Origin of the sequence: Flavimobilis marinus, assembly GCF_900113055.1 — a bacterium.
Classification (GTDB): Bacteria; Actinomycetota; Actinomycetes; order Actinomycetales; family Cellulomonadaceae; genus Flavimobilis; species Flavimobilis marinus.
On sequence record NZ_FONZ01000002.1, the window covers coordinates 679834 to 795176 of the forward strand.

Below are 115343 nucleotides of genomic sequence, written 5' to 3' on the forward strand. Positions count from 1 at the left end.
ACCACCGTGGGCGTGTGCTCTTCACGGAGGCGGCCGAGGGTGGCGCGGGAGCGCTGCGACGGCTGGTCAGCGAGCGAGGCACACTCGCTGCGGTCGCGCGCAAGGCGCTGGAGATCGCCCACTTCGACCCGGACACGGGCGCCGACCTGGGCCACTCACCCAGTGCGCGGCCAGACGCGGAGCGGTGCGAGCATGCCTGCTACGAGTGCCTGCTGGCCTACGGCAACCAGCACGAGCACGCGTCGATCAACCGCCACCTGGTGCGCGACCTCCTCCTCGACCTCGCCAAGGCCGACGTTCGCACGGGCGCCGGTGGACGGTCCCGTGCGGAGCAGCGTGACGAGTTGTCGTCGCTGACCGACTCCGGCCTGGAGCGCGCGTTCGTGACGTGGCTCGACGAGCACGCCTACCGGCTGCCCGACCGGGCACAGGTGCTGGTCGAGGAGGCGCGTGCGCGACCCGACCTGGTCTTCGACCTGGCGACCGGGCCGGTCGCAGTCTTCGTCGACGGTCCCGTCCATGACCACGCCACGCAGCAGGTCCGCGACCAGGACGCCCAGGAGCGCCTGGAAGACCTCGGGTGGATGGTCGTCCGCGTGCGCCACGACGACCCGTGGGAGAACGTCGTGCAGCGTTACCCGTCCGTCTTCGGCACGTCCCGCAACTAATCTGGAGAACTGATGACGACAGCGACGTACGCTCCAGGCGCCTTGGTGCGCGCCAGGGGCCGCGAGTGGGTGGTCCTCCCGGACAGCTCACAGGACTTCCTTCTCCTGCGCCCCCTCGGCGGTGGCCAAGACGACGTTGCGGGTGTGCACACGGCGCTCGAGCGTGTCGAGGACGCCACGTACCCACTGCCGAGCCCGGACGACCTGGGCGACGCGACCAGCGCAGGCCTGCTGCGAACCGCTCTGCAGCTCGGCTTCCGGTCTTCGGCCGGTCCGTTCCGCTCGCTCGCGGGCATCGCGGTGGAGCCCCGCGCCTATCAGCTTGTGCCGCTGCTGATGGCGCTGCGGCAGGAGACGGTGCGCCTGCTGGTAGCGGACGACGTCGGGATCGGCAAGACCGTGGAGGCGGGGCTGATCGCCGCCGAGCTGCTCGCCCAGGGGTCGGCCAAGCGGCTCGCGGTGCTGTGCAGCCCGGCGCTCGCGGAGCAGTGGCAGGCGGAGCTGGCGTCGAAGTTTCACATCCAGGCCGAGCTCGTCCTCACCTCGACGGTCCGCCGCCTGGAGCGGGACCTCATGATGAACGAGTCGCTCTTCGACCGGTACCCGCACGTGGTCGTCTCGACGGACTTCATCAAGTCCGACCGGCACCGCGCGGAGTTCCTCAACCACTGTCCCGACCTGGTGATCGTCGACGAGGCGCACACGGCCGTCGCGGACGACAGCGCGGCGGGTGGGCGGCAGCGGCACCGCCGTCACGAGCTGCTGACGGACCTCGCGCGCGACCCGCGACGTCATCTCGTCCTGGTGACCGCGACGCCGCACTCGGGCAAGGAGGACGGCTTCCGCAACCTCCTCGGCCTGCTGGATCCGGAGCTGGCGACGCTCGACCTCGACCGCACGCAGGGGCGCGAGCGGCTCGCGCGGCACCTTGTGCAGCGCCGTCGCGGCGACATCCGCCGCTACCTCGACGAGGACACGCAGTTCCCGTCGGACCGCGAGCTGCGCGAGGTCGCCTACGCGCTGAAGCCTGAGTACCGGGCGCTGTTTACCAAGGTGCTCGACTACGCCCGCGAGCAGGTGCGCAGTGCCGACGACGGGTCGGTGCACCAGCGCGTGCGGTGGTGGTCGGTGCTCGCCCTGCTGCGCACGCTGGCATCGTCTCCGGCAGCGGCAGCCGCGACGTTGCGGATGCGCGCCGCAGCGGCTGAGGCGGCGGACCTGGCGGAAGCCGACGCCCTGGGGCGCGCGAGCGTCCTCGACACCGCTGACGACGAGGCCGTCGAAGCCGTCGACGTCACTCCGGGCGCGCTGACCCAGGACGCCGAGGGCACCACGCCGTCGGAGCGCTCGCGGCTGCGCGCGCTGGCGCAGAGCGCGGAGGCGCTGGAGGGCCCGGCGACGGACGCGAAGCTGGCGACGCTGGTCAAGGAGGTCAAGGCCCTCCTGGCCGACGGGTTCGACCCGATCGTCTTCTGCCGGTTCATAGACACGGCGGAGTACGTCGGCCGGCACCTGGCGGACGCGCTGAAGAAGACCGCGGAGATCGCCGTGGTCACGGGCACGCTGCCGCCGGCGGAACGGCAGGAGCGGATCCGTGCGCTGACGTCGACGGACGCCCGGCACGTCCTGGTCGCGACGGACTGCCTGTCCGAGGGCGTCAACCTCCAGGACGCGTTCCAGGCGGTCGTGCACTACGACCTGGCGTGGAACCCGACCCGGCACGAGCAGCGTGAGGGACGCGTCGACAGGTTCGGCCAGACGGCGCCGACCGTGCGTGCGGTGACGATCTACGGCAAGGACAACAGCATCGACGGCCTGGTGCTCGACGTGCTGATCCGCCGGCACCAGGCGATCAGCAAGGCCACGGGCGTCACCGTGCCGGTGCCGAGCCAGTCCGACTCGCTGCTGGAGGCTCTCCTCGAAGGTCTCGTGCTGCGCGGGGTGAACCACGAGCAGCTGGAGCTCGACCTGGGCCTGGCCGATGCCGATCGCCGGCTGGAGCAGGAGTGGCGCTCGGCTGCGGAGACCGAGAAGGCATCACGCACGAAATACGCGCAGGGCACCATCCACCCCGACGCGGTCGCGCAGGAGGTCGCCGAGGTGCGTGCCGCGCTCGGCGCGCACGGGCAGATCGAGCCGTTCGTCGAGGAGTCGCTGCGTGCGCTCGGCGCCTCGGTGACCCCGACGGATGTGGGGTTCGATGCGATCACGGACACGCTGGCCCCCGGCCTGCGGGACGCGTTGCCGCCGGGTGCGACGTCACCGCTGCGCTTCCACAGGCAGATGCCCGCACCCCGGCGCGACGCGCTACTGGTGCGGACGGATCCGAGTGTCGAGGCGGTGGCGCGCTACGTGCTCGACACCGCGCTCGACGCGCAAGCGACGGCCCGTCGCGCGCCTGCGCGCCGCGCGGGCGTCGTCCGGACGACGCACGTGGCGTCGCGCACGACCGCGCTGCTGCTGCGCTACCGCTTCCACCTCGACCTCCCGTCGGCTGACGGGCCGCGCACGCTGATCGCGGAGGACTGCGAGGTCGTCGCATTCCGCGGCCAACCGGAGGACCCCGAGGTGCTGGGTGAGCCGGAGATCGCCGCGCTGCTGGCGGCGCCCGCGGAGGCGAACGTCCCCGGCGACCAGGCGCGCGATCTCATCACGGCTGCTCTCGACCGCGTCGGGACCTGGGGGCCCGTCCTCGACGCCCGTTCCCAGGAGCGCGCGGAGCGTCTGCTCGAGAGCCACCGTCGCGTCCGCGCGGGCGCGGGAGCCGCCCGGCAAGGTCTGCGCGTCAGGGCCCAGACGCCGGTGGACGTGCTCGGTGTGTACCTGTACCTGCCTGTCGTCGGAGGCCGATGATGTCGAGGGACCTGACCGCGGTGCGCTCCGTCGGGGCGCTGCTCCCGTCCGACCTGCTCTCGCGGGTCGCGGCGGGCGACCCCGACCTGGGCGGGTTCTCCGGTCGTCACTACCACCTGGCGGCGGGAGAGTCGCCCCGTGAGGCGGCGAACCGCGCGTGGGCGTACCTCGCGGGGGTGTGGCCGTCGTTCCAGGACGCGCTGGCGCGACTGCCGGAGGGTGACGCGGCCGTCGGCCTCACGCGGGAGCGGTGGCTCCAGGTGCTCTTCCGCGAGTTGGGCTACGGGCGCCTGCAGACGACACCCGCCGGCGGCATCTCCGCCGCGGGCAAGGCATTCCCGGTGTCGCACGCGTGGGGCTCGGTCCCGATCCACCTGCTGGGCTGGGGAGTCGATCTCGACAAGCGCACCAAGGGCGTGCCCGGTGCGGCCGAGCGGGCGCCGCACGCGATGGTCCAGGAGCTGCTGAACCGCTCGGACGACCACCTGTGGTCGGTGGTCTCGAACGGTCGGGTGCTGCGGCTGCTGCGCGACTCGACGTCGCTGTCTACGCAGTCGTACGTGGAGTTCGACCTCGAGGCGATCTTCACCGGCGAGCTGTTCGCAGACTTCGTCGTGCTGTTCCTGCTGCTGCACCAGTCGCGCGTCGAGGTGCAGAGCGAGGGTGCTGCGCCGAGCGACTGCTGGCTGGAGAAGTGGCGGTCGACGGCGATCGCGTCGGGTGCACGTGCGCTGTCACTGCTGTCGGACGGGGTGCAGCGCGCGATCGCCGACCTGGGAACGGGGTTCCTGCGCGCACCGCAGAACACCGCGCTGCGGGCGCGGCTCGACGACGAGTCGCTGCACCACGCGGACTACCACCAGGCGCTGCTGCGGCTGGTGTACCGGCTGCTGTTCCTGTTCGTCGCGGAGGACCGGCAGGCGCTCCACCCCGCCGACGCCGACCCGGCGGCCCGCACGCGCTACATCGAGTACTTCTCGACCACGCGGCTGCGGCGGCTCGCGCTGCGCCGGCGCGGCACGCGGCACGGCGACCTGTGGCAGGCGCAGCGGCTCGTGCTGCAGCGCCTGGGCCAGGACGGCGGCTGCCCGGAGCTTGCGCTGCCCGGGCTAGGCGGCATCTTCGACGACGACGGCACCGAGCTCTTCACGGACGCCGAGCTGCCGAACGACGCGCTGCTCTCCGCCGTGCGGCACCTGTCGACGGTGCGGCCCAAGGGTCAACCGCTTCGGAAGGTCGACTACAAGAACCTCGGCGCGGAGGAGCTCGGCTCGATCTACGAGTCGCTGCTCGAGCTCGTCCCCCGGTACCAGTGCACCGAGCTGACATTCTCTCTGGAGAACCTCGCCGGCAACGACCGCAAGACCACCGGCTCGTACTACACGCCGTCCTCGCTCATCGACCTCGTGCTCGACGAGACCCTCACGCCCCTGCTGGACGAGGCGGAGAAGAAGCCCGACCCCGAGGCCGCGCTGCTCGCAATGAGCGTGTGCGACCCGGCGTGCGGGTCCGGGCACTTCCTGGTCGCGGCGGCACGCCGCATCGCCGAACGCCTCGCCATTGTCCGCTCCGGGGAGATCGACCCGACGCCGACGCACCTGCAGGACGCCCTCTACGACGTGGTCGGCTCGTGCATCTACGGCGTCGACCTCAACCCGCTGGCCGCCGAGCTCGCGAAGGTCTCGTTGTGGCTGGAGTCCATGCGCCCCGGGCGTCCCTTGTCGTTCCTCGACGCCCACATCAAGGTCGGCAACGCCCTGCTCGGCACGACGCCCGCGCTGCTCGCCGACGGGATCCCCGACGACGCGTACGTGGCCCTGGCCGGGGACGACAAGCCGTTCACCGCCGGGCTCAAGAAGCGCAACAAGGCAGAGCGGAATTCCACTGGCGACGGCTCACTCTTCGACCAGCGGGAAGTCGGGACGAGCACGATCGACCTACGCGGCCGACTCTCGCAGGCGATCGCCCCCGCGGTGGGCGCACCGCGTTTACGGGAGGTCCACGCCGCGCAGCGCGCCTACAGCCAGTTCCAGACGTCGCCCGAGCTGGCACGCGAGCGCCTGCACGCCGACACCTGGTGCGCGGCCTTCGTGCAGGCCAAGAGGCCGGGCGCGACGGCGATCACCAGCGCGACATTGGACGCCGTGCGCGACGGCACCACGCCCGACGATGTCGTGCGCACCGTCCAGCGGCTCACCGCGCAGTTCCGGTTCTTCCACTGGCACCTCGAGTTCCCGGACGTGTTCGACACGTCCACACCGGTTGGTGAGCACGGGTGGGCGGGCGGGTTCACCGCCATCGTAGGCAACCCGCCGTGGGAGCGCATCAAGCTCCAGGAGCAGGAGTTCTTCGCGCAGCGCGACGCAGCGATCGCCAGTGCGGCGAACTCGGCCGCGCGGAAGAAGCTCATCGCGGCGCTGACGACCGACAACCCCGGTCTTGCTGACGGGTGGGCCGCCGCGAGCCGGGCGGCGGAGGGCGCGAGCCACTACCTGCGCAAGTCAGGCCGGTACCCGTTGTGCGGCGTCGGCGACGTCAACACCTACAGCGTCTTCGCCGAGCTGTTCCGGTCGTCGATCGCCCACCACGGGCGCATGGGCATCATCACTCCGACCGGGCTCGCCACGGACGCGACGACCGCCGCCTTCTTCGCCGACACCGTGTCGTCCGGACGACTCGCGGCGTTCTACGACTTCGAGAACGAGGCGAAGATCTTCGAAGGTGTGCACAATCAGTTCCGGTTCGCGGCAACGACCATCACCGGCGGAGCCCCGTGCGATGCGGTCAACCTCGCGTTCTACACGCGCTACGTCTCGGACGCCCAGGCGAGGCGGTTCTCCGTCACCGCCGATGAGATCCTTGCGCTCAACCCCAACACAGGGACGCTGCCGATCTTCCGCACGCGGCGTGACGCCGAGATCACGTTGGGCATCTACCGCCGCCATCCCGTCCTGGTCAACGACGCCTCGGGCAGCAATCCATGGGGGCTGCGGTTCGCGACGTTGTTTCACATGTCGAACGACTCGGGCTCGTTCGAGACGGCCGACGACCTGCGCGCTCGCGGCGCCGAATTCGACGGCTGGGCCTGGACGCTCGGCACGCAACGGTGGATGCCGCTGTACGAGGCCAAGATGCTCTCGCACTACGACCACCGCTACTCGACTTACGCCAACGCCACCCAGGCGCAGCTCAACAAGGGCACCCTCCCCCGCCTGACCGACGCCCAGCACGACGACCCGCACGTCGAGCCCCTCGCCCGCTACTGGGTCGCCGAGAAGGACGTCGAGACCGCCATCGCCGACCGCTGGGACCGCGACTGGTTCCTCGGCTGGCGCGACATCACGAATGCCAGCAACGAGCGCACCTTCGTATCGAGTGTCTCCCCTCGCAGTGCGGCAGGCGATTCGTTGCTGATCATGCTTCCTGGCCGCGAGCACCCCGTAGCCTGCTTGCACACTGCAATATCGAGCTTTGTCTGTGATTACGTAGCACGACAGAAGCTGAGCGGAACCCATATGAAGTACTTCGTGACCAAGCAGGTGGCAGTGCCACCACCACGCGATTTTGATATTGATCTTGCGGGCGTCACTCAGGATCCCCTTTCAGGATGGATTACGCCGCGCGTACTCGAACTTGCGTACACCTCGCACCGACTGTCTTCGTACGCGATCGAGCTCACAGGACAGACCCAAGTCACCGCTCCCTTCCACTGGGATACGAATCGCCGTGCGCAATTGCGCGCGGAACTCGATGCCGCGATGTTCCTCCTCTATGGCCTGGCCCGGGAGGAGGTCGACCACGTGATGGACTCGTTCTTCGTCGTCCGCAAGTACGACGAGCGCGACCACGGCGAGTTCCGCACCAAGCGCCTGATCCTCGAGGCCTACGACGCGATGACCGCCGCTGCGCAGGCGGGCACCGTCTACGTCAGCCCGCTCGACCCACCGCCGGGTCACGGCCCGCGCCACGTCCAACGATAGGGGTCTGTTGTCATGCCCGACTCGAACGCCCGCCAGTCCATCCGCCGCCCCCTCCTACTCGGGACTGCCCTGCGCATCCTGCGCGACAGCACCGACCCGGTGCCTTCAGCCGAGGTGGTGCGGCGCATCGCGGACGACATGGCGCTCACCGAGCACGAGCTGAGCCGGAACAAGACGGGGATCCCCCGGTACGAGACCGGCGTCCGGTTCGAGGTCAGCCATGCGCGTCAGATCGGCTGGTTGACACCGGGAGGCAGTGGGTGGGCCCTCACCGATGCTGGCCGAGCGGCGCTGGCGGGAGCAGAGTCGGATGACGCCCTCCTGGCCACGCTGAATCGCGAGAGGCGCACGCTGCTGGCCTCGCAGGCGCAGCCGCGGGCGGGAAGTGCTGACACGCCCGCCTCACGGCTGGGGCCGCTGCGCCCCGCTCTCGACCAGCTCGGCCCCGGCCAGTGGACCTCCTTCCAGGACCTCGCCCAACTCACCGGCCTGCCCTACCAGGACGTCGCCGGTCGCCTGATGTCGAGCACCCACCCGGCCACCCACCGTGTGCTCACCCTCGAGGGCACTGTGTCGGAGGACTTCCGTTGGCCGGACCCCGCGCGGACGGACGATGCCGTCAACGTGCTCCATGAGGAAGGCGTCGAGTTCGACGCCCACGGCAGGGCGAACCAAGCTGCGCGCGTCACGTCCTACGACCTGCGCGAGCTGCTGGCGGAGACCACGTCGTCGAGCACCCGCCGTGCGTGGCTCGTCCGCGGGAACAACGTCAACGGCAAGAACCTCGTGCCGACGTGGCTCGGCCGCGGGTCGGTGTCGGTCGCGGCGAGTCAGATCCGCTCGCTCGACCTGCCACTGACCCGCGCCGAGATCGTCGGGGTCGTCGAGGAGGACTACGCCCAGAAGTCCTACAACACCCGCAACGAGAAGGTTACCGAGCTCGACCTGTTCATCAACCGCATCCAGGTGGGCGACCTGGTGCTCGTCAACGACGGCGGCAGCTTCTACCTGGGTGACATTACCGGCGAGGTCACGTCGGTGCGCTCGTCGGACGACCGTTCCAACCTGCGCCGCGACGTCACCTGGCGCAATGCCGAGCGGCCCGTCGACCTCACCGACCTGCCGGCCGCCCTCAAGCCCAAGCTGTCGAGCCAGCACACGGTCATCGACCTCACGAGCGAGCTGGCGGCGCTGGCGGGCCTCGTCGCCACCGGCGTCGAGGAGGAGACCAAGGCGGCGAAGACGGCGCCGGCCGAGCTCGTGCTGCGACCCGCGACCGACGACCTCGCCGAGCGGCTGCTCGTCGACCGCGCGTGGGTGCAGTCGTGCATCGACCTGCTCCGCGACCGCCGCCAGATCGTCTTCTATGGCCCGCCGGGCACCGGCAAGACCTACCTCGCGCAGGAGATCGCCCACCACCTCACCGACGACTCCGCCGTCAAGCTCGTGCAGTTCCACCCCGCGTACTCCTACGAGGACTTCTTCGAGGGCTACCGCCCGGTCGCACCGAAGGACGGCTCAGCCACCGTCGGCTTTACGCTCACTCCCGGACCGTTCCGGCGGCTCGTCGACGCCGCGCGGGAGAACCCGTCGACGCCGTACGTGCTGATCGTCGACGAGATCAACCGCGCTAACCTCGCCAAGGTCTTCGGTGAACTGTATTTCCTGCTCGAGTACCGCGACCGGGCCATCGACCTGCTGTACAGCACGGGAGACGAAGCCGGCTTCACCATGCCGTCGAACGTCTTCATCATCGGCACGATGAACACCGCGGACCGGTCGATCGCCCTCGTCGACGCCGCGATGCGCCGCCGGTTCGCGTTCAAGGCGCTGCACCCAAGCGTCGAGCCCACGCGCAGCATGCTGCGCCGCTGGCTCGACCGGATGGGCCTCCCGGCCACCACCGCCGACGTGCTCGACCACCTCAACGCGCTGATCACGGACGAGGACTTCCGCATCGGCCCGTCGTACTTCATGCGTGACGACGTGCACCGCGACGGCGGTCTGGAGACGGCGTGGGAGACGGCAATCCTGCCGCTGCTGGAGGAGCATCACTTTGGCGAAGGCCTCGACGTCGCCGGTCGGTACTCGCTGCCGAAGATCACCGCCCGAGTCGCCCGCGCGGCCGGGCCCGCCGAGGTTCCCGAGCCGGAGCAGGCGGCGGACGAGGCTGCCGACCCGGTCCCGTGACCAGGCTCGAGCTGCGCGAGGGCGGCGACCCCGTCGAGGTACCACTCGACGAGAAGTCGGGCCTCGCGCTGCGCGCCAGCGGCCTCGTCACCGCGTCGCCTACCGTCGCCGCAGGATGGTGGACTGTCGGCCCTACGACCAAGGTCGGCGTCGCCCGGGTGGGCGACGTCGAGATCGTCGTGCGCCCCAAGGTCGACATCCGTCGCCTCATGTTCCTCGTCGGGTACGCACGCGATGGGTCGCTGTGGCGTGAGGAGGACGTCCAGCTCGACGAGCACACCGACCTGCTGACCGCGATCGCCTGGGCCTTCGCCCGCCAGGCCGAGCGTGCCACCGCCCGGGGCCTGCTGCAGGGCTATCGCGTCGAGGAGCGCTCGTCGCCCGTCCTGCGGGGCCGCATCCGCACCACCGACCAGTTGACGCGCCACCACGGCCTGCCACTGCCGCTGGAAATCCGATACGACGAGTTCGACGTGGACATTCCCGAGAACCAGATTCTGCGCGCGGCAACGCACCGCCTGCTCCGGCTGGAGCATCTCCCGCACGACGTTCGGCCACGGCTGCGCCGTCTCTCACGTTCACTGGCCGACGTCAGCCCGCTTCCCAGCGGCGGAGCCATTCCGCGCTGGTCGCGCTCGCGACTCAACACCCGTTACCACGTCGCGCTCGGGCTCGGTGAGCTCGTCCTGCGCGGCAGCTCCGTCGAGCAGGCCGCCGGTGCGGTGCGCATCGACGGCTTCATGCTCGACATGGCCAAGCTGTTCGAGGACTTCCTCACTGAGGCGCTCGGCGCGGTGCTCCGCGACCACGGTGGATCGTGTCGCGCGCAAGATCTGTGGCACCTGGACGAGGATTCAGCGATCAGGATGAAGCCCGACCTGGCTTGGTATAGCGGCGCGTCGACCCGTCCTGCAGCGGTCATCGACGCCAAGTACAAGGCTGAGAAGCCTAGCGGGTATCCAAACGCGGATCTCTACCAGATGCTTGCGTACTGCACGGTCAGCGGTCTCGCTCGCGGGCACCTCGTCTACGCCAGAGGGAACGAGCCAGCTGCCCGTCACCGGGTCGTCGGGGCGGGGATCGAGATCCATCAACACGCCCTCGACCTTGAAGTCGAACCCGCGGAACTCTTGCGTCAGGTCCGCGACCTGGCGGCGCGCATCGCGGTGCTCGCGGTGACCGATAGGAACGGGTCCGGAACATGGGTCGGTGGCGCCTGACCTGTGGTGCACCGACCCCGCCACCTGTTCACTCCGTTTGGCGGTTCAGCGTGTCGATCGGCTGAGCATCAGCATTCTTGTTCGCGCGTCGCCGCCAGCACCTCCGCGGCGACAGCTTCTGCTTCCGCGTGCGCGCGCCACGCTGGCACTCGGACCACGCGCCACCCAATCTGCTCCAGAACCGCATCCCGCAGGAGGTCCTGTCGCCTTTGACGACCTCTGGGGTCAGCATGACGAGTCCCATCGATCTCGACGTTGATTGGTCCTGCGCTGCCGTCGAGCGCGAAGTCGAGTTCGTACCCTTCGACAACCGGTTTGATGTCCGGCACGACGCCACGTCGACTCAGCGCGTCGAAGATCCGCCGCTCGGCTTCGGAGTGCAGTCCTCGACCACCGGACCAGTTCTCGCGAAGCTCGTGCACGGCAATTTCCGCGGCAGATGCGGAGCGCGCGGCCGCCACGAGCGCGTGCAGTGTCGGCACTGGTACGTCCGCGAGCGCTACGACATCGGATACGACGACCAGAGCCCGCTTGGCTCGGGACACGGCGACGTTCACAAGATTTCGCTGGTCCTCGACCCACCGCGCGGTTCTCGCCAAGGCATCTGCCGCCAGGACTGTCGAGAAGAGCATGACGTCCCGCTCCTCCCCCTGGAACGTGTGGGCGGTCCCGACCTTCACACGCCGGCGCACCCACGCCTCCTCCCCCAGCGCTGCCCGGAGCGATGCCTCGAGCAGTTGGCGCTGCTCACGGAACGGGGTGACGACACCGAGTGTCCCCTGCTCACTGGCATGGGCGGCCACCCAGGCTACGACCGCCTGCACTTCATCTGGGTTGGCGTTGCCGGTCATGCGACCACGGACGTCGATCAGGTGAAGACCGTGGACGGCGCCGTCGGGCCGATCAACACTGGTGAGAATCCGCAGCGCTCCCCCGTAGAACTGCTCGTTGAAGAAGCCAGCGATGGCTGGGTGGCAGCGATAGTGCTCATCGAGCAGGTGCACCTGTGGTGCGCGCGCCTCGTAGGCCGTGAACGCTGAGTCCGCCAATGCGGATGCCCGAGCGGCCCGGAACGCGTCTTCGCTCGCTCCAGCAACCCGTGCCACTCCGTCAATCGCGGGGCGGTTGAGGGTCACGATGGGAGTCAGCTGATTCGGGTCGCCGACGACGACGATCCTTCGTGCCCGGTAGGCCAGAGGCAGCACCTGCGCGATCGAGCACTGACTCGCCTCGTCGATCACCAGGAGGTCGAAGAGCCCCGCCTCCAGCGGAAAGGTCCCCCGCGCTGACAGCGCCGTGGTCGCCCACCCGTGCAGATGCGGGAGCACACGACGGAATGCGGCCGTGCGCTCACGTATCGCTCCGGTGCGGCTGCGCGCGAGCTGCTGCATGCCCACTCGTCCGTCGCGAAGAGCCACCTGAACGCTGTCACGCAGCGCGAGAAGCCCCGCGTCTGACCACCCACTGGCACTGGCCTCGAGCTCCGCCCGATCCACTCCGGCATCACGCGGCCCCAGGTTCTCAAGCACCCCAAGCAGCTCGTCGATGCGGCTTCGTGTCTTGAGCCACGCGAGCACGTCATCGACGCCGACCTGCGTCGTCGTCGGTCCGGCGATCCGAAGCAAGGCTCGAGCTCGCCCTCGACGGCGCCATCTGCTGCGTTCCAGCCTCCTGGCGGCGCGCAACGCCTTGTCGTGACGTGTTGCGTCCGGAGCGTGGGCCGGATCAGCCCAAAGCGCGGCAGCGAGATGCTCCACATCCAGCAGAAGTTGCGCGAGCTCACCCTCGGCAGCCGACCGCCGTTCGAGGCGGTCGAGGACAGCCCGCCACTGGGCCTCGGCGAGTTCGAGCCGTCGGTCGATCACCGCTCGCGACGGGCCGCCATGCTGCTCCCGTGCGGAGAGCGACTCCAGTTGTGCCATGAGTCGGGAGCGATGCTCGGCGCTGCCCGTCCGCAGAAGTAGCGCCGGGTCGATCGCAGCCACCTTGCCTACCGCGACGTCCACAGCGGTGTTGTTGGTGGATGCGACAAGAACGCTCCGCCCCCGAACCCACTGGTTGGCGACGATCGCTGCGACGAGCTGCGACTTGCCCGTCCCGGGTGGACCGGTGACGACCGTCAGCGGGCGATCGAGCGCAGCGGTCAACGCCTGCTCCTGCGAGTCATTGAGCTCGAGGCCACTGACCTGAACCGGCGTCGATCTCTCGGCCTCGTCTACACCGGCAGCGCCGCCCGGTGCTTCGACGAGCCAAGCTGCTGCTGTGCGGCGCCAGTCCGTGCGAGCGCGAAGGGTCCCGAGCTCGTCAACGAGGCCAGCGGTCATCTGCTGCGAGCCTGAGGCGCGGATCAAGACGGCGACGTCGTATGCGCCCGGCCGCGAGGGCCGAGCCAACCCCCTGTTGGAATCTTCGCGCGAGGCCTGCAACGGGTGCCCGAGCGCTGTGCACACATGGCCCACCACCTCCTCCATCGCCTGCACATCACCGAAAGGCAGGTCCGAGAACATGGCCTCCAGGTCTGCGCTGATGGCGGGGTCCACGCTCGGATGCGACAGCAGAGCGGGGTTCACGTAGGGCCGGTCGTCACGGGGCAGGATCGTCGGCGGGGCAGCAGCTGTACCGCCGTCCGCACGGACCAGCGCGATTCCGGTGACCAAGAGCGGCACCATCCCGAGCTGCCCGTTCGCGGCCGGAAGGATCAGCGCGGGCCAGCCGAGCAGCGTGACGCCGTCGGGCGGGGTCGCATTCAGGTGGCTGCACGTCCGTTCGCTTGGCAGGACCCCCTCGCAGGTCCCGATCACGACGTCTCGGTCGTCACCCGGCAAGGCGAGCCAGTCATCGCTTCCGATCGGAGCTGGGTCGTGCGCGGACGCGTGCAGCTGTGCGAGCCGGTGGTAGGCGACAAGCCGCTGCCAGGACTGCTCCCCGGGATCCGGTGCGGGATCGCGAGTCCACTGCGGCGGCACATGCGCGCAGTTCAACGGCGAGCGCTGGGTGTCTCTGGGCCGGGCCCGGGCTTGCTCCCCCGGGCACCTGATGCAGGCAACGTACTTCGTCGCCGGGTTGTATGTGGCGAGCTCCCCTACGGCCAGAGGCCCACGGCACCGTCGGCAGCGGCTCGGGTACTTGAGACGGATCTGACGTTCAGCCACCGGTAGGCCCCCTGTCACCAAGCGCTGAGAGCACCAGCCTTGTCGCCATGTCCTGTCATCGGCTCCTTCGCGCAGCTCCTTGAGGGGCAACGCTGAGCGCCTCACCGAGGCGGACACCTGCGCCTCTCGGCGCGCGCCGCGAACTTGGACTTCATGCCTTAGATTCTTCGCCATGAACCCCGCTCACGGCCTGCGCGACGTGCGCCTCGGAGAGATCAGTTCGGCGGTGCAGGTGCGTCACATCGAGACGCCGCTGTCCCGAGCCACGAGTTTTAACCTCGAGACTCCGATGATCAAGGCGACCTCGGTGATGTCGAGCCAGGGATTCGATGCGGCGCCCGTTCAACAAGGCGGGCGGGTTGTCGGCATCATCGACAACGCCGAAAACAAGCGAGGAGCCGTCGGCGATCACATTCGATCACTGTGGCCTGGACTCCTGGTAACAGCGAATACCCCTGTTTCCGTCTTGCTGGAGTTCCTCCAACACGAGCCCCTTCTCCTGGTCATGGAGCACCAGGAGGTCACGGGCCTCGTCACCCCGGCAGATCTCAACAGCGCTGCCGCCAGGTCGCACTTCTACCTTCAGTTCGCTGCTCTCGAGATCGCCCTGTCGAACTTGCTTCGCCAACTCCACCCGGATCAGCGCGCCCAGGATTCAGCGGTGTCCTGCCTCTCCCAGACGCGCCGTGACACCTACGAGAGGCTCAAACGTCAGCTCATTGCGAAGGACCAGTACCTGGACACGTTCGCGTGTCTGAGCGTCGACGACCTCGTACGGATCGCCGGCAACGATTCCGAGTTCCGCGAGGTCGCTCAGAACGCATACGGTGGCAGTTTCAGCAAGCACCTCGCAGGCAAACTGCAGGACGCACGGAACGATCTGATGCACGCGTCACGCACTCTGTCCGATGTTCCGGCGCTGATCAAGACGCGTGACCGAGTCCGCGCTCTCACTGAAGCCGCCGAGCAGCGCCTCGAAGCGCTGTCGTCCGTCGGGTTGCGATACGACGAGTCCCCCGTCGTCTAGCCACGATGATCGGCCGACGTGGTCAATCATCACGCGAAGGCCGACCGATGCTTCCGTCCCAGCACTTCATCCGCTGCTAGCCTCACCCCATGCCCGCCGTCCGCCAGACCCGCCGCGCCCACGCCGCCCGCCGGCGCACCAAGCGCGTGGCGGCCTCGGGCAGCGACCTGACGAACGACCAGTGGTTCCGCATCCTCGAGGCCTGGGCCTGCTGCGCCTACTGCGGTGCTGATGGTGTCGCGCTGCAGAAGGACTGCGTCCTTCCGATCTCCCGCGGCGGCCGCTACACCCTCGACAACGTCGTACCCGCGTGCGCGTCCTGCAACGCGAGCAAGTGCAACACCGAACTCACCTCGTGGATGCGCCGGCGCCGCCTCGACGAGCCGCAGTTTCTGCGCCGATGGATCGAGATCACCCGCGCGCTCCAAACCACCGAAGACCTCCCGGCGCCGGCATCGGCGGCCACGCCCTGACCGCACGACCCGAGCAGCACTACTCGCCCCACCGGGCCAAAGGGAAACGAGAAGAACCCCCGGCCGAAGCCGAGGGTCCCTCTCAAAAACGTGGAGCTGAGGGGACTCGAACCCCTGACCCCCTGCATGCCATGCAGGTGCGCTACCAGCTGCGCCACAGCCCCGCGATCCTTGCGGATCACCACCCGGCCGTAACCGGGCTCCGCAAGTCTAGACGGAGGATGCCGCCGATTGCCAATCCGGTCCGGCAGCCCAGTGGTCGGGCGCGAAGTCGGGCCCGATGTTGTGCGCGGCGAGCCGCCACGCCGGCACCGCGCCGGCGCCGGACGCCTGCAGCACGGACCAGTGCGCGTTGTGCGCGCCCTGGACGCCCTTCCAGCCGTCGGGGTCGAGCCCGAGCAGCGCGGTGATCGCGATCGAGATCGCGGCGCCGTGCGACACGACCACGAGGGTCTCCCCCGCGTCCAACCCGGCCACGTGCTCCTCGATGGCCTCGACCATGCGCACGCCGACGGCCGCGCGCGTCTCCGCGCCCGTCGTCGTCGGCTCTTCGCCCTTGCGCCAGGCCGCGAACTCCTCGGGCCAGCCCGCGAGCATCTCCTCGCGCAGCATGCCCTCCCACGCCCCGAAACTGCGCTCGCGCAGTCGCTCGTCGGCGACCACGCGCACGCCGGCGGCCTCGCCCAGCACGCGCGCAGTGTCCGCGGCACGCCCCAGGTCGGACGTCACGATCAGCGTCGGGGTCTCCCGGGTGAGCAGCGCCCGGGCGGACTCGTCGGCCTGCCAGCGCCCGACGTCGTCGAGCGGGATGTCGACCTGACCCTGCAGCCGCCCGGCCGCGTTGTACGCGGTCCGGCCGTGCCGCAGCAGGACGAGGGTGCGGGCGCTCACGCGGTGGGCTCGGCCGCGCCGTCCTCGGCAGGGCCGTCCTCGGTCACGCGGTCGTGCAGGTCCGCCGGGAGTGCGACCTCGGGGCAGTCCTTCCACAGGCGCTCGAGCGCGTAGTACACGCGGTCCTCGGCCTGCTGGACGTGCACGACGATGTCGCCGTAGTCGAGCAGCACCCAGTGGGCTTCCTGCTGGCCCTCGCGGCGCAGCGTCTTGACGCCCACCTTGTGCAGGGCCTCGTCGATCGCGTCGACGATGGCGATCACCTGGCGGTCGGTCTTGCCCGACGCGATCAGGAACACGTCGGTCAGCGCGAGCTGCTCGCTGACGTCGAGGGCGATGATCTCCTCGGCCTTGACGTCGGCGGCGGCGCGGGCCGCGATGACGGCCAGTTCTTCGGCACGCTCGGTGGCGGGCATGGTTCTCCTTCAGATAGACGGCGAACCCGGCGGCACCGGGCACACATGGGGCTGGACGGACCAGCCCGCGAAGTCAGGCCCCGGGGGGTCGGACGAGGTCGATGATCGCGACGCTAGCGCTGAGCGCGTCCGCCGTCTCGCCGGAAGCGCTCATGAGCTGCCAGACGATCGCGCCGAGCACGAGCCCGACGACCACGAGGATCAGGTACTGCAGCGGCGTGTAGGTGAGCCAGCTCTCCTCGGCATCGTCCTCGTCGGTGCCGTCGTCCTCGGGGACGTCGCGCACCGGGCTGGTCGCCGCGGGCTGGGCGGCCAGGCCGAGCCTCGGCCACGCGGGCGCGAACGGAACGTCCGGCTCGTCCGCGTCGCCCTGGACGGCGGCGTGCAGCTCGGTGGGCTGCTCGCTCGGGGCGGACGGCGCCTGCGGGTTAATCGCGGGCCACTGCGCCTGGCCGCCGGCGTTCCAGCTCACCGGCTGGGCCGGCTGCGCGGGCTGCTGCGGCGCGACCGGCTGCGCGGGCGCGGTGTCCGGACGCCAGCCCGACGGGGCGGCGGGGGCTCCGAGCGCACCGGCAGCACCGGGCGCGCTCTGCGGCCACGGCGCGCTGGCCAGCGGGGTGCGCTGCCCCTCGGGGACGGCGGGGTTCGGCGGCGTCGCGCCGCCCGGGTAGACGCGCGGCTGGGCCTCGGACATCGCGCGGGCGGCCCCCTCGCGGACGCCGACGCGCTGCGGCGGGCCCTGCGGCTCAGCCTGCGGGCGCGACTGCGCGTCGTCGGGCGCGATCGCGGGGATCTGGTCCGTGGGCATCCGCACGGGACGCGCGGCAGTGATCTGGCCGGTGGCGTCGACGCTGCGGATCGCACCCGTCGAGGCGGGCGGCGCGACCACGGGCGCCTGCTGACGGCGGGCGGCCCACGCGTCGGCGGCGCTCGAGCGCACGACTCCGTGGCTGGGCGGCGGCACCGCGGCGGCGCGGGCGGCGGCAGCCTCGGCGGACCGGCTGCGCGGCGGCGCCGGGACGCCGGCGGGCTCGGGCGACGGCACGGCCGGGACGGCACCCGTGGGCGACGACGTCGAGGTCGCCGGGCCCGTCGGGGTCCACGCGACGCGCGCCGTCGGGGCCGGACGCGGCACGGCACGCTCGGGGAGGGCAGAACGCTCCGCCGTCGAGTGGTCCGGCGTCGCCCCTCCGGCGGAGGAGGGAGCGTTCCCATGCTGAGCGCGGGCGTGCAGGCGCTCCATCTCGCGCTCCTGGGCGAGGGCGAGCTCGCGGAGCTGGCGGCGGGTCAGGGGCGCGGCGTTGGACTCGGTCGCGGTCCGGGTGTCGCCGTTGACCGGCGAGCCGTCGGCGCGGTGGTCGGCGGGTTCGGGGCGGGCGTGCAGCGAGCGTCGCGTCGGGAGCGCCTGCGTGCGGGTGGCGCGGGCGTCGCGGGTGCCGGCGTCGCCGCCGTGCTCAGTGCTCATCGTCAGGATCCCGGTAGAGGCGGTGCTTGCTGATGTACTGGACGACCCCGTCCGGCACCAGGTACCAGACGGGCTCTCCCTTGCGGGCACGGGCCCGGCAGTCTGTCGAGGAGATCGCCAGCGCCGGGATCTCGACCGCGGTCACGGCCTCCGGCGCCAACCCCTCGAGCGACAGACGATGCCCTGGTCGTGTAACGGCAACAAAGTGCGCCAACTTGAACAGTTCTTGCGGATCCTTCCAGGTCAGGATCTGCGTGATGGCGTCGGCGCCGGTGATGAAGAACAGCTCCGCGTCGGGGCGCTCGGCCCGCAGGTCGCGCAGCGTGTCGATCGTGAAGGTGACGGCGTCGCGGTCCACGTCCACGCGGCTCACGGTGAAGCGCGGGTTGGACGCGGTGGCGATCACCGTCATCAGGTACCGGTGCTCGGCGGCGGTGACGTCCTGGTCGAGCTTGAACGTTGGGCGCCCCGTCGGCACGAACACGACCTCGTCGAGGTCGAACCACGCCTGGACCTCGCTGGCGGCGACCAGGTGGCCGTGGTGGATGGGATCGAAGGTCCCACCCATCACGCCGATACGAGGTCGAGGCACAGGCATCCGTCCCTGGGAGCAGTCGGTCGCGGGTTACGCAGAGGTCAGTGGCGGTTGCCCGCGCTGCGGAAGGCGTACGTCACGCCCAGCAGGGCCAGTAGCGCGACGAGCGTGAGGCCGCCGTACGCGAGGGGCTCGATCGGGAGCTCGGTGACCTGGACCTTCTCCGAGGCCAGCAGAGTGGCAGCAAGCACGACGTCCTCCTGGTTGTTGGCGATTGACGGCCAGGGCGGAGGGCTCAGCGCCTTCCCCCGGCAGCGCGTCCTAGTCTCTCACGAGCCGCGTGACCGGCCAGGCCCGAACGCGCCCGCCGACCCACCTTCACCCGATCCTCACGCACGAACCTGACCTTCTCCTGTGACGACCCACTTCGTCGTCGTGAGCTCGCCCAGGCCCATGGGCCCGCGGGCGTGCAGCTTCTGGGTGGAGATGCCGATCTCCGCGCCGAGCCCGAACTGCCCGCCGTCGGTGAACCGCGTCGAGGCGTTCACGTTCACCACGGCCGAGTCGACCTCCGCGACGAACCGCTCCGACGACGGCAGGTGCTGGGTGACGATCGCGTCGGTGTGCCCGGACGACCACGTGCGGATGTGCTCGAGCGCCTCGTCGAGGGAGTCGACCACGCGCACGGCGAGCTCGGCCGCGAGGTATTCGGTCTCCCAGTCGGCGTCCGTCGCGGGCAGCACGTCCACGCCCTGCGGGGCGAGGTCCGACGACGTCGCGTCGCCGTGCAGGACGGCGCCGCCTTCGTTCAGGGCGGCCAGGGCGACCGGCAGGAAGGTGGGCGCGATGTCGCGGTGCACGAGCAGCGTCTCGGCCGCGTTGCAGACGCCGACGCGGTGCAGCTTGGAGTTGAGCACGATCTCGAGGGCCATCGCGGGGTCCGCGGACGCGTCGACGAACACGTGGCAGTTGCCCACGCCGGTCTCGATCACGGGCACGACCGACTCGCGCACGACCGTCTGGATGAGCGCCGCCCCGCCGCGCGGCACGAGCACGTCGACCAGCCCGCGCGCCCGCATGAGCGCCACTCCCCCGGCGCGGCCGAACTCGTCGACCGACTGCACCAGGTCCGCGGGCAGCCCCTGCGCGACGAGCGCCTCGCCGAGCACCCGCACGATCGCCTGGTTGGACGACGCCGCTGCCGAGCCGCCGCGCAGGATCACCGCGTTGCCGGACTTCAGCGTGAGCCCGACGGCGTCCACGGTCACGTTGGGCCGCGCCTCGTAGATCATGCCGACGACGCCCATGGGGACGCGCAGCTGGCGCACCCGTAGGCCGTTGGGCAGCGTGGAGCCGCGCACGACCTCGCCCACCGGGTCCGGCAGGCTGGCGAGCTCGCGCAGGGCGTCGGCGATCGCGCCCACGCGGTCCGGGGTGAGCGTGAGCCGGTCCAGGAGCCCGGCGGTCATGCCGTTCTCGCGGCCGCGGGCGACGTCGTCGGCGTTCGCGGTGACGATCTCGTCCGCGTGGGTGACGAGCGCGTCGGCGAGCGCGTGCAGGGCGGCGTCCTTGGTGCCGCGCGTCGCGGTCGCGAGCGCGCGGGCGGCGACCTTCGCGCGGCGGGCGATCGCGAGGACCGCCTCGGTGACGTCGGCGCTCGGGCCGTCGGCCGGGGTGCCGCTGGCGGTGGGCGTGGCCGCGTCGTCGGGCTGTGCCTGCTGGTCGGTGCGCGTGGGTGCGAGGCTCATCCTCCGAGGCTAGCCGCGGGACCGGCCTGGGCACAGGGGCGGTCCAGAGGGTGGCCATGCGCGACGCCGAGGCGTCCAGCCTTGACTACCGATAGGAAAGCATCGATAGTCGATAGATGCATCCGATCGTCGTCCTCGTGCTCCGCGTCGAGCTGTTCCTCCTCCTGCTCGGGTCGCTCGTGCTGCAGGCCGCCATGCCGACGATCGCGGCGGAACAAGCCCGCGAGTTCCCCGAGGTCGCCCACCTCGCCGCCCCGTACACGGTCCTCGCGATCGCGGCGATCGCCGCCGTCCAGGTGGCGATGCTCGTCGTCTGGCGGCTCCTGACCCTGATCGCCGAGAGCGAGCTCAACACCCGCTGCGGGCTGCGATGCCTCGACGCGATCACCGCGAGCGTCGCGGTCGCGACCGCGCTGAGCACGGGCACGCTCTTCCACCTGCTCGTGATCGTCGGGGTCGGCGGGCCTGGCGTCGTCCTGGCCTTCGTGGGCTGCACCGCTGCGGGCTCCGGGGTCGTGGCGGTGTTGTGGGTGCTGCGCGGCGCGCAGGCCACAGCGATCGGCGAGCGGTAAGCCACCGCCGTCTGACGCCTTGACCGGGCTGCGATAGTGAGGCGGTGTACGCCGAGACGCCCCTGCCGGGAGGCACGCTCTGGTGCTCCCGCGGCGCGGCGAGCGCGCTCATCCCCGCCGACGGCTGCGCCGACGTCATCCTGCGCGGCGACGACGTCCTGGTCGCCGGCCCCTCGACGCGTTCCCTCACGACCTTGCCCGACGACGGCGCCGGCGCGCTGGGATTCCGCTTCACGCCGGGCACCGCGCGGGGACTGCTGAGGATCGATCTCTCGGAGATCACCGACCAGCTGCTGCCCCTCGATGACGTCCTCGGGCGCCGCGGGACGGCGAGTCTGCGCGCACGCCTGCAGCGCGCCCGGGCCGCCTGGCCCGCGGTATCCAGCCCGATCGCCCCGCCCGTTGCGCAGGAGTGGTCTGCGCACGTCCACCAGCACGCGCGCCTCGCGACGCCCGCGCACCTGGTGGCAAGCGACCGAGGCTGGCCGGAGCGCACCTTCCGGCGCCAGGTCTCGGCCGCGTTCGGCTACGGCTACGCGACGCTCGTCCGCCTCGAGCGCGCCCACCGCGCCCAGACCCTCCTGCGTGCGGGCGCCCCGCTCGCTGACGCCGCTGCACGGGCCGGGTATGCCGACCAGCCGCACCTGTCGCGCGAGTTCCGGCGCGTGGTCGGCGTGAGCCCGCGTCAGTTCGCGGGCAGCGCCGCGAAGAGGTCCACCGAGTTGCCGTCGGGGTCGAGCAGCGTCGCGTAGCGCTGCCCCCAGTGCGCGTCCCACGGCTCGACGTGCCCGCGGTAGCCCGCGCCGACCAGCTCGGCGAACGCCGCGTCGACCTGCTCGGGCGTCCCCTTGTCGAAGGCGAGCGCGATCTTGTGTCCGCCCGTCGGCGGCTCATAGCCGGGGTCGAAGCCCTGGATGGTGGCGACGGTGTCCCACGCGAGCGCGGTGCCGTCGTCGAGCAACGCGTCCACGTGGGGGGCGTCGTCCTGCCCCTCGGTAATCATGACGCCGAGCGCGCGGTAGAACGCGAGCGAGGCCGCCATGTCGCGGGTGACGATGCCGATGAATCCGAGTCTCAGTCCCATGGCCCGAGCGTAGGCCGGGCCGAGCGGCGCCGTCGTGAACAGAACGGCCACGCGTGCAGCACGGTTTACGCCCGCGAGCGGACCACCACGAGGTCGTCGCGGTGCACGACCATCCGGTCGTAGCCCTCGCCGAACGCCTCGCGTAGTTCCGCCGTCGTGCGGCCCAGCAGGCTCGGCAGCTCGGTGGCGTCGAACGCGACCAGTCCGCGGGCGAGCACCGCTCCCCCGTGGTCGACGATGTCCACGACGTCCCCGGAGCTGAAGTCGCCCTCGACGCCCGTGATGCCAGCCGCGAGCAGCGACGCGCGCCCGCCGCGCAACGCCGCCGCGGCGCCGTCGTCCACCACGATCCGGCCCTGGGCGTCCGCCGCGTGGGCGAGCCACAGGTGTCGGGCGGTGCGGCGTCGGCCGTAGGGCGCGAAGAAGGTGCCCGTCCGCTCCCCCGTGAGCGCCGCCCCTGCCGCGGCCGCGTTGGTCAGCACCACGGGGATGCCCGAGCTCGTGGCGATGCGCACGGACTCGAGCTTGGTGACCATGCCGCCGGTGCCGACGCTGCTGCCGCGGCTCGTGACCTCGATGCCCGCGAGGTCGTCGGCCTTGCGGACCTCGTCGATGCGGCGCGCGCCGGGCCGGCTGGGCGGTCCGTCGTACAGGCCGTCGACGTCGGTCAGCAGCACGAGTGCGTCGGCGCGCCCCAGGTGCGAGACCAGCGCCGCGAGCCGGTCGTTGTCGCCGAACCGGATCTCGTCGGTCGTGACGGCGTCGTTCTCGTTGATGATCGGCACGACGCCGAGCTCCAGCAGCCGCTCGAGCGCGCGCTGAGCGTTGCGGTACCTCCCGCGCCGCACGGTGTCCTCCGCGGTGAGCAGCACCTGCCCGACGCGCAGGCCGTGGTACCCGAACGCCTCGGTGTACCGGGCGATCAGCAGCCCCTGGCCCACCGAGGCGGCGGCCTGCGCGGTCGCGACGTCCGTCGGCCGCCCGCTCAGCCCGAGCGGGGTGATCGCCGCGGCGATCGCACCCGACGTCACGAGCACCACCTGCGTGCCCGCCGCCCAGCGCTCCGCGACGACCTTCACCAGGGCGTGCAGCGCGTCGAGGTCGAGCCGGCCGTCCGCGCCCGTGAGCGAGGACGAACCGATCTTCACGACGACGCGCGCCGCCCGGGCAACGTCGGCGCGCGTAGCTTCAGCAGTCACGCGCCCATGGTGTCACTCAGGACGTCGAGGGGTCGTCGTCCGTCCAGATCCCGGCCTCGCGCTCGGTCCACAGCTCGGCCCGCGCGTCGGCCTTGGCGTCCATGCGGTCCTTGTAGTGCTCGCGCTTCTGGTTGCGGGTCTTGCGGCTCGAGTCGTCCAGGCGCAGGTCCGTGCCACGCGGGCCGGTGAGCAGCTCCGAGCCGGTCATGAGCGTGGGCTCCCAGTCGAAGACGACCGCGCGCGGGCCGTCGCCGATGACGACCTCGGCCCCGGCGATCGCACCGGCCTTGAACAGGGCCTCCTCGATGCCGATCAGCGCGAGGCGGTCCGCGAGGTAGCCGACGGCCTCGTCGTTGGTGAAGTCTGTCTGGCGCACCCAGCGCTCCGGCTTGGCGCCGCGGATCTGGAAGTACTCGCGCTCGCCCTCCTGCTTGCGGGTGACGGTGAAGCCGCGGTCGTCGACGGCCTTGGGCCGGATGATCACGCGCTGCTTGCTAGGCTCGGCGGCCGCGGCCCGGGCCTTCTCGACGTGCTCGGCAAGCGCGAACGTCAGCGGGCGCAGGCCCTCGTGGCTCGCGGTCGAGATCTCGAGCACCTGCAGGCCGCGGGCCTCGAGGTCGGGGCGGACCATCTCGGCGAGCTCGCGGGCCTCGGGCACGTCGATCTTGTTCAGCACGACGATGCGGGGACGCTCGTTGAGCGGGATGCGCGTGCCGTCGACGTCGAGGTCACCGGCGTACGCGGCGAGCTCGGCCTCGATGACCTCGAGGTCGGAGATCGGGTCGCGGTCCGGCTCGAGGGTCGCGCAGTCCAGCACGTGCACCAGCACGGCGCAGCGCTCGATGTGCCGCAGGAACTCGAGCCCGAGGCCCTTGCCCTCGCTCGCGCCCGGGATCAGCCCGGGGACGTCGGCGACCGTGTAGCGGGTCGAGCCCGCCTGCACGACGCCGAGGTTCGGCACGAGCGTCGTGAACGGGTAGTCGGCGATCTTGGGGCGCGCGGCGGAGATCGCGGCGATCAGCGAGGACTTGCCGGCGCTCGGGTAGCCCACGAGCGCGACGTCGGCGATCGTCTTGAGCTCGAGGACGACGTCGGCCAGGTCGCCCGGCTCGCCCAGCAGGGCGAACCCGGGGGCCTTGCGCTTGGCGGACGCGATCGCCCAGTTGCCGAGGCCGCCGCGGCCACCCTGCGCGATGACGTACTGCGCGCCGTCGCCCACGAGGTCCGCGAGGACCTCGCCCTCGGGCGACTTCACCACGGTGCCGTCGGGCACGCGGAGGATCAGGTCCTCGCCCGTGGCGCCCTGGCGGTAGTCGCCCATGCCCATGCCGCCACGGTCCGCGCGACGGTGCGGGGAGTGGTGGAACTCGAGGAGCGTCGTGACCTGCGGGTCGACGACGAGGATGACGCTGCCGCCGTCACCGCCGGTGCCGCCGTCGGGACCGGCGAGAGGCTTGAACTTCTCGCGGCGGATCGAGGCGCAGCCGTTGCCGCCGTCCCCACCTGCGGCGTGCAGGACGACGCGGTCGACGAACGTGGCCATGGTGTTGCTCCTTCTGCGGTGCTACGGGTCGCGCGGGGTCCTACGGGGATCATGCAAGCAATGCGAAAGGGGCGCACCGTGACCGGCGCGCCCCTTCTCAGCGTGTGACGAGGTCAGACTGCCTCGACGATGTCGATGACCTTGCGGTTACGACGGGTACCGAACTGGACGGCACCGGCGACGAGAGCGAACAGCGTGTCGTCCTTGCCGCGGCCGACACCCTCACCCGGGTGGAAGTGCGTGCCGCGCTGGCGAACGATGATCTCGCCGGCCTTGACGACCTGGCCACCGAAGCGCTTGACGCCGAGGCGCTGGGCGTTGGAGTCGCGACCGTTGCGAGAGGAGCTCGCACCCTTCTTGTGTGCCATGACGGAACCTGTTTCTCTATCGCGTGCGAAAAGTGGGGGAATCTCGAACGACGCCGTCGCCGGCGCCGCGAGGCATCACTTGATGCCGGTGACCTTGAGGCGGGTCAGCTGCTGACGGTGACCCTTGCGGACCCGGTAGCCAGTCTTGTTCTTGTACTTGAGGATCTCGATCTTCGGGCCCTTCTCGTCCCGAACGATCTCCGCGGTGACGGTGACCTTCGCGAGCGCCGCAGCGTCGGTGGTCACCTTCTCCCCGTCCACAAGCAGGAGGGCAGGCAGCTGGACAGACTCGCCGGCGCCGCCGGAGAGACGGTCGACGACGACGACGTCACCCACGGAAACCTTCTCCTGGCGGCCACCAGCCTTGACGATCGCGTACACCACGTTGCTGCTCATCTCTCTAGGTCTTCACGGCGTGCTCATCACTGGACTTGATCGCTCCAGGAGCACACGGGAACCGGCACAACACTTTTCGCGCCGACGATCAAGGTTACGGGGCGCACGGCAGGCGGTCAAATGACCGGCCGAGCCACACCCACCCCGCGCAAGCGCCCGCACGAGGGGCACCGAGGCACGATGATGCCCCACTCTACCCGACGCCCCGCCCGCGACGCGCCGGCCGGCCGTGGGCGTGCGGCACCTCACACCGGGCGCGCGAGCCACTCGTCGCGGAGCACGCCCATGACGACCGAGTCGTACCGGACGCCGTCGACCACGCGTGCCTGGCGGAAGCGCGCCTCCTCGGCGAAGCCGAGCACCTGCCCGACCCGCACCATCGCGGCGTTCCCCGACCACGTGGAGTAGTCCAGCCGCACCCAGTCGGTGTGCGCGAACAGGTACGAGGTCCAGGCGGCCAGTGCCGCGCGCCCGACGCCGCGCCCGCGCTGGTCCGGGTCGAACACGGTGACGCCCATGCGCGCCCAGTCGGTCTCGCGGGACTCCCAGTGCCAGGACACGGTGCCCACCAGGGCGTCCGTGACGGCGTCGGCGATCACCAGGCGGCGCGGCGGCAGGCCGTCCTCCGACGGCGGCAGTCCCCCGTGCTCGGCGATCGCCCGCTCGAGCGTGGCCGCGGCCGCGTCGGCCTCGGCGTCCGTCGGGCGCGCGAAGTACGGGCCGTCCCAGCGGTGCCAGTCGTGGTGCGGCCGGAGCCACTCCCGGTAGGGAGAGACGTCGTCGGCCCGCCAAGGGCGCAAGGGCGCTCCGGGCGGGCCGACGACGGTGCTCATGACTCGTCAGTCCTGCGGGTTCGACGCACCAGCCTCGACCACAGGCTCGGACGCTCCGGCTCCGGCGGAGCCGGCGGAACCGGACTCGGCGCTGCCGCTGGTGTCGGCCGGAAATCGAGCCGCCTGAGCGGCCTCCGCACCGGCGCCAGCGTCGCCTGCCTCCTGGCCCGCAGCCGCGGGAGCGTCGGACGTGGGAGCGTCGGCTGCCGGGACGGGCACCTCGGCCGGCGCGGCCGTGGTGCCCGCAGCGCGGGTGGTGCGCCCGCGGGACCCCGCGGCGCGGGTGCTCCGTCGCGGCGCCTTCTTGGGCTCAGCCTCAGGAGCAGCCTCAGCAGGAGCAGCCTCGGCGGGAGCCCCCTGAGCCTCAGGCGCAGCGTCAGCCGACTCCGCCTTCTCCTCCTCGTGGCGCTTGAGCTCGGCGAGCACGTCGATCACGAGGGCCGAGTTCTTCGGGTCGGCTGCGCCGGCCTCGCTGGCCTCCGCGACGGACTCGGCCGACGGCGTCGCCGCGGCCGGGTGCTCGTCGTGCTCGTGGGCGTGCGCCGCAGCCGCGGCGATCGTGGCGAGCGTGGCCTTGACGGCCTCGCGGGCCTCGGGCAGCACGGGGACGACCGGCACGTTCGCCGGGACCTCGTCCTTGGCTCCCCCACGCTTGCGGCGCGAGCGCTTCTCGTCGCCGCCGGCCTTGGGCGCCGACTGCTGCTGGCCGCCACCGTTGCCCGCCGGGCGCTCGTTCGGCTCGGTGTGCACGATGAACCCGCGACCGTTGCAGTGCTCGCAGGTGGAGCTGAACGCCTCGACGAGGCCCTGGCCTACGCGCTTGCGGGTCATCTGCACGAGGCCGAGCGAGGTGACCTCGGCGACCTGGTGCTTGGTGCGGTCCCGGCCCAGGCACTCCACCAGACGGCGCAGCACGAGGTCACGGTTGGACTCGAGCACCATGTCGATGAAGTCGATGACGATGATGCCGCCGATGTCGCGCAGCCGGAGCTGACGCACGATCTCCTCGGCCGCCTCGATGTTGTTGCGGGTGACCGTCTCCTCGAGCGTGCCACCGGAGCCGGTGAACTTGCCCGTGTTGACGTCCACGACCGTCATGGCCTCGGTCCGGTCGATCACGAGCGAGCCGCCGGAGGGCAGCCAGACCTTGCGGTCCATGCCCTTGGCAAGCTGCTCGTCGACGCGGTGCTCGGCGAACACGTCGTTCGTGCCCGTCCACTTGGTCACGCGCTCGGCGAGGTCCGGGGCGAGCTGGCCGACGTAGCCGGAGATCTCGTCCCAGGCGCTGTCGCCGGAGATCACCAGGGAGGAGAAGTCGTCGTTGAAGATGTCGCGGACGACGCGGATCGCGAGGTCCGGCTCACCCTGCAGCAGGGCGGGCGCGGACGCCGTCTTGGCCTTCTTCTCGATCTTCTCCCACTGGCCCTGGAGGCGGGCGATGTCGGCGCGAAGCTCGTCCTCGCTGGCCCCCTCGGCGGCCGTGCGGACGATGACGCCGGCGGTGTCCGGCACGAGCTCGCGCAGGATCTTCTTCAGGCGCGAGCGCTCGGTGTCCGGGAGCTTGCGGGAGATTCCGGTCATGCCGCCGCCCGGCACGTACACCAGGTAGCGACCGGCGAGGGTGATCTGCGACGTGAGGCGCGCGCCCTTGTGCCCGATCGGATCCTTGGTGACCTGCACGAGCACGGAGTCGCCGGACTTGAGCGCCTGCTCGATGCGGCGCGGCTGGCCCTCGAGGCCGGCGGCGTCCCAGTTGACCTCACCGGCGTACAGCACGGCGTTGCGGCCCTTGCCGACGTCGATGAACGCGGCCTCCATGCTCGGCAGCACGTTCTGCACGCGACCGAGGTAGACGTTGCCGGCCATCGAGGCCTGCTCCTGCTGGGAGACGTAGTGCTCGACGAGCACGCCGTCCTCGAGCACGGCGATCTGCGTGCGACCGTCCGCCTCACGCACGACCATCGAGCGCTCGACGGACTCCCGACGGGCCAGGAACTCGGCCTCGGTGATGATCGAGCGGCGACGCCCGGCGTCGCGGCCCTCGCGCCGGCGCTGGCGCTTGGCCTCGAGACGCGTGGAGCCCTTGAGCGCGGTCACCTCGTCCGACGGCGCGCGGGTGCGGCCCGACGACGACGCGCGGGGGGCGTCGGACTCGCTGCGCGAGCCACGGCGGCGACGGCGCCGACGACGGCTCGAGCCCTCGTCGTCGTCCTCACCGTTGTCTGCGCCCTCGGCGTTGTCCGACGCGTCCGTGTCCTCGTCGGCGGAGTCGTCGTTGCGCTCGGCGCGGTCGTTGCGACCGTTGCGGCGGACGTTGCCGTCGTCCTCGGCGTCGTCCACGTCGTCCTGCGAGTCGCCCGACGAGTCGGACTGGCTGCGGCTGCGGCGGCCACGGCCACCACGGCGGCGGCGACGGCGCGGCGCGGAACCCTGCTCGTCGTCGTTGTCGTTGTCGCTGTCGTCCTCGTCCGCGGAGTCGTTGCCGTCCGCCGCGCTCGCGTCCGTGTGCTCGACGTCGGGGTCGAGGTTGTCGTCCTCGTTTTCCTCGAGCTCGGCGTCCTCGTCGGCGGCGGTCTCGACCAGGGCGGGGACGAGGGCCTCGGGCGGGCCGGCGGCGGCCGAGACGCGGCGGCGCGTGCGGCGCGGGGTGGTCTCGGGCGCCTGGAAGAGCACGGCACCGGAGGCGGGGCGGCTCTGTGCGGCCTCCGCAGCGTCCTCGGCGGGCGCCTCCGCCGCGGCGTCGGTCGTGGCGTCGGTCGTGTCCGTGTCGCTCGCGGGGCCGGCGGCCTTGCGCGAACGTCCGCCGCGGGAGCGCGAGGGCCGGCGCTCGGCGGGAGCCTCGTCGTCGGCGTTCGTGGTGGTGGTCGGGTCCGTGGCGGCCAGCTCGCTCGTCTGGGCCGGGGCCTCGTCGGTCGCGGCAGCCTCGGGGGCGCCGGCGCCGCGGGAGCCCCGCGAGCGGCGGGACCGCGCGGGACGCTCGGCGGCCTCGGGCTGCGCGGCGGCGTCCGCCTCGGGAGCGGCGTCGGGCGCGGCCTTCGCGGAGGCGCGTCCACGGCGGCGACCCTGCGGGGCGTCGTCGGCGGCCGGGGCCTCCGCGGGCGTCTCGGCGTCGGCAGCTGCGGCCTCGAGGGTCAGCTGGTCGGCGTTGGTCGCCTTGGCGCGGCTGCGACGCTGCCGCGGCGCGCGCTCGGGGGCGGGCTCGGCGTCGGCCGCCTGCTCCGGTGCGGAGGCCTGCTCGGGTGCGGCCTGCTCGGGTGCAGCGGCCTCGGCCGCGACACCCTCGCCCGCGGGCTTGGTGGCGCGGCGCGAACGGGAGGGACGCTTGGCGGCGGGCGCCGTCGTCGGCTCCTGCTGCTCGGTGACGGACGGCGCGCTCTGCTCGGTGCTGGCCTGCGCGTCGCTGGCCTGCGCACCGGTGGACTGGTCTGCCGACTGCTCGGGCGCGGCGCTCCCCTTGGCGGGGCGCGGGGCGCGCTTGCGCGGGGGACGCTCGGCGGCCGTGCGCTCGGGCAGCTCGATGTCGAGCGCCTCGGGCGCCTTCGCCGGTCGCGTCGCGGAACGCTGGCGCTGGGGCGGCGCGGTCGACGCGAGCTCGGCCATGACGTCGAGCGTCGGCCGGTCGGAGGACTGCGGCGCCGACGTCGTGAGCGGCTCGGCGGCGGGAGTGACGGCGGCGGTGTCGGCGGCGGCCGGGGTGCCAGCGGTGCGGACGACGCGGCGGCGGACCTTCTTGACGGGCTGCGCGGCGTTGTCGGATGCGGTGGTGCTGTCGGAATTCACGCGGGGTGCTCCTGTGCCCTGGTCCCGCCCCACACCGTGCGGGCCCCGTGGGCTGGTAGTCGTCGCTCGCTGCGAGTCTTCGCTGCGGCGACGGAAGTCGTCTGGTTCGGTTCGGGGGGCCAGGCGGGCCGCGCGGGCGCTCGCTCTACCGGCACTCTGCCGACGGCGGCGCTCCGGCCGCGTCACCGCTGGCTCTCGAGCACGATCGCGATGGTCCGGTGTGGGGACCGCTCGCTGAGCCGAGTATCGCACAGCAGCCCCGATCGGCGTGGGAAGCGACGTGCTTCAGGTCACTCGCGCCGCCCGCAGCGCAGGGACCAAGGTCCCGGGGGCCGTAGGTCCCGCCTTCATAGGTTCGGAGGTGACACGACAGCGCGTCAGCAAGCGCTGCCCGGCCCGCGACCCGTGGAGCAACTTGTGGACGTCCTGGACCTTGCTCGGTGGCAGTTCGCGATCGTGACCGTCTACCACTTCATCTTCGTCCCCCTGACGATCGGGCTCGCGCCCCTCGTCGCGATCATGCAGACCGCCTGGGTGCGCACCGGCAACGAACGCTGGCTGCGCCTGACCAAGTTCTTCGGCAAGCTCATGCTGATCAACTTCGCGATCGGCGTCGTGACCGGGATCGTGCAGGAGTTCCAGTTCGGCATGAACTGGAGCGAGTACTCGCGGTTCGTCGGCGACGTGTTCGGCGCGCCCCTGGCCATGGAGGCGCTCGCCGCGTTCTTCATCGAGTCGACGTTCCTGGGCGTGTGGATCTTCGGCTGGGACCGCATCAGCAAGAAGGTGCACCTCGCGTGCATCTGGGCCGTCGCGATCGCCGTGAACATCTCCGCCTACTTCATCCTGGCGGCGAACTCCTGGATGCAGCACCCGGTCGGCACGATCTACAACGAGGAGACCGGGCGCGCGGAGCTCGTCGACATCTGGGCCGTGCTCAGCAACTCGACGCTCCTCGCGGCGTTCCCCCACACCGTCACCGCGGCATTCGTCACGGCCGGGACGTTCGTGGCAGGCATCGCCGCCTGGTGGATGGTCCGCCTGGTGCGCTCCAAGAAGCCCGAGAACATCGAGCTCGCCCGCAACGTCTACCGGCCCGCCGTCGTCCTCGGCACCGTGACCATGCTCGTCGCGGGCGTGGGCGTCGCGTTCACCGGCCACTGGCAGGCCCAGCTCATGTTCGAGCAGCAGCCGCCCAAGATGGCCGCCGCCGAGGCACTGTGCGAGACGGAGACCGGGGCGTCGTTCTCGATCCTCACCGTGGGTGACCTCACCGGCGACTGCGCGAGCGTCAAGCACCTGATCTCCCTGCCCGGCCTGACGTCGTTCCTGGCCGACAACCGGTTCGACTCGACCGTCAAGGGCACCGAGCAGCTCCAGGAGGAGTACGCCGAGAAGTTCGGCGCCACGAACCCCGAGACCGGCGAGGAGCTCGACTACATCCCGAACCTCGCCATCACCTACTGGAGCTTCCGCCTGATGATCGGGTTCGGCGCCGGCTCGGCCGCGCTCGCCCTCGTCGCGCTCTGGCTCACGCGCCGGGGCAAGGTCAGCGACAACGTGTGGTTCTCCCGCCTCGCCCTCATCGCGATCCCCACCCCGTTTCTCGCGTCCGCGTTCGGGTGGATCTTCACCGAGGTCGGCCGCCAGCCGTGGGTCGTGGCGCCCAACCCGAACCCGTCCGGCGTCGACGGCGTCTGGATGATGACCTGGCGCGGCATCTCCACGAACGTCAGCCCCGCGATGGTCCTGACCTCGATGATCGCGTTCACGCTGCTCTACGGCGTGCTGGCCGTCGTGTGGGGCAAGCTCATGCACCGCTACGCCATCGAGGGCGTGCCCACCTCGGTGCGTGACGAGTCCCCGGAGGCCAACGCCGACGGCGGCGACGCCCCCCTGTCCTTCGCGTACTGACCCGCTGACCCGCACAGAAAAGAGACGTGCACATGGAACTCCAGATCCTCTGGTTCGTGCTCATCGCCGTGCTCTGGGCCGGCTACCTCGTCCTCGAGGGCTTCGACTTCGGCGTCGGCATGCTCCTGCCGGTCCTCGGGCGCACGGACACAGAGCGTCGCGTCCTGATCAACACGATCGGGCCCGTGTGGGACGGCAACGAGGTGTGGCTGATCACTGCGGGAGGCGCGACGTTCGCCGCGTTCCCCGAGTGGTACGCGAGCCTGTTCTCCGGCTTCTACCTGCCGCTGCTGCTGATCCTGCTCGCGCTGATCGTGCGCGGCGTGAGCTTCGAGTACCGCGGCAAGATCGACGACCCCCGCTGGGCCGCCTGGGCCGACCGCGGCATCATCGTCGGGTCCTGGGTGCCCGCGATCCTGTGGGGCGTGGCGTTCGCCAACCTCGTGCGCGGCGTCGAGCTCGACGCGGACCACATCTTCACCGGCGGGTTCTTCTCCCTGCTCAGCCCGTTCGCGCTGCTGGGTGGCCTGGTCACCCTCGGCCTGTTCCTCACGCACGGCGCCGTGTTCCTCGCGCTCAAGACCGACGGCGACGTCCGCGTGCGTGCCCGCGCGCTGGCGCTCAAGCTGTCGATCGGCAGCGCCGCCGTCGCCGCCGTGTGGGCGATCTGGGCGCAGCTCGCGTACTCCGTCGCATGGACCTGGGCGGCAGTCGTCGTCGCCGCCGTCGCGCTCGGCGTCGTCGTGCTGCGGACGTCGCAGGGCAAGGAGCTGCGCGCGTTCGTGGCGTCGGTCGCGGCGATCCTCGCGGCCGTCGTGCTGATCTTCGGCTCGATGTACCCCGACGTCATGCCCGCGGTGGACCCAGCCAACTCGCTGACGATCACCAACGCGTCGTCGACGGCCTACACGCTCACGGTGATGACCTGGGTCGCCGCGTTCCTGGTGCCCGTGGTGCTCGTCTACCAGACGTGGACGTTCTGGGTCTTCCGGCGGCGCCTCAGCGTCGAGGACATCCCGGCACCCCACGGCCTGAGCCTGCGCAAGGTCCGCACCGCGCTGCACGACGCGTTCGAGGTCGGATCCACCAAGTCGTGAAGCCGCTCGACCCGCGCCTGCTGCGCTACGCCCGTGCCGCCCGCCGCTACGTCGTCCTGACGGCAGCCACGGGCGTCGCGACGACGGCGCTGGTCGTTGGCCAGGCGGTGCTGCTCGCCGCCATCCTCGCCCCGACGATCACCGACGGCCGCCCGCTCGCCGACTCGGCCGGGCTCGTCGCTGCGCTGGCCGCCGTCGTCGTCGTGCGGGCGCTCGTGGTGTGGGTGCAGGAGCGCTACGCCCACCGCGCGGCGTCCCGCGTGATCGCGGACCTGCGCGGCCAGGTGGTCGACGCCGCGGTCGCGCGCGGGCCGCGGTGGCTCGCCGACGGGCGCGGCGCCTCGACCGTCACCCTGGTGACCCGGGGGCTCGACGACCTCGAGCCGTACTTCGTCCGCTACGTGCCCCAGCTGCTGCTCGCGGCGCTGCTCACGCCCGCGACGCTGCTCGTCGTCGGCGGCTTCGAGTGGGTGTCCGGGGTGATCATCGGTGTGACCATCCCGCTGGTGCCGATGTTCATGATCCTCGTCGGGCGGCTCACGCAGGGCGTGTCCGAGCGGCGTCTGGTGACCATGCAGCGGCTGTCCGCCCAGGTGCTGGACCTCGTCGCGGGCATCCCGACGCTGCGCGCGTTCGGCCGCGAGCGCGGTCCCGGCGCGCGCGTGCGAGAGCTCGGCGAGGCGCACCGGCGCGCCACCATGGGCACCCTGCGCGTGGCGTTCCTGTCCGGCATGGTGCTCGAGCTGCTGACGACGCTGTCGGTCGCGGTGGTCGCCGTGGGGATCGGGCTGCGGATGGTCTACGGCCACATGGACCTGTTCACCGGGCTCGCCGTGCTGATCATGGCGCCCGAGGTGTACCTGCCGCTGCGCCAGGTGGGCCTGCACTTCCACGCCTCGACGGACGGCATCGCCGCGGCGAACCAGGCCTTCGAGGTTCTCGACGGCGCCCCGGCGGTGCCGTCGCCGGCTGCCGGTTCGCGCGAGGGCTCCGGGCGCGAGGTCGGGACGCGGGTGTCCGTGCGGTTCGAGGGCGTGTCCGTGCGGGCGCCGGGACGCGACGTGTGGGCACCGGCCGGGCTCAGCGGCGTCGTGCGCGCGGGCGCCGTCACCGCGCTCGCCGGGCCGAACGGCGCCGGCAAGACCACCGCCGTCCTCGCGATGCTCGGCCTGCTCGCCCCGGACGCAGGGCGCGTCCTCGTGTCCTTCACCGACCGGGCCGACGACGGCGCTCCCCTGCCCGAGCAGGACCTCGCCCAGGTGCCCGCGGACCTCTGGCACCGCCACGTCGCCTGGGTGCCGCAGCGGGCGCACCTCTCCCCCGGGACGATCCTCGACGCCGTGCTCGACCGGGAGGCGTCGCCCGCCGGCGCGGAGGTGCCGTCCCCCGCGGTCCTGCGGGCCGCCGCGCTCACGGGGCTCGACGACGTCGTGGCGGAGCTGGCCGACGGGTGGTCGACCCGCATCGGGCAGGGCGGGCACGGCCTGAGCCTCGGGCAGCGCCAGCGCATCGCCCTGACGCGTGCCCTCGTCGTCGACCGCCCGCTGGTCGTCCTCGACGAGCCGACCGCGCACCTCGACTCCCTGTCCGCAGACCAGGTCCTGGCCGCCATCACGGCGCTGCGCGAGCGCGGCTGCGCCGTCGTCGTCGTCGCCCACCGCGAGGCGCTGCTCGCCGCGGCGGACCACGTTCTCGAGGTGCGCTCGGCGTCCATCGTCGACGACGCTGACCCCGCGCCGCAGAACACCACGCTGCGCACCGCGGAGGTCGGCGCATGAGCGCCCTGCGCGAGCGGCTCCGCACGGACCCGCTGTGGCGCGCCGTCGGCCGGCTCGACGTGCCGTGGGGCCGGACGGTGGCCGCCGTGCTGCTGGGCGCCGCGACCCTGGGCAGCGCGCTCGGCCTCGCCGCCGTCTCGGCCTGGCTGATCGCGCGCGCGTCGCAGATGCCTCCCGTGCTGACGCTGTCCGTCGCGGTGGTGTCGGTGCGCGCGTTCGGGATCTCGCGCGGGGTGTTCCGGTACCTCGAGCGGCTGACGTCGCACTCGGTCGCGCTGCGCGGTATGGCCCGGCTGCGCGAGCACATGTACCTCGCGCTCGCGCAGGGGCGGCTCGCCGCGGTCGCGCCGCTGCGCCGCGGGGACCTCCTCGCGCGCGTCGGGCAGGACGTGGACCACGTGGGCGACGTGGTCGTGCGCTCGCTCATCCCGGCCGGGGTGGCGCTGGTGGTGAGCCTGGGCGCCGTCGTGCTCGAGACCGCCCTGCTGCCGTCGGCCGGTGTGCTGCTCGCCGCGTGCCTCGTGCTCGCGGGCGTCGTCGCCCCCGTTCTCGCGCAGCGGGGCAGCCGCGACGTCGAGGTGCGCACCAGCGAGGCACGGGCGCGGATGTCCGCGATCGCGCTCGAGATCCTCGAGGACAGCCCGCAGCTCGTGGTCGCTGGCCGCATGCCCGAGCGCACCGCGGACCTGCGCGCCACCGACGCGGCCCTCGTGCGCACCGCCGACGACGCCGCCCGTCCCCTCGCGGTCGCCGCGGCCCTGGCGAACCTGGCCGTCGGCGTCGCGGTGCTCGGCGCGGTGCTGCTCGGGGTGCCGGCCGTGACGGCGGGGACGCTCTCGCCGGTCGCGCTCGCCGTCGTCGTGCTCACTCCCCTGGCCGCGTTCGAGGCGACGACCGTCCTCCCGGCGGCGGCGACCCAGCTCCTCCGCTCCCGCGCCGCGGCGACCAGGATCATGACCCTCCTCGACGCGGCAACCCCACCCCCCGACCCCGCCACAGCATCGCCGGCGTGCCGCTCGCAGATGCAGGGCACTCGATCGGAGAGGTCGGGCGCGTTCGTCGCGGCCGAGGGTGTCGCGTGCGGGTGGGGGCCGGGGGCCGTCGTGGTGGAGGGGCTCGATCTCGAGCTCGCCGCCGGGCGGGTCGTGGCGCTCGTGGGACCCAGCGGGATCGGGAAGACCACCGCGCTCATGACCCTCGCCGGGCTCGTCCCGCCCCTCGCGGGCACGGTCACCAGCGGCACCGACGCGTCCACCTCGCCGCTCGTGCTCACCACCGAGGACGCCCACCTGTTCCGCACCACGATCCTCGAGAACCTGCGCGTCGCGCGCGGCACCGTGACGCCCGAGGAGGCCACGCGCACGCTCGACGACGTCGGCCTCGGCGCGTGGCTCGCGGGCCTGCCCGACGGGCTCGACACCGACCTCGACGCGGCGACGGTCTCGGGCGGGGAACGACGTCGGCTCCTGGTCGCCCGAGCGCTGCTCGCCGACGCCCCCCTGCTCGGCATCGACGAGCCCGCCGAGCATCTCGACGCGGAGGCCGCCGACGCGTTCATGACCGAGCTCGTCCCCGCGCTCGCCCGCGCGGGTCGCGGCGTCGTCGTCGCCACCCACCGGCTGTCCGGCCTCGAGCACGCCGACGAGGTCATCGTGCTCGCTCGGCGTGCCCCCGGCGCCCCCGCCCGCGTGACGGCGCGCGGCACGCACGTGCACCTGCTGGACACGGACGCGTCGTACCGTGAAGCCTGGCAGCGTGAGCAGCGCAGCCGACGGTGAACGGAAGGCAGTCATGAGCAAGGACGAGGCGCGCCCGCGCATCTACCCGCCCACCCTCGAGGCCGGTGAGTCGGTGCTCGAGTCCGTCCTCCAGCTCGCCAGCAACCTGGACCTGCCGGACCTCCTCAAGACGTTCGTGGAGACCTGCGCACGCGTCAGCGGAGCCCCGTACGCCGCGATCAACGTGCTCAACCGCCACGGCGTCTCGACGACGTTCGTCCAGGTGGGCGTGACGCCCGAGCAGGTCGCCGCGATGGCGCACCCGCCCGGCGCGCACGGCGTGCTCCGCACCATCCCCCACCACGGCACGCTCGTCCTGGACGACCTCATGGCGGACGAGGCCTACGAGGGCTTCCCCGAGGGGCACCCACCCATGCACGGGTTCCTCGGCACGGCCATCAGGATCGGCTCCGAGGTCTACGGCTACCTGTACCTCGCGGAGAAGGCCGGGGGGTTCAGCACCCGCGACCGCGGCATCGTCGAGACCCTCGCCGCCGCCGCGGGCGTCGCCATCCGCAACGCCCAGCTCTACGAGCTCGCCGCGCGCCGCGAGCAGTGGCTGCGCGCCGGCCAGGAGCTCACCACGATCCTGCTGTCCGGCGACCAGGACGAGGAGGAGGTGCTCGAGCAGATCGTCTCGACGTCCCGGCGCATCGCCTGCGCCGACACGGCCGCGCTCGTGCTCCCCGGCGTCGGCGGTCGTCTGTTCTTCGAGCTCGCCGAGGGATGGTCGGCGTCCGACATCATCGGGCTCGAGGTGCCGCCCGACGGGATCGCTGGGACGACGCTCAGCTCCGGGTGGGGCATGCTGCTCGACCTCGCGTCCGCGCCCGGCATCCGCGTGGAAGAGATGCGCCGGTTCGGCCCCGCCTTGTACGCCCCGATGGGCAGCGCGGACCAGCCCGTCGGCGTCCTCGTGCTGCTGCGCAAGATCGGCGGGCAGCCGTTCGACGAGACCGACCTCGCCACCGCCGAGACCTTCGCCGCCCAGGCCGCGATCGCCATGGTGCTCGCCACCGCGCGCCAGGCGCAGGCCGCCGCCGAGCTCACCGGCGAGCGCGAGCGCATCGCGCGGGACCTGCACGACCTCGCCATCCAGCAGCTCTTCGCCACCGGCATGCAGCTCGAGACCATCAAGCGGCGCGCGTCGCGCGGCGTCGACCCCACGGAGCTCATCGGCGTCGTCGACGAGGCGCTCGACAACGTCGACTCGACCGTCCGGCAGATCCGCGCGATCGTGCACGCCCTGCGCGACCCCGACGCCGCGACGGGCCTCGTGGAGCGGCTGCGGCGCGAGGCGTCGCTGGCCCGCACCGGCCTCGGCTTCGCCCCGTCCCTGGTCGTGACGATCGACGGGCACGTCCTGGGATCCGACCTCGCCGAGGGCGAGATCGCCCCCGACGAGTCCGTCGCCGACGACTTCATCGTGCCCCCGCTGTCCGACGACGTCGTGGCGGTCGTGCGCGAGGGCCTGGCCAACGCCGCCCGGCACGCGCACGCGACGTCCGTGCAGGTGTGCGTCGTGGTCCAGACCGTGCGCACCGACACCCTGCCCGGGGTCAGCTACCCGGGCGAGGTCACGGTCGAGGTGACCGACGACGGCGTCGGGCTCGACCAGCTCTCCGGCCGCCGCTCGGGCACCGGGAACCTCGCGTCGCGCGCCCGCCAGCACGGCGGCACCTTCGCGCTCGAGCCGAACGCCTCGGGCCGGGGCACGACCGTCACCTGGACGGCGCCGATCCCGTAGCGGGCGCTAGGCCTGGGAGCTCAGGCGCTAGGCCTGGGCGCCCAGGCGCTGGAGGAAGAGAGCCTCGCCGACCGCGAGGCGCTCGATCTCCGCCGGGTGCACGCTCTCGTTGGGCGCGTGGATGTTCGACGCCGGCTCCTCGGCACCCATGAGCACGATCTCGGCGTCCGGGTTGACCTGCTGGAACACGTTGCACAGCGGGATCGAGCCGCCCTGGCCGCTCGTCACGGTGACGTCCGCGGCGAACGCGTCGGCCAGCGCCTGGCTGAGCACGGCGAAGGCCGGACCATCGGTGCGGGCGCGGAACGGTCCGCCCGGAGTGTCGCGCGTGATCGTCAGGTGCGCGCCCCACGGGACGTGCGACTCGAGGTGCGCGACGAGCAGGTCCTGCACCTCGGCGGAGTCCATGCCCGGCGGCACGCGCAGGTTGAGCCGGGCCGCCGCGCGCGGCTGCACCGCGTTGACGGCACCGACGACGTTGGGCACGTCGAAGCCCGTGACCGTCAGTGCCGGGCGGGCCCACAGCGCGTCGCTGACGCGCGCCGAGCCGGTGATCTCGACACCGTCGAGCAGCCCGGCGTCCTCGCGGAAGGTGTCCGCGTCGTAGTCGACCCCGTCCCAGGTGCCGGTAGCGTCGAGACCGTCGATCGTCAGGACGCCGTCAGGGCCGCGCAGGGACGCGAGCATGGCGATGAGCGCCGCGACCGGGTCGGGCGCCGCGCCGCCGTACTGGCCCGAGTGCACCGCGCCGCGCAGGGTCGCGACCTCGACCTCGACGTCGGCGGAGCCGCGCAGCGAGACCGTCAGCGTCGGCTGGCCGAGCGCCACGTTGCCGGCGTCGGCCACGAGGACGACGTCGACCGGGAGGTCGTCGGGGTGGGCCAGCAGGTAGTGCTCGAGCCCGCCGGTGCCCTGCTCCTCGGAGCCCTCGATCACCACGCGGATCCCGACCGGGAAGCCGTCGATCTTGGCGACCTCCCGCAGGGCCCGCAGCGCGGTGAGGTGCGCGATGATGTTGCCCTTGCAGTCCGCAGCGCCGCGCCCGTAGAGGCGGCCGTCGCGCTCGGTGAGCTCGAACGGCGGCGTGGTCCAGGCGGCTTCGTCCAGGGGCGGCTGGACGTCGTAGTGCGCGTACAGCAGGACCGTCGGCGCGCCCTGCGGGCCCGGCCGGTGGCCGATCACGGCGTAGGTGCCGTCGGGGGTCTCGACGAGCTCGGTGTCCGGCACGCCCGCGTCGCGGAAGGCGTCGCGCACCCACGTCGCGGCCTCGACACAGCGCTCGGGCGGCACCTGGCGGGGGTCGGCGATCGATGGGATCGCGACCAGGTCGGCAAGCTCGCGCAGCCCCTGCTCCATGAGGCCGGCGACGGCCTGGGCGAGCGGGGCGGTGGTCGTCTCGCTCATGCTCAGCGGCCCTCGCTCGACCACTCGCGGTTCTTGCGGCCCGCGGCCCACGCGGCCACCTGGGTCCGGCGCTGCAGGCCCATCTTCGCCAGGAGCGACGTGATGTGGTTCTTGACCGTCTTCTCGGCGACGCTCAGACGCTCGGCGATCTCGCGGTTGGACAGACCTTCGGCGATGAGGTCCACCACGCGCAGCTCGCTCGGCGTGAGGTCCGCGGTGGGGTCCTCGTGCTCGGCGCGGCGGCGCGTGACGGTGCGCTCGTCGAGCAGCACGCGGCCCGCGGCGACGGCGTGGATGACGTCGGAGATCTCCGCGCCGCGCACGCTCTTGAGCAGGTATGCGGCCGCGCCGGCGTCGAGCGCCTCGGCGAGCGCACGGTCGTCGTCGAACGACGTGAGGATGATCGGGCGGCTGGTCGCCCCGGCGGCCTTGAGCTGGCGGATCAGGTCGATGCCCGTGCCGTCGGGCAGCTGCAGGTCCACGAGGATCACCTGGGGCTGGACGAGCGCGGCACGGCGCAGGCCCTCCGCCACCGAACCTGCCTCGGCGACGACGTTCAGGTTCTCGGACCGGTCGACCACCTCCGCGATCCCCCGCCGGACGACCTCGTGGTCGTCGACGATCATGACGGTGATGGGCCCAGAGCTCTCAGTCGTCGCACGCATGAGGCTCATGCTAACCGGCGGCGGTTCCGGCCCGCGGTGAGCGCCGCGCGCGCGGACGCGGCTGGCACACCGGGCACAGGTACGACGACCGGTTCATGAACACCTCGCGCACGATCTCGGCGCCGCAGCGCGCGCACGGCTGCCCCGCGCGCCCGTAGGCGTTCAGGCCACGCGCGAAGTACCCGGACTCGCCGTTCACGTTGACGTAGAGCGCGTCGAAGCTCGTCCCGCCGACGGCGAGCGCCTCGGTCATGACCGTCCGCGCGGCGTCGAGCACGGCCCGCACCTGAGGCGGCCGCAGGGCGTCGCAGCGCCGGTCGTAGTGCACCTGCGCCCGCCACAGCGCCTCGTCGGCGTAGATGTTCCCGACGCCCGACGTGAGCGTCTGGTCGAGCAGCGCGCGCTTGATCCCGCTGCGCCGCGACCGGACGGCCCGCACCACGGCGTCGACGTCGAGCGCCGGGTCCAGCAGGTCGCGCCCGACGTGCGCGACGCCGTCGGGCACCTCTGCGCGCAGCGAGCCGGACCCGCCCGGGGCGCCGTCGGGCGTGGGCACGGTGCCGACGACGGCGAGGTACCCGAAGGTCCGCTGGTCGACGAAGTCCAGGCGGCGCGGGGCGCCGTCGGGCATGACGAGGTCGAGACGGACGCGCAGGTGCCGGTGGTCGGGGGCGCCGGGGTCCGCGGCCGGGTCGGAGACCAGCAGCTGCCCGCTCATGCCGAGGTGGGCGAGCAGCGCCTCGCCCGGGTGGTCGAGCTCGAGCCACAGGTACTTGCCCCGGCGCGCCGCGGCGACCAGGACGGCGCCGCGCAGGCGGGCGGCGAAGTCCACCGGACCGCCCTCGTGGCGGCGCACGCTGTAGTCGCGGAGCACCGTGACGTCAGCGACGCGGGCCCCGAGGACGTGCCGGGCGAGGCCGTCACGGACGGTCTCGACCTCAGGAAGCTCCGGCACCCGCGTCCCTGACCCAGGCATAGGCAGCCTTGGCCGCCTGCTGCTCCGCGTGCTTCTTCGCGGTGCCCGTCCCCGTGCCGCGCACGACGCCGTCGAGGAGCACCTGGGCGGTGAAGTGCCGCGCGTGGTCGGGGCCCTCGCCCTGGCTCTCGTACACCGGCACGCCGAGGCCGCCGGCCGTCGAGGCCTCCTGGAGGCTCGTCTTCCAGTCGAGGCCGGCGCCCAGGTCCGCGGCGTTGGACAGCAGCGGGTCGACGAGGCTGTGCACCAGCTCCCGGGTCCGCTCGAGGCCGTGGCTCAGGTACACCGCGCCGATGAGCGCCTCGACGGTGTCCGACAAGATCGAGTCCTTGCTCGCGCCGCCGGTGCGCAGCTCCCCCTTGCCGAGCAGGATGTACTGCCCCAGGCCCAGCGTGCGTGCGACCTCGGAGAGCGCGCGCTGGGAGACCGTGGCCGAGCGCATCTTCGCGAGCTCGCCCTCGGGCAGCTCGGGGTGGCGCCGGTACAGGGCCTCGGTGACGATCACGCCCAGCACGGCGTCGCCCAGGAACTCCAGGCGCTCGTTGGTCGGGATGCCCCCGGCCTCGTGCGCGAAGCTGCGGTGCGTCAGCGCGAGGACGAGGGTCTCCGGGTCCAGGTCGACGCCGAGGGTCTCGAGGAGCTCAGCGGGCTGCGTCACGACTCCTGCTCCGGCGACTCCTCGCCGGTCAGTGCCTTGAGGGCGTTCCAGCGCGGGTCGAGGATCTCGTGGTGGTGGTCCTCGTTGCCCGGGTCGCTCAGGCGCACGCCGCACTCCGAGCACAGGCCCTGGCAGTCCGGGGTGCACAGCGGACGGAAGGGCAGCGCCATCACGATCGTGTCCCGCAGGGCGGGCTCGAGGTCGAGCAGCTCGCCCACGAGCTCGTGGACCTCCTCGGCCTCCTCGTCGTCGCCGACCTCCTGCGCGGACTTCGCGCGCTCGGGGTAGACGTACAGCTCGGTGAGCGTGACGTCGAGCTCGTCGGTCACGGGCTCGAGGCAGCGCGCGCACTCGCCCACGAGCTCGGCGTGGACGTTGCCCGAGACCAGGACGCCCTCCATGACGGACTCCAGGCGCAGGTCGAGCTCGAGCGGCGACCCCTGCGGCACGCCGATGACGACCGTGCCGAGGTCCGCCGGGGCGGCGACGTCGAGGTCGAGCTCGCGCATCGAGCCGGGGCGGCGGGAGAGGTCGTGCACGTCGACGACCAGCGGCTCGCGCGGATCGAGGACGCGCTGGTCTTCATTCTTCAACGCAGGTCACACCTTCCATCGGGTGCGGCGTCAGCCGCAGGAAGTCCCATGGTACGGCGGGCGCCCGACACGTCGCGCGGCTCGGGCCGCGGCCGCGGGCCCCGGGTCAGTCGTCGCGCTCGGCCAGCCGGTCGGCGAGCTTGGCCCGCCCGGCCTGCACCTGCGCGACGACCTTGCCCAGGTCGATCTCGAACTCGGCGAGCCGGCGGTCGCAGTAGTCGTCGGCCTCGGAGCGCAGCTCGTCGGCCTCCCGCTGGCCCTGCTGGACGATCTCGCGGGCGCGCGCCTCGGCCTGGCGCACGATCTGCTCGGCGGCGACCAGCTGGGCCGCGCGCTCCCGGGCCTGGGCGATGATCTGCTCGGCCTGCGCCTCGGCGTCGGCGAGCCGCTGGTCGGCGTCGGTGAGGTACTCGTCGGCCTGGGACAGCTGGGCGGGCATGGCCTCGCGCATCTGGTCGATCAGCTCGAGCGCCTCGGGCTTGTTCACGAGCACCGACGCCGACATCGGCATGGGCCGTGCGCGCACGATCACGTCGTCGAGCGCGTCGAGCAGCGCGGGGAGCGTCGCGTGCTCGGGCTGCTGGGGGTGGCTCATCGGGGTGCTCCTCCTTGCGTGGGGGCGGTGGTCAGCGCCGCGTGGACCCGGTCGGCCACGCCGGCCGGGACAAGGTCGTCGATGGTGCCGCCGAACCGGGCGACGTCCTTGACCAGGGACGAGGCGATGTGCGCGAGGGCGGGGTCGCCGATCACGAAGACGGTCTCGACGCCGGCGAGGTGCCGGTTCATCAGCGCCATGGGGGTCTCGGCGTCGAAGTCCGCGCCGCCGCGCAGGCCCTTGACGATCGCGTCGGCGCCCGCGTTGCGGCAGAAGTCGACGAGGAGGCCGGGCACCGGCTCGACCCGGACGCCGGTGAGCTCCGCGGTGGCCGCGCGGGCGAGCTCGAGCCGCGCGGCGACGTCGAGCAGCGGCTTCTTCGAGGAGTTCACGGCGACGCCGATCACGACGGTCTCGAAGAGCCGGGCCGCGCGTCGCGTGACGTCGAGGTGTCCGAGCGTGAAGGGGTCGAACGATCCCGGGAAGACGGCGAGGCTCACGCCCTCACGGTAGTCCACCGGGGCCCGGGGCGCGGGTCAGGCGGGCTCGTCGAGCTCCGGGCCCACGTACCAGACGCTCGTCTCGCCGTAGTCCTTGTGCGCGAGCGTCTCCCACCCGACCGGCAGCGTGGGCGGGGTGCTGCGCTTCGAGCGTTCGACGACGACGACGGCCCCGTCCGCGACCGCCCCGGGCTCCGCGAGCGCGGCCAGCAGCCCGTCGACGGCGACCTCCGGGAGGTCGTACGGCGGGTCGATGAACACGAGGTCCCACGGAACGAGCGGGAGGGTGGCGACGAACCGCTCGGCGCGGTCGGTGACGACGCGGACGCCGCTCACGCCCAGGGACTCGACGTTGCGCCGGCACACCTCGACGGCGCCGCGGGCCGTGTCGACGAGCGTCACGGCCGCCGCCCCGCGGCTCGCGGCCTCGAGCCCGAGGGCTCCGGACCCGGCGAACAGGTCGAGCACGACGGCGCCCTGGACGACGTCGTAGTGGTCGAGCCGGGAGAAGATCGCCTCGCGGACGCGCTCGCTCGTGGGGCGCGTCCCGCGCGGCGGCACGGCGAGCGTGCGCCCGCCGGCGGTCCCGGCAACGATCCTGGTCACGCGCCCAGCCTAGCGGCGCGGGACCTCAGGACCGGTCGATGAACTCCTTGCTGTCGTCGCGCAGCCGGTCCTCGATCGCGGCCGCCAGCCCCGGCCACGCCGCGAGCGCGGGGTCCGCGGCGACGAGGGCCTCGGCGTCCTGGCGGGCGCGCGCGATGAGGTCCGCGTCGCGCACCACCCGGAGCAGGCGCAGCGAGCTGGCCTTGCCGGACTGGGCGGCGCCCAGGACGTCGCCCTCGCGCCGGAGCTCGAGGTCGAGGCGGGCGAGCTCGAAGCCGTCGGTGGTCGACGCGAGCCGCTCCACGCGCTCGAACGCGTCGGTGCCGGGCTCCGCGTGCGAGACGAGCAGGCAGGTCCCGGGGCGGGACCCGCGCCCGACGCGGCCGCGCAGCTGGTGCAGCTGGGAGATGCCGAAGCGGTCGGCGTCGAGGATCACCATGAGCGTCGCCTCGGGGACGTCGACGCCGACCTCGACGACGGTGGTCGCCACGAGGACCGGCGCGGCGCCCGACGCGAGGTCCGCCATGGCCTGCTCCTTCTCGGCGGGCCCGAGGCGCCCGTGCAGGGTGGCGATCCGGACGCCGTCGAGGGCGGGCATCGCGCGCAGCTGCTCGGCGACCTCCGTGACCGCGCTCAGCGGGGGCCGCGCGGGGCCGCCCCCTGCCGGCCTGCCCGCCGCGTCGCCCGGGCCGCCCGTGGCGTCGTCGTCGAGCAGGAGCCCGTCGTCGTCCAGGACGTCGTCCCCCGCGGCGTCGTCGCTGTCGATGCGCGGGCACACGACGTACACCCGGTTGCCCGCCTCGACCTCCTCGCGCACGCGCTGCCAGATGCGCCCGACCCAGGCGGGGCGCCCCGCGGGCACCACGTGGGTGGCGACGCCGGCGCGGCCGTCGGGGAGCCCGGCGAGCTCGGAGATCTCGAGATCGCCGAACAGCGTCATCGCCACCGTGCGCGGGATCGGCGTCGCGGTCATGACGAGCATGTGCGGGGTCGTCTGCGCCCGCCCGCGCAGGGCGTCGCGCTGCTCGACGCCGAACCGGTGCTGCTCGTCGACGACGATCAGCCCGAGGTCCGCGAACTGCACGTGCTCGCCGAGCAGCGCGTGGGTGCCGACGACGATCCCCGCCTGGCCGCTCGCGGCCTCGAGCAGCGCCTCCTTGCGGGCACGTGCGCCGAGCGACCCGGTGAGCAGCGCCACGCGGGTCGCGCCCGCCTCACCCATGAGGGTCCCGGCCTCGGCCAGCGGCCCGAGCAGCGCCCGGATGGTCCGGTGGTGCTGGGCGGCGAGGACCTCCGTCGGCGCCAGGATCACGGCCTGCCCGCCGGCGTCGACGACCTGCAGCATCGCGCGCAGCGCCACGATCGTCTTGCCAGAGCCGACGTCGCCCTGGAGCAGGCGCTGCATCGGGCGGCTCTGCGCGAGGTCGCCGGCGAGCTGCTCGCCCACCTCCTGCTGCCCGGCGGTGAGCGTGAAGGGCAGCCGCGCGTCGAAGGCCTCGAGCAGCCCCCCGGGCCGCGCCGGGCGGGCGGTCGTGTGCAGCGCGGCGACCTCGGCGCGGCGGCGCGCCAGCTCGGTCTGCAGGACGAGCGCCTCCTCGTACCGCAGCCGCGCGAGACCCTGGTGCGCCTCCGACGTCGTGAAGGGCAGGTGCACCAGCCGCAGCGCCCGCAGCAGCGACGGGTAGCGGTGCCGCCCGAGGATCTCGGCCGGGACCGGGTCCGGGACCTGCTCCTCGGTCAACGGGTCCAGAACGGTGCGGACGGCGCGCTGGATGCGCCACGTCGGGACGGCGGCCGACGCCGGGTAGATCGGCACGGGGCGCGACGCCTCCGTGAGCGCGGCGGCCTCGTTGTCGGCGTCCGCACCCACCAGCACGTAGTCGGGGTGGGTGAGCTGCCGCTCGCCCCGGTACTCCCCCACGGTCCCCGTGAACAGGCCGACCGCGCCGGGGCGCAGCCGGTCCTCGTGGACGCGCAGGGCACCCGGACCCTTGCTGAAGAAGGTCAGGTTGAGCCGGTGCACGTCGTCGGTCACGACCGCCTGCATCATCGCGCCGCCCCGCGAGCGCATGCTGCGCACGGTCGCGCTCGCCACGCGCGCCATCACGGTGACGTGCTCGCCGACGACGAGGCTCGCCAGGTCGGTCATCGTGCCCGGCTCGGCGTACCGGCGCGGGTAGTGCCGCAGCAGGTCGCCCGTGGTCTCGAGCCCGAGCTTGGCGAGCGACGTCGCGGTCCGCGCGCCCAGGATCCGCTTGAGCGGCTCGTCCATGCCCGGCCCCGGACCTGCGTCGGGGGCGACCGGCAGCGCGGGCGTCACCACGTGAGCCCCACGGTGGCGCCGTGGCCGGGGACGCCGGAGTCCAGGTGCACGACCTCGGCCGCGGGCCACCGCTCGTGGGCGGCGGCCTGCAGGTCCGTGCGGACGGCGTCGGCGACGTCCTGGTCCCACAGGGCGAGGACGAGCTCGGGCGCCTGGGCCGGCTCGGCCGCCGCAAGGGCGTGCGAGGCGTCGTCGGCCGTGGTCGTAATCGTCCACGAGCGCTCGAGCGCCGCCCGCATGAGGTCCCCGGCCGCTGCGGACGCCGCGCCGCCCTCGACGGCGGCCGTCAGCGCCAGCACCACCTCGAGGTCCGAGGTGACGGCCACGGCGTCGAGCGTGACGACGTCGGCCCCCAGGACCTCCTGCGCCCGCGCGACCGCGGGGACGGCGTCGGGCCGCACGAGCACGGCGACCTTCCCCGACCCGGTGTCCTCGACGACCCGCGCGAACTCGGTCGCGTCCCACGGCCCGTCCGTGCGGTGCAGGACGACCGCGCCGGTGCGCGCGACCTCGAGCAGCAGACCAGGGCTCACGACCCCGGCGACCACGCCCCGCAGCGTCGCCTCGCCCGTGACCTGGGCGACGAGGTGGCGGACGCAGACCTGCCGCAGCGACGCACCGGGAGCCACCGCGACAGCCGCGGCCGGGTCGTCGGTGTGCACGTGCGCCTGCCAGGTGCCGTCCCCGCCCACGACGACGACGGAACCGCCGACCTCGCTCAGGCGCGCGCGCAGCACACCGCCGGGGTCACCGGGGCGGTCGTCGTGCATGACGAACATGACCTCGACGTCGCCGTCGAGCCCGTTGCTCCCGTGCGACTCGCCGGTGTGGCCGGAGCATGCCGCGGCCGTGGGGTCGTGGGCGTGGTCCGTGGGCCCCGCGGTGCCCAGCTCGGGCATCTCCAGGGGGCGCGCTACGCCGACCAGGGCCTCACGCAGGCTCTCGAGCACGAGGGTGAAACCGTACGCGCCGGCGTCGAGCACCCCGGCGCTCGCGAGGACGCCCAGGTCCTCGGCGCTGCGGGCGAGCGCGCCGCGAGAGCCGGCGCAGGCGGCGTCCAGCACGGCCGCGACGTCGCCGGCCTCCGCGGCCGTGAGGGCCGCCTGCCCGGCGGAGCGGGCTGCGGTGAGGATCGTGCCCTCGACCGGCGACGCGACGGCGTCGTTCGCGCTGGTCGCGCCGCACACGATCGCGTCCGCCAGGGCGCGCGGGGCGAGCGCGGCGGCCGGGTCCGCGAGGCACGACGACAGCCCGCGCAGGAACTCGCTCAGGATGATCCCGGAGTTGCCCCGAGCCGAGACCAGGGCGCCGCGGGCGAGCGTCTCGAGGGGGGCCGGTCCGGAGGCGGCGTCGAGCTCAACGAGGCCTCCGCGCAGCGTGAGCAGGAGGTTCGTGCCCGTGTCCGAGTCCGCGACCGGGAAGACGTTCGCGGCGTCGAGCCGGCCGCGGGACTCCTCGAGCGCGCGGACGGCGAGGCTCGCCCAGCGGCGCACCGTCGGGTGGTCGAGCTGCGTCTCGGTCACGAGGAGGTTCACCCCACTATCATCGTCGTGGCCACTGACGCTGGCGGTCCGGTGCCGATCATTTGGGTCCGGAGCGGACCATCAGGTACTCTATCGAGGTTGCCCAGTCCTGCTGGGCACCACGGTGCTGCAGGCGCCCTGCGGGTCGGAGATCTTCCGGACCTGGGACAGCCGCCCTCCGTGACCGACCATCATCTTCGTCGCGTTCTGCGGCGTGCACCAGACATTCAGGAGAAGACAGTGGCTGCCAACTGCGACGTCTGCGCCAAGGGCCCGAGCTTCGGGCACTCCATCTCGCACTCGCACGTGCGCACCAAGCGCCGCTGGAACCCGAACATCCAGCGCGTGCGTGCCATCGTCGGTGGCGCCCCCAAGCGCCTCAACGTGTGCACCTCGTGCCTCAAGGCCGGCAAGGTCACGCGCAACGTCTGACGCTCTCACCAGAAGGGCCCGTGGATCTCAGGATCCGCGGGCCCTTCTGCTGTCCCCACCCCGCTGCCCCCCCCGCTCCCCCGTCGAGTCCGATAGTTGCGCCTCGACACCGACAGTGCCTCCTATCGGACCGGAGGCCGAACTATCGGACTCGCGAGCTGAGGCGCCGGGCGCTGAGGCGCCGGGTGCTGAGGCGCCGCGTGCTGAGGCGCCAGGTAGCCGGGCGCGACGCGGCGGGTGCCGTGGCCATATCTTTACCCGTGGCGGGTTGGCGCATGACTTTTTTGATGGCAGGCTGAGGCCATGGTCGATCTTGAGGACGTCACGATCCGCACCGCCACCGTCGCCGACGCGGCCGACATCGCGCAGGTCCACGTCGCGTCCTGGCGCGAGGCCTACGCGGGGATCGTCCCGGCCGACTACCTGGCGGCACTCGACGCCGAGGAACGCCGCGCGCTCTGGGAGCGCGCCCTGGCCCGCGGCGAGATCACGACGTGGCTCGCTGTCGTGGACTCCCGCACGGTCGGCTTCGCGACGCTCGGCCCCCGGCGCGACGAGGACGCCGAGCCCGGCGACCTCGAGATCTACGCCATGTACCTCGACCCTGAGGCCTGGGGCCGCGGCGTCGCAAGGGACCTCATGCGGCACTCCCTCGCCGAGGTCCCGGACGGCGCATCGCTGTCCCTGTGGGTGCTCGGTGACAACGACCGCGCCCAGCGCTTCTACCGCCGCCACGGCTTCGCGCCGGACGGGGTCGAGCGCATGGAGGAGTACGGCGACACCTACCTCGTGGAGGTCCGCTACCTGCGGGCGAAGTGATCCCACCCCGCGGCGCCGTGCCAGGGCTGGCCGTCCACGAGGACGGTCCCGGCACGCACCTCGTCGTCTGACCGCCGGACCGCGCCGATCGCCCGGAACGGCACGGGCAGCGCGACGTCCGCGGGGAACGTCGCGAGCATGCCGTGGTCCTCCCCGCCCGTGAGCACCCACGTGGCGGCATCGGCTCCCACCCGCGCGGCGGCGTCGGCGAGCTGAGCGACGTCGTCCCCCAGCGCTCCCAGCGACAGGTCGACGACGACGTCGCTCGCCTGGGCGATCCGTCCCGCGTCGAGGACCAGACCGTCAGACACGTCCAGCATCGCCGTCGCGCCCGCCACGCCGGCCGCCCGCCCGGCCCGCACCGGCGGGTCTGGGCGGAGGAAGCCTGCGAGCAGGGCTGAGGGGGCGTCCGTTGCGGCACCGGCCGACAGGAGCGCGAGGCCCGCCGCGGACCAGCCCCGGACGCCAGCGTGCGCGACGACGTCGCCCGGCCGAGCGCCGGAGCGCGGCACCGGGGCGCGCCCCTCGAGGTCCCCGTGCACCGTCACGCTGACGACGACGGTATCCCCGCCGCTGAGGTCTCCCCCGACCACCCCGACGTCGTACGTCCCGCAGGCGTCGCCGAGCCCTCGCGCGAGGTCGACGACCCACGCGGCCTCAAGGTCCCCCGGCACGACGAGCGCCACGACGACGCTCGTCGGGACGGCGCCCATCGCGGCGATGTCCGCGAGATTCGCCATCGCCGCACGCCAGCCGACGTCGTACCCCTGGGACCAGTCGCGCCGGAAGTGCCGCCCCTCGACCAGCACGTCCGTCGAGATCACGACGCGACCGTCGGGTGCCCGCACGATCGCGCAGTCGTCCCCGGGCCCGAGGATCGTCGCTCCGCCGCGAGGGAGCTGGGGAAAGATCTGCGCGAGCAGCTCGGACTCGCTGAGATCGCGGACGCGGGGGGTGGCACTGGTCACGCCGCCACGCTAACGGGTGCGTGCGCTGATCGCGGTACCGTGGGCGTCGTGCCCGCCCAGCCTCCCCCCGGCGTCATGCCACGCCGCCCCCGCCACCCCGTGCGCGTCGCGACCGTCGCCGCGCTCGTCGGTGGCCCGCTGCTCGCCGCGTGCGCACCCACGATCAGCGTCCCGCCCGGTGAGAACGCCACGGACCCCACCTGCGCGGCCGTGGTGCTCGCCACGCCGGAGGAGCTCGGCGGGCTGCCCCGCCTCGACACCGACAGCCAGGCGACGACGGCGTGGGGCGAGCCCCAGCGCGCGATCACCTTGCGCTGCGGGGTTCCTGCGCTCGGGCCGACGACCGACCAGTGCCAGACGATCACCACGGCATCCGGCACCGCGGTCGACTGGGTGGTCCGGCAGGAGGGCGAGACCGAGGACTGGATCTTCACGACCTACGGTCGCAACCCCGCGGTCGAGGTCCGGGTGCCGCCCGACGTGCCGACAGCTCCGGTGGTGGACCTGAACCCGGCAGTCGTGCTGGCCGAGCAGGACCGGCAGTGCTACTGACGCACAGCCTGCCCTGAACCCCTAGCGCAGCCCGGTCGGACGCGCGAGGGCCAGCTGGATGAGCTCGTCGATCAGCTCCGGGTACTCGAGCCCCGACGCCGCCCACATGCGCGGGTACATCGAGAACGGCGTGAAGCCGGGCATCGTGTTGATCTCGTTGACCACCACCTGCCCGTCGGTGGTCACGAAGACATCCACGCGGGCGAGACCCTCGCAGGCCACGGCCTCGAACGTGCGCACGGCCACCGCCTGGATCTCGGCGACGAGCTCCGGCGGAAGGTCGGCCGGGCACGACAGCGTCACGGAGGCCTCGTCGAGGTACTTGGCCTCGAAGTCGTAGAAGGCATGCGCGTCGTCCTCGACGACGATCTCCCCGGGGAGCGAGGCGCGCGGCGTGCCGCCCGTAGGCGCACCAAGCACGGCGCACTCGATCTCGCGCCCGACGACGCCCTGCTCGACGATCACCTTGGGGTCGTGCCGGCGGGCCTCGGTCACGGCCGCGGCGAGGTCCGCGAGGTCGTCGACGCGCGTGATGCCGAGGCTGGACCCCGCCCGCGCGGGCTTCACGAAGACCGGGAGCCCCAGGTGCTCGACGGCGGCGGTCCACGCCCGCGGCCCGCGCTCCCACTCACCCGGCCGGATTACGGTGTACGGCGCGATGGGCAGACCCTGCCCGGCGAGCACGAGCTTCATGAAGTGCTTGTCCATGCTCACGGCGGAGGAGAGCACGCCGGCGCCGACGTAGCGGACGTCGGCCATCTCGAGCAGCCCCTGCAGGGTGCCGTCCTCGCCGAAGGGACCGTGCAGCAGCGGGAAGACGACGTCGACGTCGCCCAGGACGGCAGGCACCGCGCCGGGCTCGAGCACCCGCAGGCTCTGGTCGCCGGCGGCGTAGGAGAGGATGACCTCGCCCGCTCCCGCAGGGACCTCCGGCATGTGCCGGGCGTCGATGTCCCAGCGTTCGGCGTCGTCTGCGGCCAGCACCCACCGGCCCTGCGGGGTGATGCCGACGGGGATCACGTCGTACTTGTCGCGGTCGATCGCGCGCAGCACGCCCGCGGCGGTCGCGCAGGAGATCGCGTGCTCCCCCGAACGCCCGCCGAAGAGCAGCACCACGCGGGTGCGGGTCCCTGCGGGACGCGGGTCGGAGTCGGTCGTCACGAGACGCAGGTGCGTGTTCATCGCGCCCGACACTACCGGAGCATGGCGACCCGGCCATCTCGACCGCGAGACGGGCCCCGCGCCCTGTCGGGAGCGTGTCGTATCGTCACCGCATGGCTGGTCACGACACCGCAGGCGCACCCTTCTCACCCGACACCCTGGCCGTGGTCAGCGGTCGGCCGGCACGCGTCCAGGGCGGTCCGGTCAACGCGCCCGTCGTCCTGACGTCGACGTACGTCTCCCAGGGCGTCCCCGGGCCGGAGAAGCTGTATGCGCGAGCGGGCACGGAGACGTGGGAACCGTTCGAGGAGGCCGTCGCAGGGCTCGAGCACGCGGCCCACGGCGTGGTGTTCTCCTCCGGGATGGCGGCCATCGCCGCAGCGCTGTCGAGCGTGCGCCCGGGCGACGCCGTCGTCGTCCCCCGGCACGCCTACCAGGTGACGCTCGGGCTGCTCGACGACATGGCGGCGCGCTACGGCGTCGAGGTCCGGCGCGTCGACGTCGCCGACACCGACGCCGTCGTCGCGGCGCTCTCCGGCGCGCGGCTGCTCTGGGTCGAGTCCCCCACCAACCCCATGCTCGAGGTCGCGGACCTCCCGGCGCTGATCGCCGCGGCGCACGAGGCCGGCGCGCTCGTCGTGGTCGACAACACCTTCGCGACGCCGCTGGGCCAGCGACCGCTCGACCTCGGCGCGGACCTCGTCGTGCACTCGGTGACGAAGTACCTGGCCGGGCACTCCGACGTCGTGCTCGGCATCGTGGTGGGCAACGACGAGTCGCTCGTGGCCGCCGTGCGCGCGTACCGGACGCTGCACGGGGCGATCGCAGGGCCGTTCGAGGTCTGGCTCGCGCTGCGAGGGCTCCGGACGCTCGCGCTGCGCGTGCGGCAGTCTCAGGCGACCGCGCTTGAGCTGGCACGGCGGCTCGCCGCGCACCCCGGCGTCGCGGAGGTCCGGCACCCCGGGCTGCCGACCGACCCCGGGCACGAGCGTGCCGCGCGCCTCATGGACGGATTCGGGTCGATCATCGGCGTGCGCCCGCACGGCGGGCTCGCGGCAGCAGACGCCGTCGTCGCGGCAGTCCGCCTCTGGGTGCCGGCCACCAGCCTGGGCGGCGTCGAGTCCACCCTCGAGCGCCGCCGCCGGTTCACGACCGAGTCGCTCACCGTCCCCGAGGATCTCCTGCGGCTCAGCGTCGGCATCGAGGACGTCGAGGACCTCTGGCGGGACCTGGACCAGGCGCTGCGCGCCGTCAGCCGGTAGGCGCGCTCAGGTCTGGCCGTGAGGGCCGGGGGAATACCCTCCCGTTGAGATCGTTGAACGGTCAACGACCAAGTGCGACGACATGACGGAGCAGCCCGATGCCCACCGCCTCCCCCTTCCCCCTGCAGCTCGGCCTCGACACCTTCGGCGACGTCTCGACAGCCCCCGACGGCGACCTGAGCACCCACGCGCAGACCATCCGCGAGGTGGTTGCGCAGGGTGTGCTCGCAGACCAGGTCGGACTCGACTTCATCGGGATCGGCGAGCACCACCGCGCCGACTTCGCCGTCTCCGCGCCTGACACCGTCGCGACGGCGATCGCCGCCCAGACCGAGCGCATCCACGTGGGCACCGCCGTCACGGTGCTGTCGTCGGAGGACCCGATCCGGGTGTTCCAGCGCTTCGCGACCCTCGACGCGATCTCGGGCGGGCGCGCAGAGGCCATCCTCGGCCGCGGGTCGTTCATCGAGTCGTTCCCCCTGTTCGGCTACGACCTGGGCGACTACGAGGTCCTCTTCGAGGAAAAGCTCGAGCTGTTCATGCGGGCGCGCGCGCAGCAGCCCGTCACGTGGTCCGGGAGCACCCGCGCGCCCCTGTCCGACGCCGAGGTGTTCCCGCACGTGGAGGACGGACTGCTCAAGGCCTGGATCGCCGTCGGCGGCTCGCCGCAGTCCGTGATCCGTACGGCGCAGCACGGCCTGCCCCTGATGCTCGCGATCATCGGCGGCTCGCCCCAGTCCTTCGCCCAATTCACGGATCTCTACCGGCGGGCGCTGGACGAGCTCGGCAACCCCCTGCAGCGGATCGGCGTGCACATGCCGGGGCACGTCGCCGAGACCGACGAGCAGGCCGTGGCCGAGGCCTGGCCGTACATCGGCCCGTACTTCTCCCGGATCTTCGCCGAGCGCGGCGGACGCCCGATCACCGAGAGCCAGTTCCGCCAGATGGTCGCGCCCGCCGGCGCCTACGCCATCGGCTCCCCGGAGACGGTGGCCCGCAAGATCGCGCGCACCCTGCAGGCGCTCGGGGCCGACCGCTTCGACCTCAAGTACGCGAACGGCCACATGCCGCACGCGATGCTCGCGCGGTCGATCGAGCTCTACGGCTCTCAGGTCGCTCCGCTGGTGCGAGACATGCTCGCCTGACCGGCGGCCAGGCTCCGTCTGCGGGCCTGCCCGGGCTCCGTCGGCCCGGTCAGGTCCGCTCGGCCTTCTTCGGCCGCGCGAGCAGCATCGTGGCCATGTCCGCGACCGGTAGGCCCTCGTGCAGCACGCCCACGACGGCGGCCGTGATGGGCATCTCCACGCCGTGCCGCGCAGCGAGCTCGAGCACCGACGTCGCCGACTTCACGCCCTCGGCGGTCCCCCCGGTCGCGGCGGTCGCCTCGCGCAGGTCGAGCCCCTGGCCGATGTGCCGGCCGAGCGTGTGGTTGCGCGACAGCGGCGACGCGCACGTCGCCATCAGGTCTCCGAGGCCCGCGAGGCCACCGAAGGTCTCCGCCTCGGCGCCCAGCGCTCGCCCGAGGCGCGTGATCTCGACGAGGCCGCGCGTGATGATCGTGGCGGTCGTATTGAGCCCGAAGCCCCGACCCTGGGCGATGCCGACCGCGATCGCGATGACGTTCTTGACCGCGCCGCACAGCTCGACGCCGACGACGTCGGTGTTGGTGTACGGCCGGAAGTACGGGTTGGAGCAGGCGACCGCCACGCGGGCGACGCGCTCGGGGTCGGTCCCGGCCACCACGGTCGCGGTCGGCTGGTGCTCCGCGATCTCGCGCGCCAGGTTGGGACCCGAGACGACGACGACGTGATCCTCCGGGATACCGAGCGACTCGGCGATCACCTGGCTCATCCGCTCGTCCGTGCCGAGCTCGACGCCCTTCATCAGGGACACGGCCGTCGCCCCCGCGGGCCAGGCGTCGCGCAGCCCCGCGAGCGTGGTGCGCGCCGACTGCGACGGGACGGCGATCGCGACGAGCTCCCTGCCCTCGAGGACGGCGGCGGCATCCGTGCTGGCGCTGATCGTCGCCGGCAGCTCGATGCCCGCGAGGTTACGAGAGTTGCGGTGCGCGGTCGTGATCTGGTCGCACACCTCGGGCGACCGGCCCCACATCGCCACGTCGCAGCCCGCGTCGGCGAGGACCATGGCGAACGTCGTGCCCCAGGCGCCCGTGCCGAGGACGGCGGCGCGCAGCGGACCCTGCGCCGCTGCTCCGGGCTGCTCGGTCACGCGGGGTCCTCCGGCGTGCCCGGACGCCGGGACGGGTCACGCATCACGTACCGCTCGGCGGGTGCCTGCTCACCGCGGATGCCCTCGAGGATGCCGGTGATCGCGGTCATCACCCGCTCGGTGGCCTCACGCAGCACGACGGTGTCGAGCGGACGGTCGTACAGGTCCGACAGGTCCACGGGCGGCCCGGCGTGCACGTGCACCGTCTTGCGAGGGAACGGCCGGAACTTCTTGCTGTAGCGGGGCAGGATCTCCTGCACCCCCCACTGCACCACCGGCACCACGGGTGCGCGGGACAGCAGCGCGAGCCGAGCGACTCCCGTCTTGCCCGCCATGGGCCAGAGGTTGGGCTCTCGCGTGAGCGTTCCCTCGGGGAACACCGCGACGCACGCCCCACCCTCGAGGGCCGCCACGGCCTCCTCGAGCGACCGCCCCGCCTGCGTCGTCTGCCGGTGCACGGGGATCTGCCCGGTGTTCGCCAGCAGCTTGCCCACCACGGGGATCGTGAACAGCGAGGACTTCGCAAGGATCCGCGGCGCGATGCCGTGGTCGTACATGAAGTGCGCGAAGGTCAACGGGTCGAGGTTGGAGAAGTGGTTCGCCGCGACGATGAAGCCGCCGTCCTGGCGCAGGTGCTCGCCCCCCTGCCAGTCCCGCTTGGTGATCGCGAACAGCAGGGGCCGCAGCACGAACGCGGCCGCGCGGTACGTCCTGCTCTTGGGGTGTGCGATGGGCACGGGGGCTCCTGTCAGTCGCGGTCGAAGGACGCGCCGAGCGCCGTGAGCTTCTCGGTGAAGGCCTCGTACCCCCGGTCGATCAGCGTGATGCCTCGGACCGTGGAACGCCCCTCGGCGGCGAGCGCAGCGATGAGGTGCGAGAAGCCACCGCGCAGGTCCGGCACCTCGATGTCTGCCGCCTGGAGCTTGGTCGGGCCGGAGATCACCGCGGAGTGCAGGAAGTTGCGCTGGCCGAACCGGCACGGGCGTCCGCCGAGGCACTCCTTGTAGACCTGGATGGTCGCACCCATGCCGCGCAGCGCGTCGGTGAAGCCGAACCGGTTCTCGTAGACGGTCTCGTGCACGATCGACAGGCCCTTGGCCTGGGTGAGCGCGACGACGAGCGGCTGCTGCCAGTCGGTCATGAAGCCGGGGTGCACGTCGGTCTCGAGCACGATCGAGCTGAGGTCGCCGCCCGGGTGGAAGAACCGGATGCCCTCGTCGTCGACCTCGAACTGCCCGCCGACCTTGCGGAAGGTGTTGAGGAAGGCCGTCATCTCCGGCTGCGTGGCGCCCTTGACGTAGATGTCGCCGCCCGTGGCGAGCGCGGCCGACGCCCAGGACGCGGCCTCGATGCGGTCTCCCAGCGAGGTGTGGCGGTAGCCCGTGAGCTCGTCGACACCCTCGATCCGGATGACGCGGTCGGTGTCGACGGAGATGATCGCGCCCATCTTCTGCAGGACGTTGATCAGGTCCATGATCTCGGGCTCGATCGCGGCGCCCGCGAGCTCGGTCACGCCGTGGGCGCGCACGGCGGTGAGCAGGAGCTGCTCGGTGGCGCCGACGCTCGGGTACGGCAGCGAGATCTTGGTGCCGTGCAGGCCGTTCGGAGCCGTCAGGTGGATGCCCTGGGCCCGCTTGTCCACCTGCGCGCCGAACTGCCGCAGGATGTCCAGGTGGTAGTTGATCGGCCGATCGCCGATCCGGCAACCACCCAGGTCGGGGATGAAGGCCTCGCCCAGCCGGTGCAGCAGCGGGCCGCAGAAGAGGATCGGGATGCGCGAGGAGCCCGCGTGCGCGTCGATGTCGGCCACGTGCGCGGACTCGACGTTCGACGGGTCGAGCTTCAGCACGCCGGCCACGGGGTCGTAGTCCACGGTCACGCCGTGGAGCTCGAGGAGCCCGCTGACGACGTCGACGTCGCGGATCTGGGGCACGTTGCGCAACTCGCTCGGGCCGGTGCCCAGGAGCGAGGCCACCATGGCCTTCGAGACGAAGTTCTTGGCGCCGCGCACCGTGATGGATCCGTGGAGCGGGCTTCCCCCGTTGACGGAGAGCAGGTCGGTCATGGGTCTATCGTCGCCTATCGCTCGGTGGTGAGGCACCATCATGCCGCTCCCCCGCCGGTGGCGAGGTGCGGCACGCAGGACGAACGCCGGGCACGAGGCGCGGTATTCCGCGCGACGTGCCCGGCGTCGGTGAGAGTTCTCTCAGGTGCTCAGGCGTCGTCGCCACCGACGGGACGCGCCGCGACGATCTCGACGGGCGGCAGGTGCTTGGCGGGCAGGGTGCGCGGCCGCCACGCCTCGCGGCGCTCCTCGAAGGCCGTGATGTCGCCCTCGTGCTGGAGCGTGAGGCCGATGTCGTCCAGGCCCTCCATGAGGCGCCAGCGCGTGTAGTCGTCCACCTGGATGGGCACGACGACGTCGCCCGCCGCCGCGGTACGTTCGGCGAGGTTCACGGTGACCTGGGCGCCCGGCGTGGTCTCGAGGACCTTCCACAGCAGCTCGACGTCCTCCTGCGACACCTGCGCGGCGAGCAGACCCTGCTTGCCGGAGTTGCCGCGGAAGATGTCCGCGAAGCGCGGGGACAGCACGACCTTGAAGCCGTAGTCCTTGAGCGCCCAGACGGCGTGCTCGCGCGAGGATCCGGTGCCGAAGTCGGGGCCAGCGACGAGCACGGAGCCCGTCGCGTAGGCGGGCTGGTTGAGCACGAAGTCGGGGTCACCGCGCCAGGCGGCGAACAGCGCGTCCTCGAAGCCCGTACGCGTGACCCGCTTGAGGTACACGGCGGGGATGATCTGGTCGGTGTCCACGTTGCTGCGACGCAGGGGGACGCCGACGCCGGTGTGGGTGGTGAACTTCTCCATGGCGGTCTCCTCGAGTCTCAGGCGGGCAGCAGCGCGTCGTCGCGGGCCAGGTCGGCCGGCGAGGAGAGCGTGCCGCGGATGGCGGTGGCGGCGGCGACGAGCGGGGACACGAGGTGCGTGCGTCCGCCCTTGCCCTGCCGGCCCTCGAAGTTGCGGTTCGACGTCGACGCGGCGCGCTCGCCGGGCGCGAGCTGGTCCGGGTTCATGCCCAGGCACATCGAGCAGCCGGCGTTGCGCCACTCGGCACCGAAGTCGAGGAACACCTGGTCGAGCCCCTCGGCCTCGGCCTGGAGCCGTACGCGGGCCGAGCCCGGGACCACGAGGACGCGGACGTCGTCGTGCTTGCGGCGGCCCTGGATGATCTCCGCGACCGCGCGCAGGTCCTCCATGCGGCCGTTGGTGCACGAGCCGATGAAGACGGTGTCGACCGCGATCTCGCGCAGCGGGGTGCCTGCCTCGAGGCCCATGTACTCGAGCGCCCGCTCGGCGGCGACGCGCTCGTTCTCGTCGGCGATCTGCGCGGGGTCGGGCACGTTGGCCGAGAGCGGCAGGCCCTGGCCGGGGTTGGTGCCCCAGGTGACGAACGGCTCGAGGTCCGCGGCCTCGAGGACGACCTCGGCGTCGAACGTGGCGTCGTCGTCCGTGCGCAGGGTGCGCCAGTGCTCGACGGCCGCGTCCCAGTCCGCGCCCTCGGGGGCGTGCGGGCGGCCCTTGAGGTACTCGAAGGTGGTCTCGTCCGGGGCGATCATGCCCGCGCGGGCGCCGGCCTCGATCGACATGTTGCAGATCGTCATGCGGCCCTCCATGGAGAGCTTGCGGATCGCCTCGCCGCGGTACTCGAGCACGTAGCCCTGGCCGCCGCCGGTGCCGATCTTCGCGATGATCGCCAGGATGATGTCCTTGGCGGTGCTGCCCTCGGGGAGCTCGCCGTCGATCGTGATCGCCATGGTCTTGAACGGCTGGAGCGGCAGGGTCTGGGTGGCGAGGACGTGCTCGACCTCCGAGGTGCCGATGCCGAACGCGAGCGCGCCGAACGCGCCGTGGGTCGAGGTGTGCGAGTCGCCGCACACGACGGTCAGCCCCGGCATAGTCAGGCCGAGCTGTGGGCCGACGACGTGCACGATGCCCTGGTCCGCGTCCCCGAGCGAGTGCAGCCGGACGCCGAACTCGGCGGCGTTGTTGCGCAGCGTCTGGATCTGCGTGCGGCTCGTGAGGTCCGCGATCGGCCGGTCGATGTTGAGCGTCGGGGTGTTGTGGTCCTCGGTCGCGATCGTGAGGTCCGTGCGCCGAACCTGACGCCCGGCGAGGCGGAGCCCCTCGAACGCCTGGGGGCTCGTGACCTCGTGGACGAGGTGCAGGTCGATGTACAGGAGGTCCGGCGCCCCGTCGGTGCCGCGACGCACCAGGTGCGCCTCCCAGACCTTCTCCGCCAGCGTGCCGGCCATGTTCATCCCTTCCGCTCTGCCCAAGTGCGTACGGTCTGTGAGACCGTGTATTGCAGTCTGTGAGACTGCGCTTCACCCAAGAGTCGCTGCGACGCGCCGGGCGCGTACTTGCGTCTCAGCCGTTGAGACTGCAATATCGACCCATGGACAACTCTAGTGGAGTCGGCGTTCTCGACAAGGCGGCCTCGGTCCTGGGCGCTCTCGAGGCCGGACCGGCGACCCTCGCACAGCTCGTCGCAGCCACCCACCTGGCTCGCCCCACCGCTCACCGGCTCGCCGTGGCCCTCGAGCATCATCGGCTGGTCGCGCGAGACATGCAGGGGCGTTTCGTCCTAGGCCCGCGCCTGAACGAGCTCGCGACGGCGGCCGGCGAGGACCGCCTGCTGGCCGCGGCCAACCCGGTGCTCACCGCGCTGCGCGACCACACGGGCGAGAGCGCGCAGCTCTACCGGCGCCAGGGCGACCAGCGCATCTGCGTCGCGGCCGCCGAGCGGCCGATCGGCCTGCGCGACTCGATCCCCGTCGGTGCGACGCTCACCATGCTCGCCGGGTCCGCCGCGCAGATCCTGCTCGCGTGGGAGGAGCCCGACCGCCTGCACCGCGGGCTGCAGGGCTCGAAGTTCACCGCCACGATCCTCTCGGGCGTCCGACGCCGCGGGTGGGCCCAGTCCGTGTCCGAGCGCGAGGCGGGCGTCGCCTCGGTGTCCGCACCCGTGCGGGGGCCGTCCGGCAAGGTCGTCGCCGCGGTCTCGATCTCCGGCCCGGTCGAGCGTCTGAGCCGCCAGCCCGGACGCCTGCACGCCAACTCTGTGGTCGCCGCCGCGAACCGCCTCACCGAGGTCCTACGGCGCACCTCCGCCTGACCGACCGTCAGCACCCGCCCGCCCGCCCGCCCCTCGGGTCACTCGAGCCCCCACCGAGAAGTGAGCTGCGGTCGCCTCCGGCACCGCCGTTGCGACCGCAGCTCGCTTCTCGATGACGGGGTCGCGAGGCACCTCACGGAATGCAAGAAGGCCCGGTCACTTGTCAGTGACCGGGCCTTGCTCGTACCCCCAACGGGATTTGAACCCGTGCTACCGCCGTGAGAGGGCGGCGTCCTAGGCCGCTAGACGATGGGGGCCTATGTGGCGACTTTCCGGGCTTCCGTAGAGGCCCTTCGGTCTTGCCGAGTCAAAATCCTACCGCATGATCTTCGTGGTCGTGACCACTCGATCCGCTGAAGAATTCTGCGCTGGGGTACCAGGACTCGAACCTAGAATGACGGTACCAGAAACCGTTGTGTTGCCAATTACACCATACCCCAATGGGTATAACTCCCGATTTGCCCGGACCATTCAACACCTCCAGGGAGGTCTTGCGTGGCCCCGAAACCGGGGGTCGTACCGTCGGAAGACTCTACCCGACACATCGGCAGGTGCCAAACCAGCCTCCGCCCTCCCGGCTCTCGCATGCGCACCGTCACAGTCCGATCACCCTCAGGTCACAGCTCGGCCGAGGCAGCGCCCCGGACCCGGCCCCGCCGGCCGACCCGTCCTAGGGTCTGCTCATGACGTCCCCCCGCCCTGCGCCCTCTACGCCCGACGACGTCCGCGTCGCCGCCCGCTGGCTGGCGCACACGCTGAACCAGAGCACGACGACAGCCCTGGACGCGCCGGCGGGCGAGGTGTCGTGGTCCTGCTGGCGCACCGCGGAGCACGTCGTGGACGACCTCGTCGCGTACGCCCTGCAGGTCGCGAGCGGCGCGCGGCTCGGCTACGTGCCGATCACGGGCCCGCGCGGCGAGTCCGAGGTCGTCCGGGTCGCGCCCGCGAGCGGCCCAGCCGGCCTCGCGGAGGCGCTGACCGCGTCGGCGGAGCTCCTCGCCACCCAGGTCGAGGCGGCTCCCCCGGAGCTGCGCGCCTACCACCCGTTCGGGCTGGCCGACCCGCCAGGCTTTGCCGCGATGGGCGTCGTGGAGATCGTGGTCCACGCGCACGACATCCTCGTGGGCCTCGGGCTTGCGCCGCAGGCCTTCCCCGACGGGCTGGCCGAGCGCGCACTGGCCCGCCTCTTCCCCGACGCGCCCCGCGACACGGAGGCAACCCACGATGCGCTGCTGCTGTGGTGTACCGGGCGCCTCGCGCTGCCCGGGCGTGACCGGCTGACCCGCTGGCGCTGGGACTCGACAGTGCGCGAGCCGGCCGGGCAGGGCTAGGGCGACCCCTACGGGCCGGCTACACGCCGAGCAGGTCGGCCAGCGCGGTCAGCGACGGCAGAACCGGGACGTCGCCCGCCCGCGCGGGGTCCTCCAGGTGCGCTCCCCCGCGCCGCGTCCCCGGTCGGTCGAGCCACGCACCGCGCAGGCCGGCCCGGGTGGCGGCGAGCGCGTCGATGTCGAGCTCGTCGCCCACGTACACGGTGCGCCCGGGCGCCGTGCCGAGCCGCTCGCACGCGAGGGCGAACACGCGAGGATCAGGTTTCCCGACGCCGAGGGTGTCGACGCCGACGAGCATGGGGACGCGCTCGAGCCCCACGCGACGCAGCTTGCGCACCTGGTGCTCGACCGAGGCGTTCGACAGCGCCCCGACCAGGAGACCGGCCGCGGCGATCCGCTCGACCGCGTCGAGCGCGTCGTCGAACGCCCGCCACGCTCCCTCGAACGCCTCGCCGAACGCCGCGTCCCACGCCTCGTACTCAGCGTCGTCGATCTGCGGGCCGCCGAACTCGACGTGGAGGGCAGCGATCCGCGCCATGCGCTGGGTGCGGAAGCTCACCTCGCCCCGAGTGTAGGCGCGGTAGTGACCGCCGACGTCGGCGCGCCAGTGGGCGAGGACGTCGGCGTGCTGGTCGTCGCGCAGGTGGGGCAGGTACACGGCGCTCACCGCGGCCAGGGCCGCAGCGAACGCCGCACGCGTGTCCACCAGGGTGTCGTCGATATCGAAGAGAACCCCGTCGACGTCGAGGACGCCAGCGACGTCCCCGCGCACCGCCGTCAGAGCGTCGCCCGCAGGTTGGCCAGGCGCGTGATCGACGCGTCCTTGCCGAGGATCTCCATGGACTCGAACAGCGGCGGCGAGACCCGGCGGCCGGTGAGCGCGACGCGCAGCGGCGCGTAGGCGAACTTCGGCTTGATGCCCATCTCCTCGACGAGCGCGGCCTTGAGCGCGTCCTGCTGCGCCGTCGGCGAGAAGTCGTCGAGGCCGGCAAGGACCTCGACGGCGCGGTCGAGCACGGCGGGTGCGTCGTCCTTGAGCGCCGCCAGGGCCTCGGCCTCGTACTGCACCGCCTCGTCCCCGACGAACAGGAACCCGAGCATGCCCGGCGCCTCCCCCAGGAGGGTCATGCGTTCCTGGGCGAGCGGCGCCGCGGCGTCGAGCAGGCGGCGCTGGTCCGCGTCGAGCTCGTCGTAGGTGGCCGCGGCGAGATGGCTGCTGGCGTGCAGGTACGGCACCAGGCGGGCGCGGAAGTCCTCGGGAGCGAGGAGCCGCAGGTGCGTGGCGTTGATGGCCTCGGCCTTCTTGAGGTCGAAGCGTGCCGGGTTCGGGTTCACGTCGGCGATGTCGAACGCCGCGACGAGCTCCTCGACCGAGAAGATGTCGCGGTCCGCCGCGATGCTCCAGCCGAGCAGCGAGAGGTAGTTGAGCAGCCCCTCGGGGGTGAAGCCACGCTCACGGTGCAGGAACAGGTTGGACTCGGGGTCGCGCTTGGACAGCTTCTTGTTGCCCTCACCCATGACGTACGGCAGGTGCCCGAACTGCGGCATCACGCTCGCGACGCCGAGCTCGAGCAGCGCCCGGTAGAGCACGACCTGGCGCGGGGTCGAGGAGAGCAGGTCCTCGCCGCGCAGCACGTGCGTGATGTTCATCAGGGCGTCGTCGACGGGGTTCACCAGCGTGTAGAGGGGCTGGCCGTTGCCGCGGACGATCACGAAGTCGGGCACCGAGCCGGCCTTGAAGGTGACCTCGCCGCGCACGAGGTCGGTGAAGGTGACGTCCTCGTCGGGCATGCGCAGGCGCAGCACGGGCTCGCGGCCCTCGGCGCGGAACGCGGCCTTCTGCTCGTCGGTGAGCGTGCGGTCGTAGCCGTCGTAGCCCATCACCGAGGGGCGGCCGGCGGCGGTGTTGCGCGCGGAGATCTCCTCCGGCGTCGAGAACGACTCGTAGGCGTAGCCGCCCTCGACGAGCTTGGTGATCACGTCCTGGTAGATGTCGCCGCGCTGGGACTGGCGGTAGGGCTCGTGAGGTCCCCCGACCTCGACGCCCTCGTCCCAGTCCATGCCGAGCCAGCGCATGGCGTCCAGGAGCTGGTCGTAGCTCTCCTGCGAGTCGCGCGCGGCGTCGGTGTCCTCGATCCGGAAGACGAACGTGCCGCCCACGTGCCGCGCGTAGGCCCAGTTGAACAGCGCCGTGCGGATCAGCCCGACGTGCGGGGTGCCGGTGGGCGACGGGCAGAACCGGACGCGGACGGCGGGGGCGGAAGTCTCGACGGACACAGAGCACCTGAGTTTCAACGACGGGGACGGGAGGGCCCGAGGGCCACGCCCAGCGTACCCAGTGCAATCCGAGTTACGTTGTGGCGAGCAGCGCTCGGCTGCACGTTCGCCGTCCGTCACGCCCCGCCGCCGACAGGAGCCCACCGTGCCGCGTCCACCGTCCACCGCGCTCCGCCGCCCTGCGCGCCGCGCCGTCGCGCTCGCCCTCGCCACCGGCCTCCTGCTCGCCGCCTGCACGGACGACCCGGAGCCGGCCGAGCCCTCGGCCCCCGCGCCCACGACCACGAGCCCCGCGTCGACGGTGACGCCCTCGCCGGAGCCGTCGACACCGACGACGCCTGCCGACGACGCGACCGCGGCCCCGAGCCCCTCCGAGACGGCCGAGGCGACCCCGGACGCCGACGCCCCGCCCGGCGACGCGGTGGCGGTGCTCACGCTGCGCGGCGGCATGTGCGCCGACGGCACGGAGTGCGAGACCGTGCTCGCCGTCGAGCGGGACGGCACGTGGACCCGCTCGGAGCAGGGCGTCGTCGTCGGCACGGGCGAGGTGCACCCCGCCGACCTCGAGTGGTGGAGCACCGCGGGGACCGACCTCGAGCCCGACAGCCTGGTTGCCGGCGAGGCGACCGAGTGCCCGAGCGACGCCGACGGCCGTGAGGTGATCCTCGAGACCGTCACGCGCGACGGCTGGGTGAGGCTCGAGTCCTGCGAGGTCGAGCTCGCCGAGTCTGAGACGCTCGAACGGCTGGGCCTGCTGCTCGAGGCGACGGAGCTCTAGCCGTCGCCCTCGCACCGGCGAGAGCGAAGCCGACGGGGCGTCAGTCCCGGCGGATCACCGGGTTCATCAGCGTGCCGATGCCCTCGACCTCGCACTCGACGCGGTCGGCGTGCACGATCGAGCCGACGCCCGCCGGCGTCCCCGTGAGGATGACGTCGCCGGGCAGCAGGGTGAAGGCGCGCGAGACATAGGAGATCAGGAACCGCACGTCGAAGATCATCTGCTCGGTGTGCCCGTCCTGGCGGGCCTCACCGTTGACGCGCGAGCGGACGGCGACGGCGTCGGGGTCCAGGTCGGTCTCGATCCACGGGCCGAGGGGGCACGAGGAGTCGAAGCCCTTGGCGCGCGCCCACTGCCCGTCGCCCCGCTGGGCGTCGCGCGCGGTGACGTCGTTGGCGACGGTGTAGCCGAAGACCTTCTCGAGAGCGTGCTCGGGCTCGACGTCCTTCGTGATCTTGCCGATCACGACAGCGAGCTCGGCCTCGTAGCTGACCTCCTGCGAGAACGACGGCAGCACGATGGGGTCGTCGGGGCCGACGACCGAGGTGTTGGGCTTGAGGAACAGCAGCGGCTCGGTGGGCACGTCGTTGCCCATCTCCTTGACGTGGTCCGCGTAGTTGCGCCCGACGCCGACGACCTTGGAGCGCGGGATCACGGGCGCGAGCAGCCGCACGGCGTCGGAGAGCGGGACGCGCTCACCGGTCGGCTTGACCGGCATGTAGAGGGGGTCGCCCGTGAGGACGACCAGCTCCTCGGAGCCGGGCTCGCCGTCGACGAGGGCGAAGCGGGGGTCGTTGCCGTTGGTGAATCTCGCGATACGCACGTGGCTACCCTACCCAGCGCACCGCTGGTCCCACCCGCGGTGCGGGGCCCCGCCGGGTCACACGCGCGCGAGGATCTCCCCGTGGGTGATCGCGAACCAGCCGTCGGGCTCGCTCGCCCACTCGCGCCAGCCGTGGGCGAGCTCCTCGAGCGCGACGTCGTCGGCCAGGCCCGTCTCGCGCGCCTGGATGCCGAACTGGGAGGACAGGCAGCGCTGGGCCCACAGGTCGCCCCACCACGCGCGCTCGGCCGGGTTCGCGTAGCACCAGACGCCCGCCGACGCCGTGACGTCGTCGGGCGTGAAGCCGGCGGCGAGCGTCCACGACAGCAGGCGACGCCCGGCGTCGGGCTCACCGCCGGCCGTGGTCGCCACCTCGTGGTACAGCGTGTTCCACTCGGTCAGCGCGGCGGACTCCGGGTACCAGGTCATCGCCGCGTAGTCGGCGTCGCGGACCGCCACGAGCCCGCCGGGTCGCGTGACGCGGCGCATCTCGCGCAGCGCCGCGACCGGGTCGCTGACGTGCTGCAGCACCTGGTGGGCGTGCGCGATGTCGAAGGAGTCGTCGTCGAACGGCAGGGCGTAGACGTCGCCCTGCACGAACTCGATGTTGGCGACGCCGGAGCGCTCGGCGAGCGCCCGGGCCTCCTCGAGCACGGCGGCCGACGTGTCGACGCCCGTCACCACACCCGGGCCGACGGTCTGGGCGAGGTCCACGGTGATCGTGCCCGGGCCGCAGCCGACGTCGAGGACCCGCAGGCCCTCGGTGAGGTGCGGCAGGAGATAGGCAGCCGAGTTCTCGGCCGTGCGCCAGCGGTGGGACCGCAGGACCGACTCGTGGTGCCCATGGACGTAGGTGTCGTCGGGCACGTCGGCGGTGGAGGTCGGCTGGGCGCTCATGGGCGTCACGGTAGGTCCGCGACCACGCTGTGGTCACGCGCCGACCACATGATGGGCGGCTCGGGTCGTCGTAGGTTGGTGCCATGACGACGACCGACCCCACCGCCACCGCACCCCTGCAGCGCCGCCTGGGCCGCTCCGGACTGAGCGTGTCTGTCGTCGGCCTCGGCTGCAACAACCTCGGCCGCGCGGGCACCGCGACCGCGGACCTCGACGGCACCCGCGCCGTCGTGCACGCCGCCCTCGACGCGGGGATCACGTTCTTCGACGTCGCCGACGTCTACGGTCACGAGCCGGGACTGTCCGAGGAGCTGCTCGGAGCGGCGCTCGAGGGGCAGCGCGACGACGCGGTGGTCGCGACGAAGTTCGGCATGGACGCGCGCGGGCTGAACGGGCCGGACCACGGGGCGCGCGGATCGCGGCACTACCTCGTGCGGGCGGTCGAGGGATCGCTGCGGCGGCTGCGCACGGACCGGATCGATCTGCTGCAGCTGCACACCCCCGACGTGCAGACACCGATCGAGGAGACCCTGAGCGCGCTCGACGCGCTGGTTCGCGACGGCAAGGTCCGCTATGTCGGGCACTCCAACCACGCCGGGTGGCAGATCGCCCACGCCGAGCACGTCGCCCGCGCGCTCGGGACCGAGCGGTTCATCTCGAGCCAGAGCCACTACAACCTGCTCGACCGCCGCGCCGAGCTCGAGGTGGTGCCCGCCGCCCGTGCGTTCGGCCTCGGCGTGCTGCCGTACTTCCCCCTCGCCAACGGCCTGCTCACCGGCAAGTACACCCGGGATCACGCGCCCGCCGACGGACGGCTCAGCCACGCTAAGCCGCAACTGCTCGAGCGCGCGCCGTGGGAGGCGCTCGAGGCGTTCGCCGACCTCGCTGGGGACCTCGGCATGCCGCCGGTCGCCCTGGCGTTCTCGTGGCTCGCGGCCCAGGACGTCGTCGCCTCGGTGATCGCCGGCGCCACCCGCCCTGACCAGGTCCGGCAGAACGCCGGAGCGGTCCGTGCGCTGGACGGCGCGACGCTCGCGCGCCTCGACGAGATCTTCCCGCCCGCGGAGAAGATCGCGCTGTTCTGACTCTTCCGGGCGCGGGGCGGGCGTCGTCGGCGCCCCCGTACCCTGGTCCGGTGACCTCGCCGACCCCGCAGCACCTCGAGCCCGAGGTGTGGCGCGCCCGCGAGGCCGCCCACGAGGCCCGTGCCGACGCGCTCACCGCCGGGTGGCGTGAGCGCAAGCAGCGCGGCGAGTCGCACGCGATCGAGGACTTCCTCTTCACGTACTACCCCACGCGCCCGGCCCGGCTGCGGCGCTGGCACCCGGGCGTCGGCGTTACGCTCACGCTGCCCGACGACGTCGGGACCGACCTGCCCGAGCGTGCGGCCTGGCGGTGGTACCGGCTCGACGGCGGCGGGCTGAGCGTCGACGTCGCCGCGTTCCTCGCCGACCGCGAGGACACGGTGCGCTACGTGCGCGACCTGCTCGCACGGACCGCTGCGCGCCCGGCGAACGTCGGCTGCTTCGGCCTGCACGAGTGGGCGATGGTCTACCGCGAGCGCGGCACCCGCCACGCGCTGCCGCTGCGACTGGGCCCCGAGGGGACCGACGCCGTCGTGGACTCCCATCCCGTGCGCTGCAGCCACTTCGACGCGTTCCGGTTCTTCACGCCCGAGGCCGTGGGGCTGAACAAGCTGCAGCCGACGCGCGCCTCGCAGCCGGAGCTCGAGCAGCCCGGGTGCCTCCACGCCAACATGGACCTGCTCAAGTGGGCCGAGAAGCTCGGGCCAGTCGTCCCCGGCGAGCTGCTGCTCGACTGCTTCGCGCTCGCCCGCGACGTGCGCACCCTCGACATGCAGGCCTCGCCCTACGACGTGAGCGCGTACGACCTGCCCCCGGTCGCGATCGAGACGCCCGCCGGCAAGGCCGAGTACTCCGAGCGCCAGCGCGGCTTCGCCGAGCGCGCCGGGGAGCTCCGCGAGCGCCTCGTCGCGGCGTGCGACGCGGCCCTCGGCAGCACCACGCTCCCCAGCCACCGCCCGACATCTGCCGAGAGGACGCCCTCGTGACCACGACCACCGCTCCCCCGTCCGCGTTCACCCCGCAGCGGTTCTTCCGGAGCGTCGCGCTCGCGGAGGCCGTCACGTGGACGCTCCTGATCGCGGCGATGATCGCCAAGTACGGCTTCGAGGCCGGGGACCTGCCCGTGCGGGTGGCCGGCGGGCTGCACGGCTTCGTCTTCATCGTCTACGCGTTCACGGCGCTCGTGACCGGCCTGAACCAGCGCTGGGCAGCGCGCGTGACGGCGGGTGCCGTCGCGACCGCCGTCGTGCCGTGGGCGACCATCCCGTTCGACCGCTGGGCGCACCGGACCGGCCGGCTCGAGGGGCCGTGGCGCACGCAGGCGACCGCCGACCCGCGCGACGGCACGGTCGTGGACCGCGCGCTGCGCTGGCTGCTCACGCACCCCGTGCTGTTCGTGGTCGGCTTCGTGGTCACGTGCGTCGTCGTGATGAGCGTGCTGCTCATGCTCGGCCCGCCCACGGAGTGGGGCTCCCGAGCCACGCAGGCCTGAGCCGCTGGGCGCTCAGCCCGCGACGACGTCGATCGAGCTCGGCTCAGCGTGGCCCGCGGTGACCTCGACCGTCCCAGTCGTCGCGCCCGCAGGGAGCACGAGCGACGTCGAGAAGCGGCCCTTGGCGTCGGCGTCAAGTGTGGTGCGCGCGACCTCCTCGCCGGCTTGCCGCAGCACCACGTCGATGCCCGTCAGGGGTACCACCGGCTCGGCGACCTCGCGGCCATTCACGATCTCCACGGTGTCGTCGCAGTCCGCGGTGAACCAGGTGCCGGAGACGTAGACCTTCTCGCCGGCAGCCACGGCGGCCGGGTAGACCGCCAGCTGCGGCTGCGCGCAGGCGGCCGAGCTCGCCGGCCCCTGGTTCGCCGACGTCGCCGGGTCTGCGTCGGGGGCGCACCCCGCGAGTCCTGCCATCGTGACCACGGCCGCAGCCCCGGCCCACACGCGTCTGCTCGTCGTCGTCATGACTGCCCCCGTAGTCGCCCCCGTGCGCCAACCCTCGACGCTGTCCGGCGAGTCTCCCACCGCCGGACCAGCGACGTCCACCCCTGCTGGTATAAACGCCTCCATGACGACCCGTACGCCCTGCGATCCCTTGGTCGAGCGATGGGCAGACGCGGTGCTCGTGGTCGCTCGCCCCACCGGTCACCTCGAGCCCGCCGAGGTCGCCGCCGCGCTCGCCGCCCGCCGCGTCGTCGCCGCGGTGCAGGAGGGAACGGTGTACGCACGACCCGGGACCGTCGCGGTGCACGTGGGCATCGAGCGCGGGGCACGGTCGGCCGGCACAGCCCGCGTGGCGCTCGACGACCACGGCACACCCTCCCCCGGCCCCACCCGTCACGAGCTCGCCGGCCTCCTCGCCGCGGACCTCCAGGCGGACGTCACCGTCGGCGGGCGCCTCGTCGTCGGCCCGGACGGGCGCCAGCGCCGCGCCCCGCGGGACGGCGGACGCGAGCCCGCCGCGTGCCGCACCATCTACGCGTGGCGTGCGGACCAGTACGCGACCCACACCCTCCTCCCCCTCGCGACCCGCCTCGGCGTCCCCGTGAGTCACGTCGAGACGGCAGGATGGATCGTGGCCTGGCCAACGGAGCCGACCGCGACACTCGAACCACGGCCGGGGTTTGGTCGGAGCCACGAGCCGTGGTTCATCGGCTGGCGCATGGGCGACGAGCACGGTCTCGTGGCGAAGCGTCCCGGCGAGCGCAGGTTCGTCGCGGCCGCGTCCCCGTCGATGCGTCCGGTCGGGTCCATGGCACACACGGAAGCGAGCCATCTCGCGGCACTCCTGGCGGAGCCCGCGCGGTGGAACGGCGCCGAGCCTGGCGTGCGTGCCGCGAGCCTGCGGGAGCACGGCCCGGCCATCCCACCCGCCCTCGACGACGCAGCCCTCGACGATCCCGCACGGCTGCTGCCGGCGGCAAGCAGACATCTGGGCCTCCCCCGGGTCGCGCTCGAGGTGCTCGACGGCGCCGCTCCTCAGGACGTCGCACAGACCGTGCCGGCGCGCCGCGGTCAGGTCGGTGCGGCCGCCGCGGGCATCGCGGCGGTCATGCTGGACCGCCCGCGGGGCACCGGTCCGCTCGCCCAGCTGCGTCTGCTCTTCTGGGAGGTTCCCCTCCTGCGGCTCGCCCTCGGCACCGCCGTCCTGCTCCTCGGCGCGATGCTCGTGGCGAACCAGCGCACGGGCCAGGTGACGTTCGGCGCGCTCGAGTGGGCGATGGCCGTGCTGTTCGTGGTCTACGGCACCGGGACGATCGTGACGGGGACCGCGCTGCTCGTGCGTCGCCGGCGCCGCACTCGCAACTAGGGCCTCACTCGGGCGCACCGTCCCAGACAAGGCTGCCGTCGGGCAGGCGCCGCGCGCCCGACGACGGAGCGTGCGCCGTCGTGCGTCCGCCGGGCATCAGGTGGGTGACCTGCGCGTCCCGGCCGAGCACCGCGACATCGGCGATCACGCGCCGGTGGCAGCGCCACCAGACGCTCTCCGAGCACATGATCGCGGTCGGGACCTCGTCGGCCTGCGCGAGGAGGGCGTCGAGCGCGGCCGAGAACTCCGGGGTGCGCGTGTAGGCGGCGTAGGCCTGGAATGCCGCCACGCGCCACCAGGTGTCGACCACCGGCTCGTCCTTGGGGAGGGTCCGGCGTCCGCCGAGGTCCGGCGCCCACACGTACTCGACGCCTGCGTCGGGCAGCCAGTTCGGCAGCACGTCGCGGCTGACCGCGTGGTTCGTGCGGCTGCCGGGGAACCGCCGGACGTCGACGAGCCGGCGGACGTCGGCCGTCGCGAGCTGGGCGAGCAACCCGTCCTCGTCGAGCCGACCGTGACCCAGGGTCCAGAGCGCAACCATCCCTCGTTCCTAGCACCGCCCACCCGCCCCAGCCACCGCTGCTGCCCGCGGCCCGCCGCCCGGCCGTGCGCAACCCCCGCCACCAGGATTCCGCGACTTCGTCACTTTGCCCGCGACTTCGTGAATTCAAACTGACGAAGTCGGGAGCAAACTCACGAAGTCGCGGGAGCCGGCAGCGCGGCAGCCGGCGGCGCGCCAGCCAGCAGCGCGGCGGCCGGCGGCGCGGCAGGCGCCGGCAGCAAGGCTGGGGTCACGCGCGGGGCAGCACCGCGAGCGCCGGCGCACCGCCGATCCGCACCTGCACCGCTGCCCCGACCGTCAGCACCGAGGCCTCGTCGACGCGGAGCTGGCTCGTGACCAGCGCACCACTCGCCATCCGCGCCTGGACCCGTGCGTGCGACCCGAGGTACGACACCGCCACCACGCGTGCGTCCGCGCCGCCGACGGGGGCCTCGTCCGGGAGCAGCAGCCGGACGTCCTCCGGGCGCACCAGCACGTCGACGTCACCGCGCTCGCTCCCGGGCAGCAGAGTCACGACGCCGACGCCGGGCACGACGGCGGTCTCGGCCGCCGCCCGGGCCGGGAGCCGGTTGGTCGTCCCGACGAACTCGGCGACGAACGCCGACGCCGGGCGCTCATACACGTCCTGCGGGGCGCCCAGCTGGGCGACCTTGCCGTGCGCCATGATTGCGACGGTGTCGGCGACCGCGAGGGCCTCCTCCTGGTCGTGGGTGACGAACACCGTGGTGATGCCGACCTCCGTCTGGATGCGCCGGATCTCCTCGCGCAGCTGCACACGGACCTTGGCGTCGAGGGCGGACAGCGGCTCGTCCAGCAGGAGCACCGAGGGCTGCACGGCGAGGGCGCGGGCGAGGGCCACCCGCTGCTGCTGCCCGCCGGAGAGCTGGTGGGCGTAGCGGTCGCGGTGCGCGCCCAGGCCGACGAGCTCGAGGTGGTGGTCGACCGTCCGCGCCCGGGCTGCCCGGGCCACCCCGCGCAGCTCGAGGGCGAACGCGACGTTCTGCGCGACGGTCATGTGCGGCATCAGCGAGTAGGCCTGGAAGACCATGGCCATGTCCCTCCGGTGCGCCGGGACGTCGGCGACCTCGCGTCCACCCACCCGGATGGAACCGGCGTCGATGTCCTCGAGGCCCGCGAGAGCGCGCAGCGCGGTGGTCTTACCGCACCCGCTCGGGCCGAGCAGAGCGAGCAGCTCCCCCGGGGCGGCAGTGAGGCACAGGTCGTCCAGGGCCCGGACATCGCCAAACGCGCGGGTCACGTGCTCGAGCTGGACGGGCTGAGCCGCGGCGGCGGCAGCGCCGGCGCGGGGCTGCGATCGGTTCGCGGGACGCGGGCTGCGGGACGTGCGCCGCTCGCGGCGGTGGTCGGTGAGTACAGCGATCATGAGGCGGTCACTCCTGGAGCGTGGGGGCGGGTGGGGCGCGACCGGGACATGAGCAGGTCGACGACGACGAGCAGCACGGTCGTGCCGACGAGGGCCAGGAAGGCCATGGCGGCGGCGACCTGGCTGTCCGAGAGGTTGATCTGGAACAGGGCGGTCTGCAGGTTGTCCCGGGCGAGGATGCGGGCGAGCGTGAACTCACCGAGGACGACGGCCACGCTGAGGAAGCACGCGGAGACGATGGCCGAGCGGATGTTCGGGGCGACGACCCGGACGAGCACAACCCACCAGCTCGCCCCGAAGCTCCGCGCGGCCTCGGACAGGGTGACGAGGTCGATCGAGCGCAGGCCCGCCGCGAGCGCCCGGTAGGCGAAGGGCAGCACGAGGATCACGTACGCGAACGACAGCCAGATGGTCGACGAGTCGAGCACGCGCGTCGAGATCACCCGGTACACCGGGGCGAGCCCGACGACGAGCACCACCGCGGGGATCGTCAGCGGCAGCAGGCAGACGAGCTCGAGGGCGCGCCCGAGCCGCGGCCGGCGCAGCTGCACCCAGACCATCGTGGGCAGGAGGAGCACGAGCATGAGCGTGACGGTGATCGCGCACATGACGAGCGAGTTCGTCAGTCCTGTCCACAGCGGCGCGAGGGTCTGGTACTCGCTCGTGCGGCCAGAGACGATCTTGCGCCAGGCGTCGAGGTCGACGGCGCCCGTGAGCGGGTACCGCACCGAGAACTCGAGCAGCGCGACGATCGGCAGCGCAAGGAGCGTGAGCGAGACGCCCAGCACCACTCGGCGCAGCCATCGCTGGCGTGCGCGGCGCCGGGCTGCATGGCGGGTGCCGGTCGGCACGGCGGCGGCTGCCGACGGTGCGCTCGCCGGCGGCACGGCCGCCACGGGAGCCTGAGTGGCCACCTGTGCGCTCATGCGGCGGCCCACCCGGAGCTCCGGCGCTGCAGCCAGGCGTGCAGCGTCATCACGACGCCGACCACGGCGATCATCCCGAGCGCGAGCGCCTGGGCGTAGGAGTCCATGCCCGTGTTGTTCTCGTTGCGGATCGCGGACTCGATCGCCATCGGCACGATCACGGTCTGCTGGGAGATGAGCGCGGCGGCCGTGGCGAACGCGGAGAACGCGTTGGCGAACAGCAGCAGGAAGCTGCCCAGGAAGCTGGGGGCGAGCAGCGGGCCGGCCACGCGCCGCCAGTACTGCGCGGTCGTGCCGCCCATCGTCGTCGTCGCCTCGCGCCACTGCGGGCGCAGGCCGTCGACGGCGGGCAGGAAGACCACGACCATCAGTGGCACCTGGAAGTAGCAGTACACGAGCACCAGACCCGTCATGCTGGACAGCAGTCCGGGCGACACGGCGACGTCGAGCTGCTCGCGCAGGAGCCGCGTGACCAAGCCGTTGGCGCCGAGCACCGCGACGAACGCGAACGCGAGCATGACTCCGCCGAACTGGGCGAGCACCGAGACGAACGCGGTCACCACCCGGCGGGTGACGCTGCCGTCGGGCGCGGTGGACAGGGCGTAGGCGATCACCGCCCCGAGCACCGCGCCCACCGCGGCGGTGAGCGCCGACAGCCACACCGAGGTCCAGAACACCTGCGCCGTCCGGGGCGTGAGCGCGGCACGGATCCCGTCGAGCGAGAACGCACCGTCCGGCCCCGTGAGGGCGCCGACGACGACGAGCGCCGTCGGGAGCAGCAGGAATAGCCCGGTGTAGGCGAAGAACGGCCACGCCCCGGCCGTGCGGAGCACGGCGCGGGGCAGGCGCAGCGGCGCGGTGAGCGTCATCAGCCGACCGTGGCGTCCCACTCGGCCGCGAGGGTCGTGTTGATGGCCGCGGCCTGGTCGGTGCTGGGCGTCTGCGGGGTCCCGACGACCTCGGGGAGCGCCGACGCCGCGTCGGGGTCGAGGGTGCCCTCGGTCTCCATCCAGTCGTACAGCACCGGCCGGGCGCCCCCGGCGAGCCAGAGGTTCTGGGCCTCGGGCGAGAACAGGAACTCCTGCCACAGCCGGGCGGCCGCGGGGTGCGGGGCGTCCTTGCTGATCGCCTGGTTGTAGAAGGAGACGATCTCGCCGCCCTCGGGGACGAAGACCTTCCACTCGACGCCCTTGGCCGCGAGGCGCTCCTGGGTGGAAAGCTGGTTGTAGGACCAGTCGAAGACGACGCCGTGCTCGCCCGCGTCGATCGTCCCGGCGGTGACGTCCTTGAGGTTCAGCGTGCCGGCGCCCGCGAGGTCGCGGAACAGATCCAGGCCGGGCTGGACGTCGTCGAACGTGCCGCCTGCGACCGCGTTGGCCATGAGGAAGCCGCTGAACGCCGCGCCGGCCTCCGCGGGCTTGCCGTTGAGGGCGACCGTGCCGGCGAGCTTCGGGTCCGTGAGCTGGTCGAGGGAAGTGATCTCACCGAGCTTCGTGGCGTTGTAGCCGACGCTCATGATGCCCGTGTAGTCGTTGACCCACAGTCCCGTGGGCTCCTTGTTCTCGTCCGGGATGTGCTCCCAGGTCTCGACCTGGTACGGCGCGAAGTAGTGGGTCGACTCGAGCGCGACGTTCGTGCCGAGGTCGAAGACGTCGGGCGCCTGGTCGGTCCCCCGGTTCGCGTCCGCCGCAGCGATCTCCTCCTTGGAGGAGGCGTCGGGCAGGATCGAGTTCACGGTGATGCCGTACTTGTCTGCGAACGCCGCCTTGAGGGCACCGTAGTTGGCCCAGTCGTCGGGCAGCGCGATCACGTTCAGCGTGCCCTCGGCCTTGGCCGCCTCGACCAGCGCCTCCATGCCACCGAGGTCGGCGGCGGACGTCGCCGTCGCCGCGGCCGAGGTGCTGCCACCGGCGGTCTTCGCGGCGTCGTCGGCCTCCGCGTTGGTGCCGCAGCCCGCGAGGGCGAGGCTCATCGAAACCGCGAGCGCGGTCACGGCCCACTTCGTGTGCACTGACATGCGGGGTGGTCCTCCATCGGTCGCGCCGTCGTCGTGACGGCGTCCTCCGCACGGCGCCGAGCGCCGGGCACGACCTCGATGAGGCCGTTGCCGTCAGCGTGGCGCGGCGCGCTGACGTGCAGGGATGCATCGCACGTCGGCCCGGTGAACACCGCGTGACGACTTGCTGGGAGGATGGGCGGTGATGAATGCCTCCCTGACTGCCGCCCTGCCCGCCTCCCCCGACCCGGACGCGCTGTTCGACGCGTTCACGGGCTGGGCCGAAGGCCGTGGGCTCACGCTGTACCCGGCGCAGTCCGAGGCGCTCATGGAGCTCGTCAGCGGCTCGCACGTCATCCTCAGCACGCCGACGGGCTCGGGCAAGTCGCTCGTCGCGACGGGGGCTCACTTCGCCGCCCTCGCCGCGCACCGGGCCGGCACGGGCGGCCGCACCTACTACACGGCCCCGCTCAAGGCGCTCGTGAGCGAGAAGTTCTTCGCCCTGGTCGAGGCTTTCGGCTCGGAGAACGTGGGCATGATGACCGGCGACTCGGCGGTGAACCCGGACGCCCCGATCATCTGCTGCACCGCGGAGATCCTCGCGAACATCGCGCTGCGCGACGGCGCGACCCGCACGGGGCCGGACGCGATCGCCCAGGTCGTCATGGACGAGTTCCACTTCTATGCCGACCCACAGCGCGGCTGGGCGTGGCAGGTGCCGCTGCTCGAGCTCCCGGACACGCAGTTCCTGCTCATGAGCGCGACGCTCGGGGACACCACAACCTTCCGCGAGGACCTCGAGAAGCGCACGGGCACGGCCGTCGCCGAGGTCACGAGCGCCCAGCGCCCGGTCCCGCTCCAGTTCGACTACGTCGTCGAGCCGCTGACCGAGGTGCTCGAGGAGCTCGTCAACACCCACCGCGCGCCGGTGTACGTCGTGCACTTCACCCAGAAGGACGCGGTCGAGCGCGCGCAGTCGCTGCTCAGCACCCCCGTGGCCACGCGCGCCGAGCGGGACGCGATCGCCACCGAGCTCGGCGCGTTCCGGTTCACCAGCGGGTTCGGCCGGTCGCTGAGCAAGTTCCTGCGGCACGGCGTCGGCGTGCACCACGCGGGGATGCTGCCCAAGTACCGCCGCGTGGTGGAACGCCTCACCCAGCAGGGCCTGCTGAAGGTCGTGTGCGGCACCGACACCCTGGGCGTGGGCATCAACGTGCCGATCCGCACCGTGCTGTTCACGTCGCTGGTGAAGTACGACGGCGAGCGCATGCGCCACCTCTCGGCCCGCGAGTTCCACCAGATCGCCGGCCGCGCCGGGCGCGCCGGGTTCGACACCGTGGGCGACGTGCTCGTCATGGCCCCGGACCACGTCGTCGAGAACCGCAAGCTGCTGGCCAAGGCGGGCGACGACCCGAAGAAGCTCAAGAAGATCGTCCGGAAGAAGGCCCCCGAGGGCTCGGTCAACTGGACCGACAAGACTTTCGAGCGCCTGCGCGACGCCGACCCGGAGCCACTGAGCAGCCACTTCACCGTCAACCACGCGATGGTGCTCAACGTGCTCGCGCGCACGCGCACCGCGGGCGGCGACCCGGTCGACGCGATGCGCCACCTGCTCACCACCAACCACGACAACGAGGCCGCCAAGGCCCGGCACGTCCGCCAGACGTTCCGCATCTACCGCTCACTGCGCCAGGCAGGCATCGTCGAGCGCGTCGCGCACCCCGGGCCCGGCGAGCCCCGCGTGCGCCTCGTCGTCGACCTCCCCCGGGACTTCGCGCTCAACCAGCCGTTGTCCCCGTTCGCCCTCGCGGCCCAGGAGCTCCTCGACGTCGATGCCCCCACCCACGCGCTCGACGTCGTCTCGGTGATCGAGGCGACGCTCAGCGACCCGCGCCAGGTGCTGTACGCCCAGGAGCGCGCCGCCCGCGGCGAGGCGATCGGCGCCATGAAGGCCGAGGGCTACGACTACGACGAGCGCATGGCCGCGCTCGAGGACGTGAGCTGGCCCAAGCCGCTGATCGACCTCCTGGAGCCGGCCTTCGCGAGCTACAAGCGCACCAACCCGTGGGTCGCGGACCACGAGCTCGCCCCGAAGTCCGTGGTGCGGGACATGGTCGAGCGCGCGCAGACGTTCGCGGAGTTCGTCTCCCGCTTCCAGCTCGACCGCACCGAGGGCGTGCTGCTGCGCTACCTGGCCGACGCGTACCGAGCGATGCGTCAGACCGTGGCCGCGGAGCACCGCACCGAGGAGGTCGAGGAGATCACCGAGTGGCTCGGCGAGCTCGTGCGCGGCGTCGACTCGAGCCTGCTCGACGAGTGGGAGCGCCTGTCCAACCCGGTGGACGACGACGCGGACGACCTGGTCGGGGACGGTCCCCTGAGCGGGGCGGGGGCCGAGGCTCCCGCACGCCCGGTCACCGGCAACCCGCGCGCCTTCCGGGTGCTGCTGCGCAACGCCCTGTTCCGGCGCGTCGAGCTCGCGTCCCGCGAGGCGTACTCGACTCTCGGGTCCCTCGACGGGGCGGCCGGCTGGGGCTCGGACGAGTGGCGAGACGCCCTCGACCCGATGTTCGAGCACTACGGTGACGACGCGATCGGGTTCGGGCCGTCCGCCCGGTCACCGCGGCTGCTCCAGATCACCGAGGGCGTCGACGGCAACCCCCGCCTGTGGTCGGTGCGTCAGGTCCTCGAGGACCCGGACGGCGACCTCGACTGGGGCTTCGACGCGCTGGTCGACCTTGACGCGTCCGACGAGGCCGGCGAGGTCGTCCTCCAGATCACCGCGGTCGGCCCCCTCCCCACCACCTGACGCCCCGGCGAGTGCCCACTCAGGGCAGCTGGATCGCGGGGTGGGTGCGGCGGGCGATCAGGAAGCCGTCGGCGTCGTGTGCCGTCGTGTAGTCCGTGCCGGGGAAGAGCTGCTCGGCGTAGCGGGCGACGTCGGTCGGGGCGTCGGGGCCCCAGCCGCGCGTGGTGTAGATGGCGACGTAGTCCGGCCGGACGGTCAAGTCCGTCGTGACCCAGTAGACGGTGCGGTCCTTCGCGAGCTGGACGATCAGCCCCGTGTCGGTCGCGACGCTCGCTCCGGGCGGGATCACCGCGAGCGCCCGCTCCGCCCCCGCGGCCCGCGCGCCGACGACGTAGGTCTCCGGCCTGGCCAGGTCGCCCAACGGGTACTGAGTCGTCAGCGCCGCGGCGACCACGACAGCGACGGCCGGCACCGCGCGGGCGGCGCTGCGTGCCCAGTCGTGCCGGGAGGCGCGCAGCAGCCGCAGCCCGTCGATCAGCGCCGCGAAGACGACCGGCATGAGGATGATCGAGTAGTGCCAGGTGGTGCCCCAGTAGTAGTGGTTCGACCCCGCGAACCGCCACAGCAGCGTCGGCACGAGCATGAGGACCAGCGGCGAGCGCACGGCGACGAACGCGGTGACGACGAGCAGCATGACGATGGTCTGGAGCTTGACGTCGGCGGGCTGGACGATGCCGACCAGGGCGTCCCCGACGGAGGCGAGCAGGCTGCCCGACCCTGCCGCGGCGTCGTCGTCGCCCAGCTTGCCCCAGTAGTCGTAGCGCCCGTGCGGGTTGAAGAACGGCACGGCGACGAACAGCACGAAGGCCATCCCTAGCGCGCCCGCGGCGACCATCGCGGTGCCCGCGCGGCGCACGCCCCACAGCCAGAGCACGACGCCGAACGCGGCGACGCTCAGGCCCAGGTCCTCCTTGACGCCGAGCAGCAGCAGAATCCACACGCACGCCGTGCGCCACCGGGCCTCGAGCGCGGCGGCGAGCCCGAACGCGAGAATCGGCGCGGCCAGCGCGTACTCGTGGAACTGCACGTCGACCGCGGACTGCAGGCCCCAGGAGAACGCGTACGCGACGCCGACGCCGAAGCCCGCCCAGGCGCCGAGGATCCGCCGCGCGACGAGCGCGAGCGGCACGACCGACACGGCCACCAGCGCGCACTGGACGACCAGCAGCGTGACGGGGCCGGGGAACAGCCGGTACACGGGCGCGACCAGGGCCAGCAGCGGGGAGAAGTGGTCGCCGAGCTGGTGGTAGCCCGGGCCCTTGATGTCGACGATCGGCGCGCCGAGGTGCGCGTACCCGCGGATCGCCTGCTCGAAGATCGCGAGGTCCCAGCTGGGGTTCTCCGCCCGCCACCACCGCGTGAGCGAGAGCAGGAGGTAGGCACCGAAGGCGACGACGGCGAGGATCGCCACGGGCCAGCGGGAAGGCTGGGACACGGTGCGGTCGCGCGGAAGCGGGGTGCGTGCCCAGCGGCGCAGCACGTCGGCCAACGCCTGGCGCGGGCCGTCCGGCTCCGCGCGGGCGTGCGCGGGAACGCCGACGTCGCTCGTCTCACCTGCCGGCTGCCCCCGCATGCGCCCCATCATGGCGCACGAGCGAGCCAACTACGATGCGGTTCCATGATCACTTCGTCCCCGGTGTCCGAGGCGATCGCCGCCGTCCGCGCCCGCGTGGCCGCCGCCGCCGAGGTTGCCGGCCGTGCGCCCGACGACGTGCGCATCCTCTTCGCGTCGAAGACTGTCTCCGCCGAGCGCGCTGCCGAGGCCGTGCTGGCCGGCGCGGAGCAGCTCGGGGAGAGTCGGGTGCAGGAGGTCGTCGCGAAGGCTGAGGTGCTCGGCGCGCTCCCCCAGCCGCCGCGGATCCACCTGATCGGCCACCTGCAGTCCAACAAGGTCAACGCCGCCCTGCGCCACGTCGACTGCATCGAGACGATCGACGCCCTGCCGCTGGCGGAGCGGATCTCCGACCGGTGCGTCGCCGTCGGGCGCGAGCTCGACGTGCTGGTTCAGGTCAACGTCTCGGGCGAGCCCTCGAAGTTCGGGGTGGCGCCCGACGACGCCGTCGAGCTCGCCCTGCGCGTCGCGGCCCTCCCGGGTGTGCGGCTGCGCGGGCTGATGACGATCGGGGCGAACAGCCCGGACGCCGAGGTCGTGCGCGCCGGGTACGCGCTGCTGCGGGAGCTGCGGCACACGATCGTCGGGTCGGGTGCTCCCGGGACCGAGGATGCCGCCGAGCTGTCGATGGGCATGAGCGGGGACCTCGAGCTGGCGATCGCCGAAGGGGCGACGACCGTGCGAGTGGGGTCGGCGGTGTTCGGGGCGCGTCCGCAGGTCTGACCGCGGGCCCTGCCCGGACTGTCCCTAGTCGGTGAGCCGCCGGATCATCGGCAGCCGCGAGCGCGTGAGGAGCCACGCCCCGCCCATGACGACGAGCGGCACGCCCACGACCATCACGCCCAGCTCGAGCCACGGGACGGCGAAGGGCCACGAGCCGCCGCCAGACTCCTGCTGGCGCGTGAGCACGAGCACCCACGCGAACGCGACGCCGACGACGCTCCCGAGCACCAGGCCCGGGACGGTCACGAGGGCAGCCTGAGCCGCGGCGACCCTGCGGCGTAGCGCAGGAGGGGCGCCAATCGCCCCCAGGGTGGCCATGTCCGGGCGGGTCTCAGCGGACGAGAGCGCGAGGACGATCCCCGTCGCACCAGCGCCGACGACGACCGCGGCGGCGAGCAGGAGGGAGTAGTAGTACGGGCTCGTCGAGCGGTAGGCGCGCTCCACCTCGACCCAGGTCTCGGCGTCGAGCGCCTCGACCGCTTCTCGCGCCTGCGTCTCCTCGGCGTACGTGATCGGGCGCGCCGGAACTCCTAGGTACCCCGCATGCTCGCTCGTCAGCCCTAGCTCGCGGGCCGCCTCGGGCGGAAGCACCAGCTCGGCTCCGATCGGCAACGACGTCACCGCCGCAGGCAGGGTGACAGCCGCAGCGGTGCGCCCGTCGTCCCCGCCGTCCTCGAGGTAGTCGTAGAGCGTCACCTCGAGACGGGCGTGTCCGTCGCCCCAGACCTGGGACGGGTCGCGCACCAGCACACGGCCCTCGCGCAGTGCGCGTGCGGCGTCCGCTGCGCCTGCGAGGCCGAGCTGGGCGACGAGAGAGCCGTCGTCGACGATGGTGGGGACGCCGTTCGACCACGGCAGCATGGTGGTCGGGTCACCGTTGGCGCCGTCCCCGGCGCAACGCGGATCGTTCGCATGTGCGGCCATGTCCACCGGCGTCGCGTCCGTGTCCGTGTGGAGGGGGCACAGGCGCTCGGGATCCGGGGTGCTCGTCACCGAGAGCCACAGCATGTCCCAGCCCGCCGCCTCGAGCTCGGACTCCGTCAGCGTCTCCCGGGCATAGGTCGCCGTCCGCGCCTCGGTGAGTGACGCGAGCGGCAGAGTCTCCTCGAGCGCCGTCACGACCGCCGGGTTGGCGTCACCCGTAGCACGGACGACGATGCGTCCCTCCCCCACGGCCTCACGGTGCACGGCGGCGTCACGGGCATCCTTCGTCTCGAGGTACGTCCCAGCTGCGACCACCCCCGCGGCCGCTGCGATGATCGCCGCGAGCGCAGGCGCCGTCCGTGAGTGCTGGCGCAGGGCGTCGCGTGCGGCGTAGCGGCCGGCGGGCCCCAACCACGGAGCGAGCCGAGCGATCAGTACGAGGACGCCACTCGAGAGCATGACCATCCCGGCGAGACCGCTCACGACGCCCCCGACCATCAAGGCTGGCACCCCGAAGATCGCCCCTGCGACCGCGGCGGCAAGGCCCGCAGCAATCAGGCCGACGCCGGCGGCCGACGTACGGCGGCGAGGGCCTGCGAGGGTGCGACGCTGCGCGAGCGCGGCGACGACGTCCATCCGCCCGGCACGCCGCGCGGGAGCCCACGCCGCAGCGACCGCCAGCCCGGTCCCGAGCGCTGCGAGCGCGAGGAGCGCCCCGACGGGCACGTCCCACTCGGGGATGGTGTAGGCGTAGCCCGCATTCAGGAACATGCGCACGAGCGCGGCAGCACCGACACCAACGGCAGCAGCGCCGACCGACGCCGCGCCCCCGATGACGACGCCGCCGAGGACGACGATCCTGCGCAGCGTGCGCCGGTCCCCACCGACCGCGGCCACCAGGGCGAGCTGACGCTCGTTGCGTCGCGCACCCACGGCGAAGGCAGGACCGATGAGCATGACGAGCTCGAACAGCCCGAACGCGATGACGGCTCCGCCGATGCTGAGTGCAGCGGTTGAGTAGGACAGCTCGTCCTCTGCCCAGTCGTGGTATCCCACCTGCTCCGCGGGCGGTGGGTTCTCCATGACGGCGCGGCTCACGACATGCGCGCCCACCTCGTTGAGCGCGAGCACATCGCGCCACACCACCGGTGGGCCGTCGACGAACCACGCTCGCTGCGGCCGGTCGACCCAGTAGCGCGCGCCCACCTCATCGATGTCGAGGATCGCACCAGGGGGTGCCATGAGCCCTGCCTCGGCTCCCGGGACGTCATAGACACCGACCACGTGCAACTGCACGGGCTCGATCCCCACGTTCACCGGAGCAATCGGCGCGACCTCGACGATGCTGCCGACCGGGATGCCGACCCCGGCCGCCACGACCGCCTCGTCGACCGACTCTGGCAGTCGCCCCTCCCGCAGCGTCACCAGACCTGGGACCCTGTCGGTCCGGATCTCCATCGCCCGGATGTCCTCCCGGGCCGTCGCGGGCCCGCTCACCCGCACTCCGACGGTCCACGTGGGGTCGAGGGTCGACCCGGGCGGCAGCGCCGCAAGTATTCGCTCCTCGACGACGCTCACGGGCAGTGACTCGCTCAAGTCCGCGACACGCTCGTCGGGCACGTAGTAGCCCACCCGCCCCGCGTCGATCGCGAGCCCTTGGACCAGCGGCGCCTCCCCTTCCCAGGTCACCCGCGCCTGCGCCGACGGCCCGAGCACCCAGTTCATCTGGCGCTCTTGCGTCGGCGTCGCACTCGCGAACAGCGTGATCGCCACCGCGCCGACCAGCACCGGGAGCGCAACGAGCACCGCGATCAGCGCTGTCCGTCCCTTGCTGCGCATCGCGTCGCGCCGCGCGAGCCGCGCCGCGACCCGCCAGGCCGACCAGCGGGAACCGTCCTCGTTCAGCTCCACGGTCCGGCCGGTCCGTCGCCCGGCGCTCCCACCAGAAGCGACGCCGGTCCAGTCGCGGCCTGGGTCGCGTCCACCACGACACCATCGCGCAGGAAGATCGTGCGGTCCGCCCAGGCCGCGAACCGGGGCTCGTGCGTCACCAGCAGCCCGGCGGCGCCCGCGTCGATGCGAGCACGCAGGACCGCCATGATCTCTTCGCCCGTGGTGGAGTCGAGGGCCCCCGTGGGCTCGTCGGCCAGGACCAGACGGCGGGGCCCGGTCAGCGCCCGGGCGATCGCGACGCGCTGGCGCTGGCCCCCGGACATCTCCTCCGGGAAGCGGTCGGCGAGGTCCGCGATCCCGACGTCGTGCAGGGAGCGGAGCGCCTCGCGGCGGGCCGTCCGCACGCGCAGCCCGTCGAGCTCACGCGGCAGCGCCACGTTCTCGACCGCCGTCAGTGCGGGGATGAGGTTGAAGTCCTGGAAGACGTAGCCCACGGAGCGGCGGCGCAGCCGCGCCCGCTGCTTCCCGTCGAGCCCGGAGATCGGACGCTCCACCAGGCTGACCGTCCCTGAGGTAGGGGTGTCGAGCCCGCCGGCGAGGTTGAGCAGCGTCGACTTGCCGGAGCCCGAGGGCCCCATGACCGCGACGAGCTCGCCCATCCGGACGGTGAGGTCGACGCCGCGCAGCGCGTGCACCGTCGCTGGTCCGTCACCGTGGCTGCGCTCGACGCACTCCATGCGGAGGAGGACCGGATGTGTGTCGAAGTCCGGGCTCATCGGTGGACCCGCGGCGTCGTCGCGGCGGACTCGGCACCTGCAGCGTTCCGAGCCACCGCGTCAGGCGCGGTCGGGCGCTCCGAGGCGACCCGCAGCAGCCGCGCCTCGACGTGGTCGAGCCAGCGCATCTCGGCCTCGGTGGTGAACACGAGGTTGTCCAGCACGAGCGACCACGCGAGCTCCTGCGGGCCCTGTGCCTCGACCGTGCGGCCCTTGAGGCGTGTGAAGTCGCGCAGCGCGCTCATGGTCTCCGTGCGTTGGCGCCGGACGACGTCGACGACGTCCACGCCCGGCACGGTGACCGCGAGCGCCAGCTTCATCGCGAGCTCGTCTCGCGCCGGCGCCCCTCGCAGCACGGGCGTGGTCCACCACTGACCGGCCTCCGCGCGCCCCGTGTCGGTGACGGTGAACTGCTCGGTCTCCCGGGCGGGGTCGGCCGACTCGTCTGTGTCGGCCGAGCCGGTGGGCCCCTGCACCACCGGCTCGACCAGACCGTCACGCACCAAGCGCTGCACTGTCGTGTACACCTGGCCGATGTTCAGCGGCCAGGTCCCCCCCGTGCGGGCCTCGAACTCCTGACGGAGCTGGTATCCGTGCATGGGCTGCTCTGCGAGCAGCGCCAACAGACCGAGACGTACTGACATGCCATCCCCCTGCTTACTCGGTATGCAACCGTCCGCAGCAATAGTTACCGAGTAACCCCGCGACGTCAAGACGTCCGGCTCCGCTTACTCATGCATGTCAAACACGCTTGACACTCGAACCCGAATCCGGCACGCTCTTAATGACAAGCACCCTTGACGCCGAGGAGCACCGTTGCAGAACGACGTCCGCACGCTGCGCGAGGCAGAGGGCCTCTCCCAGGCCGCCCTCGGCTCCGCCCTCGGGGTGTCCCGGCAGACGATCAACTCGATCGAGACCGGCAAGTACGACCCGTCGCTCCCCCTGGCGATCGCCATCGCGCGCCACTTCCGCACCACCGTCGAGGAGATCTTCCATGTCGACTGAGCACTCCCCCGCGACCCCCACGGCCCCGGACGCCGGGCCCGATGCCGCCCCCGAGCGCGCGGCGTCACCCACCCCGGCAGCCGCGAACACCCTGGGCTGGACGCTCGGCCTGCTCGGTGGGGCCGCCGGAGCCATCGCCTTGTTCCTCGCCCTGAACGGCCGGAGCCCAGGCAACATGGCCGGCGGCGCCCTCGCGGGCGGGGCCACCGTCCTCGTCGCCGTCGCGATCGGACGCTGGAGAGCCGTCCGCCGCGCCGACAAGGCCGGCTCCACCGCGCGCTGGCTCGGCGCCGTCCCCGACGAACGGGACGACGACGTCCTCACCCGCGCCCTCGCCGTCGTCGGCTACGTCGCCGTGATGGCGAGCTGCCTCGCCGTCGTCCTCGTGGCCGCGACATCGTGGAACCCTCTGGCGATCGTCGGCGCGCTCCCAGCGCTGCTGCTGGGAACGCTGGTCATCAGCTTCGCGGTCATCAACCGCCGTTCCTAACGGTCAGGCCCGCGTCCGCCCTTCCCCGCCACCTACGCACCGCTCACAGAGCACACTTCTGCCCGGGCTCCCCGGTCCAGACTGTGCTCTGTGCGTCAGTCGGGGGCGGATCCCGGTCAGGGCACCCGCGCGGTCCACTCCGGGGACGAGAACTTCGTCTCGGCGAGCTCCGTCGCCCGGGCGCGCTCGGCGTCGGTGATCGCACCGTCGACCGTTGCGTACCGGCCACGGAAGTGCGCCTTGAACGCCTCGATCACGTCCTCGCGGGCCATGCCCGTCTGCGAGCGCACGGGATCCACGCGCTTGTTGGCGCTCTTGGTGCCCTTGTCGCTCATCTTCTCGCGGCCGATCCGCAGCACCTCGAGCATCTTGTCCGCGTCGATGTCGTAGGCCATCGTCACGTGGTGCAGCACCGCGCCGCGCACGAACCGCTTCTGCGCGGCACCCGCGATCTTCCCGGCCGGGGAGGCGATGTCGTTAAGCGGCTTGTAGGTCGCGTGCACGCCGACGTCCGCGAGCGCTCCGAGCACCCAGTCGTCCAGGAACGCGTAGGACTGCTCGAAGCTCAGGCCCTCGACCAGGGAGCCCGGGACCGTCAACGAGTAGGTGATCGTGTTGCCCGGCTCGACGAACATCGCGCCGCCGCCGGAGATGCGGCGCACCACGGTGATGCCGTGCCGCTCGGCCCCCTCGGGGTCGACCTCGTTCCGCAGCGACTGGAACGACCCGATGATCACCGCCGGTGCCCCCCACTCCCAGATGCGCAGGGTCGGCCCGCGGGTACCCGCGTCCACGGACTCAGACAGCACCTGGTCGAGCGCGAGGTGCATCGCGGGCGACTGCGGACCCTCGTGGATGACCTCGAACGTGTGGTCGTGCCAGCCCGTCGCGTGCCCGAGCGCGCGCCGCACGGCGATCGCGACGGCCTCGGCGGAGAAGCCCACCATGGCGACGGAGTCGTCGAGGACGCCCTCGATAGCGGCGGCCAGCTGGGCCACCCCGGCCGAGGCGGGCATGCCGGTCAGGGCGCCGTCGATGTCCTCGAGCGCGGTGTCCGGCTCGAGGAAGAAGTCACCCGAGATCGCCACGCGGGTCAGCCGCGCGTCGGCGTCCTCCCCGGAGGTCTCGATGTCGACCGCGACGAGCTTGCCACCAGGAACCTTGTATTCGCCTCGCACCCGCTCACTCTAAGCCCGGCGCGCCGCAGGGCAGTCAGCGCGGGGCGACGCCGCGGCAGAAGAGCCCGAAGATGATCGAGTCCGTCAGGGCTTCCCAGGACGCTTCGATGATGTTGGGGCCCACCCCGACGGTGCTCCACGACCGCTCGCCGTCGGTGGACTCGATGAGCACGCGCGTGGTCGCGTCCGTGCCCTGCATCTGGTCGAGGATGCGCACCTTGAAGTCGATCAGCTCGAAGTCGGCGATCTCGGGGTAGACGCGCGCGAGCGCCTGGCGCAGCGCGTGGTCGAGCGCGTTGACCGGACCGTTTCCCTCGCCGGTCGAGACGATGCGCTCGCCACCGGCGTGCAGCTTCACCGTGGCCTCGGCCGTCGCCTCGGTCCCGCGGCTGCCCGCGCGCTCGACGATGGTCCGCCAGCTCTCCACGCTGAAGAACTCCGGGCGCCCGCCACCGACCTCCTCCAGGAGCATCAGCTCGAACGACGCGTCCGCGGCGTCGTAGGTGTAGCCCGCCGCCTCCGCCTGCTTCACACGCGTCGCGATCCGGCCGAGGGTGTCGCCCTGCCCCGCGAGGTCGAACCCGAGCTCGCGGCCCTTCAGCTCGATCGAGGCGCGCCCCGCCATGTCGGAGATCAGCATCCGCATGTCGTTGCCGACGGCAGTCGGGTCGATGTGCTGGTAGAGGTCGGGATCCACCTTGATGGCGCTCGCGTGCAGCCCTGCCTTGTGGGCGAACGCGCTCGCGCCCACATAGGGCTGGCGCCCGTACGGCGAGATGTTCGTGATCTCGGAGATCGCGTGCGCGATCCGCGTGACCTCCTCGAGCCCGTGCCCCGCGAGCAGCCGGCGGCCGTGCTTGAGCTCGACGTTCGCGACCACCGTGATGAGGTCCGCGTTGCCAGTGCGCTCCCCGTAGCCGTTGACCGTGCCCTGCACGTGCTCGGCTCCGGCCGCCACGGCGGCCAGGGTGTTCGCGACGGCGCACCCGGTGTCGTTGTGGGCGTGCATCCCCAGGACCGCATCAGGTCCGACGGCGGCGCGCACCTTCGCGACGATCTCCGCCACCCAGTCGGGGAGCATCCCGCCGTTGGTGTCGCAGAGCGCGACGACCTCCGCGCCCGCGTCGAAGGCGGCGCGCACGCACTCGACCGCGTAGTCGGCGTCGTACCGGTAGCCGTCGAAGAAGTGCTCGGCGTCGACGAACACGCGGCGGCCCTCTCCGGTGAGGAAGCGCACCGTGTCGGTGATCATCGCGAGGTTCTCGCTACCGGTGGTCCGCAGGGCGCGCTCGACGTGCCGGATGTCCGCCTTCGCGACGAGCGTGATCACCGGCGCCTGGGAGTCGAGGAGCGCGCGCACCTGGGGGTCGTCCGCGGCGGGCACGCCCACCTTGCGCGTCGCGCCGAACGCCGCCAGCACGGCGTGCTTCAGGTTCAGCTCGGTGGCCGCCCGCGCGAAGAACTCCGTGTCCTTCGGTACGGCACCCGGCCACCCGCCCTCGATGAATCCGACGCCGAGCTCGTCGAGCAGCGGTGCGATGGCGAGCTTGTCCGCCACCGAGAGGTTCATGCCCTCTTGCTGCGCGCCGTCGCGCAGGGTCGTGTCGTAGACGTGGAAGGCCATGGCTCGCGATCTCTCCGGTCAGTCGGTCATGCCAGGTGCTCGGTGCAGGACGTGCTTCACGCTCGACCGCGGGGGTGGTGCGGTCGTTTCCCACTGAACCACGGGGTGTGCGGCTCGCGGGGTGTCCCCAGCAACAAAAAAACCCCCCGAGATACGGGAGGTTGCGCGTCCGGCGGGTGGGCCGGGCGCGCTAGCTGAGAATGAGCGTGAAGTGGGTCACAGACGCAGAGTGCCACAGCCCCACCGGCGCGAGACCACCACGACCACATGGCGGACACCCTCCCGCCCACCTGGGGCCTGGGCTCGCCCTGACCGAGCGGTGCCGATGACCGAAGCCCTGCTCGTGCCAGGGTCTTCCGCGCCTTGATCGCGGTCCCAGCACAGTCCTGCTCGGGTCAGCCGAGCCGAACTGTGCTTCCACGGGTAGGTCCGCGTCGCTGCGGCTCGGTGCGGTTGCGGCCCGCCGCCCCCGGCGGTCGAATGGGCAGGTAACCCGCCCACCTGTGAGGAGCCTGACATGGACCTGGACACGACCACCTGGATCATCATCGCGGTGATCGCCGTGGCACTGATCGCCCTCATCGCGTTCCTCGTCATGAGGTCTGGCAGCGACAAGAAGGCGGAGAAGCAGCGCGCCGAGGCGCAGCAGATCCGGCGCGAGGCGGACGAGCACCGCATCGAGCTGCAGCGCCGCGAGGCTGCCGCAGCGAAGACCGACGCCGAGGCTCGCCTCGCCCAGGCCGAGGCCGACACCAGCCGCGCGGAGGCCGCACGGCTCCAGGCCGAGGCTGACGCCCGCGCCGCCGACGCCTCCACGCTGCAGGCCCAGGCCGCCGAGCGGTCGGAGTCGGCGACCGACGTGCGTCGCGAGGTCGACGAGCGCCTCGCGGAGGCCGACAAGATCGATCCCGACAAGCGCCACGCCCGTGGGACGCACGAGACCGGGATTGACGCACGCCCGGCTGACGCGCACGACGGCGACGTGCGCCGTGACCCGGACGTCGATGGTGGCAGCCCGCGCCACGTCTGACGGCACGGAGGTCGCACGACCTCGCACCCCGCTCGGCCTGGTGCCCGGCGCGCCGCCTCGTGGCGCGTCGGGCATCGCGCTGCGCGCGCCAGCGCGACCGTCGTCAGCCCCGCAAGCGGGCCAGCGCCTCGCGGCGCGACGCCTGCTCCACCGGGTCCGGGACCGGCACGGACGTGAGCAGCCGCTGCGTGTACGGGTGCTCGGGCGAGGCCAGCACGCGAGCGCTCGGCCCCTCCTCCACGAGCTTGCCCCGGTAGAGCACGCCCACGCGGTCGGCGAGCATGCCCACCACCGCGAGGTCGTGGCTGATGAACAGCGTGGCGAAGCCGAGGCGCTCCTGCAGTTCGAGGAACACCTCGAGGACCTTCGCCTGGACGGACACGTCGAGCGCCGACGTCGGCTCGTCCGCCACGAGGAGGTCCGGGTCGAGCGCGAGCGCCCGCGCGAGGCTGGCCCGCTGGCGCTGACCGCCCGAGAGCTCGTGCGGGAACCGCTTCGCGAACTCCTGCGGCAGGTGCACGGCGTCGAGCAGCTCCATGACGCGAGGACGAGCAGCGCGCCAGTCCTTGGCCTTGCCGTGGATCACGAGCGGCTCGGCCAGCCCCTCGGCGATCGTCATCTTCGGGTTGAAGCTCGTCGCCGGGTCCTGGAAGACAAACCCGATCCGCTGGCGCAGCGGCCGGAACTCGCGCTCCTTGTGGCCGACCATCTCGTGGCCGAGCACGCTGAGCGACCCACCCGAGGCGTGCGTGAGCCCCGCGATGGCACGGCCGATCGTCGTCTTGCCCGACCCCGACTCCCCCACCAGGCCGAGCACCTCGCCCGGGCGGATGTCGAAGCTGACCCCGTCGACCGCGCGGAACCCCGGCCGCCCGAGGCGCCCCGGATAGACGATCTCGAGGTCGCGCGCCCGGACGACAGGCTCGGTGTCGAGGTCCAGCACGCCCGCTCGCTCGCGCACCTGCGTGCCCAGCACGGGCACAGCGCCGAGCAGGAGTCGGGTGTACTCGTGCTGGGGCGCGGAGAAGATCGTGTGCACGTCGGCCTGCTCGACGACCTTGCCGTCGTTCATCACCGCGACGCGGTCCGCGAGGTCCGCCACGACCCCCATGTTGTGCGTGATCAGGACGATCGCCCGGCCAAACTCGTCGCGCACCCGGCGCAGCAGGTCGAGGATCTCCGCCTGCACGGTGACGTCGAGCGCCGTCGTCGGCTCGTCCGCGACGATCACCTTGGGCTCGAGCGCGAGCGCCATGGCGATCACCACGCGCTGCTTCTGCCCGCCCGAGAACTGGTGCGGGTAGTGGTCCACACGCTCGGCGGGGTCCGGGATGCCGACCTTGCCGAGCACCTCGATCGCGCGGGCGCGCGCCTCCTTCTTCGACACCTTGCCGTGCGCGCGCAGACCCTCGGCGATCTGCCAGCCGACCGTGAAGACGGGGTTGAGGGCCGTCGACGGCTCCTGGAACACCATCGCGACGTCGCGCCCGCGCACGGCCCGCATCTCGCTCGCGCTGAGGTTGACCACGTCCTGCCCCGCGAGCACGACGGCGCCGGAGACGGTCGCGTTCTCGGGCAGCAGGCGCAGGATCGTCTTGGCGGACACGCTCTTGCCGGAGCCGGACTCCCCCACGATGGCGAGCACCTCACCGGGGTTGACGTGCAGGCTCACGCCGTCGACGGCGCTGACCTCCCCGGCGTCCGTGGTGAAGTCGACGCGCAGGTCTCGGATGTCGACGACCGGTTCCATCACGGCGCTCCCTTCGTCTCGGTGACGCCCGCCGCGGGGGCAGGCCGCCGCTTGGCCGCGCGGCGGATGCGCAGCCGGGGATCGGCGAGGTCGTTGAGGCTCTCGCCCACCAGGGTGATGCCCATGACGAGCAGCACGATCGCGACACCCGGGTAGATGCCGGTCCACCAGATCCCGCTCGCGACGTCGGCGACGGCCCGGTTGAGGTCGTAGCCCCACTCGGCGGCGATGGTCGGGTTGATGCCGAAGCCCAGGAAGCCCAGGCCGGCGAGGGTGAGGATCGCCTCCGAGGCATTGAGCGTGACGATGAGCGGGAGCGAGCGCGTGGCGTTGCGCAGCACGTGGGTGCCGAGGATCCGCGACGTCGGCGCCCCGAGCACGCGCGCCGACTCCACGAACGGCTCCGCCTTGAGCCGGACGGTCTCCGCACGCACCACGCGGAAGTACTGCGGCACGAACACCACCGTGATCGAGACCGCCGCGGCCGCGATGCCACCCCAGAAGCTCGACTGGCCGCCGGAGATGATGATCGACACGACGATGGCGAGCAGCAGGGACGGGAACGCGTAGATCGCGTCGGCGATCATCACCAGCACCCGGTCCAGCCAGCCACCGAGGTACCCGGAGACGAGGCCGAGGGCCACCCCGAGGAAGATCGACGCGATCACGGCGAGCACGACCGTCAGCAGCGCCGTCTGGGTGCCCCACACCACGCGGGAGAACACGTCGTAGCCGCCCACGGTGGTCCCCCAGAGGAACTCCGACGACGGCGCGGCCTGCCGCGGGAAGCTCCCGTCCGGACCGGAGAGCTGGCTGAAGCCGTACGGCGCGATCACCGGCGCGAGGACCGCGACGAGAATGAACATGGCGGAGATCAGCAGGCCGGCGACGAGCATGCCGCGCTGGAGGCCCACGCTGTGACGCAGGTGCCAGATGATCGGCAGGCGCTTCCAGCGGGGCTCGTGGGTGACGCCGACGGGTGGCGTGGCCATCTCAGTACCTCACTCTCGGGTCGATGAGCGCCGCGAGGACGTCGACGAGGAAGTTCGTGACGGCGACGATCACCGCGAGCAGGGCGACGATGCCCTGGACGGCGACGTAGTCCCGCGCTGCGAGGTACTGCGCGAGCTGGAAGCCCAGGCCGCGCCACTCGAAGGTCGTCTCGGTGAGGATCGCGCCGCCGAGCATGAGCGCGATCTGCATGCCCATGACGGTGATGATCGGGATCAGGGCCGGCTTGTAGGCGTGCTTGCGCAGCAGGCGCCCCTCCGAGACTCCGCGCGACCGGGCGGCGTCGACGTAGTCCATCGACAGCGTGCCGATCAGGTTGGTCCGCACCAGGCGCAGGAAGACCCCGGCCGTGAGAAGACCAAGGGCGAGCGAAGGCAGGACGGCGTGCGACAGGACGTCCGAGATCAGGTCCCAGCGCCCGGTCCGCAGCGCATCGATGATGTTGATGCCCGTCGAGCCGTCGATGCGGTCGAGGATCAGCTGGGTCTGCGGCGTCGTGCGGCGTCCGAGCGGGAACCAGCCCAGCTGGACGGAGAAGACCAGCTTGAGCAGGATGCCAGCGAAGAACACGGGGGTGGCGTAGGCGAGGATCGCGAGGACGCGGAGCGTGGCGTCGGACCAGCGGTCGCGGCGGTAAGCGGCGAGCCGGCCGAACGGGATGCCGATCAGCAGCGCGATGATCAGCGAGAACGTCACGAGCTCGACCGTGGCGGCGCCGTACGTCAGCAGGATCTCGCTGATCGCCCGGTTGTCCGTGACCGTGCGGCCGAAGTCCCCGGTGAAGATCTGCCCGAGGTACTCGAGGTACTGCACCAGCACGGGGCGGTCGTACCCGGCGGCGGCGAGGCGTTCGGCGAGCTGCGCCTCGGTGAGGCGTCCGCCGACCGACGCGGTGATCGGGTCGCCGACCACGCGCATGAGGAAGAACACGAGGCTGACGAGGATGAAGACGGTGGGGATGATCAGCAGGAATCGGACCAGGATGTAGCGCCCCAGCCCTCCCCCGGGTGCGGCGGCGGTCGGTTTGGCTGTCGCGGCAGCCTCGGGCTCGTCCGTGAGCACGGTCACGTGGTCTCCTTGCGACGCGGACGGGACGCCGCCGTGGCGGCGTCCCGTCCGTGGATCGTGGGTCGGGTCAGCGACCCAGGGGTGCGTAGCGGAACTTGAAGGACGCGTCGAGGGTGACACCGGTGATGTCCGTGCCCGCGACCGCGACCTGCGCACCCTGGAGGTACGGCAGCGTCGAGAGGTCCTCGGCGACGATCCGCTGGGCGTCCTCGATCAGCGCGGTGCGCGCTGCCTCGTCGGCCTCGCTCGCCTGGCCGAGGATCGCCTCCGTGGCAGCGTCGTCCTCGTAGTGGTTGCCCAGGAAGTTCTCCGGCAGGAAGAACGGCGACAGGTAGTTGTCGGCGTCCGAGTAGTCCGGGAACCAGCCCAGCTGGTAGGCCGGGTAGACGTCCTCACGACGCTCGGTCGAGTAGGTGTCCCACAGCGTCGACTGGAGCGAGACGTCGAACAGTCCGCTCGCCTCGAGCTGCGCCTCGATCATCGCGTACTCCTCGTCCGAGGAGTTGCCGTAGTGGTCGGGGCTGTACTGCAGGTTGAGCGCGACGGGCGTCTCCACGCCGGCCTCGGAGAGCGCTGCCGCCGCGGCGTCGGCGTCCGGGGCACCCGCACCGTCACCGTAGAGCTCCTTGAGGGGCTCGGCCGCGCCGGTCAGACCGTCCGGGACGTACGAGTACAACGGGGTGAAGGACCCCTGGTAGATCTCCTCGCTCAGCGCCTGCCGGTCGAGCAGGTGGGCGGCCGCCTGGCGGACCGCGAGCGCCTTGGCCTCGTCCGCGTCCGCGGTGTCGGTGCCGTACGGCTGCGTGGCGAAGTTGAAGACGATGTAGCGGATCTCCCCGCCGGGGCCCTCGTGCACGGTGACGTTCTCGTCCTGCGCGAGGTCGGCCAGGTCCGTCGGCGACAGGCTGCGGAACGCCACGTCGACGTCACCCTGCTGCACCGCGAGCTTGAGCGAGGTCTCCTCGGTGAAGTACTGCGCCGTGACCACCTTCGTGACGGCGGGCTCGAGCAGACCCATGTAGTCCTCGAACGCCTCGTACCGGATCAGCTCGTTCTCCGTGTAGTCGGTGATCAGGTACTGGCCGCCGAACGCCTTCTCCGCGACGATCGTGTCCGCCGGGGTCAGCTCGGTGGGCGAGAAGACCTCCTCGTCGACGATCGGGCCGACGGGCGAGGACAGGATCTGCGGGAACGTCTGGTCGTTCTCGCTCTTGAGCGTGAACACGACCGTGCGCTCGTCCGGCGCTGCGACGGAGTCGAGGTTGTAGAGCAGCGACGACGGGCCGTTCGGGTCGGCGATGCCCAGCTGGCGGTCGAAGCTGAACTTCACGTCCGACGACGTCAGCTCGTGGCCGTTCGCGAACGTCAGGCCCTCCTTGAGCGTGACCGTGTACTCGTTGGGCGCGGTGAACTCAGCGCTCTCGGCGATGTCCGGCTCGACGTCGGGGCTGCCGTACGGCGTGTTCAGCAGGAACGGGAACACCTGGTTCTGGACGGCGAACGAGCCGTTGTCGTACGAGCCCGCGGGGTCGAGCGAGGTGATGACGTCCGTCGTCCCGACCGAGATGCTGTCGGTGCCGCCGCCGGCCGTGCCTCCGGTCGCCGTGGGGTCGTCGCCCTCGCTGGTGTCGGCGCACGCGGTCAGCACGAGGCCGAGCGCGGCGATCGCGCCGACGGCGCGCAGCGAGCGGCGCGGTGTTCCTGCTGCAGTCATTGCTCACATCCTCACGTCGGGCGCCGGTGCAGGAGCACGGGCGCACGGTGAACAGGTCCGAGATGAACCCTGGTCAGCCGGTTCTACCACGGGACGAAGGGCACACGACGGACTGATCCATGTCCGATACGCATCTGCAACCATCGGTCACATGCTGGAAACATCGGGCAGGCGCTCCCCGGTTTCGATACCGATATCTAAAACGTTATCGATCGGGCTGGCCCGTGGGCAATTCACCCCGTAAGGTCCGCTGTGGGGTGGGACCCGGATCGCGCAAAGGAGCGCAGATGAGACGTCCACGTTTGCTCACACGACTCGGCGTCGGGGCGGTGGTCGCGGCCCTGTCGGCCGCTACCGTCGGCATCCCGGCAGCAGCTGCCGGTGAGGCATCGGCCAGTCGTAGCACCGGCGGCATCGCCACCGGCGTCCTCGCGGCGGAGGCCCTCGAGATCACCGCCCTGACCACCGGCTTCGAGGACGGCCTCGGGGCCTGGGGCCCACGCGGCACCGAGTCCGCGCCCGTCGTCACCCTCTCCGACGTCGCCCGCACGGGCGCCAGCGCAGCCTCGGTGGCCGCGCGCGGCGACACCTGGCACGGCCTCGGCACCTCCGTCGCGGACGTGTTCCTCCCGGCGACCACCTACGAGCTCTCGGCCTGGGTGCGTCTCGCGCCCGGCGAGAGCGCCACAGACGTGCGCCTCAGCGTCCAGCGCACCGTCGAGGGCGCGGACGACGCCTACGACACGGTCGCCACGGCCACCGGCGTGACACCCGACGTGTGGGTCCAGGTCACGGGCACGTACCAGGCACTGACCGGCAGCCAGCTCCTCTACCTCGAGACGGCGTCGGGCACCGCCTCGTTCCTCGTCGACGACGTGACCGTCACCCAGACGGCCGCGCCCGGCGTCCAGGACGACATCCCCTCGCTCAAGGACGTGGTCCCCTGGCCGTTCGGCGTCGCGATCGACGAGCGCGAGACGACCGGCGCGTCGAGCCAGCTCGTCACCAAGCACTTCGGGCAGTTCACGCCCGAGAACCAGATGAAGCCCGAGGCGATCCAGCCGACCGAGGGCGAGTTCACCTTCGCTGCGGCCGACGCCCTCATGGACTTCGCGGTCGACAACGACCTGCGCGTCTACGGCCACACGCTCGTGTGGCACAGCCAGACCCCGGACTGGTTCTTCGAGAAGACCGTCACCGACGCCGAAGGCGTCGAGACGGCCGTCCCGCTCTCGACGAGCGCCGAGGACCAGGCGGTCCTGCGCGCCCGCATGCGGACGCACATCGAGACGGTGGCCGAGCACTTCCGGACGACCTACGGGGAGTACGGGACTGCAGGCAACCCGATCGTCGGCTTCGACGTCGTCAACGAGGTCATCGCGGAGAGCGAGCCGGACGGCCTGCGGCGCAGCGAGTGGTTCCGGGTCCTCGGGCCCGGCTACATCGCCGAGGCCTTCGAGATCGCCTCGGAAGCCTTCAACGGCGGCGACCCCGAGGGGCCGGTCGCGCTCTTCATCAACGACTACAACACCGAGCTCCCCGCGAAGCGCGAGGCCATGTTCTCCGTGGTCGAGGACCTGCTCGCGGCCGGTGCGCCGGTCGACGGCGTCGGGCACCAGCTCCACGTCAGCCTCGCCCAGCCGATCGGGCAGATCAAGGAGACGCTCGACCGCTTCGCCCCGCTCGGGCTGCTGCAGAACGTCTCCGAGCTCGACGTGGGCATCGACGGCACGATCACCCAGGAGAAGCTCGTCGAGCAGGGCTACTACTACGCCGACCTCTTCGACGTCCTGCGGGACTACGACCTGTCCTCGGTGACCGTGTGGGGACCCACCGACACCCGCAGCTGGCGCTCCGAGGGCAGCCCGCTGCTGTTCGACGGACAGCTCCAGGCCAAGCCCGCCTATTGGGGGATCGTCGACCGCGCGCAGCTGCCCACGCTCACCCTGCGCACCAACGCCCCCGAGGCCGAGGCCCCGGACGCCACCCAGTGGGCGCTCCTGCCCGACACCTCGATCTCCGGCGAGACAGGCTTCCAGCTGCGGTGGTCCGGCAGCACCCTGGTCACCCGGGTGACGGTGGCGGACGCGACCGACGACGGCGCGTACGACGTCGTCACCCTGTTTGGTCCCGGAGGCGCGAAGTCCGTGACGCGCGCGGACGCGACCGACACCTCAGCAGACGGCTACGAGGTCCTGGTCTCGCTCCCGCTCGACACCGCCGGCGAGGTCGGCGCGATGGTGCCGTTCGACGTCCGCGTGGCCGACCACAGCGGCGACGTGCGGTCGTGGAACGACAAGTCCAACACCCAGGAGGAGTCCGGTTCCCTCGGGGTCGTCACCCTCGTGGAGCCGGTCAGTGTGGTTGCAGCCCCGGCCGCAACCACCGCGCCGGTCATCGACGGCGACGTCGACGCCGTCTGGGACGGCGTGCCGACCCTCACGACGGACCGGCAGATCGAGGGCACCGACGGCGCTCGGGCGACCGTCCGGGTGCTCTGGCACGGTGACCGGCTCGACGTCCTCGCCGAGGTCGCGGACCCCCGGCTCGACGCCACCAGCTCGAACGCGTGGGAGCAGGACTCGGTCGAGATCTTCGTCGACCCGGTCAATGCGAAGGCGGGACCCTTCAACCCCGCCGACGGCCAGTACCGGGTCAACTACCTGGGCGTCGAGTCCATCTCGGGCGACCTCGCCACGATCGGCGAACGGCTCACGAGCGCGGCCAAGGTCATCGACGGCGGCTACGTCGTCGAGGCGTCGATCGCGCTGGGCCGCACCGCGCAAGTGGGCGACCTCGTCGGCCTCGAGCTGCAGGTGAACGATGCCGCCGACGGCGCGCGCACCGCGGTCCGATCCTGGGCCGACCCCACGGGCCGCTCGTACCAGAGCACGTCGCGCTGGGGTGTCGCCACCTTGGCGACCGCACCCGACCCGGGCCCGGTAGACCCGGGCCCGGTCGACCCTGACCCCGAGGACCCGAAGCCGGTCGCCCCGGTCGTCACGACCCAGCCGGTCTCGGTCACCGGCGCCCTCGGCAGGACCGTCACGCTGGTCGCCGCGGCGACCGGAGAGCCTGCTCCTGCAGTCCAGTGGGAGAAGCGCCGGGCCACGAGCACACGGTGGTTCCCGGTCCGCGGGGCGACGACCCCGACCTTGAGGATCGATGTGCGCACGACGCCGATCGTCTACCGGGCAGTGTTCACGAACAAGGCCGGGTCCGCCGCCACGGCCGAGGCCACGGTCTCCCTGCGCGCCACCGCGCCACGGGTGACCAAGCAGCCTAGGTCGGTCACCGCGAAGAAGGGCCGCACGGTCACCCTGCGCGCGGCCGCGTCCGGTGAGCCGAGGCCTACCGTGCGGTGGCAGAAGCGCCGCGCTGGATCCTCGACGTGGCACACCGTGCGGGGCGCCACGAGGTTGACCCTGAAGGTCAAGGTGCGCAGCACCACGATCGTCTACCGGGCCGTCTTCACCAACGCGGCGGGCAAGGCCGTCACCCGTTCCGCAGTCGTGCGCCACGGCGTCAAGCCGCGCATCGTGTCCCAGCCGCGGTCGGTGACGACCAGGTCGCGGGACTCGGTGCGGTTCTCCGTCAAGGCGACCGGCACCCCGCGGCCCACGGTGCAGTGGTACCAGCGCGCCGCGGGATCCCAGCGCTGGACCGCCGTCAAGCGCGGCACCGGTCGCACCCTGACGGTGAAGGCACCGAAGCGCGGCAGCAAGGTCGCGTTCAAGGCCATCGTCAAGAACAGCGCAGGCAGGGCGGTCACCAGGACCGCGATCCTCCGCGTGCGCTGACCCCCGAGCAGCCGAGGACCCCGGGTCACCTCCCACCCCGACCCGGGGTCCTCGGCCCTACTGTGCTGGAGGCGCGTCGCCGCTGGCGGCGCGCCTCCAGCCGCGTCCGGCGCCCGGTCGCTCAGACCAGCCGGCGCAGCCAGCCGTGCGTGTCGGGACGCCGCCCGTACTGGATGTCGGTGAGCTCGTCGCGCACCGACATCGTCAGCTCGCCCGCGGTGCCGTCAGCAACCGTGAGGTCGAAGTCGTCGCTCGCGAGGCGTCCGATCGGCGTGATGACCGCCGCGGTCCCGCACGCGAAGACCTCCCGCACCGTGCCGTCCTCAAGCCCCGCACGGAGCTCCCCGAGGGTGATGGCCTGTTCGGTGACCGCCACGCCGCGGTCGGCCAGCAGCTGGAGGATCGACGAGCGCGTGATCCCCTCGAGGATCGATCCCGTGAGGACCGGGGTCGAGACGGACCCGTCCGCGTGCACGACGAAGATGTTCATTCCCCCGAGCTCCTCGAGCGTCGTGCCGGTCGCGGCATCGAGGAACGCGACCTGCTCGCACCCACGGGCGAACGCCTCCTGCTGCGGCAGCAGGCTCGCGGCGTAGTTGCCGCCGCACTTGGCCGCGCCCGTACCACCGGGACCGGCCCGGTTGAAGTCGCGGGAGACCCAGATCGAGACCGGGTGCACGCCCTGAGCGAAGTAGGGGCCGACCGGCGAGGCGATCGTGATGAACTCCGCCTCAGCCGACGGCCGCACGCCGAGGAACGTCTCCGAGGCGTACATGAAGGGGCGCAGGTACAGGCTCGTGTCGGGCGCGGAGGGCACCCACGCCTCGTCGGTGCGCACGAGCGCCTCGATCGCCCCGAGGAAGTCCGCCTCGGCCAGCTCCGGCAGGGCGAGCCGACGCGCCGACGCCGCGAACCGGGCGGCGTTCGCCTCGGGCCGGAACGTCCACACCGAACCGTCGGCGTGGCGGTAGGCCTTCATGCCCTCGAAGATCTCCTGGGCGTAGTGCAGCACCGCGGTCGCCGGGTCGAGCTGTAGCGGACCGTAGCGCTCGACGCGCCGGTCCGTCCACCCGCCCTCCGCCGTCCACGTGACGCGCGCCATGTGGTCGGTGAACACCGTGCCGAAGCGCGGTGCAGCGAGCGCGGCCTCACGCTCGGCGTCCGAGCGCGGGGTGTCGGTGAGCCGGACGTCGAAGGTCGCGGCGTCGTCGGACGGAAGGGTGGTGCTGTGCATGTCACGGGCCTTTCACCTGGCGGCCGGTGCCGCCTCGAGGGGGACGTTACTCGGTGAGGACGGCCGAGGCAGCAACAGGGTCAGCCGCGCACCCGCGCGGCGAGCTCCGTGCCCACCTCGGCCGTCGACCGTACTCGGTCCCCCCGTTCGGCCAGGTCGGCCGCGACCGCGGCCTCGACCGCGGCGGACTCGGCGTCATAGCCCAGGTGCGCCAGCATCATCGCGACGGACAGGACGGTTGCCGTCGGGTCCGCCTTGCCCTGCCCGGCGATGTCGGGCGCCGAGCCGTGGACCGGCTCGAACATCGACGGCGCCGTGCGGTCGGGGTTGATGTTGGCCGAAGCAGCCAGGCCGATGCCACCCGTGATCGCCGCCGCCTGGTCGGTGAGGATGTCCCCGAACAGGTTGTCCGTGACGATCACGTCGAACCGCGACGGGTTGGTGGTGAGGAAGATGGTGGCGGCGTCGACGTGCAGGTAGTCGGTCGTGACGTCCGGGAAGTCTGCGTTGACGGCCTCGACGGTGCGGCGCCACAGGTGACCGGCGTGCACGAGGACGTTGTGCTTGTGCACGAGCGTCAGGTGCTGGCGCGGGCGGGCCTGGGCGCGGGCGAAGGCGTCGCGCACGACGCGCTCGACGCCGAACGCGGTGTTGACGCTGACCTCGTTGGCGACCTCGTGCGGCGTCCCCGTGCGGATGGAGCCGCCGTTGCCGACGTACGGCCCCTCGGTGCCCTCGCGGACGACGACGAAGTCGATCTCCCCCGGGTTGGCCAGGGGCGAGGTGACGCCCGGGTACAGCTTGCCCGGGCGCAGGTTCACGTAGTGGTCGAGCGCGAAGCGGAGCTTGAGCAGCAGGCCACGCTCCAGCACGCCCGAGGGGACGCTGGGGTCACCGATCGCGCCGAGCAGGATGGCGTCGTGCGTGCGGATCGCCTCGAGGTCGGCGTCGGTCAGGGTGTCGCCGGTCGCGTGCCAGCGCTGCGCGCCGAGGTCGTAGGACGTCGGCGCGACGGCGACGTCGGAGCCCGCGACGGCGGCCTCGAGGACCTTGAGGCCCTGCTCGACGACCTCGATGCCGATGCCGTCGCCCGCGACGACTGCCAGGTTGATGGTGCGCGTCATGCGACGAGGATAGCCACGCGTCTTAGGGACCGGACCTGCGTCTCAGGCATTGGTCGTCGCCGTGGCCACCGGCTGGCGCAGGATCGTCCGGAGCCGCTCCGGCGCCGTCCGGCGTGGGTCGCTGAGGTAGATCTCGTGGTGCCGGCCCGTCGGTCGCAGGCCCTCGGACGGGAGGACCTCGTCGTGCAGCCGCGCCAGCACCGGCCCCTCGTCGTCGTAGGGCCCGACGTGCAGCGTCTGCACGCACCTGCCCTCGGCGAGGCGCTGCAGCCGCAGGTCGCCCAGCCGCCGCGGGGGGTCGCTCTTGGCCGCCACCTGGGCCACGGCCCGGGCGAGCATGGCGTCGTCCACCCAGTCGGGCGTCATGATCAGCAGCGTCCAGCTCCACCGTGACTTGTCCCGGGCGACGGTGAACGCGTCCATGTCGTCCGCCCACCACAGCCCTTCGAGCGGCATGACGACGTAGTCGCCCCCGAGCTCCCGCCGGCTCGCGAACTTGAGGCTGTAGGCGACGGGATAGAGCGCGGCGAGCGCCCCCGCGTACTGCTCCGACGTGTTCGGGTCTCCGTGCCCGTCGATGGCGAGGTACTGCAGCGGCGGGACGTCGAGCAGGCGCACCTCACCGGCGCGCGCCCGGTAGGCGTCGAGCTTCTTGAAGTCGACCTTCTCGGCCATGGGGTGCCTGCGCTCCGCTCGGTGGGATGCTGAAGCCATGAGCATCGTCAAGATCAACGCTATCGATGTCCCCGAGGGTGCGGGGCCCGAGCTCGAGCGCCGGTTCGCCGCCCGGCGGGCCTCCGTGGAGGCCTCCCCCGGATTCCTCGGGTTCGAGTTGCTGCGGCCCGTCGCCGGCGAGAGCCGGTACTTCGTGTACACGCGCTGGGAGACGCAGTCCGACTTCGAGGCGTGGGCCGAGGGCCCCGCACGCTCCTCGCACGGCCACGGCGAGGCCGACCGCCCCCGGCCCGTCGCCTCCGGCTCCGCGCTGCTCGAGTTCGAGGTCGTCGACCTCGACGGGGTCTCCTGACCATGCGGCGCAGCCTCGCCGTCCTCGCCCTGCTCACCGGCACGGCCGCGCTGCTCGCCGCCTGCGCCACACCGGCGGGACCAGCCACGAGTTCGCCGACACCATCCACTCCCGTCACACCCACGTCCCCGCCCACGTCCCCGACGCCCGACGGCGCGCTCGAGCCAGACGACGTCGTCGGCGTCCGGTGGGAACCCGCACCTGAGTGGCTGACCGCGGCAGCCGCGGACACGGGGATGGGCAACCCGCAGACACCGTTCGTGCAGCTGCAGGAGGACGGGACGCTCGAGGGGTCGGACGGGTGCAACGGCACCCGGGGCACGTGGGAGCTGACCGAGGGGCGCTTGGCGATCGAGCTGGGCCCGAGCACCCGCATGGCGTGCGCCGGCCCGGCGGTTCCGACACTCCTCGCCAGCGCTCGTGAGGTCGCCCGCGACGGCGACGCGCTGGTACTGACGCTCGACGACGGCTCCGAGGGCCGCCTCGTGCCCTCGGCCGACTGACCGACTGCTCGGCCACCGGCCGCACCGACGCCGCAGGGCCGGGACCCCGTGGGATCCCGGCCCTGCGCCGGTCAGTCAGTCAGGCTCAGCGCCCGGCCTGACCCTCGGTGTAGTCCGCGGTGTTGTCGCCGTCGCGCGTGGTCCATGCGAAGAGCTTGCGCAGCTCGCGGCCCGTGGCCTCGATCGGGTGGTTCTCACCCTTGGCGCGCAGCTCCTGGAACTCGGTCCCGCCGGCGTCCTGGTCCTCGATGAAGCGCTTGGCGAACGCGCCGTTCTGGATGTCGGCGAGCACGGCCTTCATGTTCTCCTTGACGTCCGGCGTGATGACGCGCGGACCGGAGACGTAGTCGCCGTACTCCGCGGTGTCGGAGACCGACCAGCGCTGCTTGGCGATCCCGCCCTCCCACATGAGGTCGACGATCAGCTTGAGCTCGTGCAGCACCTCGAAGTACGCGACCTCGGGCTGGTAGCCCGCCTCGGTCAGCGTCTCGAAGCCGTACTGCACCAGCTGCGACGCGCCACCGCACAGGACGGCCTGCTCGCCGAAGAGGTCCGTCTCCGTCTCCTCGGTGAACGTCGTCTTGATCCCGGCTGCGCGCAGGCCGCCGATCGCCTTGGCGTAGGACAGGGCGAGCTCCCACGCGGAGCCAGACGCGTCCTGCTCCACTGCGACGATCACGGGCACGCCGCGGCCGTCGAGGTACTCGCGACGCACGAGGTGCCCCGGCCCCTTCGGGGCGACCATGACGACGTCGATGTTCTTCGCGGGCGTGATGTAGCCGAACCGGATGTTGAAGCCGTGCCCGAAGACGAGGGTCGCGCCCTCCTTGAGGTTCGGGGCGATGTCGTCCGCGTAGAGGTGCCGCTGCACCTGGTCGGGCGCGAGGATCACGACGACGTCGGCGGCGCGCACGGCGTCGGCGACCTCGGCGACGGCGAGGCCCTGCTCCTCGGCCTTGGCGCGCGAGGCGGACCCAGCGCGCAGGCCGACCGTGACGTCGACGCCCGAGTCACGCAGGTTGAGCGCGTGCGCGTGCCCCTGGCTCCCGTAGCCGATCACGGCCACCTTCTTGCCGGCGATGATCGAGAGGTCGGCGTCGTCGTCGTAGAAAAGCTCAGCCACGGTGGTTCTCCTTGGGTGGGTGTGGGGGCGTACGTGGATCTGGGTCGTGAGGCCAGGAAGCGCTCCTGGCGCGAGTGTGTCAGGCGGGACGTACCGCGCGCTCGAACGCTCGGTCCGTGATCGAGCGGGCTCCGCGGCCGATGCCGACGGTCCCGGACTTCACGATCTCGCGCACGCCGAACGGCTCCAGCGCGGCGAGCAGCGCGGTGAGCTTGTCGGGCGCACCCGTCGCCTCGATCGTGACCGCCTCGGTGCCGACGTCGACGACGTGGGCACGGAAGAGGTCGACGACCTGCAGCACGTGCGTGCGCGTGGACAGGTCCGCCTTGACCTTGACGAGCATGAGCTCGCGCTGCACGGACGCGTCCGGCTCGAGCTCGACGATCTTGATGACGTTGATCAGCTTGTTCAGCTGCTTGGTCACCTGCTCGAGCGGGAGGTCGTCGACGTCGACGACGACGGTCATGCGCGAGATGCCCTCGTGCTCCGTGGGACCCACGGCGAGGGAGTTGATGTTGAACGAGCGGCGGGCGAAGAGAGCCGCGGCGCGCGTGAGCACGCCGGGCTTGTTCTCGACGAGCACCGAGAGGGTGTGACGGGTCATGATCGGCTGCCTTCCTCGGTCACTCTTCGCGGTCCCACGCGGGCGAGATGCCGCGTGCGTACTCGATCTCGTCGTTGCTCACGCCCGCGGCGACCATCGGCCACACCATGGCGTCGCGCGAGACGTGGAAATCGATGACGACCGGCTGGTCGTTGATCGACTGGGCGCGCTTGATCGCGGCATCGACCTCGTTCGCGTGCTCCACGCGGATCCCCACGCAGCCGTAGGCGTCCGCGAGCTTCACGAAGTCCGGGATGCGCCGGGTGCCGTGCCCGGTGTGCAGGTCGGTGTTGGAGTAGCGCGACTCGTAGAAGAGCGTCTGCCACTGCCGCACCATGCCCAGCGAGGAGTTGTTGATCAGCGCGACCTTGATCGGGATGTCGTTGATCGCGCAGGTCGCGAGCTCCTGGTTGGTCATCTGGAAGCAGCCGTCGCCGTCGATCGACCAGACCTCGCGGTCCGGTGCGCCGACCTTCGCTCCCATGGCGGCGGGCACCGAGTAGCCCATGGTGCCGAGGCCGCCGGAGTTCAGCCACGAGTCGGGGCGTTCGTACCGGATGAACTGCGCGGCCCACATCTGGTGCTGGCCCACGCCCGCGGCGTAGATCGCGTCCGGGCCAGCGAGCTCGCCGAGGCGCTGGATGACGCCCTGCGGCGCGAGGTGGCCGTCGTCCGTGTGCGTGTAGCCCAGCGGGTAGGTCTCGCGCCAGTCGTCGATCGTGGCCCACCACGCGGCGAGGTCAGGCTTGCCCTGGCGGGCGTGCTCGTCAGCGAGCGCGGGCACGAGCTCCGCGATGGTCTCGCGCAGGTCGCCGACGATCGGGACGTCCGTGCGCTTGTTCTTGCCGATCTCGGCCGGGTCGATGTCGGCGTGCACGATCGCCGCGCCGGGCGCGAACGAGGACAGCTTGCCGGTCACGCGGTCGTCGAACCGGGCGCCGAGCGAGACCACGAGGTCCGCCCGCTGCAGGGCCGCGACCGCGGGGACGGTGCCGTGCATGCCGGGCATGCCGAGGTTCTGCGGGTGCGAGTCGGGGACCGCGCCGCGGGCCATGAGCGTCGTCACCACGGCGGCGCCCGAGAGGTCGACGAGCCGACGCAGCTCGGCGGACGCGCCCGAGCGCACCGCTCCCCCGCCGACGTACAGGACGGGGCGACGCGCGGACGCGAGCAGCTTGGCCGCCTCACGGATCTGCTTGCTGTGGGGCTTGGTCACCGGGTGGTAGCCGGGCAGGTTCATCTGCTGCGGCCACGAGAACGTGGTGCGCGACTGCAGCGCGGACTTCGCGATGTCGACGAGCACGGGACCGGGGCGACCGGTCGAGGCGATGTGGAAGGCCTCGGCGATCACGCGCGGGATCTCCGCCGGGTCGGTCACGAGGAAGTTGTGCTTGGACACGGGCATCGTGATGCCGACGATGTCGGCCTCCTGGAACGCGTCCGTACCGATCGACGCGGCGCCGACCTGCCCGGTGATCGCGACCATCGGGACCGAGTCCATGTTCGCGTCGGCGATCGGGGTGACCAGGTTGGTCGCGCCCGGGCCCGACGTCGCCATGCACACCCCGACGCGGCCGGTCGCGTAGGCGTAGCCCGACGCCGCGTGACCCGCGCCCTGCTCGTGCCGGACGAGGATGTGACGCAGGCGCGTCGAGTCCATCAGCGGGTCGTAGGCGGGCAGGATCGCGCCGCCCGGGATGCCGAAGACCGTGTCGACCCCCGCCTCCTCGAGCGAGCGGACGAGCGACTGTGCGCCCGTGACGTCCTCCGCGGCGACCGACACCGGCTGGCGCGGCGCGCTGCGCGGCCGGACCTGGGCGCGGGCGGGGGGCGGCGTCGGGACCGGCGCGGCGCTCGGGCGCGCGGCGTCGGCGGGCGTGGTCGCTGGTGCGGAACCTGCGGGGTCGGAACCCATGGGTACTCCCTGGTGCTGAGACGGCGGTGCTGGCTGGCCTCGCGTCGGTTGGACGCCCGGCCGGTGTCTCACGGTTGGTGAGCGGTGCTCGGTGGTGCTGCGGTGTGCGGTGCTGCGGCATAAAAAAACCCCTCGAACCCGGGTAGGGCTGGACGAGGGGCAAGCGCGCGGTCTGACGTGGCCGATGGCCTCAGACTGCGCGCTCGGTAACTACGAGGAGAATGTGGTGCACGTCGTCACCATACGCCCGCCCCGGGTCGCGTGTCACATAGCGTCGTGGCGCGTCTCATGAGTCAAGACGCGCCCGCTCACTCGAGGATGGCCCCACGACTCGCGGACTGCACGAGCTTGGCGTACTTCGCGAGCACGCCGCGGGTGTAGCGGGGCGGCAACGGGGCCCAGTCGCGCCGACGCGCTTCGAGCTCGGCCTCGTCCACCAGCAGGTCGAGGGTCGCGTGCTGGACGTCCAGCCGGATCTGGTCGCCGTCGCGGACCAGGGCGATCGGGCCGCCGTCGACGGCCTCGGGCGCGACGTGCCCGACGCACAGGCCGGTGGTGCCGCCCGAGAACCGCCCGTCCGTCAGCAGCAGGACGTCCTTGCCGAGCCCGGCGCCCTTGATCGCTCCGGTGATGGCGAGCATCTCGCGCATGCCCGGCCCGCCCTTGGGCCCCTCGTACCGGATGACGACGACGTCGCCCGCCTGGATGGTCCCGTCCTCGAGGGCATCCATCGCCGCGCGCTCGCGCTCGAACACGCGCGCCGTACCGAGGAAGACGTCGGAGTCGAAGCCCGCGGACTTCACGACGGCGCCCTCGGGCGCGAGGCTGCCAGCGAGGATCGTGATGCCGCCCGTGCGGTGGATCGGGTTGTCGAGCGCCCGCAGGATCTTCCCGTCCGGGTCCGGCGGCGCAATGTCCGCGAGGTTCTCCGCGACCGTGCGGCCCGTGACCGTGAGGCAGTCACCGTGGAGCAGGCCCGCGTCGAGCAGCGCCTTCATCACGACGGGCACCCCACCGATGCGGTCGACGTCGGCCATCACGTAGCGGCCGAACGGCTTGAGGTCGCCCAGGTGCGGGACCTTCGCGGCGACGCGAGCGAAGTCGGCGAGCTCGAGGTCGACCTCGGCCTCGTGCGCGATCGCCAGCAGGTGCAGGACGGCGTTGGTGGACCCGCCGAACGCCATCACGACGGCGATCGCGTTCTCGAGCGACTCCTTGGTGATGATCTGGCGCGCCGTGATGCCCTGGCGCAGGAGGTTCACGACGGCCTCGCCCGAGCGCTGCGCGAACACGTCGCGGCGCCGGTCGGCCGAGGGCGGGGCCGCGGAGCCAGGCAGGGACATGCCCATGGCCTCGGCCACCGACGCCATCGTGTTGGCGGTATACATGCCGCCGCACGCACCCTCACCCGGGCAGATCGCGCGCTCGATCCGGCCGAGGTCCTCGGTGCTCATCAGCCCGCGTGAGCACGCCCCGACCGCCTCGAAGGCGTCGATGAGGGTGACGTCCTTCTCGGTCCCGTCCTCGAGCTTGACCCACCCGGGCATGATCGTGCCCGCGTACAGGAACACGGCGGCGAGGTCGAGGCGCGCGGCAGCCATGAGCATGCCGGGCAGCGACTTGTCGCAGCCCGCCAGCAGGACCGACCCGTCGAGGCGCTCGGCCTGCATGACCGTCTCGACCGAGTCCGCGATCACGTCGCGGCTGACGAGGGAGAAGTGCATCCCCTCGTGGCCCATGGAGATCCCGTCGGACACGGAGATGGTGCCGAACTCGAGCGGGAAGCCGCCAGCCGCGTGCACGCCGTTCTTCGCGGCCTTGGCGAGGCGGTCGAGCGACAGGTTGCACGGCGTGATCTCGTTCCACGAGCTCGCGACGCCGATCTGCGGCTTGGCGAAGTCCTCGTCCCCGAGCCCGACGGCGCGCAGCATCCCACGGGAGGCGGTCGCCTCGATCCCGTCGGTGACCTGCCGGCTGCGCGGCTTGATGTCGTGCTCAGGCTGGGGGGATCCATCGGTGGGGCGCATACCCGAGTATGTCGTCGGCGGCGGCGATGGCGCCACCCCGGCCCCGGCCGTCACCGAGCGCTCTTCCCCCCTCACCGACGCCAGCGTCGCCGAGGATTGTGCGCTATCTGTCCCTCGGAGCAACAGATTGCGCACATTCCTGCCCGGTGGCGGGAACCGGAGGGTCAGCGGCGGCGGATCAGCGAGACGTCGCGAACGGCGCCGCGGTCCGCCGACGTCGCCATGGCCGCGTAGGCCTGCAGCGCCGGGGACACGTAGCGGTCCCGGTCGACCGGCTGCCACGGGCGCTCGGACGCCTCCATCTTCGCGCGGCGCTCGGCGAGCACGGCGTCCGGGACGTTCAGGCGGATGAGGCGCGTGTCGACGTCGATCTCGATCTCGTCCCCGTCCTCGACGAGGCCGATCAGACCGCCGGCAGCAGCCTCGGGCGACACGTGGCCGATCGAGATGCCCGACGATCCGCCGGAGAACCGCCCGTCGGTGATCAACGCGCACACCTTGCCCAGGCCACGCCCCTTGATGAACGACGTCGGGTAGAGCATCTCCTGCATCCCGGGTCCCCCCGCGGGACCTTCGTAGCGCACGACGACGACGTGGCCGGGCTGCACCTGCTTGGTGAGGATCTTCTCGACGGCCTCGTCCTGCGACTCGCACACGAGCGCGCGACCGACGAAGTGGAAGACGTCGGGGTCCACGCCGGCGGTCTTGAAGACGGCGCCGTCCACGGCGAGGTTGCCGCGCAGCACGGCGAGCCCGCCCTCGACCGTGTAGGCGTTCGCGAGGTCGCGGATGCACCCGTTCGCCGCGTCGGTGTCGAGCGTCTCCCAACGGTTCGACGTCGAGAACGCCTGGGTGGTCCGCACGCCGCCCGGGGCCGCGTGGAAGAGCTCGACGGCGCGCTCGGTGGCCTTGCCGCCGCGGACGTCCCAGTCGTCCAGCCAGGCACGCAGCGTCGGGGTGTGCACGGAGGTCACGTCGTGGTCCAGCAGACCGGCACGGTCGAGCTCGCCGAGCAGCGCCGGGATGCCGCCCGCGCGGTGCACGTCCTCCATGTGGAAGTCGGGATGGTTGGGCGCAACCTTGGACAAGCAGGGCACGCGCCGGCTGATCTCCTCGATGTCCGTCAGGTCGAAGTCGATCTCGCCCTCCTGCGCGGCCGCGAGGATGTGCAGCACCGTGTTCGTGGAGCCGCCCATCGCGACGTCGAGCGTCATCGCGTTGGCGAACGCCGCCTTGGTGGCAATCGCTCGCGGGGCTGCGGAGTCGTCCTCGTCGTCGTAGTAGCGACGCGCGAGGTCGACGATCGTGCGACCGGCCTCGAGGAAGAGCTCCTTGCGCGCGGCGTGGGTCGCGAGCGTCGACCCGTTACCGGGCAGCGAGAGCCCGAGCGCCTCGGTGAGGCAGTTCATCGAGTTCGCGGTGAACATGCCCGAGCACGAGCCGCAGGTGGGGCAGGCGGCTTCCTCGACCTTGGCGAGCGCCTCGTCCGAGACGTCGTCGTCGGCCGCGTAGTTGATTGCGTTGATGAGGTTCAGCGACGTCTTGGCCACGCCGTCGGCGATGATCGCCTTGCCGGCCTCCATGGGGCCGCCGGAGACGAAGATGACCGGGATGTTGAGCCGCAGGGCGGCGTTCAGCATGCCCGGGGTGATCTTGTCGCAGTTGGAGATGCACACGAGGGCGTCCGCGCAGTGGGCGTTGACCATGTACTCGACCGAGTCGGCGATCAGGTCGCGGCTGGGGAGCGAGTAGAGCATCCCGGCGTGGCCCATCGCGATGCCGTCGTCCACGGCGATCGTGTTGAACTCCTTCGACACTCCCCCGGCCTCGCGGATCGCGGAAGCCACGAGGTCACCCATGTCCTTGAGGTGGACGTGCCCGGGGACGAACTGCGTGTACGAGTTCGCGATCGCGATGATCGGCTTGCCGAAGTCCTCCGAGCCCATGCCGGTCGCGCGCCAGAGGGCGCGGGCGCCCGACATGTTGCGACCGTGGGTGGACGTCCGGGAACGCAGGGGACGGCTCATGAGGTGGGTGCTCCTTCGACGATCGGCGCGCCAGCACGACGGCGCCGCCTCACGCTACGTCGTCGGCCCGGAGCGTCGTGACGCCGTCCGTCCTGTGGGCCGGCGCGTTCGGGTGCCGTCAGGCGGTGGAACGGTCCTGCCACGTGCACAGGCACGCCTCGTTGCCCTCGGGGTCAGCCAGGACCCAGAACGCCGGGGCGCGCTCGTCCGACAGCAGGGTGCCGCCCGCGCGCAGGACGGCGGCGAGGCGGTCGGCGACCAGGTCGTGCGGCACCGTGACGTCCAGGTGGAACGTGCTGCGCTCCGGGCGCGGGGCGTCCATCTGCTGGAACCAGACCGAGGGGCCGAGGCCGAGCGGGTCGACGAGCGTGTCGTAGCCGTCGGCCTGGTACCTGAGCGCGGCCTGCCAGAACGGGAGGACTCCCGGGATGTCGAGCGCGTCGATCGCGATCTCGGTGACGGCGAGCTGCTCGATACGGGTCTCGAGCCCGCGCGCCCGGACCGCCGCCGTGATCGCGAGAGCGAGATCGACGTCGCGCTGCGTCAGGTCTCCGATGTCGTGGCTGGTGAGCCGGACGTGGACCCCTGCGTAGCGCAGCGTGACGTCCGGGTGGTGCCCGGCGTCCTCGGCGAGCCGCGCGATGTCGTTCACCAGCTCCAGGCCCCGGGTGTAGCTGCCCGTCGGCACGTAGGTGTGAATCTCGGACAGCAGGACGCGCCAACCGGCAGCGCCGACGGCCTCCTGAGCCACGCCGTGGCGCATCGTCTCGGTCATGACCTCAGCGTGCCCCAGGTCGCCGCGTGATGCCAGGGGCCCCATGCAGGGCAGCCCGGTCAGCTGTGGCGGTCCCGGAGCTCGTCGTCGGGGGCGGGGCCGGCCCCCTCCGGGCGCCCCTCGTGCTCGTGCTCGAGGATGCTCATGACCAGCACGTCACAGAAGCCGTCGCCGTCGCGCGCGGCGTCGCGCAGCACGCCCTCGCGGCGGAAGCCCTGGGACTCGTACAGCATGCGGGCGCGAGGGTTGATGCTGAGCACCTCAAGGCTCACGCGGTGCAGCCCGAGCGCGTCGGGGTCGAACGCCCAGTCCAGGATGGACTGGATGGCGTCACCGCCGTAGCCGCGTCCGCGGTAGTTGGGGAGCATGTTGAGGCGCAGCTGCGCGGACCGCCGGGCATCGTCGACGTCGGTCAGGACGACCTCGCCGATCATCTCGTCCATCACGTAGACGCCGTCACGCTGCACGGCGGAGGTGATGGCGAAGTCGTACCGCCCGGGCTGGTCGGAGATCGTCCGGGTCCACTCGTCCACCTGCGCGCGGGTGAACGTCGTGGTGGTGCCCGTCAGGCGCAACGCTTCTGCGTCCTGGACGAGCTCCCAGGTGCGGTCCGCGTCACGCTCGGCGAGGGGGCGCACCCGGACGAGCTCTCCGACCAGCTCCGGGCCGAGCACGTCAGGCCCCGACCCGCTCGAGCACGAGCTCGCGCACGCGCCCCGCGTCGGCCTGCCCGCGCGTGGCCTTCATGACTGCGCCGATGACGGCGCCGATCGGTCCGAGGTTGCCCGAGCGGATCTTCTCAGCGATGTCGGGCTGCTTGGCGAGCGCCTCGTCGATCGCGGCGAGGAGCGGCCCGTCGTCGGAGACGATGCCGAGACCCCGTGCCGCGACGATCTCCTGTGGGCTGCCCTCTCCCGCCAGCATGCCCTCGAGCACCTGACGAGCGAGCTTGTCGTTCAGGGTGCCCGCGTCGACCAGGCCCTGGAGCTCAGCGATCTGCGCCGGCGTGATGGGCAGCTGCTCGAGCTCGACCTCGTCCGTCTTGGCGCGCCGCGCCAGCTCGCCCATCCACCACTTGCGCGCGCCCGCAGCGCTGGTGCCTGCGGCGATCGTGGCCTCGATGAGGTCGATCGCCCCGGCGTTGACGACGTCGCGCATCTCGGGGTCGGCGTAGCCCCACTCGGTCTGGAGCCGACGCCGGCGCTCGACCGGGAGCTCCGGCAGGCCCGCGCGGATCTCCTCGACCCAGGCGCGGCTCGGCGCCACGGGCACCAGGTCCGGCTCCGGGAAGTAGCGGTAGTCGTCGGCGTCGGACTTGATGCGCCCCGGCGTCGTGATGCCGGTGTCCTCGTGCCAGTGCCGCGTCTCCTGCGTGACCGTGGCGCCGGCGTCGAGCACCGCCGCCTGGCGGGAGACCTCGTAGCGCACGGCACGTTCGATGGACCGGAACGAGTTGACGTTCTTGGTCTCGGTGCGCGTGCCGAGCGGAGACTCCGGGGTCGGGCGCAGCGAGAGGTTCACGTCCGCCCGGACGTTGCCGCGCTCCATGCGCGCCTCGGAGACGTCGAGAGCGCGGAAGATGTCCCGCAGCGTCTGGACGTAAGCACGGGCGACCTCCGGTGCCCGCGCGCCAGCACCCTCGATGGGCCGCGTGACGATCTCCACGAGCGGGATCCCCGCGCGGTTGTAGTCGATGAGGGAGTACTCGGCGCCGTGGATGCGACCGGTGGAGCCGCCCACGTGCGTGTTCTTGCCGGCGTCCTCCTCCATGTGCGCGCGCTCGATGTCGACGCGGAACACGGTGCCGTCCTCGAGCTCGACGTCGAGGTACCCGTCGAAGGCGATGGGCTCGTCGTACTGCGACGTCTGGAAGTTCTTGGGCACGTCCGGGTAGAAGTAGTTCTTCCGGGCGAAGCGGCAGGACTCCGCGATCTGGCAGTTGAGCGCCAGGCCGATCCGGATGGCGTACTCGACGGCCGCGCGGTTGACGACGGGCAGCGCGCCGGGCAGACCGAGCGAGACCGGCGTGACCTGCGAGTTGGGCGCGCCGCCGAACTCGACCTCTGCGCCGCAGAACATCTTGGTCCGGGTGCCGAGCTCGACGTGGACCTCGATGCCGAGCACCGGGTCGTAGCGGTCGATGGCGTCGTCGTACGCGACGAGGTCCACGGTGGGAGCGCTCATCGGTTCACCTCCAGCTCAGGGGCCTGCGCGAGCAGGGGCGCGCCCCAGGCGGCCTCGCACGCGCTCTCGAGGGCCGCGCCCACGAGGTACAGACGGTCGTCGGCCTTGGCGGGCGCGAGGACTTGGAAGCCGACCGGGAGGCCGTCGTCGGACAGACCGTTGGGCACGGAGATGCCCGGGACGCCGGCCAGGTTGGCGGGGATGGTGGCGATGTCGTTGAGGTACATCGCGAGCGGGTCGTCCAGCTTGGCGCCGAGCGGGAACGCCGTCGTCGGTGCCGTGGGCGAGACGAGGACGTCGACCTGCTCGAACGCGGCGTCGAAGTCACGCTGGATGAGCGTGCGAACCTTCTGCGCGCTGCCGTAGTAGGCGTCGTAGTAGCCCGCGGACAGGGCGTAGGTGCCGAGGATGATGCGGCGCTTGACCTCGTCGCCGAAGCCCTGGCCTCGCGTGGCCGCCATGACGCGCTCGGCGGTGACCGGGCCCTCGTCAGGCTCGACGCGCAGGCCGAACCGCATGCCGTCGAACTTGGCCAGGTTGCTCGAGGCCTCGGACGGCATGATCAGGTAGTACGCACCCAGGGCGTAGTCGAAGTTCGGGCAGGAGACCTCGACCACCGTGGCGCCCATGGCCGTGAGCATCTCGAGCGACTCGTGGAACCGCGCCTCGACGCCGGCCTGGTAGCCCTCGCCGCTGAGCTCCTTGACGACACCGATCCGCAGGCCGGTGAGGTCGCGCGCCGCGCCCTTGCGCGCCGCCTCGACGAGACCTGGCAGCGGCTCGTCGATCGAGGTGGAGTCGCGCGCGTCGTGGCCGCCGATGACCTCGTGCAGGAGCGCGGCGTCGAGCACCGTGCGGGTGACGGGACCGGCCTGGTCGA

Annotated in this window: 97 protein-coding genes, 3 tRNA genes and 2 pseudogenes (2 of these 102 only partly in view); 34 read left to right on the top strand and 68 right to left on the bottom strand. The window is 72.2% G+C overall.

Annotated elements, in window-relative coordinates:
- The 5 genes from BMZ30_RS08140 to BMZ30_RS08160 all read left to right on the top strand — a co-directional run.
- Positions 1-668 carry the end of a DEAD/DEAH box helicase gene (locus tag BMZ30_RS08140; protein ID WP_093377045.1) on the top strand. 4537 nt of this gene lie to the left of the window's left edge, so the window shows 668 of its 5205 coding nt (coding positions 4538-5205); its start codon lies off the left edge, out of view; it ends in the stop codon at positions 666-668.
- Between the two features lie 144 nt (positions 669-812).
- Positions 813-3521: a helicase-related protein gene (locus BMZ30_RS08145; protein WP_229828506.1), complete on the top strand. Its 2709-nt coding sequence runs from the start codon at positions 813-815 to the stop codon at positions 3519-3521.
- Positions 3521-7501, top strand: a complete 3981-nt coding sequence (locus tag BMZ30_RS08150) for an Eco57I restriction-modification methylase domain-containing protein (protein WP_093377464.1) — start codon at positions 3521-3523, stop codon at positions 7499-7501. The genes BMZ30_RS08145 and BMZ30_RS08150 overlap by 1 nt, the downstream gene beginning before the upstream one ends.
- A gap of 12 nt (positions 7502-7513) precedes the next feature.
- Positions 7514-9691 (top strand): AAA family ATPase, encoded by a 2178-nt coding sequence (locus tag BMZ30_RS08155; RefSeq protein WP_093377050.1) that lies wholly within the window; start codon positions 7514-7516, stop codon positions 9689-9691.
- Positions 9688-10911 carry an McrC family protein gene (locus tag BMZ30_RS08160; protein WP_093377052.1) on the top strand — a complete coding sequence of 408 codons (1224 nt, stop codon included), beginning with the start codon at positions 9688-9690 and terminating at the stop codon, positions 10909-10911. The genes BMZ30_RS08155 and BMZ30_RS08160 overlap by 4 nt, the downstream gene beginning before the upstream one ends.
- A 68-nt stretch (positions 10912-10979) precedes the next feature.
- On the opposite strand, the gene BMZ30_RS14015 is transcribed toward BMZ30_RS08160, so the two are convergent.
- The 3 genes and pseudogenes from BMZ30_RS14015 to BMZ30_RS14025 all read right to left on the bottom strand — a co-directional run.
- Positions 10980-11456: a DUF559 domain-containing protein gene (locus BMZ30_RS14015; RefSeq protein ID WP_425307152.1), complete on the bottom strand. Its 477-nt coding sequence runs from the start codon at positions 11454-11456 to the stop codon at positions 10980-10982.
- Positions 11430-12047: pseudogene (locus BMZ30_RS14020) on the bottom strand (AAA domain-containing protein); the annotation flags it as partial. The pseudogene BMZ30_RS14020 and the gene BMZ30_RS14015, both read right to left, overlap by 27 nt.
- Positions 12048-12056: 9 nt before the next feature.
- Positions 12057-14237, bottom strand: a pseudogene (locus tag BMZ30_RS14025) (AAA domain-containing protein); the annotation flags it as partial.
- Between BMZ30_RS14025 and BMZ30_RS08170 the strand changes: the two are divergent.
- Entirely contained in the window at positions 14236-15090 is an 855-nt protein-coding gene (locus BMZ30_RS08170) for a CBS domain-containing protein (RefSeq protein ID WP_093377058.1), read from the top strand. The pseudogene BMZ30_RS14025 and the gene BMZ30_RS08170 overlap by 2 nt on opposite strands.
- Positions 15091-15179: 89 nt before the next feature.
- Positions 15180-15563, top strand: coding sequence for an HNH endonuclease (locus tag BMZ30_RS08175; protein ID WP_093377061.1), 384 nt, complete (start codon positions 15180-15182; stop codon positions 15561-15563).
- A 91-nt stretch (positions 15564-15654) separates the two neighbouring features.
- Here BMZ30_RS08175 and BMZ30_RS08180 read toward each other — a convergent pair.
- The 7 genes from BMZ30_RS08180 to BMZ30_RS08205 all read right to left on the bottom strand — a co-directional run bounded on the left by BMZ30_RS08180 (position 15655) and on the right by BMZ30_RS08205 (position 20618).
- Positions 15655-15727: transfer RNA gene (locus BMZ30_RS08180), tRNA-Ala, on the bottom strand.
- A gap of 46 nt (positions 15728-15773) precedes the next feature.
- Positions 15774-16454 (bottom strand): histidine phosphatase family protein, encoded by a 681-nt coding sequence (locus BMZ30_RS08185; RefSeq protein WP_093377064.1) that lies wholly within the window; start codon positions 16452-16454, stop codon positions 15774-15776.
- Entirely contained in the window at positions 16451-16870 is a 420-nt protein-coding gene (gene rsfS, locus BMZ30_RS08190) for a ribosome silencing factor (RefSeq protein ID WP_093377067.1), read from the bottom strand. Before rsfS ends, BMZ30_RS08185 begins: the two co-directional genes overlap by 4 nt.
- 73 nt (positions 16871-16943) lie before the next feature.
- A complete protein-coding gene (locus BMZ30_RS13945) occupies positions 16944-18335 on the bottom strand; it encodes a hypothetical protein (protein WP_093377070.1) in 1392 nt (463 codons plus the stop codon).
- Positions 18325-18933 (bottom strand): nicotinate-nucleotide adenylyltransferase, encoded by a 609-nt coding sequence (nadD, locus tag BMZ30_RS08200; protein WP_093377073.1) that lies wholly within the window; start codon positions 18931-18933, stop codon positions 18325-18327. The genes BMZ30_RS13945 and nadD overlap by 11 nt, the downstream gene beginning before the upstream one ends.
- Before the next feature lie 38 nt (positions 18934-18971).
- The gene (locus tag BMZ30_RS13730) at positions 18972-19121 is read right to left on the bottom strand and encodes a hypothetical protein (RefSeq protein WP_177191312.1); all 150 of its coding nucleotides are present in this window, start codon (positions 19119-19121) and stop codon (positions 18972-18974) included.
- A 138-nt stretch (positions 19122-19259) separates the two neighbouring features.
- Positions 19260-20618, bottom strand: a complete 1359-nt coding sequence (locus BMZ30_RS08205) for a glutamate-5-semialdehyde dehydrogenase (RefSeq protein ID WP_093377076.1) — start codon at positions 20616-20618, stop codon at positions 19260-19262.
- A 116-nt stretch (positions 20619-20734) separates the two neighbouring features.
- Between BMZ30_RS08205 and BMZ30_RS08210 the strand changes: the two genes are divergently transcribed.
- Together BMZ30_RS08210 and BMZ30_RS08215 are read left to right on the top strand one after the other, a co-directional pair.
- Entirely contained in the window at positions 20735-21190 is a 456-nt protein-coding gene (locus BMZ30_RS08210; RefSeq protein ID WP_093377079.1) for a DUF2975 domain-containing protein, read from the top strand.
- 44 nt (positions 21191-21234) lie between these two features.
- Complete coding sequence (locus BMZ30_RS08215) at positions 21235-21942, top strand: helix-turn-helix domain-containing protein (protein WP_093377082.1); 708 nt, start codon at positions 21235-21237, stop codon at positions 21940-21942.
- Here BMZ30_RS08215 and BMZ30_RS08220 read toward each other — a convergent pair.
- The 7 genes from BMZ30_RS08220 to BMZ30_RS08250 form a co-directional block, all read right to left on the bottom strand.
- The gene (locus tag BMZ30_RS08220) at positions 21876-22274 is read right to left on the bottom strand and encodes a VOC family protein (protein ID WP_093377467.1); all 399 of its coding nucleotides are present in this window, start codon (positions 22272-22274) and stop codon (positions 21876-21878) included. The genes BMZ30_RS08215 and BMZ30_RS08220 overlap by 67 nt on opposite strands.
- A gap of 65 nt (positions 22275-22339) precedes the next feature.
- Positions 22340-23473 (bottom strand): glutamate 5-kinase, encoded by a 1134-nt coding sequence (proB, locus tag BMZ30_RS08225; protein WP_093377084.1) that lies wholly within the window; start codon positions 23471-23473, stop codon positions 22340-22342.
- Between the two features lie 16 nt (positions 23474-23489).
- The gene (obgE, locus tag BMZ30_RS08230; RefSeq protein ID WP_093377087.1) at positions 23490-25016 is read right to left on the bottom strand and encodes a GTPase ObgE; all 1527 of its coding nucleotides are present in this window, start codon (positions 25014-25016) and stop codon (positions 23490-23492) included.
- 113 nt (positions 25017-25129) lie between these two features.
- Complete coding sequence (rpmA, locus tag BMZ30_RS08235; RefSeq protein WP_093377090.1) at positions 25130-25384, bottom strand: 50S ribosomal protein L27; 255 nt, start codon at positions 25382-25384, stop codon at positions 25130-25132.
- Positions 25385-25459: 75 nt separating this feature from the next.
- Positions 25460-25768 (bottom strand): 50S ribosomal protein L21, encoded by a 309-nt coding sequence (gene rplU, locus BMZ30_RS08240; RefSeq protein ID WP_177191323.1) that lies wholly within the window; start codon positions 25766-25768, stop codon positions 25460-25462.
- A 257-nt stretch (positions 25769-26025) separates the two neighbouring features.
- Positions 26026-26613: a GNAT family N-acetyltransferase gene (locus BMZ30_RS08245; protein ID WP_093377096.1), complete on the bottom strand. Its 588-nt coding sequence runs from the start codon at positions 26611-26613 to the stop codon at positions 26026-26028.
- Positions 26614-26619: 6 nt separating this feature from the next.
- Positions 26620-30393: a ribonuclease E/G gene (locus BMZ30_RS08250; RefSeq protein ID WP_229828504.1), complete on the bottom strand. Its 3774-nt coding sequence runs from the start codon at positions 30391-30393 to the stop codon at positions 26620-26622.
- 417 nt (positions 30394-30810) lie between these two features.
- Here BMZ30_RS08250 and BMZ30_RS08255 point away from each other — a divergent pair, with 417 nt between their 5' ends.
- Genes BMZ30_RS08255 through BMZ30_RS08275 form a run of 5 tightly spaced genes read left to right on the top strand, consistent with a single transcriptional unit; the run spans position 30811 to position 38707 of the window.
- Positions 30811-32307 (top strand): cytochrome ubiquinol oxidase subunit I, encoded by a 1497-nt coding sequence (locus BMZ30_RS08255; protein ID WP_093377099.1) that lies wholly within the window; start codon positions 30811-30813, stop codon positions 32305-32307.
- 32 nt (positions 32308-32339) lie between these two features.
- A complete protein-coding gene (gene cydB, locus BMZ30_RS08260; RefSeq protein ID WP_093377101.1) occupies positions 32340-33404 on the top strand; it encodes a cytochrome d ubiquinol oxidase subunit II in 1065 nt (354 codons plus the stop codon).
- The gene (cydD, locus tag BMZ30_RS08265; protein WP_093377104.1) at positions 33401-35182 is read left to right on the top strand and encodes a thiol reductant ABC exporter subunit CydD; all 1782 of its coding nucleotides are present in this window, start codon (positions 33401-33403) and stop codon (positions 35180-35182) included. Before cydB ends, cydD begins: the two co-directional genes overlap by 4 nt.
- Positions 35179-36960, top strand: coding sequence for a thiol reductant ABC exporter subunit CydC (gene cydC / locus BMZ30_RS08270; RefSeq protein WP_093377107.1), 1782 nt, complete (start codon positions 35179-35181; stop codon positions 36958-36960). Before cydD ends, cydC begins: the two co-directional genes overlap by 4 nt.
- A gap of 13 nt (positions 36961-36973) precedes the next feature.
- Entirely contained in the window at positions 36974-38707 is a 1734-nt protein-coding gene (locus BMZ30_RS08275) for a GAF domain-containing sensor histidine kinase (protein WP_093377109.1), read from the top strand.
- Between the two features lie 27 nt (positions 38708-38734).
- Here BMZ30_RS08275 and BMZ30_RS08280 read toward each other — a convergent pair whose 3' ends face one another.
- The 10 genes from BMZ30_RS08280 to BMZ30_RS08325 form a co-directional block, all read right to left on the bottom strand.
- Positions 38735-40111, bottom strand: coding sequence for a dipeptidase (locus BMZ30_RS08280; protein ID WP_093377472.1), 1377 nt, complete (start codon positions 40109-40111; stop codon positions 38735-38737).
- Positions 40112-40113: 2 nt separating this feature from the next.
- Positions 40114-40776 (bottom strand): response regulator, encoded by a 663-nt coding sequence (locus BMZ30_RS08285; protein WP_093377474.1) that lies wholly within the window; start codon positions 40774-40776, stop codon positions 40114-40116.
- Between the two features lie 10 nt (positions 40777-40786).
- Positions 40787-41731: a bifunctional DNA-formamidopyrimidine glycosylase/DNA-(apurinic or apyrimidinic site) lyase gene (gene mutM, locus BMZ30_RS08290; protein WP_093377112.1), complete on the bottom strand. Its 945-nt coding sequence runs from the start codon at positions 41729-41731 to the stop codon at positions 40787-40789.
- Positions 41715-42410 (bottom strand): ribonuclease III, encoded by a 696-nt coding sequence (rnc, locus tag BMZ30_RS08295; protein ID WP_093377114.1) that lies wholly within the window; start codon positions 42408-42410, stop codon positions 41715-41717. Before rnc ends, mutM begins: the two co-directional genes overlap by 17 nt.
- The gene (locus tag BMZ30_RS08300) at positions 42407-42919 is read right to left on the bottom strand and encodes a YceD family protein (RefSeq protein ID WP_093377477.1); all 513 of its coding nucleotides are present in this window, start codon (positions 42917-42919) and stop codon (positions 42407-42409) included. Before BMZ30_RS08300 ends, rnc begins: the two co-directional genes overlap by 4 nt.
- 190 nt (positions 42920-43109) lie before the next feature.
- Positions 43110-43598 carry an ATP synthase subunit B family protein gene (locus BMZ30_RS08305; protein ID WP_093377117.1) on the bottom strand — a complete coding sequence of 163 codons (489 nt, stop codon included), beginning with the start codon at positions 43596-43598 and terminating at the stop codon, positions 43110-43112.
- On the bottom strand, positions 43595-44098 hold the full coding sequence (gene coaD / locus BMZ30_RS08310; protein WP_093377479.1) for a pantetheine-phosphate adenylyltransferase: 504 nt from the start codon (positions 44096-44098) through the stop codon (positions 43595-43597). The genes BMZ30_RS08305 and coaD overlap by 4 nt, the downstream gene beginning before the upstream one ends.
- A 36-nt stretch (positions 44099-44134) precedes the next feature.
- A complete protein-coding gene (gene rsmD / locus BMZ30_RS08315) occupies positions 44135-44704 on the bottom strand; it encodes a 16S rRNA (guanine(966)-N(2))-methyltransferase RsmD (RefSeq protein WP_093377118.1) in 570 nt (189 codons plus the stop codon).
- Between the two features lie 25 nt (positions 44705-44729).
- A complete protein-coding gene (locus BMZ30_RS08320; RefSeq protein WP_093377482.1) occupies positions 44730-46976 on the bottom strand; it encodes an ATP-dependent DNA helicase RecG in 2247 nt (748 codons plus the stop codon).
- Positions 46977-47020: 44 nt separating this feature from the next.
- On the bottom strand, positions 47021-48562 hold the full coding sequence (locus BMZ30_RS08325) for a DAK2 domain-containing protein (RefSeq protein WP_093377121.1): 1542 nt from the start codon (positions 48560-48562) through the stop codon (positions 47021-47023).
- A gap of 228 nt (positions 48563-48790) precedes the next feature.
- On the opposite strand from BMZ30_RS08325, the gene rpmB reads away from it, so the two are divergent.
- Both rpmB and BMZ30_RS08335 read left to right on the top strand, forming a co-directional pair.
- The gene (gene rpmB, locus BMZ30_RS08330) at positions 48791-48982 is read left to right on the top strand and encodes a 50S ribosomal protein L28 (protein ID WP_093377123.1); all 192 of its coding nucleotides are present in this window, start codon (positions 48791-48793) and stop codon (positions 48980-48982) included.
- Between the two features lie 303 nt (positions 48983-49285).
- Positions 49286-49801 (top strand): GNAT family N-acetyltransferase, encoded by a 516-nt coding sequence (locus tag BMZ30_RS08335; protein WP_093377125.1) that lies wholly within the window; start codon positions 49286-49288, stop codon positions 49799-49801.
- Here the strand turns inward: BMZ30_RS08335 and BMZ30_RS08340 are convergent.
- Positions 49783-50769 carry a thiamine-phosphate kinase gene (locus BMZ30_RS08340; protein ID WP_093377127.1) on the bottom strand — a complete coding sequence of 329 codons (987 nt, stop codon included), beginning with the start codon at positions 50767-50769 and terminating at the stop codon, positions 49783-49785. The genes BMZ30_RS08335 and BMZ30_RS08340 overlap by 19 nt on opposite strands.
- Positions 50770-50817: 48 nt before the next feature.
- Between BMZ30_RS08340 and BMZ30_RS08345 the strand changes: the two genes are divergently transcribed.
- Complete coding sequence (locus BMZ30_RS08345) at positions 50818-51321, top strand: DUF3515 family protein (RefSeq protein WP_229828501.1); 504 nt, start codon at positions 50818-50820, stop codon at positions 51319-51321.
- A gap of 21 nt (positions 51322-51342) precedes the next feature.
- On the opposite strand, the gene BMZ30_RS08350 is transcribed toward BMZ30_RS08345, so the two are convergent.
- On the bottom strand, positions 51343-52503 hold the full coding sequence (locus BMZ30_RS08350; RefSeq protein WP_093377484.1) for a D-alanine--D-alanine ligase family protein: 1161 nt from the start codon (positions 52501-52503) through the stop codon (positions 51343-51345).
- A 92-nt stretch (positions 52504-52595) separates the two neighbouring features.
- On the opposite strand from BMZ30_RS08350, the gene BMZ30_RS08355 reads away from it, so the two are divergent.
- Together BMZ30_RS08355 and BMZ30_RS08360 are read left to right on the top strand one after the other, a co-directional pair.
- Positions 52596-53744 (top strand): trans-sulfuration enzyme family protein, encoded by a 1149-nt coding sequence (locus BMZ30_RS08355; protein ID WP_093377132.1) that lies wholly within the window; start codon positions 52596-52598, stop codon positions 53742-53744.
- A 98-nt stretch (positions 53745-53842) separates the two neighbouring features.
- Positions 53843-54889, top strand: coding sequence for an LLM class flavin-dependent oxidoreductase (locus BMZ30_RS08360; protein ID WP_093377134.1), 1047 nt, complete (start codon positions 53843-53845; stop codon positions 54887-54889).
- A gap of 49 nt (positions 54890-54938) precedes the next feature.
- Here BMZ30_RS08360 and BMZ30_RS08365 read toward each other — a convergent pair whose 3' ends face one another.
- The 5 genes from BMZ30_RS08365 to leuC all read right to left on the bottom strand — a co-directional run bounded on the left by BMZ30_RS08365 (position 54939) and on the right by leuC (position 60283).
- Positions 54939-55973 (bottom strand): NAD(P)H-dependent glycerol-3-phosphate dehydrogenase, encoded by a 1035-nt coding sequence (locus BMZ30_RS08365; protein WP_268248150.1) that lies wholly within the window; start codon positions 55971-55973, stop codon positions 54939-54941.
- A complete protein-coding gene (locus BMZ30_RS08370; protein WP_093377136.1) occupies positions 55970-56710 on the bottom strand; it encodes a lysophospholipid acyltransferase family protein in 741 nt (246 codons plus the stop codon). Before BMZ30_RS08370 ends, BMZ30_RS08365 begins: the two co-directional genes overlap by 4 nt.
- A gap of 11 nt (positions 56711-56721) precedes the next feature.
- Positions 56722-58038, bottom strand: a complete 1317-nt coding sequence (gene murA, locus BMZ30_RS08375) for a UDP-N-acetylglucosamine 1-carboxyvinyltransferase (protein WP_093377138.1) — start codon at positions 58036-58038, stop codon at positions 56722-56724.
- Between the two features lie 149 nt (positions 58039-58187).
- Positions 58188-58838, bottom strand: coding sequence for a 3-isopropylmalate dehydratase small subunit (gene leuD, locus BMZ30_RS08380; RefSeq protein ID WP_093377141.1), 651 nt, complete (start codon positions 58836-58838; stop codon positions 58188-58190).
- A gap of 17 nt (positions 58839-58855) precedes the next feature.
- Positions 58856-60283 carry a 3-isopropylmalate dehydratase large subunit gene (leuC, locus tag BMZ30_RS08385; protein ID WP_093377144.1) on the bottom strand — a complete coding sequence of 476 codons (1428 nt, stop codon included), beginning with the start codon at positions 60281-60283 and terminating at the stop codon, positions 58856-58858.
- Between the two features lie 143 nt (positions 60284-60426).
- Here leuC and BMZ30_RS08390 point away from each other — a divergent pair, with 143 nt between their 5' ends.
- Positions 60427-61146: an IclR family transcriptional regulator gene (locus BMZ30_RS08390; RefSeq protein WP_093377146.1), complete on the top strand. Its 720-nt coding sequence runs from the start codon at positions 60427-60429 to the stop codon at positions 61144-61146.
- Positions 61147-61330: 184 nt separating this feature from the next.
- On the opposite strand, the gene BMZ30_RS08395 is transcribed toward BMZ30_RS08390, so the two are convergent.
- Both BMZ30_RS08395 and BMZ30_RS08400 read right to left on the bottom strand, forming a co-directional pair.
- A tRNA-Glu gene (locus BMZ30_RS08395) sits at positions 61331-61403 on the bottom strand.
- Between the two features lie 111 nt (positions 61404-61514).
- A tRNA-Gln gene (locus tag BMZ30_RS08400) sits at positions 61515-61586 on the bottom strand.
- 243 nt (positions 61587-61829) lie between these two features.
- Here BMZ30_RS08400 and BMZ30_RS08405 point away from each other — a divergent pair.
- On the top strand, positions 61830-62477 hold the full coding sequence (locus tag BMZ30_RS08405; protein ID WP_093377149.1) for a maleylpyruvate isomerase N-terminal domain-containing protein: 648 nt from the start codon (positions 61830-61832) through the stop codon (positions 62475-62477).
- A gap of 19 nt (positions 62478-62496) precedes the next feature.
- On the opposite strand, the gene BMZ30_RS08410 is transcribed toward BMZ30_RS08405, so the two are convergent.
- Both BMZ30_RS08410 and gltX read right to left on the bottom strand, forming a co-directional pair.
- Positions 62497-63249: an HAD family hydrolase gene (locus BMZ30_RS08410; RefSeq protein ID WP_093377151.1), complete on the bottom strand. Its 753-nt coding sequence runs from the start codon at positions 63247-63249 to the stop codon at positions 62497-62499.
- Between the two features lie 5 nt (positions 63250-63254).
- The gene (gene gltX, locus BMZ30_RS08415) at positions 63255-64754 is read right to left on the bottom strand and encodes a glutamate--tRNA ligase (RefSeq protein ID WP_093377154.1); all 1500 of its coding nucleotides are present in this window, start codon (positions 64752-64754) and stop codon (positions 63255-63257) included.
- Positions 64755-64899: 145 nt separating this feature from the next.
- On the opposite strand from gltX, the gene BMZ30_RS08420 reads away from it, so the two are divergent.
- A complete protein-coding gene (locus BMZ30_RS08420; protein WP_093377157.1) occupies positions 64900-65532 on the top strand; it encodes a hypothetical protein in 633 nt (210 codons plus the stop codon).
- Positions 65533-65572: 40 nt separating this feature from the next.
- Here the strand turns inward: BMZ30_RS08420 and BMZ30_RS08425 are convergent, their stop codons facing one another.
- Both BMZ30_RS08425 and BMZ30_RS08430 read right to left on the bottom strand, forming a co-directional pair.
- The gene (locus BMZ30_RS08425; protein WP_093377159.1) at positions 65573-66355 is read right to left on the bottom strand and encodes a fumarylacetoacetate hydrolase family protein; all 783 of its coding nucleotides are present in this window, start codon (positions 66353-66355) and stop codon (positions 65573-65575) included.
- A 57-nt stretch (positions 66356-66412) separates the two neighbouring features.
- Positions 66413-67252, bottom strand: a complete 840-nt coding sequence (locus BMZ30_RS08430) for a methyltransferase domain-containing protein (protein ID WP_093377162.1) — start codon at positions 67250-67252, stop codon at positions 66413-66415.
- 83 nt (positions 67253-67335) lie between these two features.
- On the opposite strand from BMZ30_RS08430, the gene BMZ30_RS08435 reads away from it, so the two are divergent.
- The 3 genes from BMZ30_RS08435 to BMZ30_RS08445 are packed head-to-tail and all read left to right on the top strand — an operon-like array spanning position 67336 to position 69829.
- Positions 67336-68337 (top strand): aldo/keto reductase, encoded by a 1002-nt coding sequence (locus tag BMZ30_RS08435; protein ID WP_093377164.1) that lies wholly within the window; start codon positions 67336-67338, stop codon positions 68335-68337.
- Positions 68338-68387: 50 nt separating this feature from the next.
- The gene (locus BMZ30_RS08440; protein WP_093377167.1) at positions 68388-69323 is read left to right on the top strand and encodes a 3-methyladenine DNA glycosylase; all 936 of its coding nucleotides are present in this window, start codon (positions 68388-68390) and stop codon (positions 69321-69323) included.
- Complete coding sequence (locus BMZ30_RS08445) at positions 69320-69829, top strand: DUF3817 domain-containing protein (protein WP_093377170.1); 510 nt, start codon at positions 69320-69322, stop codon at positions 69827-69829. The genes BMZ30_RS08440 and BMZ30_RS08445 overlap by 4 nt, the downstream gene beginning before the upstream one ends.
- Before the next feature lie 12 nt (positions 69830-69841).
- Here BMZ30_RS08445 and BMZ30_RS08450 read toward each other — a convergent pair whose 3' ends face one another.
- On the bottom strand, positions 69842-70297 hold the full coding sequence (locus BMZ30_RS08450) for a hypothetical protein (protein ID WP_143073156.1): 456 nt from the start codon (positions 70295-70297) through the stop codon (positions 69842-69844).
- 103 nt (positions 70298-70400) lie between these two features.
- Between BMZ30_RS08450 and BMZ30_RS08455 the strand changes: the two genes are divergently transcribed.
- Positions 70401-71642, top strand: coding sequence for a hypothetical protein (locus BMZ30_RS08455; RefSeq protein ID WP_143073157.1), 1242 nt, complete (start codon positions 70401-70403; stop codon positions 71640-71642).
- 4 nt (positions 71643-71646) lie between these two features.
- Here the strand turns inward: BMZ30_RS08455 and BMZ30_RS08460 are convergent, their stop codons facing one another.
- The 5 genes from BMZ30_RS08460 to BMZ30_RS08480 form a co-directional block, all read right to left on the bottom strand.
- Positions 71647-72183, bottom strand: a complete 537-nt coding sequence (locus BMZ30_RS08460; protein ID WP_093377177.1) for a DUF488 domain-containing protein — start codon at positions 72181-72183, stop codon at positions 71647-71649.
- Positions 72184-72433: 250 nt separating this feature from the next.
- Positions 72434-73588 carry an ABC transporter ATP-binding protein gene (locus BMZ30_RS08465; RefSeq protein ID WP_093377180.1) on the bottom strand — a complete coding sequence of 385 codons (1155 nt, stop codon included), beginning with the start codon at positions 73586-73588 and terminating at the stop codon, positions 72434-72436.
- The gene (locus tag BMZ30_RS08470) at positions 73585-74514 is read right to left on the bottom strand and encodes an ABC transporter permease subunit (protein WP_093377489.1); all 930 of its coding nucleotides are present in this window, start codon (positions 74512-74514) and stop codon (positions 73585-73587) included. The genes BMZ30_RS08465 and BMZ30_RS08470 overlap by 4 nt, the downstream gene beginning before the upstream one ends.
- On the bottom strand, positions 74511-75383 hold the full coding sequence (locus BMZ30_RS08475; RefSeq protein WP_093377492.1) for an ABC transporter permease: 873 nt from the start codon (positions 75381-75383) through the stop codon (positions 74511-74513). The genes BMZ30_RS08470 and BMZ30_RS08475 overlap by 4 nt, the downstream gene beginning before the upstream one ends.
- The gene (locus BMZ30_RS08480) at positions 75383-76531 is read right to left on the bottom strand and encodes an ABC transporter substrate-binding protein (protein ID WP_093377182.1); all 1149 of its coding nucleotides are present in this window, start codon (positions 76529-76531) and stop codon (positions 75383-75385) included. Before BMZ30_RS08480 ends, BMZ30_RS08475 begins: the two co-directional genes overlap by 1 nt.
- 184 nt (positions 76532-76715) lie before the next feature.
- Here BMZ30_RS08480 and BMZ30_RS08485 point away from each other — a divergent pair, with 184 nt between their 5' ends.
- A complete protein-coding gene (locus BMZ30_RS08485) occupies positions 76716-79319 on the top strand; it encodes a DEAD/DEAH box helicase (protein ID WP_093377185.1) in 2604 nt (867 codons plus the stop codon).
- Positions 79320-79338: 19 nt separating this feature from the next.
- On the opposite strand, the gene BMZ30_RS08490 is transcribed toward BMZ30_RS08485, so the two are convergent.
- A complete protein-coding gene (locus tag BMZ30_RS08490) occupies positions 79339-80892 on the bottom strand; it encodes a DUF2079 domain-containing protein (RefSeq protein WP_177191313.1) in 1554 nt (517 codons plus the stop codon).
- 45 nt (positions 80893-80937) lie between these two features.
- Here BMZ30_RS08490 and BMZ30_RS08495 point away from each other — a divergent pair, with 45 nt between their 5' ends.
- Complete coding sequence (locus BMZ30_RS08495; protein WP_093377190.1) at positions 80938-81654, top strand: YggS family pyridoxal phosphate-dependent enzyme; 717 nt, start codon at positions 80938-80940, stop codon at positions 81652-81654.
- A 24-nt stretch (positions 81655-81678) separates the two neighbouring features.
- On the opposite strand, the gene BMZ30_RS08500 is transcribed toward BMZ30_RS08495, so the two are convergent.
- Genes BMZ30_RS08500 through BMZ30_RS08510 form a run of 3 tightly spaced genes read right to left on the bottom strand, consistent with a single transcriptional unit; the run spans position 81679 to position 85891 of the window.
- The gene (locus BMZ30_RS08500) at positions 81679-84489 is read right to left on the bottom strand and encodes an FtsX-like permease family protein (RefSeq protein ID WP_093377192.1); all 2811 of its coding nucleotides are present in this window, start codon (positions 84487-84489) and stop codon (positions 81679-81681) included.
- Positions 84480-85247, bottom strand: coding sequence for an ABC transporter ATP-binding protein (locus tag BMZ30_RS08505; protein ID WP_093377195.1), 768 nt, complete (start codon positions 85245-85247; stop codon positions 84480-84482). The genes BMZ30_RS08500 and BMZ30_RS08505 overlap by 10 nt, the downstream gene beginning before the upstream one ends.
- Entirely contained in the window at positions 85244-85891 is a 648-nt protein-coding gene (locus tag BMZ30_RS08510) for a PadR family transcriptional regulator (RefSeq protein ID WP_093377197.1), read from the bottom strand. Before BMZ30_RS08510 ends, BMZ30_RS08505 begins: the two co-directional genes overlap by 4 nt.
- 172 nt (positions 85892-86063) lie before the next feature.
- Between BMZ30_RS08510 and BMZ30_RS08515 the strand changes: the two genes are divergently transcribed.
- Both BMZ30_RS08515 and BMZ30_RS08520 read left to right on the top strand, forming a co-directional pair.
- A complete protein-coding gene (locus BMZ30_RS08515; protein ID WP_093377199.1) occupies positions 86064-86255 on the top strand; it encodes a helix-turn-helix transcriptional regulator in 192 nt (63 codons plus the stop codon).
- On the top strand, positions 86245-86745 hold the full coding sequence (locus BMZ30_RS08520; protein ID WP_093377201.1) for a hypothetical protein: 501 nt from the start codon (positions 86245-86247) through the stop codon (positions 86743-86745). The genes BMZ30_RS08515 and BMZ30_RS08520 overlap by 11 nt, the downstream gene beginning before the upstream one ends.
- A 116-nt stretch (positions 86746-86861) precedes the next feature.
- Here BMZ30_RS08520 and lplAB read toward each other — a convergent pair whose 3' ends face one another.
- Positions 86862-87923, bottom strand: coding sequence for a lipoate-protein ligase LplAB (gene lplAB / locus BMZ30_RS08525; protein WP_093377204.1), 1062 nt, complete (start codon positions 87921-87923; stop codon positions 86862-86864).
- Between the two features lie 34 nt (positions 87924-87957).
- Positions 87958-89547 (bottom strand): citramalate synthase, encoded by a 1590-nt coding sequence (gene cimA, locus BMZ30_RS08530; RefSeq protein WP_093377206.1) that lies wholly within the window; start codon positions 89545-89547, stop codon positions 87958-87960.
- 517 nt (positions 89548-90064) lie between these two features.
- Here cimA and BMZ30_RS13735 point away from each other — a divergent pair.
- Entirely contained in the window at positions 90065-90577 is a 513-nt protein-coding gene (locus BMZ30_RS13735; RefSeq protein WP_093377208.1) for a hypothetical protein, read from the top strand.
- Positions 90578-90680: 103 nt separating this feature from the next.
- Here the strand turns inward: BMZ30_RS13735 and BMZ30_RS08540 are convergent, their stop codons facing one another.
- The 4 genes from BMZ30_RS08540 to BMZ30_RS08555 form a co-directional block, all read right to left on the bottom strand.
- Positions 90681-92327 (bottom strand): ABC transporter ATP-binding protein, encoded by a 1647-nt coding sequence (locus BMZ30_RS08540; RefSeq protein ID WP_093377211.1) that lies wholly within the window; start codon positions 92325-92327, stop codon positions 90681-90683.
- Complete coding sequence (locus BMZ30_RS08545) at positions 92327-93319, bottom strand: ABC transporter permease (RefSeq protein ID WP_093377213.1); 993 nt, start codon at positions 93317-93319, stop codon at positions 92327-92329. The genes BMZ30_RS08540 and BMZ30_RS08545 overlap by 1 nt, the downstream gene beginning before the upstream one ends.
- A 1-nt stretch (position 93320) precedes the next feature.
- Positions 93321-94406, bottom strand: coding sequence for an ABC transporter permease (locus BMZ30_RS08550; protein ID WP_219810202.1), 1086 nt, complete (start codon positions 94404-94406; stop codon positions 93321-93323).
- 67 nt (positions 94407-94473) lie between these two features.
- Entirely contained in the window at positions 94474-96120 is a 1647-nt protein-coding gene (locus BMZ30_RS08555) for an ABC transporter substrate-binding protein (RefSeq protein ID WP_093377215.1), read from the bottom strand.
- 287 nt (positions 96121-96407) lie between these two features.
- Here BMZ30_RS08555 and BMZ30_RS08560 point away from each other — a divergent pair, with 287 nt between their 5' ends.
- Positions 96408-99920 carry an endo-1,4-beta-xylanase gene (locus BMZ30_RS08560; RefSeq protein ID WP_177191314.1) on the top strand — a complete coding sequence of 1171 codons (3513 nt, stop codon included), beginning with the start codon at positions 96408-96410 and terminating at the stop codon, positions 99918-99920.
- A gap of 121 nt (positions 99921-100041) precedes the next feature.
- On the opposite strand, the gene BMZ30_RS08565 is transcribed toward BMZ30_RS08560, so the two are convergent.
- From BMZ30_RS08565 to BMZ30_RS08575, 3 genes are all read right to left on the bottom strand, one after another.
- Complete coding sequence (locus tag BMZ30_RS08565; RefSeq protein WP_093377219.1) at positions 100042-101154, bottom strand: branched-chain amino acid aminotransferase; 1113 nt, start codon at positions 101152-101154, stop codon at positions 100042-100044.
- Between the two features lie 80 nt (positions 101155-101234).
- Positions 101235-102278, bottom strand: coding sequence for a 3-isopropylmalate dehydrogenase (locus tag BMZ30_RS08570; protein ID WP_093377221.1), 1044 nt, complete (start codon positions 102276-102278; stop codon positions 101235-101237).
- A gap of 42 nt (positions 102279-102320) precedes the next feature.
- Positions 102321-102953, bottom strand: coding sequence for a GyrI-like domain-containing protein (locus BMZ30_RS08575; RefSeq protein ID WP_093377224.1), 633 nt, complete (start codon positions 102951-102953; stop codon positions 102321-102323).
- A gap of 37 nt (positions 102954-102990) precedes the next feature.
- Between BMZ30_RS08575 and BMZ30_RS08580 the strand changes: the two genes are divergently transcribed.
- Positions 102991-103305 (top strand): antibiotic biosynthesis monooxygenase family protein, encoded by a 315-nt coding sequence (locus BMZ30_RS08580; RefSeq protein ID WP_093377226.1) that lies wholly within the window; start codon positions 102991-102993, stop codon positions 103303-103305.
- 2 nt (positions 103306-103307) lie between these two features.
- The gene (locus tag BMZ30_RS08585; RefSeq protein ID WP_093377229.1) at positions 103308-103808 is read left to right on the top strand and encodes an META domain-containing protein; all 501 of its coding nucleotides are present in this window, start codon (positions 103308-103310) and stop codon (positions 103806-103808) included.
- A gap of 85 nt (positions 103809-103893) precedes the next feature.
- Here BMZ30_RS08585 and ilvC read toward each other — a convergent pair whose 3' ends face one another.
- The 9 genes from ilvC to gatA all read right to left on the bottom strand — a co-directional run.
- The gene (gene ilvC, locus BMZ30_RS08590; RefSeq protein ID WP_093377231.1) at positions 103894-104931 is read right to left on the bottom strand and encodes a ketol-acid reductoisomerase; all 1038 of its coding nucleotides are present in this window, start codon (positions 104929-104931) and stop codon (positions 103894-103896) included.
- 79 nt (positions 104932-105010) lie between these two features.
- Positions 105011-105535, bottom strand: coding sequence for an acetolactate synthase small subunit (gene ilvN / locus BMZ30_RS08595; protein WP_093377234.1), 525 nt, complete (start codon positions 105533-105535; stop codon positions 105011-105013).
- 19 nt (positions 105536-105554) lie between these two features.
- Positions 105555-107450, bottom strand: a complete 1896-nt coding sequence (locus BMZ30_RS08600) for an acetolactate synthase large subunit (protein ID WP_093377236.1) — start codon at positions 107448-107450, stop codon at positions 105555-105557.
- A gap of 308 nt (positions 107451-107758) precedes the next feature.
- The gene (gene ilvD, locus BMZ30_RS08605) at positions 107759-109477 is read right to left on the bottom strand and encodes a dihydroxy-acid dehydratase (RefSeq protein WP_093377239.1); all 1719 of its coding nucleotides are present in this window, start codon (positions 109475-109477) and stop codon (positions 107759-107761) included.
- 164 nt (positions 109478-109641) lie between these two features.
- Positions 109642-111504, bottom strand: a complete 1863-nt coding sequence (gene ilvD / locus BMZ30_RS08610; RefSeq protein WP_093377241.1) for a dihydroxy-acid dehydratase — start codon at positions 111502-111504, stop codon at positions 109642-109644.
- A 118-nt stretch (positions 111505-111622) separates the two neighbouring features.
- Positions 111623-112279: a VOC family protein gene (locus BMZ30_RS08615; protein ID WP_093377244.1), complete on the bottom strand. Its 657-nt coding sequence runs from the start codon at positions 112277-112279 to the stop codon at positions 111623-111625.
- A gap of 59 nt (positions 112280-112338) precedes the next feature.
- A complete protein-coding gene (locus BMZ30_RS08620; protein WP_093377246.1) occupies positions 112339-112953 on the bottom strand; it encodes a GNAT family N-acetyltransferase in 615 nt (204 codons plus the stop codon).
- 1 nt (position 112954) lies between these two features.
- A complete protein-coding gene (gene gatB / locus BMZ30_RS08625) occupies positions 112955-114463 on the bottom strand; it encodes an Asp-tRNA(Asn)/Glu-tRNA(Gln) amidotransferase subunit GatB (protein WP_093377249.1) in 1509 nt (502 codons plus the stop codon).
- On the bottom strand, positions 114460-115343 hold the 3' portion of the coding sequence (gene gatA, locus BMZ30_RS08630) for an Asp-tRNA(Asn)/Glu-tRNA(Gln) amidotransferase subunit GatA (RefSeq protein ID WP_093377252.1). Its footprint extends 628 nt past the window's final position; 884 of the gene's 1512 nt are visible here — the last part of the coding sequence; its start codon lies beyond the right edge, outside the window; it ends in the stop codon at positions 114460-114462. Before gatA ends, gatB begins: the two co-directional genes overlap by 4 nt.

Bases quoted from the DNA above. Each gene is read 5' to 3' on its own strand.
- obgE (WP_093377087.1), bottom strand. From the start codon at position 25,016: ATGGCCACGTTCGTCGACCGCGTCGTCCTGCACGCCGCAGGTGGGGAC.
- BMZ30_RS08470 (WP_093377489.1), bottom strand. From the start codon at position 74,514: ATGAGCGCACAGGTGGCCACTCAGGCTCCCGTGGCGGCCGTGCCGCCG.
- BMZ30_RS08355 (WP_093377132.1), top strand. From the start codon at position 52,596: ATGGCTGGTCACGACACCGCAGGCGCACCCTTCTCACCCGACACCCTG.
- BMZ30_RS08435 (WP_093377164.1), top strand. From the start codon at position 67,336: ATGACGACGACCGACCCCACCGCCACCGCACCCCTGCAGCGCCGCCTG.
- BMZ30_RS08465 (WP_093377180.1), bottom strand. From the start codon at position 73,588: ATGATCGCTGTACTCACCGACCACCGCCGCGAGCGGCGCACGTCCCGC.
- BMZ30_RS08360 (WP_093377134.1), top strand. From the start codon at position 53,843: ATGCCCACCGCCTCCCCCTTCCCCCTGCAGCTCGGCCTCGACACCTTC.
- BMZ30_RS08390 (WP_093377146.1), top strand. From the start codon at position 60,427: ATGGACAACTCTAGTGGAGTCGGCGTTCTCGACAAGGCGGCCTCGGTC.
- BMZ30_RS08485 (WP_093377185.1), top strand. From the start codon at position 76,716: ATGAATGCCTCCCTGACTGCCGCCCTGCCCGCCTCCCCCGACCCGGAC.
- BMZ30_RS08275 (WP_093377109.1), top strand. From the start codon at position 36,974: ATGAGCAAGGACGAGGCGCGCCCGCGCATCTACCCGCCCACCCTCGAG.
- BMZ30_RS08510 (WP_093377197.1), bottom strand. From the start codon at position 85,891: ATGTCAGTACGTCTCGGTCTGTTGGCGCTGCTCGCAGAGCAGCCCATG.
- rpmA (WP_093377090.1), bottom strand. From the start codon at position 25,384: ATGGCACACAAGAAGGGTGCGAGCTCCTCTCGCAACGGTCGCGACTCC.
- BMZ30_RS08150 (WP_093377464.1), top strand. From the start codon at position 3,521: ATGTCGAGGGACCTGACCGCGGTGCGCTCCGTCGGGGCGCTGCTCCCG.
- BMZ30_RS08555 (WP_093377215.1), bottom strand. From the start codon at position 96,120: ATGACTGCAGCAGGAACACCGCGCCGCTCGCTGCGCGCCGTCGGCGCG.
- BMZ30_RS08570 (WP_093377221.1), bottom strand. From the start codon at position 102,278: ATGACGCGCACCATCAACCTGGCAGTCGTCGCGGGCGACGGCATCGGC.
- BMZ30_RS08505 (WP_093377195.1), bottom strand. From the start codon at position 85,247: ATGAGCCCGGACTTCGACACACATCCGGTCCTCCTCCGCATGGAGTGC.
- BMZ30_RS08335 (WP_093377125.1), top strand. From the start codon at position 49,286: ATGGTCGATCTTGAGGACGTCACGATCCGCACCGCCACCGTCGCCGAC.
- nadD (WP_093377073.1), bottom strand. From the start codon at position 18,933: ATGCCTGTGCCTCGACCTCGTATCGGCGTGATGGGTGGGACCTTCGAT.
- gatB (WP_093377249.1), bottom strand. From the start codon at position 114,463: ATGAGCGCTCCCACCGTGGACCTCGTCGCGTACGACGACGCCATCGAC.
- murA (WP_093377138.1), bottom strand. From the start codon at position 58,038: ATGACCGACCTGCTCTCCGTCAACGGGGGAAGCCCGCTCCACGGATCC.
- BMZ30_RS08495 (WP_093377190.1), top strand. From the start codon at position 80,938: ATGATCACTTCGTCCCCGGTGTCCGAGGCGATCGCCGCCGTCCGCGCC.
- BMZ30_RS08405 (WP_093377149.1), top strand. From the start codon at position 61,830: ATGACGTCCCCCCGCCCTGCGCCCTCTACGCCCGACGACGTCCGCGTC.
- BMZ30_RS08205 (WP_093377076.1), bottom strand. From the start codon at position 20,618: ATGAGCCTCGCACCCACGCGCACCGACCAGCAGGCACAGCCCGACGAC.
- BMZ30_RS08540 (WP_093377211.1), bottom strand. From the start codon at position 92,327: ATGGAACCGGTCGTCGACATCCGAGACCTGCGCGTCGACTTCACCACG.
- BMZ30_RS08320 (WP_093377482.1), bottom strand. From the start codon at position 46,976: ATGGACGAGCCGCTCAAGCGGATCCTGGGCGCGCGGACCGCGACGTCG.
- BMZ30_RS08430 (WP_093377162.1), bottom strand. From the start codon at position 67,252: ATGAGCGCCCAGCCGACCTCCACCGCCGACGTGCCCGACGACACCTAC.
- BMZ30_RS08170 (WP_093377058.1), top strand. From the start codon at position 14,236: ATGAACCCCGCTCACGGCCTGCGCGACGTGCGCCTCGGAGAGATCAGT.
- BMZ30_RS13945 (WP_093377070.1), bottom strand. From the start codon at position 18,335: ATGAGCACTGAGCACGGCGGCGACGCCGGCACCCGCGACGCCCGCGCC.
- BMZ30_RS08175 (WP_093377061.1), top strand. From the start codon at position 15,180: ATGCCCGCCGTCCGCCAGACCCGCCGCGCCCACGCCGCCCGCCGGCGC.
- BMZ30_RS08460 (WP_093377177.1), bottom strand. From the start codon at position 72,183: ATGGTTGCGCTCTGGACCCTGGGTCACGGTCGGCTCGACGAGGACGGG.
- leuD (WP_093377141.1), bottom strand. From the start codon at position 58,838: ATGGAGAAGTTCACCACCCACACCGGCGTCGGCGTCCCCCTGCGTCGC.
- BMZ30_RS08220 (WP_093377467.1), bottom strand. From the start codon at position 22,274: ATGGGACTGAGACTCGGATTCATCGGCATCGTCACCCGCGACATGGCG.
- BMZ30_RS08280 (WP_093377472.1), bottom strand. From the start codon at position 40,111: ATGAGCGAGACGACCACCGCCCCGCTCGCCCAGGCCGTCGCCGGCCTC.
- BMZ30_RS08580 (WP_093377226.1), top strand. From the start codon at position 102,991: ATGAGCATCGTCAAGATCAACGCTATCGATGTCCCCGAGGGTGCGGGG.
- BMZ30_RS08155 (WP_093377050.1), top strand. From the start codon at position 7,514: ATGCCCGACTCGAACGCCCGCCAGTCCATCCGCCGCCCCCTCCTACTC.
- BMZ30_RS08475 (WP_093377492.1), bottom strand. From the start codon at position 75,383: ATGACGCTCACCGCGCCGCTGCGCCTGCCCCGCGCCGTGCTCCGCACG.
- BMZ30_RS08450 (WP_143073156.1), bottom strand. From the start codon at position 70,297: ATGACGACGACGAGCAGACGCGTGTGGGCCGGGGCTGCGGCCGTGGTC.
- BMZ30_RS08560 (WP_177191314.1), top strand. From the start codon at position 96,408: ATGAGACGTCCACGTTTGCTCACACGACTCGGCGTCGGGGCGGTGGTC.
- BMZ30_RS08585 (WP_093377229.1), top strand. From the start codon at position 103,308: ATGCGGCGCAGCCTCGCCGTCCTCGCCCTGCTCACCGGCACGGCCGCG.
- ilvD (WP_093377241.1), bottom strand. From the start codon at position 111,504: ATGAGCCGTCCCCTGCGTTCCCGGACGTCCACCCACGGTCGCAACATG.
- ilvN (WP_093377234.1), bottom strand. From the start codon at position 105,535: ATGACCCGTCACACCCTCTCGGTGCTCGTCGAGAACAAGCCCGGCGTG.
- BMZ30_RS08565 (WP_093377219.1), bottom strand. From the start codon at position 101,154: ATGCACAGCACCACCCTTCCGTCCGACGACGCCGCGACCTTCGACGTC.
- rsfS (WP_093377067.1), bottom strand. From the start codon at position 16,870: ATGCCCGCCACCGAGCGTGCCGAAGAACTGGCCGTCATCGCGGCCCGC.
- ilvD (WP_093377239.1), bottom strand. From the start codon at position 109,477: ATGCGCCCCACCGATGGATCCCCCCAGCCTGAGCACGACATCAAGCCG.
- BMZ30_RS08520 (WP_093377201.1), top strand. From the start codon at position 86,245: ATGTCGACTGAGCACTCCCCCGCGACCCCCACGGCCCCGGACGCCGGG.
- BMZ30_RS08350 (WP_093377484.1), bottom strand. From the start codon at position 52,503: ATGAACACGCACCTGCGTCTCGTGACGACCGACTCCGACCCGCGTCCC.
- BMZ30_RS08600 (WP_093377236.1), bottom strand. From the start codon at position 107,450: ATGGGTTCCGACCCCGCAGGTTCCGCACCAGCGACCACGCCCGCCGAC.
- leuC (WP_093377144.1), bottom strand. From the start codon at position 60,283: ATGGCCGGCACGCTGGCGGAGAAGGTCTGGGAGGCGCACCTGGTGCGT.
- BMZ30_RS13735 (WP_093377208.1), top strand. From the start codon at position 90,065: ATGGACCTGGACACGACCACCTGGATCATCATCGCGGTGATCGCCGTG.
- BMZ30_RS08615 (WP_093377244.1), bottom strand. From the start codon at position 112,279: ATGACCGAGACGATGCGCCACGGCGTGGCTCAGGAGGCCGTCGGCGCT.
- BMZ30_RS08245 (WP_093377096.1), bottom strand. From the start codon at position 26,613: ATGAGCACCGTCGTCGGCCCGCCCGGAGCGCCCTTGCGCCCTTGGCGG.
- cimA (WP_093377206.1), bottom strand. From the start codon at position 89,547: ATGGCCTTCCACGTCTACGACACGACCCTGCGCGACGGCGCGCAGCAA.
- BMZ30_RS08285 (WP_093377474.1), bottom strand. From the start codon at position 40,776: ATGCGTGCGACGACTGAGAGCTCTGGGCCCATCACCGTCATGATCGTC.
- BMZ30_RS08210 (WP_093377079.1), top strand. From the start codon at position 20,735: ATGCATCCGATCGTCGTCCTCGTGCTCCGCGTCGAGCTGTTCCTCCTC.
- BMZ30_RS08575 (WP_093377224.1), bottom strand. From the start codon at position 102,953: ATGGCCGAGAAGGTCGACTTCAAGAAGCTCGACGCCTACCGGGCGCGC.
- cydC (WP_093377107.1), top strand. From the start codon at position 35,179: ATGAGCGCCCTGCGCGAGCGGCTCCGCACGGACCCGCTGTGGCGCGCC.
- BMZ30_RS08480 (WP_093377182.1), bottom strand. From the start codon at position 76,531: ATGTCAGTGCACACGAAGTGGGCCGTGACCGCGCTCGCGGTTTCGATG.
- BMZ30_RS08455 (WP_143073157.1), top strand. From the start codon at position 70,401: ATGACGACCCGTACGCCCTGCGATCCCTTGGTCGAGCGATGGGCAGAC.
- BMZ30_RS08490 (WP_177191313.1), bottom strand. From the start codon at position 80,892: ATGCGGGGGCAGCCGGCAGGTGAGACGAGCGACGTCGGCGTTCCCGCG.
- BMZ30_RS08545 (WP_093377213.1), bottom strand. From the start codon at position 93,319: ATGGCCACGCCACCCGTCGGCGTCACCCACGAGCCCCGCTGGAAGCGC.
- BMZ30_RS08300 (WP_093377477.1), bottom strand. From the start codon at position 42,919: ATGCGCGAGCTCGACCTCGACGTCGCCGCCCCGGCGGACCTCGGCACG.
- BMZ30_RS08305 (WP_093377117.1), bottom strand. From the start codon at position 43,598: ATGAGCCACCCCCAGCAGCCCGAGCACGCGACGCTCCCCGCGCTGCTC.
- cydB (WP_093377101.1), top strand. From the start codon at position 32,340: ATGGAACTCCAGATCCTCTGGTTCGTGCTCATCGCCGTGCTCTGGGCC.